This window comes from Marivirga lumbricoides (genome assembly GCF_014636295.1).
GTDB classification, from domain to species: domain Bacteria; phylum Bacteroidota; class Bacteroidia; order Cytophagales; family Cyclobacteriaceae; genus Marivirga; species Marivirga lumbricoides.
In genome coordinates, this window is the sequence record NZ_BMEC01000008.1 from 1 (window position 1) to 115,343 (window position 115,343).

The following is a 115,343-nucleotide window of genomic DNA, read 5'->3' on the forward strand; positions in this document are numbered from 1 at the left end:
CCCATGATGCCCTGGGGAAAATGGCACCGATAGAATTTTCAGAATTTACCTCTGTTGGCGGTACCGCCAACAGAGGTAAAACTGTAACTTCTGACAAATAAACAGTTCTAATTAGGGGAAGCCTACAATAGGAAGGTAAACCGGAGATTTCCTGCTATTGCTTTTCTTCAGGCTTATCTTTAAAGGATCTAAAAGCGTGGGTGCTACAGCATATTTATCGGCTAGCTTTGAAGCAGCCCCCCTGATGGAGAAATTGGCGGTAAAATAAAGTTCGGGGAGCTCCTGTTTAGCCTCATCAAAAGAAAAGTCTTTAATGCTAAAATCAGGAATCCCAATATATCTTCTTACCCATTTTTCCTGATCACTTAGAGGCAAGCCTGGATAACTCCTAACCCCCATATATTCAGTCCCCTGCCCTATAAATGATGAATTAATTGTACTCACCGCGTTCCCAGTTACATCAAGATTGATAGCAGCTTTAAGTATAATTTTATTTCTATCATTTAAATAGTTAGGGGTTCTAATAAGCTGTGCCTGATCATTTTTCATCACTAAAGCATACCTATCATCAGTAAATCCTCCCAGGTAACCAGCAGGTATCTTTTGATTAGTGCATTCAAGCCAAAGCGTATCATTTTCAAGAGGTACATGTAGAATTATATGGTTAAAATTATCATATGGAAAATCAGGGTCAACTTCTAAACTGTTTCTTCCCCCAAAGACCCAGGAATAATTAGCTTCAATTCCAACTGCTTCCAACAGGCACTTAGTATAAAAAGATAAACCTTTGCAATCACCATAGCCAACTTCATCCACCGTAGCTGCACTAAATGGCTGGAAACCTCCAACACCCAATTGAATACTTATATATCGGGTTCTATTCTGCATGTACTGATAAATTGCTTCAACTTTCGACTTTTTATCGGGCAAGTCAGCTACCAGCTTTCGCATTTTGATTTTCGTTTCTTCAGATAAATCATTCAATCCTTCATTAAGAGCTTGTTGCCATTTTGCCATTCCGTTCCAGGTAGACATATCCCCTGAATAACCTTCATAACTAAATTTTGAAGGAGCCAATTGCAGAACCGGAGTAAAACTACTTACGCCTCTACTAAGAGGCTCTTCATCAATCGCCTGAAAACTTTCAAACTGCCATTTCATTACTTCCACATCTTTATTGGTAGTAATTTCAGGCTGTTGGCTGGTATGAGTTAGTTTGTAACGCGGTTTTAATTCCAGTGGATAAGTAACTGTATAATTGGAATTCTGAATGGAAGTATTGAAATCAGGTACTAAATACCAATTGGGCACTGAATATAAATATTTATACTGCAATTCATATTCAAATTCTATGGTATAAGGATGCTCCTTCTGAACTAAATCAGCATATTTCACCCTGCTGTCTTCATACAAAGAAGCGCCTGAAATATTACTGTAGTCTTCAAAGTCATTACTTTTTAATTTTTTTATAAGCTTCCCATTTTTATCATACACATTAGCATAAATAGATTTGACTTTAATTAATTTATCATACCCAAGTAAAACTTCAGCAAAATGATCTGCCCTCTCATCAAGAATGGTAATCACCATATGTTTTTTAAAATTGGCCCGCTCCAGCTTTTCAATTTCAAAGCTGCCATTATCCAGTCTTATAACTGCTGTAGCATCCTTTAACAATTCTTCAGGAATAGATTTTACCGTATAAATATCACCTGATGCTAAAGCTTTAACTGACAGCAATAAGCATATAAAAAAAATATGAAATACTTTCATGACTTAACCTCGTTTTGCTATTACAATTTGTTCTGCCTGCTTCTCAACAATTTGGGCATAAAATTCTTTTAAGTAAAAATACTCTTCCACTGTAAAGAAGTCCTTATTTATTGAAAGGGTTGAATTAACCATGATAGCACCATTCATTAGTTGACATCTATATAAGTATTTACCTCCTTCATTTGGTAAGGCTATTAGTAAATCTTTAGGCAATTGCTCTACCTCGAAGCCCTCTGGTACTTCGATTCTGTAAGTATAATTATTATCTATCGGACATTGTAAGGTGACAGGGAATAAGCGCTTATCTAACTTGAAAGGGTTACTCGAAACCTTGTTAAAAAGGATTGGACTAAAATAAACTTTGTCATCAAGCATAATTTCAGATTCTGATATTTCAAAATTGATGGTCTCTTTTAAATCGTGCTTATTATGATCAGTAATCTGATGATCAGTAATTTCCCAAACAGGAAGGTCATCTTGAAATTTATCAATATATTTATCCAGCTTATCAAACTCTTTTTTGAGGTAGTAGGCACTATAATCACTTTTTTGCAGTTGAACCACACCGTTGATTCCTCCAGTTTCAAGTATCTTAATTGTACTGTACGCTCTTTCTTTACTTGAAGCATCATACTTCAAATCTACCCATCCCGGATTTTCTTCTGAAATAATCAGCCCCTTACCATTTATAGTTTCCGGTCTCAAAGTATTGAATGGTAAGTAATCCTCAGAAGCATCGAGTAGATAATCATTTCCTTCAAGCCTCACCAGGCAAATGGAATAATTAAAATTCTTGGCAGATTTATAAATTTCATTCAACGGCCCATTGCTTCTGGTGCTCAACCTTACAATATAAGATTCATACCCCGCTTTATTAAGCATGCTTGTAAGTATCATATTGATATCCTGCCTCCAGCCCTTCTTTTCGTTAAATATTTTTCTCATGCTGCTGGACATTATATCAGTATCTATACTATAGTTTTCCTGAACGAAGTAATATATGGCCTTTATCTTATCTAAATCACTATCAAGACCTGAAAAAATAGTCTCTAATTCATTTTTGAAAAAGTTATTCCCACTATACACACCTTTGTAGTATTCATCAGCAGCTAATTTCTTACTAAGCTCAAAGTAGGTAGGAGGAATTAAGTTTACTCTATGACCTCCTGGAAATTGATAATCACTCAGATCAAATTTTATCTTTGAAATATAATTTTCTTTACCAGTAATAAATGGCTCGGAAACAAATGCAGGAACATTTCGAGAAATAAACTTCTTCTCTACAACTTGGTAGCTATACCCATTCCTTTGCGCATTCTCAGTATTAAAGGAGACATCGCTAAGAGGTAAAGTACCACTTAACAGTTGAACGTAGTTAAAAAAGCTGGGCATCTTTACCACATATTCTGAATAAACAACAGGAACTGATGTTTGAAAATACCAGGTAGCGAGACTGGATAGATTACCATGACTCACTATATAGCTGTACTCTATTATTGATCCTTCTTTAACATTTGGAATTGTGAATCGCTCCTGACGTACCTCATCAGATACTTTTTCTGTGAATATATCTTTCTTACTTACTTCTGATTCTACAACTTTTCCATTAATTATATTATAAGAGGAGCCCTTAATTTTTTTAATATAATCTTTTACTCCATAAGGAATTTTTATTGTGGCCCTGTCAAACTCATTACTATTCAATAAGAGTATCCGTACATGATGTGTTAAAATAGTCTCAAAATTATGGTCAGTGCTAATTTTCCCTTTATCGAATAAAATTACTGCTCCGGCAGTCGAGTCAGAAATACTGGTAGGAAAATCAAAATCAGCAGTCTTTATATCTCCAAATTTCCTCTCTTCAGGAGCCTGTGAATATGAATGGAAAGAAATAAGTAAGAGGATTGAGAGTAGTAGTATGGGTTGACGCATTAGTTTTTTTAGCACAAACTAAATTAATTTTAATAAATTTTCAAGAATAATTCGACACATTCCGTTTTTTTGATCATAAAAAAACCCGATCAAAAAATTGATCGGGTTTTTACAAGGTTTTAAAATGCGTCTTATGCTTCTACAGCCTTCTTTTTCCTTTTTGCTAAATCCAGTACAATTGGAGTAGCGATAAAGATTGAAGAATAGGTACCTACTAAAATACCTACTAACAATGCAAAAGAGAATCCTCTTAGCACTTCTCCTCCAAAAAGGAATAGCACCAAAATAACTACTAATGTGGTCATGGAAGTCATAATAGTTCGACTCACAGTATCATTAATAGCTTTATTGAAAGTTTCTTCATTTGAAGCTTTAGAAGTAATGCCTAATGTTTCCCTGATTCTATCAAACACAACCACAGTATCGTTAATAGAATAACCTATTACTGTAAGGATGGCTGCAATAAATACCTGGTCAATTTCAAAATTGAAGCCTAGCGCCTTTGCAATTGCAAAAGCTGAAAGTACTACCAGGGTATCGTGGAATAAAGCAACTACCGCTCCTAAACCAAACTGCCATCTTCTAAACCTGATAAGAATATAAAGGAAAATTGCTATAAGAGAGAATATTACCGACTCCTGAGAAGCATTTTTTATATCATCCGCAATAGTGGCTCCTACTTTAGAAGATCCGCTGATGGTAAATTCATTACCTGCCATTCGTGATTCATCCGCAACGTAAGTCATTCCCGTTGCAGCAGTAATACCGTCTACTAATTTTGTCTGTACTATATCATCAGCTTCAGATGATTCTTCTTCTACTAAATAAGAAGTAGTCACTTTTAAAATATTGTTAGCACCAAAAGTCTTCACTTCAGTACCCTTATTTTCAAAGCTACTTTCCAGCGCTAACTTTAAATCAGTGGGCTGAACACTTTCAGAAAAACGTACTACATATGATCTACCACCAGTAAAATCAACTCCCATGTTCAATCCATTAATCGTCATTAGTACAAGACCAATAACAATCACAATTCCTGAACCGATGTAGGCCATTTTTCTCTTCGTCATGAAGTTTATGGAAAGATCATTGAAGAGATTTTTAGAGAATGGTGTAGAGAAAGAAATTTTACTGTCATCACCTCTTTTACTCATCCAGCTTACAATCACTCTGGTAATAAATACTGCTGAGAAGAAAGAACAAGCAATACCAATCATTAAAGTAATGGCGAAACCTTTAACAGGACCCTGGCCTAACCAATATAAAATAGCACCAATTAAGAAGGTTGTTACGTTGGCATCTACAATAGAGCTATAAGCTTTATCATAACCTGCTGAAATAGCTTTAAGCAATGGTGTGCCACCACGTCTTTCCTCCCTGATACGCTCAAAAATCAGTACGTTGGCATCAATAGACATACCAATGGTTAATACAATACCAGCAATACCCGGTAAGGTTAAAGCCGCATTAAGCTGGGCCAGTATTCCTAAAATAAAGAATATGTTGAATACCAGAGCAATATTGGCTACCAATCCACCTTTAGCATAATAAGCTACCATGAAAATAACCACCATAGCCAAACCTGCCACGATAGAAAGTATACCTTGTGACTGTGACTCTTTTCCTAAAGTTGGACCAATGATAGCTTCTTCAACAATTCTGGTTGGGGCAGGTAATGAACCCGCTTTGAGGATATTAGCTAAATCCTTCGCTTCTTCCATTGTGAAATTTCCTTCGATAATTGATTTTCCGTTAGGAATTTCACTGTTAACAACCGGAGCAGAGTACACATAATTATCAAGCACGATGGCTATACGGTTGCCAATATTTTCTCTTGTGATTTTAGACCATTTTCTGGCACCTTCTGCGTCCATGCTCATATCTACAGCTGGTTGACCACTTTGATCAAAAGTTTGACGGGCATCGTTAATTACCTCACCGGTAAGCATTGCCTGATCGTTTCTCAGTGTTCTTACAACATACAGCTCTAAAAGCTCACTGCCATCATCCAATTTATTGGCTTTTACATCCCAAATCAATCTTGTATTTCTAGGGAAAAGGCTTTTAATATCTTCTCTTTGGATAATTTTATTAATTTTTGCAGTGTCTTCTACTGAATAAATCAAGCCACCTCTCATTTTGATCAGGCTGAACAACGGAGAAACTTCCTGGCTTTGCTCTAGTGAATCCAGACTTGCAGTGGCCGAATCTGATTCAGCACCTAAACTGTCTGCCTCCGCTGTTGTCTCATCTTCTTCCTTCAATAAAGAGGCAATATCCTGATTTTCTGTAGAAGCGTCTGTTGAAAGTGAATCACCTGTTTCACCTTGGATGGTCTTCTTGGCAGCTTTTTGCTCAGCAACAATTATTTCATTGGCCTGGCTTAAAGCATCTCCTACTTCATTAATAGCAATGACCTGCAAAAACTCCAGTTTCGCAACACCCTGCAATAATTTCTTCACTCTCTCAGGATTATCAACACCCGGAATCTCAATCTGAATTCTTCCTGTATTTTCAAGCTTTTGAATGTTAGGCTGTGATGTTCCGAATCTATCGATACGGGTTCTTAAAATGTTGAAAGAACGATCAATAGCGCCATCTACTTCAGTTCTGATTACCCTAAGTACTTCAGAATCTTCAGTATCGAAGCCTATTTTACCTCTGTTAGCTGCGTTAGCAAAAATGGAGCTTAATTTTTTATCAGGGTTAACTTCCTTAAAAGCATCATAAAATAGATCTACAAAGGTTTTCTGACTTTTAGATTGTCTTTCCTGAGCTAGCTCCAATGCTTTAGTAAAACCAGCATCCTCATTGTTTCCACTTAAACCTTTAATAATATCTACCGGAGATACTTCAAGAGTAACGTGCATCCCCCCTTGCAAATCCAGGCCGAGATTCAATTCCATATCCTGCACTTCTTTGTAGGTAAACTCTATACCCAATAAGTTATATACAGGCTCATTATAAACTGAATCCAGGTAAAATTGTCTCTTAGCAAAAACAATATTGCCGGACTCATCCTTAGCATACTCTGTGGCATCTTCTTTAATGCCATTTGATACAAATGTGAAAGACAAATAATACACGCACAAAAGCGTAATTATTGATGTCAGGAACACAATAAAACCTTTATTTTTCATTGATAAATGTGATTTTTAGTGGTCAGACTTGATTCGCATTACTATTCATTAGGCTACTGTAAAAAGTTACCCGTAAATAGTAATGTCCATTTTATCTGTGTGATTAATTATTGAATTGTAAGTTCTTTTAAAAACTGCTGATAGAAGCAGTAAAATTGGAATGAATATCCAATTGATTAGGGCGCATTAGGAGATATGATCTTCCTAAATAATGTCTGAAAAAAATTAAGAAATACTTTAGTGGAAGGAGTATATTCTGAAAAACGCTTCTCTTCCAGTGTAGGAAGTTCAATCAGTAAGTCAAAAGAGTGGAACAGGTTAAATTGAAGCACAGGATTTAAAACCTGATAAGCTACAATATGATATTCCGAATGACTTGAATCTTCTCTGTTTTCAGTTTTATTTTCCTTTTTAAGCTCTTTACCTGATGAATGATGGTAAGGATTAAAAGTGAATGGTTGTTGTAAAAGCAATACAATGGCTACCAGGATGCCTAGTAAAGCCATCGCTGTTTTCTTGGTAGACCGTATTTTATTTGTGCTTTTTATCATTTTAGTCTGCAAAACTAATTAAAAATTGATAAAAACAACACCTATTTAAAGAATGGATTGATTTATAAAGCTTTTTCTTGATGAAAATTAAAAAACATAAGCATATAGTGGCCTATTTCTTCAGAATAATGCGGAAAGTAGTTCCTAAATTTACCACAGATTCCTTCACGGAAATTTTTCCGCTATGGTAATTTTCAATAATCCTCTTAGCCAATGTAAGCCCTAAGCCCCATCCTCTTTTTTTTGTGGAATAGCCCGGTCTGAAAATCTCTTTTATTTTACCTGATGGAATGCCTTTGCCGGTATCTTTAATATCAATAATAGCATCTCCATATTTCCCTTCTTTTAAAGTAATGGTTATCTTCCCTACTCCGCCCATGGCATCAATGGCATTTTTGCAAAGGTTTTCAATCACCCAATCGAATAAAGGCTTATTGATTTCGGCATTCAGTAAATCATCTTTGCAATCAAATACAAGTTCCACCTTTTTAGAGACACGCTTTTGAAGGTAGGAAACAGTAGAATGGATTATTTTAGAGATATTCTGATCTGTAAGGACTGGCACAGAGCCAATATTAGAAAATCGGGAAGTAATTAATTCCAGCTTATCAATATCTTTTTCGAGCTCTCGCGTAACTTCCTTATCTTTCAGGTCATCATCAATTTTCATGATTTCCAGCCAGGCCATTAAAGAAGAAAGAGGAGTACCTAACTGGTGAGCTGTTTCCTTGGCCAACCCTACCCATACCTGGTTTTGCTCTGCCCTGCGCGAATAACTAAAAGCTACATATCCGAAAAACACAAATGCTGCAATCACTGAAAGCTGCACGTAAGGATAATACCTCAACCGGTAAATCAAATCTGAGTTTCTGTAATAAATATAGAAATAATCCTGCTGGTCTTGCGATTGAGAATCGTAGATAGTGATTGGTTCATACTCCTGCTCCATAATGCTTAGCTCTCTTTCCAGCACCTTAGCTACCTGTTCAGCACTTTGGCGGGAGCTATCCACATTAACATTTCTATAAATAGTGGGTTTTCCGTCCGTATCCACTACAATAATCGGAATAGAGTTATTAGGAGCTACTATTTCCTGCACTATAAAAATCAGGTTGTCGCTATTATCAGGATTAATGGTATACTCCAACGTTTTCGCCCATAAATCAATGTAGCGTTCTTCCCTTTCCTTTAATTCTTCTACTATACTATTGGTGTAAAACACTGAGGCAATCCCTATAATTAAAGAAAAAGCTAAGGCAATCCATTTAAGGGCAGCTTTACTTTGGTACATGGATGAAGCATTCCCCAGGAAGGGATTTTCAGAAGGGTTTACCATTTTTTAATTAAAACTGTATGTTGAATTGTTAGATTCAGGTTAGGTTAAATTAATGGATAAAATAAGTCATTGCACATTAATCTATCTGCTATTTGAAGCCATAAAGCTTGAAATATACAAGTAGTTTCTGAAAACGAAAAATATATCAATTATTACATTTTCTCTTTTAAATTTTACGGTCAAAAATAAACTTAAAATATTTTTGTAAATATTACTAAAGTATCGAAACTTCTACCCCCACCCTTCTCGTAACCCATTAAATAGCAAAGCATTAAACTATAAAACTATTGACCGATGGCAGTCCTACAACAAAACACCGCAGATATTATCCTTAATCAATTAGTGAAGGATAATCGTATATTATCATCACACATTCATGTTGGCGTTTCGGATAAAACCGCCATCTTAACAGGTACCGTTCCCTCCTTTTATGATAAACTTTCCGCTGAAGAGGATGCTTTAAATGTACCCGGCATTGAAAATGTGGAAAATAACATTATAGTAAGTTTTCCGGAAGAGAACATCTTTTTGGCGGACGATGAAATTGAGTATGCGGTGAAAAGAATGCTTATGTGGGACACGCGCCTGAATATTGAAAAGATAGAAGTTTCTGCCACTTCGGGAAAAGTTACGCTGTCAGGCAGCGTTGATATCTACTGGAAAGCTTTATTAGCTGAAAAACTGGCTTTTAATATTTCAGGAGTGGCCGCTGTAGTAAACAAGATTGCCGTAAATGCCGATGATGAAAACTCTAATGATGAGAGAATCAAAAAGGAAATAGAAAAAACCATCCTCAATAGCTCTTTGAACGCCCGTTTTGCTGTAACAGTTTGTGATGGTCGTGTCACTTTAAAAGGAAAAGTAACTGATTTGATTTCCAAGCGTGCTATTACCGATAAGGTGGCATATACAGATGGTGTGAGAAGCATTAACAATCAGATAGAGGTGGTTTGAGTAAGAGGGAAATTGGAAGGTTTATTTCAAAACCATTCCAACTCCAATCTTTTCCAGCAAATAGGGATTATGGTCGATGACCAGAATATCGTTGTCCGCACTCAGTTTTTCAAGGATGGCATATAGTAAATCTATATCAGCAAAATGCAAGCCCGTGCTGGGTTCATCTAAAATATACAATTCATTTTCGCCCTTAGCCTGAAGCCAATTCAGTAGTAGAAGTCTTTGCTTTTCCCCGGATGAAAGGGATTGCACAGGCTGATCTACCCTTAAATGCCCCAGGCCTATTTCTGCTAACTGATCCAAAAATTGTAGGGTTTTAGTGGAAGCTTTGGTTGCTAAAAGCCAATCTTTCAATTCCATTACACTTAAGGCCAGCACATCTGCAATGTTTTTTTCCTCTACTGAATATTTTAAAACATGTGTTTGATAGCGTTGCCCTTTGCACACTTCACATTTCTCTATCGCATTGGCTGCTACATCCAGGCTGGTTTCCACAAATCCTTTTCCTTTGCAATTAGGACATTGACTGCTTTTATTTTTATAAGAAAATTCCTGCGCTTTTAAACTCGTAGCTTTTGCATAAACCTTAGTGATATCCTTGAGAAGATTCAAATAATCAACCAATAAGGTGGCGGAATAGGATCTCAGTTTTTTAGTCTCAAAATAATGCGCTCCGGCATATTTCTGAGGTAATACGATGCTTTCACAACTCACCGGGCTGCCGGAATTAATACTCGGAATCAGGATCTCTTTCACAAGAGTGGTTTTTCCAATGCCTGACTTACCGCTAATAGCGGTTATGCCTCCCACAGGCACTTCCAGCTTTTCTCTTACCAGCGTGTGTCTGGCAGCATTTTTAATGCTGATATTTTTCTTTCCCGCTTTTAATTCTACCCGTTTTGAAGGGGCTTTCAGGTAAGGATGGCAATCAGCCTGCTTCAGAAAATCCTCGGCTGTACCTTCAAATGTGATGTGTCCGCCCAGTTGCCCCGCTTGTGGACCGAGCTCTATCAAATGATCCGCTGCCAGTATAATTTCTTTATTGTGCTCAATCACCAATACAGAATTTCCCTTTTCAACCAGCTCCCTCAAAATCCGGATCAGGTCAGGAATATTGTCATACGATAAACCGGCAGAAGGTTCATCTAACAAATAAGTGATCCCTTTCAGTGGCGAGTTCAGCTGTTTAATTAAAGCAATCCGCTGATTTTCTCCTCCTGAAAGGGTAGAAGATTTTCGGTTTAGCTGTAAATGGTCAATATGCAATTGATCTGCTCGCTTAATGGTATTAAGGAAGTAAGGCCGGATTTTTTCAATCAGCTTTTGATCTACCTCCTTTTGCTTTGGCTCTGGAGCAATCCAGTTTTCCAGGCCTTTAAAATCCATTCTTTTTATTTCATCAATAGACTTTCCGGCAATTTGAAAAGTTAAGCGTTCAGGTTTTAAACCACTTCCTTTGCAGTGACTGCATTGTGAGGGTGAAAACAATGCTTTGAGCTGATCAATGTGTTTGTTCTTCCGTGTTTTGTAATATTCTTCTTTCAGGTAATGAAAAAGACCTTTCCACTGCATGCTAATAGCCTGCGTACCTTCACTTGTTTTAGTTTTATAAATCCAGTTGGTCTTCCACACTTTTTCATCCGCACCATGGAAAAGTATTGATTCTTGCGCGTCTGTCAATTCCTGAAATGGTGTATCCAGTGTAAAGCCCTGCTCTTTACCGATCTCTTTTACAATGGCCATGTACTGGCTATCCGGCTGACCATAATATGCCAAAGCCTTGTTATGCTCAAAAAGTTCATCAGCAATGCTCTTTTCTTCATCGAGCACAATCTGATTTACATCAGGTAGTAATTCTTCTCCTAAACCATCGCAGACAGCACATTTACCCAGCTCATGGTTATCGGAAAAATGACTGGCAGAAAGCTCCTCTCCTTCATATTGTGCTTTTCTGGAAAATGCAAAACGTAAAAATTTATCAATTCCGGTTTGTTTGGAAATATCTGACCGCTCTGTAAAACTTTTTTCTTTTCGAGTGATGCAAATAGTTGGGCTTAAGCCTTCGATATGATCCACCTCAAACTGGAAATTTACACCTACCCTGGACTGCTGATAGCTGGAAAACTGTTTGGTCATTTCCTGTAGTCCATAACCATGGAGTGTATCAATCAGTAAGGAAGATTTACCCGAACCGGAAATCCCTGTTACTACTGACAATTGCCTTTTAGGCAGGTCTATGCTTACATCTTTGAGATAGTGTGTTCTGGCACCCCTGATGGAAATTACCTCTTTTTGCTGATCCTGGACTTTGGGCATACTTTCTGAAGCAGTTTCTGAAGTATTTTTAATGAACTTGTCACTGCAAGACTGAAAAAGCGGATGATTTTCAAAGCAAATAATGCCTGCTGTCTGTTTTTTTAACTGATGCAAAGCTTTAAGCAGCTGCCTTACATTCTGCTGATGCAATCCTATACTTGGTTCCTCTAATAGTAGCAGCGTGCTTTTTGATTGTTTTGCAAAATGTTTCGTCAATTTTATGCGCTGTGCTTCACCACCCGACAATGTATTGGAAGGCTGACCTAGTTTAATGTATTCCAACCCAAGTTGCAGCATTAAAGAAAGCACTTTTTTGATTGGCTGTTCTTCACTAAAGAAATCATGTGCTTCCTCTATGCTAAGATTATAGATGTCCGCAATGTTTTTACTGTTCCAATGTACTTGTAAAACATCATGTTTGAATCGCTTACCATTACAGGTAGGGCAAACCTGGTTAATAGTACCCATTACGTTCATAGAAAGTGTAATGACACCAGCTCCTTCGCAGGTTTCACATCTTCCACTTTTGTTGTTGAATGAAAAAGCTCCTTTGGCTAATTTTAAGGCCTTGGCTTCTGCAGATTTGGCAAACAAATCCCGAATTTTATCGGCTAAACCTGTATAGGTGGCAGGATTGCTTCGCGGTGTTTTTCCGATGGGCTGATCTGTTACCGTATGAAGCGTTAAATTCTCTCTTTGGCAGTACGCTGAAAGTGAAGATATGAATTGTGGTGTTTTCCTGGAAACTACCGCTAATTCAGCTTGCTGAGGTTGAAATGCAGCTGCCGATACTTGCTCAGGTGATTTCTCAGCGTTGGCTATTTCTTTATTCAGCTCAGCTAAAGTAGGGCTTGGTAGTCCTTTTGCACTCAAAAATTCTTCCATCGCCCCATTAAAAACTATCTCTCCTCCATGGATGCCCGCAGCAGGCCCTAATTCAACTATCCAGTCAGCTGAGCGGATAAAGTTTAAATCATGTTCTACCACCATCACCGTATTGCCTCGGCTGATTAATCGGTTAATGATATGGCGTAAATAACTTTGGTAATCTTCCGATAAACCAATGGAAGGCTCATCAAATACATACAAAATTCCTTGAAGGCTACTGTTTACCTGCTTCACCAGTTTAATGCGTTGCGCATCCCCTGAAGAAATATCTATACTTGGCGTGCTTAGCTGGTAGTGCTCCATACCCAGGCGAATTAGGTCGTTGAGTTGAACGCAGACTTTATCTACTAATACTTTTTCCCCTGCTGTAAGGCTCAGACTTTTCAGCAGATCATTCAGTTCAACCAGGGACAAATCCATCCATTGCTGGAAATTCAATCCTTTCCACTTGTATTTCAGGTGTTCAGCTTTTATCCTTGCTCCTTTACAGCTCGGGCAAGTGCGGGAACTGGTAAACTTTAAGATATTCGGATTGCGATCTCTTTTAAGAATATCAGTCATAATCGGAAGAATGCCCTTATAATGCCATTCTTCCCGTGGCTTTGCTTTAAAACCTTCCCATCTCAACCTTGATTCTAGAGTATGTTTACCGTAGAAAACCTTAATGCGGTCACTGCCATTCAGCACTACCTGCTTTTGCTCCTCGGTGAGGTCTTTCCAAGGAACATCCACATTAAAATCATGTGCCTTACAAACTTTATTGAGTTCCTCCACAGTTACCTGCGAATACACAATGTAGCCATTGGGCAAAGTAGTGGTGATAGCACCTTCTCTCAGTGTTTTGTTTTCATCACCTATTAACTTATCGAGATCAATATATTCCGCTTGTCCAATTCCATTACAATGCTCGCATGCACCCTTCGGATGATTGAAGGAAAAGAGCGATTTGCTCATAGTGTGTGCAGCGGAATATCGGGCAAAAATAATTCTGAAGATCGCTGTCAGTTCAGACAGGGTGCCAAAAGTGGCATTGATAGATTGAAAGCGCTTGGTTTGCTCTACTTTAATAACGGGCGGCAGTGCTTCAATATCATCTACTTCAGCGGTGGGTATTAATTGCGCATTTTGCTGGCTATAAGCCGGCAGGCTTTCCAGAAAGTAGCGGTAACCTTCATTGGCAATTACGCCCATAGCAAAAGAAGATTTTCCGGAGCCCGACAAACCCGTTACCACAATTAGCTGATTTTCCGGAAGAGTGAGATTTATATTTTTGAGATTGTTCTGGTAGGCATTTTTGATGCGCATAGACTCTGTTTGGTTCTTTTTTTCGAAAAATTAAAGTTAAGAAGAATAAATTGAGTGAACATTAGTTTTGGCTAATCTCTCCTTATTCTGCAGTTTTTGTTTTTAATATTACTGTCTTGTTTTTATAAGAAGAGATTTATCAACCTAAAATAGATTTTTATGCAGCTAAACTCCTTAAATACATATTGGATGTAGAGACTGAAATTGAAGAGGCTATTTATCCATTAAAAAAATATTCACTACTTCCCTAAATAATGAGTGGCTCCGCCTAAAAATGATTCTGCTGATTCCATAATGGTTTCGGAAAGCGTTGGGTGCGGATGGATAGTCAATGCTAAATCTTCAGTCGTGGCACCCATTTCCACTGCCAAAGCAATTTCAGGAATTAAGCTTCCTGCACCTTTTCCGGCCACCCCACCTCCTAAAACGATACCGCTTTCAGGATGCACAATTAATTTTGTAAGCCCGTTTGCTGTGCCAATGGCTTTGGCTCTTCCTGAGGCCCCCCATGGAAACTTCAACACTTTTACTTTTTTATCTTTTGCATCAGTTTCTGTAAGTCCACACCACGCTATTTCAGGATTGGTGAAAACAATTCCGGGAATTACTTTTGGCGCATAAGCTGCACCAGGGTGTCCTGCAATCACTTCCGCAGCAATTCTTCCTTCGTGTGATGCTTTGTGTGCCAGCATAGGCTCTCCGGTGACATCTCCAATGGCATAAATATTTTTCACATTGGTTGCCCTCTTATCATCCACTTTGATAAAGCCTTTGTCATCCATTTCAATACCCGCTTTTTCTATATTGAATGAATCTGTATTGGGTTTTCTGCCGACTGCTACCAAAACCTTATCGTACTTTTTCTTCTGGCTTTCTTTTTCGCCTTTCAGGATTACAGTCACTTTTTTATCTTTCACTGTCGCTTTTTCCACGGAGGTTTTAAAATAGACCTCCTCAAAAAGCTGCTTGCTTTCTTTTTCAAATATTTTTACCAGATCTCTGTCCGCTCCCGGCAAAAAACTTTCAGTCATTTCAGCAATAGAAACTTTTGAGCCAAAGGAAGCAAAAGCGCTTCCTAATTCCAGGCCTATGTAACCTCCACCAATTACCAACATTTTTTCAGGAATTTCCTTCAGATCTAAAGCATCTGTTGAATCAATAATGAATTTATAGTCATATTCAATATTGGGTATTGTTGAAGGGCCCGAGCCAGTTGCGATAATTACATTTTCAAAAGTAACGGTGGAATCTTCTCCATCCACATTTTCTATCTCTAGTGTCGTATCCGACTTAAATCTGGCTCTGCCTTTTATGTATTCTATTTTTCTGGCTTTGGAAAGCTGTCCCAGTCCTCCTGTCAGCTGTTTAACAGTTTCATCTTTCCATTTGAAGATTTTTGCAGCATCCACGGAAGGAGGTTCAAATGCAATTCCCCAATCTTCTGCCTGCATGGCCTCCTGTTTTATTTTGGCTAAATGGAGCAATGCTTTAGAGGGAATACAGCCCCGGTATAGACATACTCCACCTGGATTTACTTCCGGATCGACTAAAGTTACTTTTAACCCTAAGTCGGCCGCATGAAAAGCAGCAGCATAGCCACCCGGACCTGCTCCTATAATCACCAATTGCTTTTTATTTTTGTCGGACATATTCGTTCTTACATTTAAAATCAAGCTCCCAGCAATGCTTTATAAGGATCTTCCAAAGCCTGGCTAATCCATTTTATAAATTCTGCTCCTTCTGCACCATCAATTAAGCGGTGGTCATAAGAAAGGCTTAATGGCAAAATAGGCTTAGGCTCAAAGCTACCCTCTACATAAACAGGCTTAATAGAGGTTTGGGAGATCCCCAAAATAGCCACCTGCGGATGGTAAATAATCGGGGTGAAATTAGTACCTCCAATTCCTCCCAAATTAGAAATAGTGAAATTACCTCCCTGCATATCTTCAGCGGTTAGTTTCTGATCGCGTGCTTTTTTTGCTAATTCATTTATTTCAATAGAGAGTTCTATGATGCTTTTTCGATTAACATCCCGTACAACCGGCACAAGCAAGCCTTTATCAGTAGCCACCGCTATGCCGATATTGACATATTTTTTGAGAATCATCTCGTCATTTTCTTCATCAATACTGGCATTGAATTTCGGAAATTGCTGTAAAGCACTGGCCGCTATTTTTAATAAAACTGCAGTAATAGTTAATTTCCCTCCGGCTTTTTCCACCTGCTCTTTATTCTTCTCCATATATTCCTCAATTCCGGAAATATCCGCTTCATCAAATTGGAAAACATGAGGAATATTTTGCCAGGAAGCAGTTACATTTTTGGCCGTAGCTTTTCTAATGCCGGAAAGCGGTTCTCTTTCTACCTTGCCCCATTGGCTGAAATCAGGGAGTGAAAGTGCTGAGCCTTCTTTCTTTTTCGCATGGGATTTAACATCTTCTTCAGATATTCTGCCTCCCGGGCCACTGCCTTTTACCTGGCTTATAGATACGCCCATTTCACGAGCCAGCCTGCGCGTTGCGGGTGAAGCTGCTACTTCACTGTTATCCTGCGCAGTATCTGATTTTGAAGAATCTGATTTCTGCTTTTTAGGCTGTTCTTTTTTATCAGCTTTCTCTTTTTCATCAGGGTCTTTCTCTTCTTCATCGGAATCGTCTTCTTCGTCTTCCTTATCATCATCCTCTTCATCTGCTTCTGAATCAGACTCCTCTTTTTCTTCTGATGATTTTTTCTCCTTTTTATCAGCCTTTTTGCCGGCTTTCTCTTCCTCTACTTCATCGTCTTCGTCCTCCTCTTCATCATCAGAATCATCTTTCTTTTGCTTCTTCTGCTTTGTGTCATTTTCTTTACCGTCATCACTGGCTTCCTCTCCACTATCTTCCCCTTCCTCACCATCTTCTTCCAGTATTAAAACCACATCACCAACTTTTACCTCATCGCCTTCTTTCAACTTAATTTCCTTCACCTTTCCGGCATCAGAAGAAGGCACTTCTACGGAAGCTTTATCTGTTTCCAGTGCAATAATAGATTGTTCTTTTTCAATGGTATCTCCTTCAGCAACCATTATTTCAGCCACTGTGGCAGATTCAACGCCTTCTGATATTTGCGGTATTTTAACTTCTTTAGCCATAGTTTAAATAATATTAAGCGGTTCGTGGATTTACTTTTTCCGGATTGATTCCTAAATTTTTAATAGCTTCTTTCAACTCTTTTAATTCCAAATGCCCTTGTTCTGCCAAAGCATACAATGCAGCGTAAGCAATGTGCCTGGCATTTACTTCAAAGAATTCTCTCAGGTGCTCTCTGTTATCGCTGCGGCCAAAGCCATCGGTGCCAAGAACAGTCAATTGAGCCGGAAACCATTTTGATACAGACTCGGGTAAAGCCTTTAAGTAATCGGATGCAGCCACAAAAATTCCTTTTTCATCTTTTAGGCACTCCTCAATATAAGTACGCTTTTTATTGAGTCGGGCATCCAGTCTGTTGCTTCTTTCGGTATCAATTGCATCGTCATAGAGTGCTTTATAACTTGTAACACTCCAAACATCAGCCGATACATTGTACTCTTTCTCCAGCAGTTCAGCTGCTTCCATCACTTGGGTAATAATAGCTCCGCTTCCAAACAGGTGTACTTTTCTTTTTCTTTTGCTATTAGATGACTTTTGGAATTTATACATCCCTTTTATAATGCCCTCTTCACTTTTTTCCGGCATTTCAGGCATTTTATAAGTGTCATTTCCTACCGTGAGATAGTAGAAAATTTCCTCTTTATCGGTATACATTCTTTTGAGACCATCCTGCATAATAATAGCAATTTCAAAAGCAAATGCAGGATCGTAAGCCCGTAGGTTAGGTACAGAAAGCGCATACACATGACTTTGTCCATCCTGATGCTGCAAGCCCTCACCCGGCATGCTGGACCTGCCCGCAATCCCGCCAATTAAGAATCCTTTGGCTCCGGCATCTGCAGCGGCCCAGATAAGATCGCCAATGCGCTGAAAGCCAAACATGGAGTAAAAGAAATAAAACGGAATGGTAGTAATGCCATGATTAAAATGAGCTGTGCCAGCTGCTATAAATTCACTTATACAGCCAGCTTCCGTTATACCTTCTTCCAAAATAACACCGTCTTTAGCCTGCTTGTAATAAAGTAAACTGCCTTTATCAACCGGCTCATATTTTTGCCCTTCAGGATCATAAATTCCCAGCTGACCGAAAAATCCTTCCAGTCCAAAAGTTCTGGATTCATCTGGAATAATAGGGATGATGCGTTTTTTAAACTCCTTATTATTCAACAACTTGCCCATTACTTTTACCACTACCATGGTAGTGGCTACTTCATCATCTCCCGAACCTTTCAAGTACTCCTCAAAAATTTTCGCCTCTGGCTCGGGCAGTGGCTCAGTAATATCTTTTCGCTGGGGAAGGTAGCCGCCAGCCTCTTTTCTTTGCTGGTGAAGGTATTTTAGTTCTTCGCTTTCCTCATCAGGTTTTATAAATGGCATTTTCTCCAACTCATCATCTGGAATATCCACCTTAAACCTATCGCGAAAGTGCTTTAGACCATCAACATTCATTTTTTTGGTTTGATGCGCCACATTGCTTGCTTCCCCGGCATCACCCTGTCCATATCCTTTAATGGTTTGCGCCAGAATTACAGTAGGCTGGCCTTTATGATTTACGGCAGCATGGTAAGCATTATAAATTTTGTGCGAATCGTGGCCTCCTCTTTTTAACCTTTTGAGTTGCTGATCTGAATAGTCTGCCACTAACTCTTTTAAACTTTCATCTTTTCCGAAGAAATCTTCTCTGATAAAATCACCATAAGAAAAAGCATATTTTTGAAGCTGCCCGTCCGGCACTTCGTTGAGCATATTGATAATTTTTCCACTGCTGTCTTTTTCAAAAAGCGAATCCCAATCCTGGCCCCACAGCAGTTTAATTACATTCCAGCCTGCTCCTTTAAAAAGGGCTTCAAACTCCTGAATGGCTTTTCCATTTCCTCTAACAGGTCCGTCCAGCCTTTGCAGATTACAATCTACTACAAAAATGAGGTTGTCGAGTTTGTCTCTGGCCGCTATACTTAATGAGCCAGTGGATTCCGGCTCATCCATTTCGCCATCTCCCAAATAGGCCCATACTTTTTTATCATTTTCTTTAATTAGCCCCCTGTTGTACAAATATTTGTTATATCGGGCCTGGTAAATAGCCATAACCGGAGCCAAGCCCATTGAAACTGTGGGGAAACGCCAAAAATCAGGCATTAAATGAGGATGCGGGTAAGAGGATAAACCTTTTTCTTCCCGGAGCTCATGCCTGAAATTCTCCAATTGCTTTTCCGAAATCCTGCCTTCCAAAAAAGCTCTTGCATAAATGCCGGGTGAAGCGTGCCCCTGAAAATAGACCATATCACCCAGTCCTTTCTTATCTACCTTAAAAAAGTGATGAAAACCTACTTCCCATAAATTAGCGATAGAACTGTAAGTGGAAATATGGCCTCCTATGCCTTTATCGTTCTGGTTAGCCCTGGCTACCATTGCCATGGCATTCCAACGGATCATTCCTGTGAGTTTCTTCTCTATTTCTAAATCACCCGGATAATCCACTTCCTTTTCTACCGGAATGGTATTGATGTAGGGCGTGTTATAAAGCTGAGAAAATTGCACTCCATGTTTTTGCGCTTCATCCCTAAGAATGTCCAGAAGCTCTTTCGCCCTTTCCTCTGATTCATTTTCCAGAATATAACGAAGCGATGCCAGCCACTCCTGATTTTCGATTTCATAAACTTTGTTTTCTTCGCTTTTCGCCATACATGAGGATTTTTAAAGTAGTGGTTAAAAACAGACTTAGCTGCAACAGACCTAACTGCGAACCGACCAGTAATTTTTTTAAAATTTACTTCGGCCATTGTGTCTATAAAATAACGCCACATCAAAAAGTTGGGTTGGCATTTGTGCACTTAATATTGCTTCGTCCGGAAATTCATTTTGCCTGATTCTTACTTCTTTTGCTATGGCATAGCAAGCGCCAAATAAAAGCAGATGGAATTTCAAATTTTAGGCATTGTAAGCCATCCATTCTGGCACGGAAACCGTTAGTAAAGAAAGGTTTGCACAAAATTTAACGGTTGACTGCTAAACCAGAATAATTAATAAGAATAAAAAACTGCTAATAGCGGAAGTAACTTCGGAAGCACAGGATTTGGTAAAATACGCTTCCGGAGTTTACTCTATTGGAAACACACCCATAATAATTACTTTTTTTAAGAAAACTTACCTCTGCCCAGAAGGCTTAACAGTCTTGTTTTACAAGCATAAAAAGGTTGTAAATGTCCACCCTGAAAAATATTGCTATTAAATAATTAAAAAGAATGGAACTTATCTTTAACTATTTAAATTACAGGAATAAGTAATTTGAATCTTTTTTATTAAATTACGTATTGAATGTTACATGCAGAGCGTGACTTTTTAACTCTGCAGAGGAATTTTTTAACCTTTAACTATTTAACTATGAAAAATGTGGCAATAAATGGATTAGGTCGCATTGGCAGATCTGCCATTAAGGTAATCCTTGAAAATGATGATTTAAATTTAGTAGCACTAAATGACCCCAACCCACCTCAAAATCTTGCACTGATGTTGCAATGCGAAAGTTCTGACGGCAACTACCACAGAAAGGTAGAGCAAAAAGAAGGGGCTTTAGTGATTGATGGGAAAGAATACCCTATCTATAATGTAAAAAAACAGGATGATTTGCCATGGAAAGAACTCAACATTGACCTGGTTTTTGATTGCTCTGAATCTTATTCCATCAGGCAAAAACTGGAAAACCACTATAAAGCGGGTGCAAAAAGAGTGATGAGCTGGTACGACAATGAAGCCGGCTATGTAAGCCAGTTAGTGAAAAAAGCTAAAAGCGCTTTTTCCGCTAAACCCTCACTTTAATTTATAGAAACTTAATAAAGATGGCTCTGCAAATTGCAGGGCTATTTTTTTGCTCTTTCTGCCAGAATCTTAAAACATAAACACATTTTAATTTTCTTCTATAAACATGAATAAGTGGTATAATGCAATACTAAAAGCTGAGGAAAAAGCTGGCGTTCTCAACTAACAGTCTATCTCTTAACCCGCATCAGGAATTTCATCCAAATGATAGCAAATTTTTAATCCTACCTTCTTAAAATTCTCAAAATTACTTGTTCTTAAGGTCTAATATGTGTGGTAAATCTCTAACCAAAAAATCATATTATGATAGAAGTAAAATATTAATTTTTATTTTATATATGATAATTTTAGCATATTTAATCAGAATTAAATTTTATCAAAACTTTAAAAATGAAAATTCAACTAATTTCTTTATAATATTCTGCAGCAAGAATAAGCAATAAAGAGCCTAAAACTTGTAGTGAAAAATACTATACCTACCATAAAAATAATTATTGTTATAATTAGCATAGCTTTTATAAGTAATACTTCATTTGCTCAATTTTATCCAGCAAAAGTATACTCCATAAGAGATGGATTACCTACTAATACTATTTATGACATCACACAGGGTACAGATGGTATAATGTGGTTTGCAACTTCTAAAGGAGTAGTCAATTATAATTCATTGCATTGGCAGCTTTTTTCTGACAGCTTAGAGTTACCCAATTCTTCTTTTTCATTTATAGAGTCTTTGAATGACGGCTCCATTTGGATTGCCGGGCAAAACAACCAATCGTTTGTTATTAAATACTTTTTAGCTGACGAATGGCATGCAGTTAATTTGGATAACGATATTGAGATTAGAGAGAAATTTAGTTTTGATGTAATAAAAAATGATGGGGATGGGTATAAAATCATACTTTGCAATAAGTACGATGCCTACTTACTTAACACATCAGAAAAAGGCTATAAGGAAATTAATTTATCCAATGATTCAAGTTGTAGAATTAATGCTGTCACCTTCAAAAAAGGTAAAATATACTTTTCTACTTCAAAGGGATTATTAACATATAGCGATTCTTTAGAGGAGCACCCCCTCAACGCTTTTTTAGGCGCTGATAAAGAGATATTGCAGATCCACCTGAAAGAGGATGCAATTTACCTTCTGGGAAGAAATTGGTTAGGTTTATACGAGAATAATAAGTTTATCTATTTAAATGAGAATACGGGTGTTGATGAAATCAGCCGGTTTAACAAACATAACCTTACTGTAGATCAGTCTGGCAGGATTTTTTACAGCAGCATGAGTTCTGCGCAATATTTGGATAAGCAAACAGGAAAGGCAGAAATCCTCTATATAAACGGACGTGTATTTAATGCTCAAAGTAATGTGATTTTTGTTGATGATGAAAATAACGTTTGGGTTGGAGACCACAGAGGCCTTTTCAAATTCAACGTGCTTCGCTTTCAGAATTACAATGAAAACATTGGGTTGGTAAACGATGAAGTAACAGTGATTCACCCGTATAATGATCAGCTAATTTTAGCCAATGAAACCCACCTGAATTTTCTTAAAGAAGGAAAAATCGATAAAAAAATATCTCTTAAGAAATTACCTGGCACTAGAATTTTAGATATGGCCACAACCGATAATGATGAATTATTCATTGCTGCCTATAGAGCAGGGTTAAAAAAATATGACGGAGAAAATGTATATGATGTCAACTGGAAAGCAAGTTCGGATGATCTCCTGGTTTCATCAGTAGAATATTTTGATAAAAAACTATTTTTCACGACCAATCATGCCCTCTATAGCTATAAGTATGGAGAAATTAGTAAAGAAGTAATAGTACCTAACGTAAGAAATCTTCAAAAAATAGGTAATGATACAATTGCTGTTTTAAGTGTTTATGGTGGGCTTTTTTTATATAATGTGAACACAAAGGAAACTGTTCAATATACTTCTGATTTCAGGAATTATAATAGTGTGTACGATATCTGTAAATGGAACGGACGTTATTTTATTGCAACGAGCGGTGGTTTAGCTTTTTTGGAGAATAATAAGATTGTGCCTTTTTACATTACTGAAAAGATGAACAGAGTATCAGTTTACAGCTTATTTGTAAGCAAAAATAACAAGCTCTGGATGGGAACCAATGAAGGCATATTTATTTGGGATGGTAAAATACTGCAGAATTATAACAGGGCGCATGGACTAGTGGGTGATGAAATTAATAGAAATGCCTTTCTTCAACTAAATGAAAAGCAAATGTGGATAGGTACCGAAATGGGCGCTTCAGTTTATAATCTTGATGAAGAGTCTAGCTTTCAATTAATCCCAAATCTTAAATTACAGAAAGTAAGTACGCTTAAAGGAACCATCTTATCGAAAGAAAACAATGAATTAAAATATCATGATAATACCTTAGAATTTAGTTTTTTGGGCATCTCTTATTTCGATGAAAATCAAGTTAAATACCGATACAAATTAATTGGATTCGATGCCGACTGGATTTACATCAAAAATCCTAATGCAAATTCAGTCCGATATACTAACCTGCCACCAGGAGAATATGAATTTATGGTGGAATCCAGCCTGGAAAATAATAACTGGAGCAGTCCTCAAAGCATTAACTTTACAGTTAATAAACCTTTTTATTTCACCCACTGGTTCGTCATATTATTAATTACAATTATCCTTTTGTTGTTGTATATCTTCTACAGAGTCAGGTTTCATTTCATACTGATAAATCAGAGAAATTTGAAGAAAGAGGTGGCTTTAAGAACCCTGGAAATTCAAAGAATGAATGATGAAATTCAGGCCCAAAATGAGGAATTAAGAAGTCAGAGTGAAGATATTGCAAGTATTAATGAACGTTTGGAAGAAATTGTGCATGATAGGACGAAGAAATTGAGAGAGCAAAACGAGAAATTATCGAAGTATGCATTTATGAACTCACATGAGTTACGAGGGCCTATTTGCAGAATGATTGGCTTGTTGAATCTATTAAAAATATGTAGAAAAGACGAGTTTGATAAAATTATACAGCTGATCCATGAAACGGGGTTAGAATTAGACAACGTAACGCGCAGCATCAACAAAACCTTAGATAATGTTGATTTTAGCAAAATGCTTGAAGCTAATAGTATTGAGACCATTAATGCCGGGCTAAAAGGAGTTAAAGATGATGAAAATAAAGCCCTTTAGTTTATAAAAGCTGGCAATTGGCAACTTGTCAGGATTCTGCAAAGTAATAAGCCTCAAAACACCTGTTCTTCTGGATGTAATCTTCTAAACGCATTGGGTAGAAGGCACCAACATTTAGGTTGAATTGGGGGCAGCGCAAAACACTTACCAATCCATTTGACCGGAATCCTTATATGATTCTTCAAATTATTATAATTAAGTATAAAATTCTGATAATTATTCAATAAACGAATTAATTATTAGTATGCATTTTATCATTAATCTTCTATATTGAGACTTCAAATGTTTCTACAACCAAAGCTTAAGACATTTTATCCAATGTTTTTCAGTTAATTTGGTTGAAGAGAGCATTAAGCAAATATAATTGTATTGTTACATCTGGTAATTTTTAGTGTTGGATTTTGATATCCAATATAAATGTTGGCATCGATTTAAGACGAACGAATGAAGAAAACATTAGGAGACTACAGTGTTTTGATTTTATCAATAATAGGAAGTTTTGCTTCTATAATCTCATTTGGAATTTATTTTTCACCACATTTAGATAATCAAGGTTTCGTTGGGGTTTTCTTTTTAGGGATCATATCTATATTCTTTATTGGTTATTCTTTTTATTTAATTGCGAAATACAGAAAGAAAATCAGATATGCCGATATTTTTGAAGAAATTAATGTCGGATTTACCGAGCTACATTCAATTGATAGACAAGAAGATCCTTCAATCGAATTAATTATTCAAAAATTAGGATTCTTGTGCGATAACTTGTCAAATGCATTTTCCACTATTAATGGAGAAAAAATAGGCGTATGCATAAAGTTTCTTACATTTAAAGGTAAAAGACCAATTGTTACTACGCTCGTTCGCGATAGATACTCAAAATCCAAAAATAGAAAAACAGGTACTGCAGATAATACAGAACATTTTATTGAACTGAATTCTGATTTTCAATTTATATGGGATAATTTTGATAATGAGAATATTGAGACCTCTTTTTATTATGAAAGGCATCTACCGATTTGTAAAGACTATAAAAATAGCAGGTTAAGCTCTGATTGGAGAGGTAAGGTAAAATTTGGTTTAATAGATAATTTTGTAAGAAGAAAACAATGGCCGTTGCCTTATCGTTCAACACTTGTGGTTCCAGTTGTACCATTGTTAGCTGATGAACAAAACCAGAAAGCCATTAGAGGTTTTTTATGTCTTGACTCTTCAAAAGAAGGTAAATTTAGCCCACAGATAGATGTAGATATTTTAAAAGGAATCTCGGATGGGTTATACAATAAAATAGATAAATTGAATGCATTAATTAAAGGAAATGGCGAGAACGAATAAAGAATCAATGATGAACATTGTTGTTGAAGCTAAAAAGGAAACTAAAGAAAATCCTGCCCGAATTGTTGTAAAGGGAAAACGTGGATATAAATCAATACCAGTAGTCTATTTTACCGAAAAAGAAACAAGTTCATTATTAGAAATCGTGGATAGGGTAGAAAAAGACACCAACGCCAACATAGTTTATAAAAAGTAATGGCTTTAGTGGTTAATCTGATATGTTGTAGAATAGTTGTTTTCTAGATTTAATAAAGTAATCTTTCTAAAGATATGCGTCTGACGATTAATCCAATCTTAGCAGCTAACTTATAAAAAAGCTATAAAATAATTCGAACCCTGCCGATATTAATACGCCTCTGTACTCCTACTATGTTTTTTGACAGAATTATATATTAAAAAACCCAAGATCAAAAGAAAAATTAGCAACAGTGTCTAAATATTCATCAACATGACTTAATTTTTAATTCCGAGCTATAATTTATAATAAGTCGTCATTTAACTCAGATTTAAGTGCGTTATTACGGTCTTCATTGGCAATGCTTTTATACTGCGCTTCCCTTACTCCCTCTCCTGAAACCATTTAAAAATTCTTTCCACATCTTCTTTCTTGCACAGTTCTGTGCCGGGCGTCATGGTAGCGGCAGTGCCGGCAGCAACGCCCCATTTTACAGCCTTCTGAATGGATTCCCCGCGGGAAAGTGATAAAATAAAGCCAGCCACCATGGAGTCTCCTGCTCCTACAGTACTCGCCTGCTTTACGGTAGGCGGCACAATATATTCAATAGTGTCTTTGGTGGCTAACATGGCGCCCCTGGCTCCTAAGGAAACAATCAACACTTCGGCTTTCCCCTCTTCAATTACTTTTCTGGCAATTTCTTCCTGCTGCATTCCTGAAATTTCTTCCATACCGGCCATCTCACTCAATTCTCCTAAATTAGGTTTCATAAAGCGTACCCCCGCATTGGCTGCTTCCAATAAAGCTTCCCCGGAAGTATCTACCAGGCATTGAATGCCTTTTTCGCTGGCAATTTTGACTATTTGTGCATAAAAATCCGAGGGAGCACCGGAAGGCAGACTTCCGCTCGCCACCAGGTATTCCACCTCGTCCGGCAGTTCTTTAATGGCTCTAAGACATTGCGCTAATTCCTCCTCTGATAATTCGCTACCGGGCATCCCAAACCTGTACTGGTTACCGGTAGAAGTTTCCATCACCATCAGGTTTTCCCTTGTGGGGTTTTTCACCTGAATGAGTTGTTGCTCTACTCCTTCTTCCGATAGAAGACTGTGTATTTTATCCCCTGCAGGTCCGCCCGCAGCATAAATAGCCAATGATTCACCTCCCATCATATGAATAGCCCTCGACACATTAATGCCTCCCCCACCTGGTTCATAGCGGGGTGCTTCACACCTGATCTTCTTTTCCGGTTGCAGCATTTTAGCACTTGTGCTTTTATCCAGTGCAGGATTAAGTGTTAGGGTTACAATTTTCATATACTATAGTTTCTTTAAAAAATTTGATGAGTTGTTTAATCAGTATAGCCGGCATACTGCCTGCTATCAAAAGCTCTGTTTTTAGGTCAGGCTGTTGCAATAATAAAATTTCAGCCACAGTCGGAATAAAACTGGCTCATCCTAAGACGGTAAAACAAGTTATTCAGCTAATGAAAAGAACGCTATGTTGTTAGTTACTGTTTCCTCTTCTTTACATAATTGAAAGCATAATAACCAAAACGGAAAAACTGAGGGAGTAAACGCTTAGGCTGCCAGGTCATTTGTGATCAACTAAAATGACTTCTTTTAAAAGTTTTTGACAAAACAATGAGCAAAATTAAAAGGTAGGCCGTAGCAATACCTAAATTCAGAAAAGGAGAGTTTCCAGCTAAAAGCTGATCCATTCCCTGAAAAAGCCAGTGGGTAGGGAATAATCCAAAGGCCCATTTAAACTGCTCAGGAACAAAAAAGGCCGCAAAAGGGATAAGCACTAAAATATTAAAAGCTTTGGCATACACCATTCCCTGCATGCGGTTCTTCACAAATGAATTGATCCCTAATGCATAAACCGGAACTATTAAAGCAGCAATGGCAGAAAGTAGTAGATTCTGCATTAGTGGTACCTCATAAAATGTTTGCACTTCAAGCATTGCTACATTTAACAGCAAAGTGAATAAATAGGGAAATAAAAACCTGCTGGTAATAAATTCAAATATGCTGAGTGGCACAATACCATATACTTTTGACACTTCAGTCTCTTTCTCATCAAGCAAAACCATACTGTTTATAAAGCAGAACATTTGAGTGTTCTCTACCAGCACCACCACCATCATCACATCCAGGTAGGGTTTAACCCCTTCAAATTCAGTTACTAAATAAGGAAAACCGAAAATAACAATGGCAAAAAGTAATAAAGGCAAGGCCAAAAAGGATTTCAAAGAAGGATCTCTAAAAATCAGTTTAAAATCCATCAATGCGAGTTTTAGAAGCTTTTGCATGGTTTTAAGATTTAAGTGAAATAGCCTTTGTAAATCTGTAATACGCTAATTGATAAGAACCGCCCACGAAAAGCACGGTAGCTGGTAGCACATACCACCACTCAAAAGCAGTTCCTCTAATGCCATAATCAATCAGATCAATACTTGATTGTATGGGCAAAATATAAGCCAGCCAACCCATGTCAATTAGTTGAAAATAATCTATTAAAGGCAGGGCCACCAGCGCCAGAAAAACAGGAACAGAACGCATGGCAAACTTGAGAAATTCATCCGTATAGCTTAGCATAAAAATAGCCAGTGAAGCGGAAATGATACAAATGGCCATGCATCCTATTGTAAAGGCAAATATATTAAATGAAAATCCGAGTATTGAGAATGCCAGGATAAGCGCACATACCGTCCCGATTAAACTTAAAGCTATTATTTTAGCTAACAGATAATGATGAACCTTTAATGGGCTCACAAAAATAGCGGCCAGAATATCGTACTTCATTTCTGTATAAATAGCCAGTGCTACAAAGAAATAGCCGATCACGGTAGGGTCATTTAAAATAATCACTACCATAAGGCCTTCCAGGTTCTCCATGTCTCGTAAAAAGAAAAGCAATAATCCGTAAATGAAGGTAACAGCAAGGCTCACATTGATAATGCTATTCTTCTGAAGAAGTTTGAACTCCCAGATCAACTGTTTGAAAAATGGTTTCATCCTATTAACGATTTACCTGTTACCTTAATAAAAACCTCTTCCAGCGTAGCATCCAGCGTTTGCATGCGCTTTACTTCTTTTCCTTTGATGAAAGTCAGAAATTCCTGATTGTTACCGATATCAGCCAGTGGAAACTCCTGAACTTCATTTTTAACCAGCTCTACTTTCACAGCTTCCTTACCGTATTGATGTTTAAGACGCTGGGGTGAATCTGTTGCAACCAGCTTTCCATCCACTATAAAAGCCACTCTGTCACAAATATGATCCGCTGTTTCCATGCTGTGGGTGGTTACAAAAATAGTTTTGCCCGCTTCCTTCAAGTTCAAAATATGTTGCTTGATTTTGTGCGCATTTACAGGGTCAAGTCCGGAAGTGGGCTCATCAAAAAACAGAATATCCGGATCATGCTGAATGGCACGAATAAAATTAAGGCGCATTTTCATTCCTTTTGAGTAGGATTCAACCGGTTTATTAATCGCTTCAGTTAAATCAACCATTTCAAAAAGGCTCTCTATAGATTGAGATAGAGCTTTTGGATAGAAAGAAGCAAACAGTTCAAGATTCTCTTTACCCGTAAGCTTCATATAATGATTAGGGAGTTCGAAGCCTACGCCAATCTTTTCGAAATAACTATTATCCCATTCGGTCAGGTCTTTTCCATTTACCTCTACCTTGCCACTAAAACCCTTCAATATTTTATAGAGCACCTTCTGCGCAGTACTTTTGCCGGATCCTGAAGGTCCCAAAAAACCAAAAACCTCTCCTGTATTGATCTCAAAATTTAGGCCTTTGAGTGTCGGAGCTTCATTTGAAGGATAGGTATAAACTAAATTTTCAACTTTTATCATGATGAGGTGCGTTAAATGCCGGCTTAACTAAATTGATATAATGCTGTACATGCTCCAGGAGAAGTTCTTCCTTATGATGGTATACTGGTAGTTCTTGCGCTATACTCTTCTGTGGATTCACCAGGCCAATGAATTGCAGATGTTCCTGCATATCGCGCCCAGTATGGAAAAGAGAATAAGCCATAATGTTAGTTGGAATATCGTTTCTGAAAAGCCCCCCTTCAATTTCTGCTTTAACCATCTCTTCAAATACCTGAACAACCTGCAACATCATTTTGTCAAATATTGGTTCAACTGAAGGCGAATACAGATTCTGAGATAATCCAAAAAGGAAATGACTTTCCAAATGATGCTCTGCATCGAAACGGAGTCCTGCTTTGAACAAATCCATAAAATATGACCAGAAATCAGGATAACCTGTTCTTTTTACGGTGGCTATATAAGAAGCCTTTACTGAATTGGCCTGCTCTATTAAATAGAGAAACAAATCCATCTTGTCTTCAAAGTATTGATAGATGCTTCCCTTTGCTATACCGAGCTGCTTCACCACTTCGGAGAGTGAGGCTTCATCGTAAGGCTTGAGCGCAAACTCTCTAAGAAAAGCATTGGTAATCCGCTTTTTCTTATCTGCTTTTAATTGATGAAAAGTTTCTTTTGGCATATTTATGACTTATCAGTCACAAATATAAAAAACAATTGTGACTTAGTAGTCACTTTTAAGAAAAAAGTTAATTACTAAAAGGTTGGCTACCTTTTTCACGTTATTTTCTTCTGTTATATGTAGATAGAATTATTTTTACTGAGAGGCTGCTTTCAGTGAAAATTTGCGTTTTTCTCCCTTTTCAAAATCAAATAGCTGGTCTATTACACCAATTTTCACTTTATCGCTCCAGCCTTCCTCAAAAGAAATTAAAAGCTTCTCATCCTTGATTCTGATGCCAATCCAGTGGTTCCGATATTTTATCCTCATGGCAATCGCTTTAATATCTTCCGGAAGATCAGGTTTAATCCAGAGGGCGTCATCGCAGATGGCAAGGCCAGAATAGCACCTTTGCACCAAATTTAATGAGCCCGCCATAGCTCCTAAATGAATCCCTTCAGGGGTAGTGCCACCTTGAATATCCTCAAAATCACTGACCAGCAGGGCTTCAAAGTTTTCCCAAGAAGCCGTTTTATTGTATTTGCTGAGAATCCAGGAGAATACAAACCTACTAAGCGTGGAACCATGCGAAGTTCTCTGCTGATAGTATTCAATATTCTTACTGATCATTTCAGCATTGAACTGATAGCCCATGCCTTCAAAAATATTTTGAAGCTCCTCTTCATTAAAAAGATAAAAGAGCATTAAAACATCTGCCTGCTTATTGGCTTGGTAATTATTGGGGGAATCACCTTCGCTTTCCAATACCCTGTCCAGCCGTTGAATATCCTCGTATTTTTCCTTGTACTCCTCCCACGGAAATTCTTTCAATTGATGGTAACCTTCAAACTGCTCAATGATGTCATCATTGATATAAGGGATATATAGTTTTTCACTGATTTCCTTCCATAATTGCAGTTCCTCCTCATCAATTTTCAGATATTGGAGCAATTCTCTTTTACGGCTCTTTTCAATTATCTCCAGTATTTCAAGCCCTTTCTTTAAAAGCCAGGAGACTAATACATTGGTATAGCTGTTATTATTTAGGCCGGGTTCGTCAGAGTTCGGGTAGGATGTATGGTATTCATCCGGGCCTACAATCCCATTTATTACATAGCGATTCTTTTCTTTGCTAAACTCAGCTTTGCTAGCCCAAAAGGAGGCTATGCTTAAGAACATTTCCGCTCCGAAGAATGAAAGAAACTGCCTGTCGTCACTGGCTAGATAATAATTCCAGATATTGTAAGCGATGGCGCAGTTTACATGTCGTTGCAAATGCGTTTCATCAGGAATCCAGTTGCCGGAATCAGGGTTAAGATGTACCACCTGGCTTTCTTCTCTACCGTTGCTTCCACTTTGCCATGGAAACATTGCTCCTCTATATCCTTCCTGCTTAGCAGCATATCTGGCTTCATCTAAGCGATGGTACCTGTACATTAACAGGCTTCTGGTAATTTCTGGAAAGCGCAGGTTCAAAAATGGGAAAATATACATTTCATCCCAGAAGATATGTCCTCTGTAAGCTTCTCCATGAATTCCCCGGGAAGGAACCCCGACATCCAGGCCTATGGTGTTGAATGAAACCGTCTGCATTACATGAAAAATGTGCAGCCTGAGCAGTTGTTGTGTTTTGCTACCATTAAAGATTTTTATGTCACTGCGGTGCCATAATCTTTCCATAGCCTGCTCATGCCTTTGCAATAACTCAGCAAAACGATTTGCTCGTTCGATGTCCTTAATTGCCTCTAAGGTTGATTCGGTAATAGCCCGGTCTCGTGATGTATAAATGGCAGCAATTTTCTCTATATGATATTGCTCTTTTTCTTCCACAGAAAAAGTAAATTGTTGGTCAATCCACCCTTCTTTCTCAGTAGTTTCACTGGTAAGGTCCAACAGATTTCCGCTATGGTAGAAACGGGTTCTCGCTGCCTGGCTCATCCTGATTTTAGATTGCTTTGTTTCTACCTGTAGCAACATGCTGTCATTATCCAACTTCTCTGTTTGCAAGGGATGAAGATGCTGACTTTCCAAATCGCTGTAGCGCTCCACATTGTCGTTAATCACTGTACCATCCAATGCCGATTGAAAAGTAACCTTTCCACTCCAGTTTTCAGGGGTAAAAGTCCATTCCAGACCCACCATATGCTTATCGCGCATGCTTACAAGCCTTCTACTCCGAATGTGCGTAATTCTGCCCTCCTCATCTTCTAACCTGAAGTCCCTCACCAAAACACCTTCCTTCATTTCCAGTGTCTGGCAATAATTAAGCACTTTTACTTCTTCAAGATTAAACCATTTTCCATTGTCCTGCCTGAAGTTAAGGCAGAGCCAGTTGGGGAAATTGACAAAATCCTCATTTTCAATGTCTCTGTCTGCTACCTTTGTTTTTGCCCGGTTAAAGCCCCCTGCCAGATAGGTGCCGGGGTAATTAAATTCATTATTCCGGCTTTCCTCAGCCGCACCACGCGTAGCAATATATCCATTTCCCAAAGTGCATAGTGCCTCCCTGAGTTTTTGCTCCTCCGGTTTCCATTGATCGTACTGAATGCTAAAATCCTTCATATTTCTAATTTCTTGGTTATTTCCAGGCTTCAGCGGATATGAAAGTTTACTTCGTCAGGCGTTGCTGAAGCTTTTGCAAGAATTCTACTACTTCTGTAGTATCCTTCAATTGATAAGTTGCATGAGTCTCCTGATCGTGCGATCCCACCAAAATACCTACTCCATAATCTTTTATTGCTTTCAATGCATCTTCATCTGTAATATCATCCCCAATAAAAATAGGCATATATTCCTCTTTGCTTAATTCAAGCTCTTTCATTAGCCACTGAAGTGCCTTTCCCTTATGCCAGTTAAGATTAGGTTTAAGTTCCAGTATTTTTTTTCCGCTGCCTTTCTTTAGCTTCTCGTCAGATTGTAAAACTTCTTCTACAATAGATTTTAATTCGTCCACTTTTTCTTCCTGCACATTTCTGTAATGCACAGCAATGGCATATTTTTTTCTTTCTAACTGGCTGCCTTTAATATTCTTAAGTTTCTCCTTAAGTTTTTCCTCTGCTTTATCTAATGATGGCAGCGTTTTTTTACCTTCCTCATACTGCATTTCCATGCCATCGGGGCCGCTGATATCAAAGCCATGGCTTCCTGCATAAAAGAGTGTATTTATATCAATAAATGATAGAATATCTTTTCTATCTCTTCCACTAATTACCGCTACATTGATGATTTTAGATAGTTGCTCAAGTGCGGACCTGGTCTTTCCAGGTAGTTTTGCCTCTTCAGGATCTGATACTATTGGGGTAAGTGTGCCATCATAATCCAGAAAAAGTACTGCTTTCTTATCTCCCGATAATTCATAAATTTCATTGATGTTTTGTAAAGCATTCGGAAGCTTTTGTTCCATATATTTTATAGTTTTTGTTTATTTATTTGATGAATAAATTTCGGTTAGCTGCTTCACTACTATGTCAGCCTTAGCATCTTCCATTTCGCTCGCTTCACCCTTTCTGGCTACTCCTACAACTAATCCGAAACCTCCGCTTTTACCCGCCTTAATTCCGGCAATAGCATCTTCAACCACAATAGTTTTTTCAGGGGCAGCACCTAAAAGCGCTGCCGCCTCTAAAAAGATATCAGGAGCTGGCTTTCCACTCAATCCTTCTTTCTCAGAAATTACGCCATCAACCCGCACATCAAAAAGATTTTGCACCCCGGCTGAATCTAGAATATACTCAGCATTTTTACTTGAAGAAATAACTGCTATTTTCAGCCCTTCCTTTTTCCACTTCTTCACTGTTTGAATGGTATCTTCATACACATGCACTCCCTCTTTTTTAAGCAACCCAAGAAAGATTTCATTTTTACGCATACCAAGACTATATACTGAAGGCTCCTGGCCATCCTCATCCGGCCCGCCTTCAGGTAAACTTATATTTCTTGATTTCAAAAAACTTCTGACTCCGTCAAAGCGAGGTATTCCATCAATAAATGTGTTATAGTCTTTGTCTAAGTTTAAGGGCTTAAAATCTGCTCCATCCCTGCTTTGCAGAAAATCATCAAACATTTTCTTCCATGCTTTAGCATGGAGGCGCGCTGTTTGTGTAATTACGCCATCCATATCCAAAATAACAGCTTCAAAATTCTGATTGAGCATTTCTGCCATAGTTAAAGTATTGCTTATTTAGCTAAACCTTCTTTTATAAATCCGGCAATTTGCGCCATTCTTTCTACCTGGTGCGCTACGCCTGCTTTTATTTCAGGTGTTAATCCACCACTTGCCGGATTTACGCTTACGCCATAAGGATTTCCTCCTGCTTTAAACTGTACGTCAGAAGCATAACCAGGCGTTACTACTATGGCTCCCCAATGGTGCATAGTTTTATAAAGTGATCGTAAAGTTGTTTCCTGACCACCATGCATATTTTGTGAACTTGTCATTCCTGTTACTACCTTATTTACCAATTTACCGCTAAACCAAAGGCCTCCGGTAGTATCAAAGAAAGAAGCAAGTTGTGAAGGGAGATTTCCATAACGAGTGGGTGCACTAAACACAATGGCATCTGCCCACTCAAGGTCATCCAAAGAAACCTCCTGAACATCTTTAGTAGCTTCTAAATGCTTGGCCCAATCTTCATTCTGCTGAATAGCTTCTTTTGGAGCCAACTCCTTTACTTTTCTGAAGCGAACTTCTTTAATGTCGGCATTTTTAGCTGCTTCTTCTGCCCATCGGGCCAGTTGATAATTGGTTCCTGTTGAACTGTAATAGATAATTGATAATTTAACATTTTTCATATACTTATAAATTTTGGTGATAATTTCTTTCCAGGTTAATCTAACTTTAAACCTATATATGTATAAGTATTATATCGAAATAAGTTGGGCTTAAGCAGGAAAATGGTTCATCCATAGGCTCCATCCGCTTTAAGAGACCAATTAATTTCTGCTGTGGCTAACAAAAAGAGCTTTTTTACGATAAAACCATCATGCATGAAATTATCTCCATTGAATTATTAGGTATCAGAATAGATGAACCGATGGTAACGCTTACAGATCTTCTCGTAAGCGTACTTTGCTTTATTTTCTTCTATAAGCTACACAGAAGGCCGGAGCAGCAACTCATTATAGTATATTTTAAGTACTACTTTTTGGTAATGGGTATGGCGACAACTTTCGGGGGGTTAGTAGGGCATGCTTTTTACTACGAGTTTAGCAAAAGCTGGAAACTGCTGGGATGGATTATCAGTATGGTGGCAATTATGTTGATTGAAAGAGCGGCCATTGAGCACACACAAATAGTACTAAAGAAGAAATATATAAAAACACTAAGGGTTGTTAATTTAGTGGAGTTTTCAATCTTTTTAATTCTTACACTTTACACACTTAACTTCTTTTATGTACAACTTCATTCCGGCTACGGATTGATGTTTGTAGTTTTCACCATAGAGTTCTTGCTGTTTTTGAAAACCAGAAATGAAACAAGTAAATACATTATGGCAGGGATAGGCTTCGCTGCACTCTCCGCACTTACTTTCTCCACCCAATTCACTCTACATCCATGGTTCAATTACCTTGCCTTTAGCCATGTATGGATGGCTGTGGCCTCTGTTTTTATTTATTTAGGAGTGAAAAAGGTAGAGGTGGTTAAGCAAGAAAAAGCCCTTGTTTAGCACTGTAAACAGTTATAATTGCTAGTATAATTTGGCTCCATTAGGCACTTCCTGTTCAACAGAAGCAAGTACTATGTTACCATTTTCATCCTCATAACCCGTAATTAGTACTTCAGACATAAAGTTGCCAATCTGTTTTTTAGGAAAATTTATTACACATTGCACCTGTCTGCCAATTAACTGCTCCAGGGTATAATTTACAGTAATTTGCGCACTCGTTTTTTTCAGACCTACTTCTTCCCCCAGGTCCACCCAAACCTTATAAGCAGGCTTTTTGGCTTCTGGAAATGGTTCTGTCTTGACAATCGTTCCGATCCTGATATCTATTTTTTGAAAATCAGCCCAGTTAATAGTGTTCATAGTAGGTAAATTTGGATTTGAAAACAATCAGCAAAATTACATGTTTGCATTTTAGAAAAAATACAAATAATATGTGTTTTATATAAAAATTTGTATATTTGGTACTGACCAAAAGTAAGTAGGATGATCGCAACCACTAAACTCAAATCTCTTAGGTCCATCGGATTGATTCTTACGTTAGGATTTTTCACCATTTCCGGTGGATATGCAACATCAGATTCAATTAAAGAAGAAAAGAAGAAAACAGAAGATTCTGAGAAGAAATCAAACCTGGATCCTGATAAAAAAGGAATTAAAGCTGATTCTATCTCAAACTTTACTAAAAAAGTAGAAGCTAAAACTGATTCGACTGCCAGTAAGTCGCAAAACCCAAGTTCTATGTCTTCTATGTCATACAACATTTTATTTCAGGTGATTTATAGATTCAGTTTTTCTGAAATATTTGATTCACCTTCAAGTTCAGAAATTGTTTCTCACTAAAATATAAAAAGCTCCCATAAACAGGAGCTTTTTATTAATTACTGGCTACCGGGAGCCTTTATTTTATTACTACACTAAATATTGCCTGCACATCAGTTTCTCCTCCTGCTTTGGTAATGTCGCCCGTCTTTACTCCTTCAGCAGATTTATTTGGTTCATGTCTTAATGTTACTGTTAAGGTTCCTTCGCTGGCCTCACCGGTAGTGAAAATAGAAGTTACTCCAACGGGGTTACCATCTTCATCTACATCATCGTAGGCAAAGTCAAGATTTAATCCATTGCTGGTTTCAAAGAAAAACTGGTGGTCATCACCTTCCTCTAAAATCTCTTCAGTGATATTTTCTGCAGGATTTTCCGTTGTATTCAATACTTGAATAGCTACATTATAACTTACACCAGCATCTAATATAGACTCTTGCCCGTCAGTATATACTGGCTCAATAGGACCATCTCCATCAGCATCAAAAACTGAAAAAAATACAGGGTCACCACCACCTGTAGTAGGAACGAATGTGAGCGACATGGTGGTGATTAATTCCTCTTCATTCTCTGCTTCCGGCTCTTCCGTATCACATTGAGAAAATAACACTACTGCTGATAATAATAACAGGCTTCTAAATAAGCCTGTTAAACTTACTTGATTTTTCATATTTGTTTTGTTTTTGGTTTTTGATTTATTTGAATTAAAAGATATAATTAATGCGCAATTCTATATTTCTACCAGTTTCACCGGCATAAAACCTCAAACGGTTGAGGTAATCAGTATAACTAGTATTCATTAAATTATAGATGCTCAAGCCAATATTGAGCTGGGCATTTTTCAATTGCCTTTCCGTATCTACAGAGAAATTAGTTATGAAATACCCCTCAGGCACAGGTACAGGGGCCTGTTCATAAGCCTCTACTTCTGTAATCGGTGCCCTGGTTTGCTCAAATACTTTCAGTCCACTCAGGTTAAATTCAATTTCTTTAAAGGAAAAAGTATTTGTTAATCTCCATGTGAGTGTATTTTCCCACCTGTCTGCCGGCATAAAAATGAGTGGTAAATCATTCGTTTGATCATATCCACGGATTACTGAAGCTTTCGTATTGATAGAGAAATGATGAAAAAGTTCGTAGCTACCGATCGCATCAAATCCATAAATAGTAGCCAAAGTCTGCTGATATTCATAAACGGGAAATGCTCCTCTAATTGTGAGGCGCGGAGCAGTGGGCTGCAAGTAGATATAGTTATCTATTCTGCTGAAGTGCCCATCTACATTTAATTTAAGTTTTTCGCTCCATCGGAGTTGAAGGCTATTAATAATCTTGGCAGAAAACTCTGACTGCAAGTTTGCATCTCCTTCTTCAATTGCAGCCACACTATGGTGCAATCCCTGGCTGTAAAGCTCATTTACATTAGGGGCTCTCTCACTTACACTAATATTTCCTTTGTAAACGAGCATTCGGCTGAAGTTGTAAGCCCCACCTACTAAGGCGGAAAACATGTTATACTGGTGAGTGGGATTGATGAGCTGATCCTGATCGTTGAATTTTAAAACATCCAGATTCATTCTGTCATACCTGATTCCGGCTTCGGCACTCCATAATTTTTGCTCCCATAGTTCAGTAAGAAACACACCTGCCTGAAAGCTTGAGTAATTAGGGATCAGAGGTCTGGTTCCTGTGCCTGGCAGATTTTGGTTGTTTTGGTATTCATAATCCACTCCCACACTTCCGGAAAGATTCCCCCATATCGGTTCATGCTGATAGCTTAGTTTAGCTACATGACTTTGTAACTGCAAATCAACAGAGGCTCTGTTATCATCAGAAGATCTACGTATGTCAAATTCCTTTCTATTATTTTGCTGAAATCCATATATAAAATCCAGCGCACCTTTTCCTTCCCAGTCTTTATGCAATTTGGCTTTTAAAAGATTGTGCACCACTTCCTGCCGGGGGTTATTAATATCATAGGAAAAATCCTTAGTGTAAAACGGAGGCCTTCTGTACAATGCTTCAAAAAAATCATCCACATTACCTACATGTGCTCCTCTGAGAATTCCTATTTCAGTTTGAAAACGGCTGTAAAAAAGGTCTGCCTGAAAATTGTCATTAATATAGTTTCCTGCTAAAGAAAAATTAAGCTCATTACTTCCTGTATTGGTCAGGTTATAGTCAGCAGTTCGTAAATCTCCCGACTTCTTTCCTGATGCCTGTGCTCTCAAATTGAAAGATTCACCAGACTTCTTAGTAAAAACGCTACCGGAAACCATTCCTGAACCTATTGCTCCTCTTCCATTGGTAAAGCCAATTAAATCTATGCTTCCATGCATGGCTGAGTCTGGAACTAAAGGCTCGGGCTCTAATAAAAGTACTCCTCCGATAGCTCGGGGGCCATATTTTATTGCAGCGGCCCCCTTTACAATAGTGATTCGGGAAGCCACAAAAGGATCAATCTCCGGTGCATGGTCTACACCCCATTGCTGTCCCATTTGTGCTACTTCATTATTAATCACCTGTATTCTGCTTCCATATAAGCCATGGATCATAGGTTTATTAATACCTGGTCCTGTTTTGATATTGTAAACCCCGGGCAGCGTACTTACCGCTTCTGATAATGATTTCCCTTTCAGTTTCTTGAGCTCCCGCACTGTTAAAGTGCTCTCCACATTTGACTGCAAAACCTGCTCCCTTTTATGTGCGTGTACCGTAACAGATGACATCAACTGGTCCTTTTCCTGCAGATAAATCTCTTTTTTGAGGGTTTCACTACTTGTAACTATCTCCACCAACCTCTTCTCAAAATCTACCTGGCTTACTTCCAGATTGAAGGATTGATTGCAAGGAATGTCGATAGTAAAATTACCTTTTTCATCTGTTTGCACCCCGGTTTCTATTGATGGGAAGTACAGAGTAGCAAAAGCCACAGGTAAATGATCACCTTCTGATAGTACCTGACCTGAAAATGTAGTTCTGCAATTACCCTGTGCAAATAATAAAGAGCCCGGGCTAATGAGTAGAACTGTTAAAAAGAATAATTGAATACCACTTAACAAACGCAACATTATTGCAAATTTAATTAAATAACTTTATAATTACACATCGAATTAATATTAAATAAATTCCGTTGATGTAAATGAGCATAGGAATTCAATATTTCCTGATTAATTTTCTTTAATATTGATCTCTACTATTTAAATTTAATCTCATCAAAAAACTAAATTATCACGAATGAAAAGAATAATTATTTGGGTTCTGATCTGCCTTCCCGCACTGGCATCAGCCCAAGACGATTATAAGCAGCGATTTGAGCAATTAGGTAGCATCTTACCCACTCCTAATAGCTATAGAACCGCTTCAGGCGCTCCTGGAGAAAATTATTGGCAGCAAAAAGCTGATTACGACATTAAGGTAAAATTAGATGAAGCAAATAATAAAATTACCGGTACTGAAACAGTAACCTATTACAATCAGTCACCCCATCCACTTAATTATTTGTGGCTTCAGTTAGACCAGAATATGCGTGCTAAAGGCTCAGACTCTGAACTAACCAGCACCTACACATTTTTTAATGACACAATCCCTGCCAAATTTATTGAGCAGTACATTGCCAATGGGGGAAATTCATATGATTTTGAGGGTGGATTTAAAATTGATTATGTGAAAGATGCATCCGGTAATCCTATGAATTACCTGATTCAAAAAACCATGATGAAAATCCGCTTACCGCAAACTTTAAAGCCGGGCGAAAAAATCAGTTTTTCAACAGGCTGGTCTTATAACATTAATGATAGAATGAAAGGTGGTGGCCGATCTGGTTTTGAATATTTTGAAGAAGACGGAAATGCGCTTTACACCATTGCACAGTTTTATCCAAGAATGGCTGTTTACAATGATGTGGAAGGATGGCAAAATAAACAATTTCTGGGCTCAGGAGAGTTTGCTTTAACTTTTGGAGATTTTAATGTAGAAATCACCGTACCTAATGATCATATTGTTGCAGCTACGGGAATGGTGCAAAATGCCAAAGAAGTACTAACAAAGGAACAGTATAACAGATATGAGAAAGCTTTAAAGTCTACAGAACAAACTTTCATTGTTACTGAAGAAGAAGCTATTGCTAATGAAAAGGACAAGTCCACCCAGTATGAAACCTGGAAGTTTACTGCAAAAAATGTAAGAGATTTTGGTTTTGCCACTTCCAGAAAATTCATTTGGGATGGAATGATGGTAGAGCTTTCAGAAACTAAACCTTTTGCCCAGTCTTTTTACCCTAAAGAGGGAAATCCATTATGGGAAAAAGAATCTACCAAAGCGGTAAAAAATACTCTGGAACTTTATTCTAAAAGAACTTTCGATTACCCTTACCCGCAGGCTACTTCCGTACATGCTGCTTCCATTGGTATGGAGTACCCGATGATCTGCTTCAACTTTGGCCGTCCTAATCCTGATGGCACCTATTCTGTTAGAACACAACTAGGTATGACATATGTTATTGTTCATGAAGTAGGTCACAATTATTTTCCAATGATTGTAAATTCTGACGAGCGCCAGTGGGCATGGATGGATGAAGGCCTGAACTCCTTCCTGGAATCTAACGTGATGTGGGAATATTACCCTGACCTACCTTATACTGATAACTCCCCTCAGGCAATTACGGGTTATATGAAAAGTAGTAAAGATGCTCAAAGGGCGATTATGACTAACCCAGAGCAAGTGTTAAGGTTAGGGCCAAATGCTTATGCAAAACCTGCCGCTGCATTGAATTTATTAAGAAATACTATTTTGGGTCCTGAATTGTTTGATGAGTCTTTCAAAGCTTACGCACAAAGATGGAAGTTTAAGCACCCCACTCCTGCTGACTTCTTTAGAACAATGGAAGATGCTTCAGCAGTTGATTTAGATTGGTTCTGGAGAGGATGGTTTTACTCTACTGACCATGTGGATATTGCCGTTGATGAAGTGAAATATTACAGAATAGCTTCTGAAGAACAATCCAAAGAGAAGAAAACAAAAACACCAAAAGGTGATTTAGGTAAAAAAGAAGGTGAAGAAGAGCAGAAAAATACTGACTTCAGCGAAGGTCCATCTTATATTAACGTGCAGGACACACCTGATTTCTGGTATGGTGAATACAGGTCAAAAGCTGATGATAAGGCTATTAAAGCACGTTATAAGGATAAGCATTTTTACGAAGTGATTTTTACCAATGAAGGCGGTTTAGTTTCTCCTTTAAAGATAAAATTTGACTATAAGGATGGCACATCAGAAACCAGAATGATTCCTGCAGAAATTTGGAGAAAAAATGAGAAAAAGACGCGTAAAGTATTCATTTTGGATAAAGAGGTAGCTAACGTAACTTTTGATCCGAACAATGAATTAGCCGATACAGAAATCAATAACAATGTTTTCCCTAAGGTAGAAGAAAGCACTAAGCTTGATGAGTTTAAGAAGAAAGGGAAATAAAGTTAATTTATATTCAAAAAAGAAAAGGGAAGCTGCGAGGCTTCCTTTTTTTTTCTTTGCTCTGCAATTCGGATTTTCTTTATAAATACTCTAAAGTTAGAAAATCAAATAAACCTTGCTCGAGAAAGCGGGCGGGAGGACAAAAAGGCGAGGAGCGCGTGAAATTGCAGCGTAGGAGCCAGCCAAAGGTTGGCCAGCCTCTGGCTGACATCCTTTTGTCTTGATTTTCCCCAAAAGGATGCCTTTGCCATTTTATCTTTTTGATGAAGACAAAAGATTAAAAATAAAAATTGGTTTAAATAGCTTGTAACATACCAGAAGTCTATAATAACACCCCTATAGTCCCCTCCAGGGGACAGCCTCACAGATGAAAATCAGCAGAACACCATTATTTTCTACTGTAAAAAATCCAGCTATCACATTTGAGGTTCAGTTTAAAATCAAAAGCTAATCAGTCTATGAATGTTAAGTTTCAATTTTTTAGTATTTCTGAAATCCAATATTAACTTAAAGCCTCTTCTTCAAGCATTGAGTAATAAGGCAGGCATTCTTCTAAAAGTGGAAGCAAATGCTCAGGAAAAACATCTTTTTTAGCCTCATATTCTTTAAAACCTGTAGATGCATGTACGCTTCCATACCAGTGTTTAGCCCAAATTCCATCCTCACTTCTGGAGCCCGCCTTCCAGGAAAGCATTTTTGCCTCAAAAGCAATACCTGCTTTTGCACAAAGTTTTTGCAATACTGCTTGCGGGTTTTGAAGCACCTTTTTGGCATCCAAAACAGCATAAGGAATTTGATTTTCCTGCAAAAAAGAAAGCAACTCAGCGTGAGCGGCATACCCTACATCCTGCAGAGTAGGGTTAGGAATTACCTTATCAAATGAAGGAAGCATTTCTCTGGGATGTCTAGTAAGAAGAATATTAAACCCACTGTTTAAAAATGACTTATCCAAATTCATCAAATGGTGAGTCATATTTTTAAAAAACACTACCTCCTTACTGTGCTTACCAAGCATCATGTCTACTACTTTACCGCCATCGCATTCCATGCTTTCCATAATCTGTTCAGCTTCAGGATGGTATTTTTTCGCTTCAGTTTCCTTTAAATAAGCGCCATATAAGGGCTCATCAAAAACAAGTGTATCTGGTCGCTGGGCAAAACTATACATCAAGGTGGTTGATATATTTCTGGGTCCGGACCAGAGGAATAATCGTTTAGTCATTTCTTATCAATATCTTCCTGAATTAAATCCTGATAAAGCTTGCTCAGCTTCTCCACATAAGATTCGTTTCCACTGTTAATTATATTCTTCCCATCAATCTGATTTACGGGTGTCAACCCACCAAAAGTGCCTGTCACAAAGGCCTCATCAGCGCTATAAACATCATATAATGAGAAATTCTTCTGGTAACAAGGAATATTATTTCTATGGCAGGCTTCAATTACTTTTGCTCTGGTTATTCCATTCATGCAATACTCACCGGTTGAAGTCCACACTTCTCCCTCCATGACCATAAAGAAGTTAGTAGCGTTACAGGTGCTTACAAATCCATTGACATCCAGCATTAATGCTTCATCTGCACCTGCTTCAATCGCCTGAATTAAGGCCTGTACCTCATGCAGCTTGCTGTGGCAATTTAGTTTAGGGTCAAGATAATCCGGTGACCCTCTCCTTATTGTACTTGTAAACAGACTGATTCCTTTTTTTCTACTTTCTTCCGAAGCTTTTTTATGCTCTGCAATAATTACCAGGTTAGGGCCTGAAATAGTAAGCCTGGGATCCTGAGAAGGTGTTTTCTTAATGCCTCTGGTAACCATCACACGGATATGCACATGGTCTTCCATTTTATTGATTAACAGAACCTGATGAATAAGGCCCATCAATTCTTCCTTCGTCCATTTTAACGTGATACCTGTTGCTTTCGCAGCCTGCCACATACGCTTCAGATGTTCCTCGATAAACACTAGCTTACCTTTATGCAACCTGATTCCTTCCCAAATACCATCTCCCACCAGATATCCACTGTCAAAAACGGATATTTTGGCATCCTTTCTAGGTAAAAACTCTCCGTTTACATAGATCTGAATGTGTTCATTACGTTCATCATGCTCAGCATTGTGGGTTCCGTGGATCATATAATAAATTTTAGATAAACTTGATTACCATATATAGTCTGTCAGTAGTAGATATATTGTACTTACAGAATTAACTAATATGACATGAAGAGGTAATTTAAAAAAAGAAAAACATTTTAGCACCTAAAAATAAAATTGTGAAAAAATAACTTCTGAAACTGTAAGTTCATTGATTATTAGTTTATTGGTGTATGCTGTCCTGGATAACCTTAGAATGATTCTTTTAATACAACACTATAAAATTCTGCTGTTTCAAGTCAAAAAATTACTGTTGTATTTGGCAGCATCTTTCGTAATTGCTCCACCTCATTGATTTCAAGGTCATTCCCTGTAACATCCAGATACTTTAAATTATCTTTCTTCTCAAGCTTTTCGGGTATTTTAGTTAGTGAATTATATGACAAATCCACCTCTTCCAAGCTTTTCATTTTTAGCAATACCAATGGGAAGTGTATTATCTTGTTATTACCTAATTTCAAAACTTTCAAATTGTCTAACTTATCAAAACTTGGGTCTAGCATTGGAAGAAAGTTCCCAGACAGATCAAGTTCTTTTAAATTGTTTAGTGTATATAAACCAGAAATTTCTGGTATACTGCCTAATCTATTTTCTGAAAGATCAATATGGTTTAAGTTTTTAGAATTTTCCATTGAGATAATAACTTTTAGCTTATTCCCTTTCAAATTCAAAATCTCAAGTCGAGGAAATTTTGCTAAGGAGAATTCAACAAGAGCACCATTTTGAATTGAAATAGTTGTAATGTTTTCTCCTCCAATAATATCTGTATAGGGTATATGATCGATTGGTTGACCGTAGCCGACAATACTATTGAAATTATTTAAATCCCAACTTATTGTTGGATTTTCATACCCTAATAATCTAAACTCTTCGCCCATATCCATAGTCTTTTCCGATTTCTTTTCTTCACTTTGACATGTTACAAAAAAACCTACCATAAAAGCTAACAGCCAAATACGGTTATGGTAAATTCTCAACTTCATCCCTTTCTAAATTTAGAATCTTATTTTCTCCCCCGGCTTTATTAATAGCTAGCTCTTGCATATCATTAGATATCCACTGATCAAAAAAGTAAGAAGTAGGTTCTCCAAAAAACGTAGTATATAAATTATAACTATTAGTCTCTCTTACTAAAGCCAACTTACTTTTCCCACCATAAGGGACTCTTGCTAATTTATTTCTGATTGTTGTGGAGCTTCCCATTGTACCTGTAGCAAACTGATCATCTAAAGCTAGCACTTGATTTTTGAAACGGTTCAGTAAAGCAGTAATACTCGCTTTATAAGCTGGTACTGTAGCTATAGCCGCATCATAAGCATGAAAATTTGTAAATATAGTTATATCAGGTGTATCTAAGGTCATTGACTCTCTCAATGTTTGAAAAGCAATCCCTTGCTGAGTTCGAAAAATATCTGCATATGTATTCTGGCTAACAGCATCTTTTCTCGCCTCACTTATTAATAAATCCTGTAATCCCTTTTTCGCCTCACCTCCGATTACACCCAAAATTGGACCTGTGATTTTTTCATTTTGTACAGCTAATGCCAAATTATAAGCTATATCCGGAGCTCTATTTGGAATATTGTTAACCATTCTGGATAATAATTTTCCCGCGCCAGGAATCAAGAAACCCATAGAAACTTCAATTAATAATCCCGCTACACTTGGAACCTTTTCAGCAGCATCTTTTATTTCAGCTTTACATTCGGTTATAGCGGAGCTGAAATTTGTATATGCTTGTAAAATTCTCTCTCTAGTATTGTCCAAATATCTTTTCTTAACTTCTTCGTTTGGGAAAATAGAAGGTATGGAAGCTTTCTGAACCACCTCACTCTTACTCTTCTTCTGCACTATAACATGCTCCCCGCTGGCAGCTTTCTTCCCCATTACATCTGCTTCATTTTCCAAAGCAGGATCATCATTTACTACAACGCCCTTAGCCTGTGTGGTTGCTTTTACTCTACCCTGCTTCTGCTGAATTACGTGGGTAAGTTCATGCCCAATCAACTCCTGACCTTCTGAGGTACCCGGGTTATACTGGCCAGGAGCAAAATGTACATCATTGCCCTGTGTAAAGGCTAAGGCTCCCATATTGGTGGCTTCACTTGAATTCTGCGTGATATTCACATCTGAAAAATCGGATTGGAAGGCTTTTTCCATCTTAGCCTGCACCGCTTTATCAAGACCGCCTTTGGTAGATGAACTTTGCTGTGGCTGTTCAAACCTGTTCATGTTTCGCCCCATCGACCTGCCCATGCTACGACCCATTTGCCTTGGTTGCAAGCCATGCTGCTGTCTGTTTATGGATTGATTATCTTTTCCATGTCCGTCCTGGGAAGAGTCTTTTGGTTGAAATGCCATTTATAAAACTTATAGGTAAAACAATAGTCTAAAATAAAGGTCTATTTTTTATAAAACAAGCTATTAAACTGTTAAAAACACAGCAGTACACAAGCACTAAAATGAATAGGTAGGTGAACTATTACGGTAGCGGTGAGTGAGACACTCACCACGGCAATGTTACAGTGCAATTGGAGAATAAGAAGTATAAAATGTCTAACGTTTGTAATATACCAAAATTGGCAGCAAGCTTTTTGTACTTCACAAAAAGCCTAAGCTAATCTTAAAATATTCTTCTGATGATAAAATAAATCCCCCTTGTTCCCTTTTAAAAAAGGGGAGAGATTAAGCACTATAAATTACTCTCATAACAAAGAGCCCGCATAATTTGTATGCAGGCTCTTTTGTTATCTTATCAAATCTCTAGCCTCTTAGCTCTAGATTCCAGGCTCAAAATTAATTCTAGTATCTAGTGATTATTTCTTCACAAATTTCTTCTGTAGCTGTCCTTCTCTGCTATTCAGCTGGAGCATGTAGATACCAGCATTTAATCCTGCAAGGTTTACCTCAAAACCTGAGTTACCGCCAATGTATTTGCCTTTTTTCACTATGCTTCCTAAAGCATTTACCACCTGCCATTCTATGGCTGACTGAATGTTTTCCTGCCTCTGCACTTGCAGAAAATCAGCAGCCGGGTTAGGATAAACCACCCAGTTACCAGCTAACGTTTTACGGTTGCTCAGTACTTCCACTGCTACAAGCTCAGTATTAATAGACATTTCCGCTGCCTGAAATACGTTATTAAATGGTAAACCCTTAGGCCCTTTCTCCGGACTGTCCCTTGCAAGCTCTATCCATGCTACTAAACCAAAACGGCCGGACTCTGCATCTACAGGAATCTGCCACTCTTCTTCCAATATTAAAGAGTCACTTGAACCTGCTTTCCATGTTTTTTCTTCAAAAGCTCCAGGATGCTGGCCCAGGTATTTAACAAACACATTTCTTAAAGTATCCTGCGTGTACTCCGTTACTTCTTTCTCTACTACTGCTACTTTTAAAGACATTAGTTGAGGTTGTTGAGCAGTATCAATTAATGGAACAATATTTTCATTCCTGATAGCAATTGCCTTCACTTTTAAGGGTTCCCCTTCCTGATAAGTATAATCTAACGAAAGATCAAAAGCCGGTGCAAGCAAAGTTTCCTGTGTATATTGCCTTTCTCCCCACCCCACAGTGAAAGGATCAAAACTCTGGAAGCGACCGTTCACTACAGTATAGCCCGGACCATCTAAACCATATACAAAGGCTCTTGTAGCTCCATCATTACTGGTATTTTCTGCAAAGTGATAACCAAAGTAGAGTGGATCTCCTGCCGGACGTCCGGTATGGTATTCAATATAAACTACATCTTCTCTGGCCTTGGAAAAATCAGATACATTTTCTCTTAACCCGTCCTGACTATTAATATGAGTAAAGTTTTCTACCAGTGATATTCTCTCTTTTTCTGAAATGATGAAATTGGTAAATGCAAAACCTTTTCTACCTGATTCCCGGTTAACACCTAAGTTAAGGCTGGCAAAAGCTATCCTAAACTGTACAAGGTTGTTACCTGCTACCGCTCTTACACCTGCCAGGTCATAAGCTACAGTTTGCCAGCTATCAGACGTATTAGAACCCACGTTATTATTCTTTGAAATACCGGACCAGCCAGTAATGCTACCGCCAGGACCTGATGATATACTTCCATTATTATACCAGGCAAGACCTCCATTTGCTCTTCCTACAGGAATCCAGATATCTGAACCCTCAGTATTGTCACAATCTTTGATCATGTATTGCAACACAGCTCCTTCCAATTCCGGAGTATCAAAAAGAATATCCATTTGAAGCTTAGGAGAGTTCCAGTTGCTCAAGTTAAAGTAAGGACTTTGCACCCAGCTATATTCATTGTCATTATAGCTTCCGGTCTGTTCATTAAAAGCATGCCAACCTGTTAAACCTTCTAATTCTCTAATTCCCCAGCTACTATTGCGTGCCTGAGGTGATGCATTATTGTTATCGGTAGTAGAAATCCAACCATTGCTGCCTGAAGTAAAATCCTCCGCATAAGAAAATTTCCCATTATCAATCGCATAATCTGCCTCATCAAATACAGTTACTTTTTTGGTAATAGTATCTGTACACCCTATGGACGTTTGCACCACCATATCCACATCATAAACACCGGGAGCAGGGAAGGTGTGTTCTATGGTAGAATTAGAACTTACAAACGCATCATCATTGAATGACCAGTAATAACTTTGAATACTATCATTTTCTCTAACATTTCCATTATCTGTAGCATCAGGGGTTAAAACTACATTACTTCCACAATTAGTTAAGAAATTAAAATCTGCCCCCGGTAAGCTACTTATTTGTAGAGCGAACCTTGTTAACGGTCCGGAACAGCCACCCTCAATACTTCTTTTTTCAACAGTATATTCTACAAGCCCTACTTCGGTATTATCCAAGTCAGGAAGAAATGAATTACCAACACTAAGTTGAAAACCTCTCTCATCTCTCCAGATAAATTGAACAGTACTATCCCTTTGATTATTAAAAGATATACTATCGATGGCTTCACCTAAACAAGTAGCTCGAAGAACCGTAACAGAATCCACAGTTCCAGTTGGAAGTACCTTTGGAAGATTAGAAGCAAGTTGTACTTCTTCAGGCAGATCAATTACTCTAAAATTAAATGTTTCAATGTTAGCGCAATTAGTTTGATCACCTCCATAATCGAAAATAAGTGTGTAACCATTTTCATTTACAGGTACAATGGAGTCTCCTGGCGTGAAACTGAAACTTGAAATCTCTTCTTCCCTTCCTGTATCGTTGTTTCGTAAGAAAAACCTCTTATTTTCAAATGTATTCCCACCTGGTAAACCCAACAACCTAACAGGTGCACTACCAGCACAGTAAACTGACTTTAAAGGGGTTCTATTTACATCTACAAATTCTAAATCAGGTACTGGTAAAAATTGCACGGGATATACCTTTTTAATTGTATCAGTTATATTTTCAATCCCTACGGCAATAGTTTCACAAACTGTACGTGTTTTAAGTACTCTCTCGATTCTGCAAACAGTTTTATCATGACAAACTTCTTCTATTTGACATCTTCTTACATTCGAGCAAACTTCTTGTTGACGACAAGGTACAATTCTTAATAAGGAGTTACAAAAAGGATCATTGTAACAAGGATCTATAGGACATGGCCCATTTAAACACGGTTCAGGATCATCGCAAATAGTTTCAATCCGACATTCACGTACAAATCGACATACTTGCTCGTCAGCACAAACTTCCTGTGTTTCACAAATTTCCACATCTTCATAATAAGTTTCTACCCTACAATCTTGCTCATAGATTGTTTTATTTACGGTACTAGTATACTCTATCACAATTTCTGCTGTACCCAGTTGCCCCGTCAAATCTGCTTTTGCATCTATAGTGCTAAATGAATAGCCAGTTGAGTCATTACCTAAATAAGGATTATAATTGGCGGAAAGGTTTCCTGATATACCCTCTCCAGTGATAGAAAAATTCTCAATAATTGTTGAATCTGTGAGGTTATCAGGACTGAATATAATTTTATATTCAGCTTCATCACTTGCACAAAATGATGGTTCAATTCCAAGATCTTGTCGTATTCTAGGGATTGGTGATATAAAAAATGTTCTTGGTGGAGCATCATCTTCATAACAACCAGCAGGTTTTGAAATAGCTGTATAACCAATAGATATGGTAACAGTTTCGGAAGAATCTGCTAGAAGACCAGTATTTAAAACATATTCATTTCCAGTGCTACCGCCATAATTATCAGTGACATAAATATTAGTTGTATCTCCTGCAATAATTCTATAAACAGTTAATATACCTCCAGTAGGATTTATACTTAATGAAATTCCTTCATCCACTGGAGAAACTGTATTATTATTGCCAATTGTCAAGTTATTAAATGAAAAAACTGGCGTACTAATAGGTTCTAATCCTATAGAAAGATTTTCGGAGAAAGCGATACATTCTCCAGCTCTACTCATTTCAGCTCTAAGGGTAACAGCAGGAAATGCCGTACCATCTGCTACATTCAAAAATGCTCTTATATCCGATTGATTTAGTACAATATCTTTACCATCAATCATAGCATTGGCTGTATTCACTTCTGTGTTATTAATAAAATATTTAATAACATCAGTACTATTTAAAGCAGTTTCATCACTATTTAAAGTACCTATTCTGAGAGATTTTTCAGGACAAAAGCGTAAAGTGTTTGAGGTGTTAACTACCTCCCCTCCGGCAGAGAACCGCAAGGTCTGACCAGCTGTAGCTCTTAGAGTGGCTACCTGATCATTCTCATCAAAACCTGGAGCTTCAGCGTCATTTAATCCAGCATCCAATGTTGCCAATCTTCTTATATAACGAGATACATTTAGCGGTGCATTCCGAGCAGCTACTACTTTAAGCCCTATTAAATAGATGGTATCTATATTCGCTGTTCTTGCATTGCATAATGGAGGGTTAGCTCCATTCCCCGGTGTACAAAGTTTATAATCAATTTGGATTCTTCGTTTATTATTTCCTGTAGGAAAGCTTACAGATGCTCCTGTTTCAATATCTGTACTTTCCGATAATTTTACTGATCCTACATTAGCTACAAAAGAAAACCTTTCAGGTAGTTCTAAAGTAATACTTTGAGTGTTACCTGACGCTGTAGTGTTAATAAAATTATCTGCGATATTTTCAAAAATCTTTATAGTATCTAAAACAGTCCCTTCAGTATCTCCAATACAAATATTAGAAGTTAAAGCGTTGTTAACTGATACCGCTGAGCCTGTGGTGAAAGTGTAGTTTGTAATACCTAATGTATCACCAACGCCTGGATTTGCTTTCTCTAAGGAATCTAATTGGATGTAGTACGCCTGATTAAAATTGAGTATATTATCTGGCGTAATTGTTATCTTCTTCTTGTCAGCACTTAAAGATGCGGTATAATCAGTTATAGTAGCACCATTTACATCACCTAATTTAAACGTTATGATAGATTTTAGATTTGCGGCAACTGTTAAATCAACCCCGTCCAAGCCGTCAATTCGAACATTACTACTTTCAATTAATATATCTTTTCTTACCGAAGCATTAGTGCTCTCAGAAGTCAAAGAAAGGATAGGCTGTTGAGCCAATAAATTCTTTGACATGAATAGCAATATTATTATTCTGAGAACTTTTCTCATATTCTAATCAATTTAATCTTTTATAAATCGCACAGACATGCCATTGATCTTATCTGCCCCACTTATATCGAACCTATCGTTGTTAGGTATTATTCCGACATAGATACCGTCTTCTGGAAAATCAACGGAAATAGATGAACTCCAAAGGAAACCTGCAACATCAATATCATAAAATTCACCATCTAATAAACCACCCAAATCAAAATCAAAATCACTAACACCACCTACTCTAAGGGCTTTTGAGGCATTGACTTCATTACCATATATATCAAAAAAGGCCTGAAAATCAGCTTCACTTGGCAAAGACCAACCCTCAGGTGCTATTTCCTGGGCCACATGCCAAGTATACAATCTGCCATACTCAGCCGCATAGGTTGCAGAATCATCGTTATAGTACCAGCTGCTGGTGCTGTCGGCTGTGTTGGTGTTATAATTAAAATGCTCAGCAAACCAGATTTGGTCTCCTATCTTTACTAGCTCATAAGTTTGGCCATCACGCTCGTCTGTAAAACTCGCAATATCTTCTGCCTCAACAGTAGCCTCTGCTGTACAGTCATTGGCATCAGTAATGGTTATCGTAGTTTCTTCTGCTACCGCTAATTCAACAGTAAAACTTCTTTCATTTATATCATCTGCCGTTATTTCTTCATTTCCATTGCTGTAAGAATAGCTGAAAGGTGGAGTACCATCATTAATAGCAATAGTTAAATCATACGCTGATGCTGTTGCTGAAACACTGAAGTTGGCGCATGGGTCAACTACCTGTACAGTTGTCTTTTTTTCACATTCATTGGCATCTGTAACAGTGACTTCGTATGAGCCGAACTCCTCGACAGTAAAAGTGCCACTGCTTTGTGCTGTTCCTTCATCTAATCTAAACTTATAGGGTGCTTCACCACCTGTAGCTACTGCTGTGATAGTAGTTCCTTTTGCCGTAGCTGTTAATGCTAGCGTGCTGCAGTCGATCGGTTCAGGATCTGGCTCATCATCTCCTCCGCAGGCACTCATCAAAGCTACTGCTACAAAAAGGATGAAGGTAAATAAAGGATTGAAGGATTTGAAGTGTGTAAATTTGTTCATGTGTTTAAAAGGGTTAAAAGCCTCTCCCTCAATCCCTCTCCAAAGGAGAGGGAAGTGCAAGGAAGAAGCAGTGTGTTGTTTGAATGATTTTTTGTACTGTTTTTTTCTTTTTAAAATTATTTTAAAGCCTCATCTTCGATCACTTTCAGCCTTTCGGCCGATGAAACTCAGGAATTGGCTTTCTACCAAGTCTTTATTATTCTAATCTTTTTTTAACGGAACAAAATTCGCTGACCAGGATTGGGTAAGGTTTTGGTTATCGATTTTGATTCGCTTATTTAATTAAATCTTTTTGTTACAAAAAATTAAAGCTTATCTCTTAAGCTACTATTCATTTAAGTGATTTAACACTATAATCGATAAAAATAAAATAATTGTAGTTAAAAGACTATTATTTGCCTTTAAAAAAGATGTCAAAAACATGAAACCCATGAAATACAAAAGTAAGAAATCGCTTTTTCTTGTTATTTTCTTATTTGATTTATGAATTATAAGAGATTTATCATTATACTAAAGGTGAAACACAGGTTTTATAGCATGTAAGTTTTTAAATTAAATTAAAGCTTAATTTCAGAGAACGTTGAGGCTTAAATCGAGACATACGAAGTGCAAGGCTTCCCTCATAACAAATTTATATGATCTTCTTAAGTAATAGACTCAATATAAACCAACTGCTTCCTTCATTTACAGTAATCCATTCTCTTTTTGGATTATAGGAGATTCTGCTTGCTCGTAATTCTGTGTACCAAGCCTGGATACTTTGCAATTTCTCCAAAATATCGCTTGACCCTGTCGATTTCAATATTCTGCTGATGTGCTTATCTGTTAATGCAGAAACAGGTTCGTGATTAAGCCAAAGATTTCCTCTGCGCCAGCAATTGTTGATTTTTCCTTACCTTTTTGTTCACAAGCCATCATTAAAGTTGCTGTCAGTAATAATATTGTTATTATTTTCATATATGCATAAATATTTGTGGCTCGAAGAAATAATGATTTTGTGAAGGAGAGGACAAATGCTCTATTGATTGTTTTTAGAAAACGATTGAAGAAAACAAGGTAGACATTTGTACGAAAATCTACGTCCTCCAAAGGCTACTGAACAAGCAGTAAAGTATCCTTCTCAACTAAAAATTTCTCAACAAACTTGCCATTTACAAAACTGGAAGTATCTCCAACAAAATGCTTATTTACGAAATGTTTAACAATGATTTTATCTTTATTCAACGAAGCAGTAGCCTGATAACTTAATATATCTACAAAAGCTGGTATGCCTAGAGTAAATTTCTCTTGTTCTTGATCGAGCAAAAATGCATAGGTACATACCATTGGATCATCAAAATCTTCAATAACTATGAAAATGTTGCCACTCAAACAAAATATACCACGTGATAAATATCCTTGCCCCTCATATTTAACCTTGTAATTATGTTCTTCTTCACTAAATTCACATGAAACTCCTTTTCTGAAACCTTTCATTGAAATTTGAGGCCTATAAAAAGAGAAAAAAGTGGTGTCGAGTTCTTTATAGGCTTTTCTTGAAAGTTCTTTTAAGTCAGTAAGCACATGTTGATCTTGCAAAAATGTCTTGAGCGTATCATTTTGTATTCCTTCTATAAGATTTACTATATTCTTTTCAATCCTATTTTGTTTATCAATTTTCTTATTTTCTGCATTTACATTTTTATCAGTAATGCTATTTTCTTCTCTTTCTTCCTTTTTGGAACATGAAATGGTAATGACCATTAGTAGAATAAGAACTCCTAATACTCTTTGTATTTTTTTCATTTTTAATTATTTCTTCTCACTTGAGATACGTTTTGTATAGTACCTTTTTCAGTTTTCAAGCTATGATCCTTACCCAGTAAAAGAAGTAAATCTTTATTTATGCCATCTGCTTTTGATACACGCCCAGGATCATAGAACCTATAATAAACTTTATCATCTTTAATGACCTTTCCAACAATTACAATATAATGCTCTGTTGTATTATCTGCATTATATTTTAAATTATTACCTTTATCAGTTCCTACAAAAATAGGTCTTCCGGCAATTAATTCCGAATCGATGTACTTTACCCCCAATTCAGTCTGCTCACCTAATGTTTTCAAATCTGAACTATAATACTGAGCCAATGTAGGGATACGTTCTGCTGTTGCATGCATAATACTACCTCCTTTTTGTTGCACCATAGCTAGAGAGGTGTCATATACTAATAATTCTTATGGAGTATTTATTGCATACATTCTCCTGGGGAAAAATATTTGTTGTACCCTTGTTCTATAGCTTCCTCTATTTGCTTTCTGTTTTCTGGGATATCATCAGCACAAAAAATTGAAATATTAGGAAGTTTGGCAATTTCAACTAGATTTTTAACATGACCATTTAACATAAGATCACAGTTTTCCAGCTGCTTTAGATTACTTATATCAGGGGAGATAGAGTCTAGTTCAGATCTTCTAACCTCTAAGTATTCTAGATTTTTATTTTGAAAAATAAAATCTGGGATGGTATTCATTTCATTTACATTATCTATGTAAAGATATTTCAATTGCATTATGTCTTTAAAAACAGATAGTTCTTCTTTGTCTAATGTTCCAATATCAAGTTTTTCCAAAGTTTTAAACGAAAAACCTTTGTCACTTTTTAAATTAGCATTAACCATTCCCATACTGACAAGTTCTGACAAATTAGAATTATTAAAAATAATATTGGAGCCACTAACATATAGCTCTTTAAGAATATTAGCTGAATTTACCTCTACAACACCCCCAAAAACCTGAAGATTTTTCAAAGTTTGACCATTCTTAATAATTACTCTGGAACTATCGCCACTGATCGAAAGATATAAATATTCCAAGAACGGAAAGTCAAAAGAAATTTCATCTGTCCCAGCTAGTTCTAAATGATTAATATGTAATTTCCTTAGGTTTTCAAACTCATTAATTTTGTCAATTAACTGTTCTTCAACTTCATTATTGCTATCCCCAAAGTTGAAATCTAATTCAACAATATAACCTAGGCTATCTTTTTCAAAATGTATATTTTTTTCACCAAATTTTATTTGAAATTCTTCTAAGAATTTTTGCTGCATTTCCATATCTGGAGAAGTGCCATTCTGATTGTCTATAGTCAAACTGTATTCATCTTTTGATCGTTCTTGTGACTTTTCGTTACCACAAGAAGCTGTTATCAAAACACAGAATAAAATAATAACACTTTCAATAAATAGATTTATATTCTTCATAATTATTATTGCTTACTGAACTCTTTAATTTTTTATTTTTTTCTATGGTAGATTTAAATAGGTCTGCATCTTCTTTGTATAATATTACTAAAGTCAAATGATACTTCTTCTTTTGATGGTAAGAAGGATCTATGAATACGGTTTGATTGTCTTTATCTTTATATAGCCTATTGATTTCCGTATCGGCTCCATAAGGTATATCCTTATTTTCAGTAGAGGCTTTACCAGTTCCAGGATCATAATATGAATAATAATCTCCTGTAGCATCTTTGCCTTTACCTACTATGGTGATAAAATGATCAGTAGTTCCCTCATTATACCCTAATTTCTTTTTAGAAGTCTTTTTATGATCTGCATTCAAATCCCGATTGTAGGTATGGTTAGTTCCCGCTACTACTGGCTTGCCTTCACCCAAACATTTCTCTATGTACCAGAGAGCCCATTCAGCTTGAGTTTTCTGATTCTTATCCACCTTAATTTTATCGTTTGCCACTTGTAATTGGTCTCCCACAACTCCTTGAAGCTGCTTACCTTCTTCCACATCACTTCTTTTAGATTTATCCTCTCTCAATAAAGAAAGGAAATAACCATCTCCAATTTCGCCAATGACATGCTCATATTTTTCTACCTTTTCATCTGTGAGTTCAGCCATCTTTCTTTCGGAGCCAATACCGAACTTACCATCTACCTCAAGCTTATTGTCAGTTTGAAACTTCTCTATTGCTGCTGCTGTTTTAGGGATTTTTATTGGCTCTTTCGCATCACTAGCAACATCTTCTTTGGTCAAGTACTTTAGTTTGATCAACCCACTTTGAACATAAGCTAAATCGTTGGTATTATTTAAAATTCCGGCTTTTACAGTAGTACTCATTTTACGTTTAAACCCTTCTCCATTCTGAACCTCCCTATGATTCGTATCTTCTCCGTATAAATAACCATAAGCCATGTTCTTCGCTACTTTATAGCAATTCACCCAACCCGCATCCTGTTTATCCTTGTATTTTTTATCAATTGATGGTGTAGGGCTTTGTGTTCGGTAATGCTTTTCATAATCTAAACCTTTAAGTTTGGCTTCATATTGATCCCCCTCTCCTTTGCTTACTTCTAAACCATCATTTTTTTGCTCTGTCGCTTCTTCCTCTTGAGAAATATTTGGTTTCAACAACTTCATTACCCTTTCTGCCTCCTTCCCATATAGTCTCTTAGCTTCGGAGCCTGCAAAGAGAGTATCCATTGCTTCGAGTATCTTCGTAAGAAGCTTACTGTCCATACCTTTCAAATCAGCATTGCTGGAGTTGCTTAAAATCACATAGGCCAGATTATCCGTCTCCGTAAAGCCCATTTTGTCTATAATGAGTCCTATATCATGCGCATGGGTTCTGGTATGGGGCTCCAGTTTTTTTCCAAATAAGATCATGTCAATCTTATTATTCTCATAATCGGAATAGGCTTCCCATAACTCATCTTTAGTTTTAGCCCAGGCATGCTTTTTGGCCTCTTTACCTTCTCTCTCCTGTTCTTTCTTTGTTTTTAAACCTTTAGTATCTACTTGAAAGTCATATAGGTCAGGTAAATTAGGTTTCCGTTTTACGATAGTGTCTTTATTAAACTCCTTAAGGCTTTCATAATCATTTTTCTCTCCTGCTATGGCCAGTAATGCCACCTGAAAGTCCAATACTCTTTTTGGGGTTTGAGAAAACCATGTACTGTCAGCAGCTTCTTTGGCTGCCGCTACCCAGTTCTGCTCCTTAAGGTAACTCCACGTTTTTTTATGTTTGGTATTCCAATTTTCCCCATTCTGAAAGCACATGTGAAATAAGGCATTTACCAATAGCTGATTTTCATAGCCTATTTCTTTGGCTTGTTCCAAAGCACGCTTGTAATTTCGCTCTGCGTCATCCTTTAACCACTCGTCAATAGTTTCCTGCGAGATTTCCTGCCCTTCCTTATACTTTTTCAGTTCTTCTTTGGTGAGCTTATGGCCTACCCCTACCGTAATGGTATCTTTCACGCCATCGTTGTAAACGTCTTTTCTCACCCCTTCCCTACTTTTTAAATGCTCTGTCTGATTAGTGGGTATAGTTGCGCTTAATGCTGTCTCCCCTTGCATTCCATCTTGCGACAGCTTCAAAAGCCGCTTCCTCTCCGCTTCCATCCTCTTGCGCTCCTCTTCTGCTTTTCGCTTTCTTTCTGCTTCCCTTCGGGCAATTTCTTTTTGCTTAATGCTAGCCACCTCTGCATCGCCTGCTTCCAGGTCTACAGTCCCCTGTTCAAAGGTGTTTCTCACTTCTTCCTCTGCTACGGAAAGGGTTTTTCGGTTGGAATCCTGTGCTTGTGAAATACTTTGCGATATGCTATCACTCAAGCTGACAAACTCCACTTCAGTAAAGGTGATAACTTGCTGCACATCCTTGATACCACTGAGTTTGTTACTGAAACTGCTGAGGCGCGTTTGCTGCAGATTTAATGTGCCCAACACAGTGCTAAATACTGTTTTATCTTCCTGCACTCCCGCTATATTTTGCTGGAGCTGTCCTACAAGTAATTGGTACTTCCCAATTACTTCGTCATAGCAAGGCAGTGTTGTTTCTTTTTTATCTTTACCATACTCATCCAGCACTTTTTCTGCAGCTTGCTTTTTGGCCAATGCTTCATCGGCATAGCAAGAGGCATCGTTAAGGAGGTTCTCTGCTTTTAGCACATCTCCATCAGCTACGGAAATAGCCTCTTTGACTTTAGCAATGAGCTTTTCAATAGTCTGATTGGTCTCTTGTATTTTTAGGGATGTAGATGTCTTTACAGCTGTTACCTTATTTTGGATCACGAGATCATAATCGGGAAACCACTTTTGCATGAGGCGATTATAGCGATCTGTTCCCCAAAAGCTTCGTTGCTTATTCTCCATCCGGTTGAGAAACTTTTCTCTCTTTTTAGAAAAATCCTCTGCTAGCTCGTCCCTGGATGACTCTTTGTCATTGGGCACTATTGTATGTCCCTCCTTTATAAGCTGCGACTTATGGACACTATAGATTTCAAATTCCTGGCGAAGATGAGCCTGCTTTTCCGAGTCAACTTCTTCCTGGGCAAAAGGATTTACTTTTTTCAACCATTCCCCAGGACCCTTTGTAGTAATCGTATGCTCAGGGTATTCTTTAGTGGCAGTAGCCTGCTGATTTTCTGATAAGTCTGCAGAAGGTAGCGGATTGCCCCATCGGTTCATGCTACGCCCCATGGTTCTGCCCATTTGCCTGGGCTGCAGTCCGTGCATACGTGATGGATTATGCACATAGGTATTGGGAGCTGTAGGGTTTCCTGTTGTATTCTCTTTTACTGAGGTTGCTCCATTTAAATTATCTGATAAAACTTCCCCCTCCTTCTCTGCATACTCAGCTTTAGTTTGTGGAGGAGCTGCCTGTTGAGGAGGCAGGTAGTTTCTTTGCTGGGAAGCATTATCTGTATTTTGCTTTGGTTGGAACTCACTCATAAGGCAATAAACATAGAAATTAATTATTTCGGATGGAAATTTTAGAAGAGAAAAATTTACTTTCTTCTTACCAAAGTTATATCAGCATATGTACCTATTTAGGGAGATTAATTAAAATTTCATTCTTCTTTTTACTCTTTCATCATGAAAACAAGGGCTACTCATCATTTTCCGTTTAGCTTTTTATAATTTATCTATTAATATTTGTCTCTTTAAAAAGATAAAAGAAAACCTTATTGACCAACACCTGGCAACTTGTTTCGCCTATAAAATTTTGTAAATGTTATTACTTGAGGATTTAAAATGCCTGGACCTTCTTATTAAAACACGCTTGCAGGAGTTACAGTTAGGGTACTCCATAGGAGGAGGCACGGTTTACGAAAACTATAACGATTTTCCTGATGACCCTTACGCTAAACTTTTAGCAAAGGCAGGCCTTAACTCTTATGAAAGAACCATCCTGATTCTGGCGCTTGCCTGCTACATAAAGCCAGAAGTGCTGGATGCGCTCTTTGCAAGAAATGAAAAAACTAACTCAAATTACACGCAATTGGGTGGCAAAACCAGTCAGAATACCAGTGCTTTTTTACCCACTGGTGAAACGGCCGTGTTTTTATGCGGTGGGCATCAGCTTGAAGTAAGAATTTCGTTTCAGAAAGCTTTTGATGCGGATCAACCTCTTTACCGATACAATCTGGTGCATTTGCAGCCGGTACCTGATGGTGAGCCGCCTTTATCAGGAAGGATAGTTCCTACGGAGGAATGCCTTCAGTATATTATCAGTGGAAAAGAGTTTAAACCTACTTACAACAGCAATTTCCCTGCTCAATTGCTTTCAACACCCCTTGACTGGGAAGATTTGGTGTTGCCGTATGACACCCATGAGGCACTTAATGAGTTGGATGCCTGGCTGGGTCATCATCACGATTTAACTAATATGCCTCAAATCAGTAAAAAATTTAAAAGAGGATACCGCGCCCTTTTTCATGGCCCCTCAGGAACTGGTAAAACATTAACGGCTTCGCTGCTGGGTAAAAAATATGAACTGGATGTCTACCATATTGACCTTTCCATGATGGTTTCCAAATACATTGGGGAAACTGAGAAAAACCTGAAAAGCGTATTTGATATTGCTGAAAATAAGGGCTGGATCTTATTTTTTGATGAAGCGGATGCTTTATTCGGAAAAAGGACTTCCACACAATCCTCAAATGATCGCTATGCTAATCAGGAGATTTCTTACCTTTTGCAACGCATAGAGGATTATCCCGGGCTTATCGTACTTGCTTCCAATTTAAAGGCCAATATGGACAAAGCTTTCTTAAGGCGATTTCAATCAATTGTTTACTTTCCGGTGCCGGCTACAGAGGAACGATACCTGCTTTGGCAAAAAGCCTTTGTTGACGGACTTCAGTTGAATAAAGAAATTAACCTGAGGGAACTGGCCAAAGCTTATGAAATTACCGGAGCAGCCATCGGCAATATTTTGCGCTACTGTACCTTAATGTCGCTCAAACGAAATTCTAAAATGATATCGGAAGATGATTTACTGGATGGAATAAGAAGAGAGCTTGCCAAGGAAGGTAAAATAATTTAAGCAGCTAATATCAATCCACTTTTCCTCTATAAACTGATGTATTTTATTAGTGGTTTAAGGATACTCTCCATTCCTTCTGATAGCCATCTGCTTCTTAGCCAGGCTCTCTCTTAATACTTTTTGAAAAAGTATGCACTGCCAAAGGCATCCCTATGAGGAAAATCTAGTTTAAAATGATGTCAGCCAAAGGTTGGCTACTACCCAAGAATACAACGCTGAGAGATGTTTTTTAAATTAACTCTTTAACTTTTCATACATTTCCATCAAGTAAATCTTATTGCTTCTTAATTCTCCCAAGGTGCTTTCATAACTTTTAAGAGAAAATACATTAGGAAAGCTTAACTCTTCATTGGCAATAGAATAACTGATCATTATGGGTAAATAGTTGATCAACATCAGCAACTTAGTAAGAGGGTTGGTATCCACCTGCCTAAAGCCTAGCCTTTTTGCTGTTTTTGGGTTAATAAAATAAGCTGTTGCCGAAAGCTTAATATCATCAAACTGCTCATCCCATATATCCAGCAGATTAATCATGCCTTCAGTATAGCTGTAAATCACCATTTTACGATTTCTCCTTTCGCTTTTATTTACCGAAAGCGTAAAGTAATAATCAAATAAAGTACCCCCATGCAAAACTATTTTCCCGTTTTTCATAGCAGAAGCTAATAAAAGGGGAGAATAATAAATTAAGTGGCCTTGCTTTCTGCCCATTGGTACATCAATAAATGGCGCGAATATAGAAATTACAAAAGGAAGAAATATCAAAATAAGTACGCTATAGGAGTAGGCCATAAAAGCCAAAATTGCCAGAGCTACCACCAGGTAAATAATATAGCTTATTACCTTTTTTTTTTGGGAGGAAGAAGTGTGTAAGTAAAATCGATGGATAACCTTCATAAACTAATTTCAATTATAAGAATGACGTGCCATTAAGTACGGACATTGTGTGGAGCAAATGACGGCTTACTTTTTTCAAAGAGTCTTAGTTTGTGCTACTTCTCCCTACCAATGGGTATACCTCCTACTTTTAATACAATGATTGTATAGATACCTATTTCTCAGCACAAGCCATTTTTCTGTTAAAAAAATTCACAACAAGAAGTAAAACAGCCTTACCCTCTAATGCTACCAGAAATTCCCCCATTGAACATAAGAAAATTTACTTTAAAATGGAAGTTTTGCTAAATCAACATTGCCCCCACATAAAATTACTCCTATCTTTTTATTTTTGAATTCATTTTTAACTTTTAACAAAGACGCAAATGGAACTGCTCCTGATGGCTCTACAACCAACTTGAGGTACTGAAAAATCATTTTCATGGCTTCAACAATTTCCGCATCTGATACAGTAATAATATCTTTCACGTACTTCTGAATAATAGGAAAGTTTCTCTCTCCCAAAGAAGTTCTCAAGCCATCAGCAATAGTGGCTGGGTTCTTCATTAGAATTCGTTCACCAGCTTTCCATGACCTGTATGCATCATCAGCGCCTTTAGGTTCTGCGCCATATACCGCCATTTTATTGCCAAAATACTGGGCTGAAAGCAAAGTTCCTGACATTAAACCTCCACCTCCAATAGGAGAAAAGATGCCATTCAGATGATCCGTATCCTCTATCAGTTCTTTTGCAGCAGTTGCCTGACCTGCTATTACATCATAGTTATCGTAAGGATGAATAAATGTGGCACCGGTTTTACTTACTACTTCCCTCAAAGTACTCTCTCGAGCTTCCAGGTTAGCTTCACAAAAAATCACTTCAGCGCCATATTGCCTGACTGCAGCCACCTTAACATCCGGAGCATTTTGGGGCATTACGATATATGCAGGTATTTTACTAAGCTTAGCTGCTAAGGCCAATGCCTGGGCATGGTTACCGGAGGAGTGAGTAGCCACGCCTTTTTTTAACTGCTCTTTTTTTAAAGAAAGTACTGCATTTGAGGCACCTCTCATCTTAAATGCACCGACTTTCTGCAAATTTTCCGTCTTAAAATAAACTTTAAGGCCTACTATTTCATTTATTTGAGAAGATGTAAAAACAGGTGTTCTGTGGATATAATTCTCAATTCGCTCCTCAGCCTTTTCTATATCATGAGCGGTAGGAATATCTTTTAATAGCATTTGATCAAAATTTATTAAAAATGATTATATTGTAGGTTAAACCAATTTTTTATGCAAGCTAAAAAGTTTTTATCACTTATATATGTTCCTTTCTTACTCTTATTTTCATTTGGCTGTTCCGATGAAAATGTAGCTCCTCAGTTTGAAAACATTGTGAGCTATGATTTAATCGGGTCTATATCAAAAGAAGAAGTGAATGAGCGGTTTTGCAACAATTCTTTAATTAAGGACTTCGTTAATTTTGAAGTGGAAGCTTACAAAATTACCTATATGACGCCTAATTTTGATGGCACTATGGTGGAAGCCTCAGGACTGGTTTTAATTCCGCAAGTGCAGGGCTCAGCCAAATTAACAAGCTTTCAACATAGCACCTTAGCCAAATCTCCCGATCCGGCTATCGATCAGGAAGACAGAGCCCCATCCTATTTATCTGCTGAAAATGCTGAAATTTATTTATCAGCTGTACTTTATGCAGCAAACGGATACCTGATTTCAGCACCCGATTATATCGGCTATGGAAGTACAGGTGATATGTTTCATCCTTACGAACATGCTCAAACTACTGCTACCACCTCTTTTGATATGTTAGTAGCCACCAAAGAACTAACAGAGTTTCTGGAAGTAAACTTAACTGACGAATTATATCTGCTAGGCTACTCGCAGGGAGGTAATTCCACCATGGCGCTGCATAAATATATTGAAGAAAACCATTCTTCGGACTTTACCATTACCAGGAGTGCCATGGGTGCAGGAGCTTATCACAAAACTGCGGTAGGAGATTATATCTTTAATTTTGAAGGAGATTTAGGGTTTCCTTTGTACTTATACCTATGGGTGATGGATACCTACGATAAAGTTTATTTACAGCGCGGTTTAGCATACTATCTCAATGCACCGTATGCCCAAGAAGTGATCAATGGCGGATATTTTGCTATTTCCAATACAAGTCCTCAGGAAGTTTTTACAGAGGAATTTATTGCGGAAATAAATGATCCTGAAAGTGATTTTAATGTGGCTTTGGCGGATAATGATATTTACGACTGGAAAGCCAATGCACCAATAAAGCTTTATCATAGCCTTGAAGATAACCTCGTTCCCTACTTTAATTCGAAGGATGCATTTGATGCAATGAAAGCCAGAGGAAGTACAGAAGTGCTCTTGGAAACTTATACATACAATAGTTCTGTAGAACCTGATGAAATTCATGGTGCGGGAGGCACCAAATTTTTTAGTGACGTTATTTCAAAATATTTCAGGTTTGGAATTTGAAATTAAAATCAATCTCTTTTATTTATTAGTAAAGCTATTTTATACCCTCTTGTGGTCAAAAATAAACTGAAGAAAAATGGAAGCATTTATAGTTGATGACGATGAATTGACAGTTTTTTTACATGAAGTTTTCGTTAAGGAAAGCAATTTTCATCATAATCCGCATACTTTTTATCATGGAAAAAGCACTTTAGATTACCTACTATCTCATTTCAATCCCAAAGAAAAGTATTGCATATTTCTGGATCTAAATATGCCCATTATGGATGGATGGGAGTTTTTGGATGCTATTAAAAATAAGGAAATTTCAGATAATATAATGGTGGTAGTTCTCACCTCCTCAATCAATGAAGTTGACAGGAGGAAGGCAAAAAAATACCACCAGGTAATTGATTACATGGAAAAACCGCTGAATGGACGTAAATTAGAATCTCTTAAAAAGAATAACCATTTAACGCCATTTTTTTAATTAAAGAGCTTCTGCCTGCAATTTTTCAACTCCTTTTACTAAATTTCCTCAATTCTGAGAGATTTCATTAAAATTAGAACTATAATTTATGCCACTTATAGCTATACAAGGAGTAAAAGGTGCTTTCCATGAAATGGCAGCTAAAAAATTTGCCAGCAAGCCGATTGAGCTTCTGGAATGCATGACTTTTCGTGAGGAATGTAAGGCACTGGAAAACGATAAGGCTGATATGGCTGTAATGGCTGTAGAAAATTCTATAGCCGGAAGTCTCTCCCAAAACTATGGCCTGATTAATGAATACAGGTTACATGTTATAGGTGAGGTATATTTAAAAATTGAAATGCAATTAATGGCACTGCCTGGGGTAAAGTTGGAAGATATCCGGCATATAATTTCTCACCCTGTTGCCATTAATCAATGTAGCAAATTCCTGGACACCCTTAGCAATGTGAACATTTCTGAAGCTAAAGACACGGCAGAATCTGCGAAAGTAATCCGGGAAAAGAAATTATATGATACCGCTGCCATTGCAGGAGAAGGTGCTGCTTCATTATATGACTTAAACATTCTTAAAAAGAATATAGAAACAGATAAGCAAAATTTCACAAGGTTTCTGATATTAACAAAAGAATCAAATAATAGCCCTAATGATGATAAAGCTTCTATTTCGTTTGAATTGAAGCATGAACCCGGCACCCTTGCTGATTTACTCTCTGTTTTTAAGGTACATGAAATTAACTTAACCAATATTCAATCTGTACCTGTTATAGGAAAGCCTTATGAGTACCGCTTCCATGCAGACCTTACCTGGAATAACAAAAAGCAGTTTGAAAAAGCACTGAAAATAGCAGAGCAATTTGCAAGCAGCATCATTTTACTAGGCACTTACAAAAAGAGCAGTTTTAACTTTGAGTAGCATGATCATATCTAAAGCCAACAGACTGGCAAGTGTGGAAGAGTATTACCTTTCCAGAAAACTGGAAGAAATTCGTGTAATGAATGCCAATGGAGCAAAAGTGATCAATCTTGGCATTGGCAGTCCTGATTTAATGCCATCTGAAGAAACTATTAAAGCGCTAACAGCTTCGGCCAAAGCGCCTGCTCACCATGGATACCAAAGCTACCGCGGAATTCCCGAACTGAGAGAAGCCGTGGCGCAATGGTTAGAAACCAACTTTCATATTGCTCTAAATCCCACAGCTGAAATTCTTCCCTTAATGGGCTCAAAAGAAGGGATAATGCACATTTCTATGGCTTTCTTAAATGAGGGTGACGAGGTGCTGGTGCCAAATCCGGGCTACCCTACTTATACATCAGTGAGCAAATTAGTAGGCGCAAAAATCAGGTATTATGAGATGAAAACTGAAGGCCCTGCTATAGATATTGAAAACTTAAAACAACAGGATTTATCTCGTGTAAAGCTCATGTGGATTAATTTCCCACATATGCCTACAGGTAAAAAAGCAGACTTTAACCTTCTTCAACAATTGGTAGCACTGGCAAAAGAAGAGAAATTTCTGCTTTGCCATGATAACCCCTACAGTTTAATACTAAATGATGAACCATTAAGCATTTTCAATGTAGAAGGAGCCAGGGAAGTAGCCGTTGAGCTAAACTCCTTCAGTAAATCGCATAATATGGCTGGCTGGCGATTAGGCTGGGTGGCTGGTGAGGCTTCCTATATTCAAACAATACTTACTGTAAAAAGTAACTTCGATTCAGGAATGTTTTTACCTGTTCAGCATGCTGCTATTAAAGCTTTACAAAACACCAAAGAATGGCATTCAAACCAAAATGCTATTTATAAAGAACGAAAAGTCCTGGCTGAACAATTGTTGAATAAATTAGGCTGCAATTTTAATGCTAATCAAGCAGGTATGTTTTTATGGGCAAAGTTGCCTCAAGGGATAGATGATGCTGAAAATTTTATTGATGAAATTCTTCAAAAAGCACATGTATTCATCAGCCCCGGACATATTTTTGGTACCAAAGGAGCCGGATACGTGAGGGTATCTTTATGCAGTGATAAAAAAGTGCTGGAAGAAGCCATTCAAAGGATAGATGCTTATATAACAAAAAGCCAATTGAAAAAATGAGAGTAGCAATTGTTGGCACCGGACTAATTGGAGGATCGTTGGCTCTTGCGTTAAAGAAGAGTGCTTTTGCCTCTCATGTCATTGGAATAGATCAAAATGCGGAGCATCTGGAAAAAGCTTTGTCTTTAAAGATCATTGATGATACAGCAACGCTTCAGGAAGCTTGTCATGCGGCTGACATAATCATATTAACTATTCCTGTTGATGCAATAAGTAAAGTTTTATCTCACATCCTGGAATATATTCCGGAAACTACCACTGTTGTAGACATGGGCTCTACAAAAGAGAAAATTTGTAACGATATAGCTTTTCATCCAAAAAGAGGATGTTTTGTGGCAGCCCACCCGATAGCCGGAACAGAAAATACAGGCCCTGAAGCTGCCATTGTAGATTTATTCACTGGCAAGAAAACCATCATTTGTGAAAAAGAAAAAAGTAAGCCTCAGGCACTCTCTCAAGTTGAAAAACTGTTTCGCTCTCTGGAAATGAGCATCGAATATATGACAGCCAAGGATCACGACCTACACATTGCATATGTTTCTCACTTATCGCATATCAGTTCTTTCACTTTAGGCTTAACCGTTTTGGAAAAAGAGAAAAATGAGAAGCTGATCTTTAACATGGCAGGAAGTGGATTTGCATCAACAGTAAGGCTGGCGAAAAGCTCACCTGAAATGTGGGCTCCGATCTTCAACCAGAATTCAAAAAATATTTCCGCTGCTTTGGGCACATACATTGAAAACCTACAAGCCTTTAAGGAGGCTATAGACACCAATGACCTACAAAAAACCAAAGGCATTATGCAGCAAGCCAATGCCATCAGGAAAGTTTTGGACAAAGGGTGATCATTGATAAAATACTCCTTACCAATCACCAAAAACTCCCCTTCAAAAAAAGAAAACTGCAAGAACACCCATCCAAAATAAACTACTGGCGTACCAATACTATAGATTTAATGTGATAAAAACTTATGGTACAACAAATAGATTTAGCCGCTTCTCATGTGCTGGCTTTCCGCATTGAGAAAGAAATTAGCGAAAAGGAAATGGATCAATTACTATCGGTTATCCGCAAGAAATTAGAGCAAAAAGGAGATTTTAACCTTTATCTGGAGTTGAGCGAAATGCCTAAAATTAAACCGGATGCATTCTGGGAAGGCCTTAAGTTTAGCTTTAGTTCTTTAGGAGAATATTTGAAACAAATGAGAAAAGGAGCTGTTGTTACTGAGAAAGAATGGCTAAGAAAAGCAGCGGAAGCAGAAGATAAAATTTTGCCAGGTGTGGACGAACGTTCATTTTCATTTAGTGAAATAGACGAAGCCCGCAACTGGATTAAAAACTAAATTACTTTCTCCACCAGTTTTACAAATTTGAAAAACAAGAAACAACGTTTAAGGCATATTGATGATTCTGCGCTTGAGATTGAGCGCAGAAAATCAGGAAGAGGCTATGCTTACTTCGATGGGAAGGGAGAAAAAATTATATCTCCCGTTTTATTAAGTCGCCTTAAAAAGATTGTGGTGCCCCCCATGTGGTCTGAGGTGAAAATCTGTAAGTTTGATGATGGCCACATTCAGGCAACAGGCAGAGATGCCAAAGGAAGGAAACAATATATCTACCACTCGGAATGGGAGCGGATACAGCAGGAAAAGAAATTTTCCCGTATGATTGAGTTTGGTAAAACCCTGCCAGCAATAAGGAAGCAAAGTGAAAAGGATTTAGCCAAACCAGGATGGGATAAGCAAAAGATTACTGCTCTAATGGTGTCCATTCTGGATGAATATGGGGTGAGAATTGGTAACCGGTATTATCAGAAGGAAAATGAAACCTATGGCCTTACCACCTTAAGAAGAAGACATCTGCAAAAAGAGGGGGACGAACTTATTTTAAAATATAAGGGAAAGAGCGGAATTATGCGCTCGGTAACCATTGAGGATAATGAACTGGCCAAACATATCCAAAAGGCTGCGGACTTACCGGGATATGAAATCTTCAGATATAAGGATGAGCACGGTAAAATGCAGTCTGTCGACAGCCATGAAGTGAATGAGTATATCTGCAAAACTATTGGAGAGGACTTTTCCAGCAAAGATTTTAGAACCTGGGCAGGCAGCAGACTAGCATTGGAGCTATATCCTGAAGCAATTGAACTTAAAAAGCAATCCAAAAGAAAGAAGTTTGGGAATATACTTATCAGGTTAATAGCAGATGAATTAGGTAATACCCCTTCTATCTGCAAAACTTACTACATACACCCTCAAATATTAGATAAAGTGAATGAGCAGGCAATTCCTCTGAAGAACCCTTATCGAAATAGCAGCAAAAGCTATGGGCTTACTTCAGAGGAAAAGCTTTTATTAGCTCTTTTGGAAACCTAATTTCTTAAGGTAGAAAATTAGGTTTATCCAATTTATTGTTAATGCGATAGGCGGCATTTACTAAACCTACATGACTGTAAGCCTGAGGGAAATTCCCCCACATAGAGCCATCTTTGTAATCCACATCTTCACTAAGAAGCCCTACATGATTGGAGTAACCTGCCAATTCTTCAAAAGCTTCCATAGCTTCCTCAGTTCTACCTACACAGGCTAAAGCTTCTACATACCAAAATGCACATATTAGAAAAGTTGTTTCCGGCTCACCGAAATCGTCCGCATGTTTATATCTGTAGAAAAGCCCTTTACCTACTCTCAAATCTTCTTCAAGTGCCTTTAAATGGTCTTTTGCCAGTTGGCTATTGTGAGGAATATAATTCATCATAATCAGCTGTAGCGTACTGGAATCCATCCGGGTAACGCCTTCAGCCTGAGCATAAGCTTTCCTATCAGACAGATAGCAATTTTTTAAGTGTGCATCAGCTCTGTTCAGAAGTTCCTTTGCTTTTACTTCCAGCTTTTTCTCCCCCATCTGTTTGGCTATTTTACAGGCTGCGTGACTCCCTGCCCATTGAAAGAGATGAGTATAGGCGTGTTTCTGCTTCAGATTTCTAAATTCCCATAAACCAGCATCTGCTTCATCCATTGTGAATTCGATTTTTTCCAATATGGTCTCCAGCAGATAAATCGACTGTCGTTTTTCTATGTTTGCAAAGCGGTTATCCACAAACAGTGGTAAAATTGCCAGAAGGATTTGTCCATACACATCATTTTGAATATGAGTGTAAGCATCATTACCCATTCTTACTGGCTGGTTGCCCATATAGCCTGGCAGATCAAGTTCTTTTTCCGTTATAGTACTCTCTCCCACCACATTATAGAGCGGCTGAATCCTTTCTTTTCCCTGCATAGGAATATTGGTAAGATAAAGTGCATACTTCTCCATTGCTTCAAAATGACCAATATTATTAAATGCCGTGAGGGTATAATAGGTATCCCTCATCCAGCAATAGCGGTAGTCCCAGTTACGGGTGCTGTTAGGTGATTCCGGCAGGGACATGGTAGGTGAGGCAATAATAGCCCCTGTATCTTCAAACTGATGAATTTTTAAAGCCAAGGAAGAGCGAATTACTTCTTTCTGATAATGCATTCCAATACTGGTTGACTTAATCCAAGTGCGCCAGTAATTAGTGGTTTTTCTTAAAAAGTTCTCACTGGTTTCGTGTATTTCTGCCTCAAGAGGTGAGCCATAGGTAAGTACCATATATTTGGTATTGGTAAGTGCAAAAGGCCTGCTATCCACTACCATATTCAATGGAAAATCCGTAGTAAGCCTTAAGGTTTCCGGTAATCCAAAGAAACTGATATGGCTGCTACCACTTTCTCTTCGAAGTCTTTCTTTACCATAATTGCCAACAGGATCGCACACCACCCTAATCTGCGGGATACCCTTCAATGGCTCTACTATTCTAATAAGCATTTGAGGTTTGTAAGAGCGATCGTACTGCAGGAAACGCGGTGCAAAATCTGTTATTTTATAGGAATAATCTCCAGTAGAAACAATTGTTTCCAGTACATTCGTATTCTGGATATAATGTTGATCAACTTCAAAATTCTCGTTGGTTGGCTTAATTGAAAATTCTCCTCCTTTGTCACCACCAATGAGACTCCCAAATATAAAAGAGCTATCAAAACGTGGAAGGCACATCCACGATATGTTAGTGTCTTTTCCAATAAGCGCCAGATAGGCGCAATTGCCAATAAGTCCAAAGTCGTATGTATGTCTTTTCTGCATTCTTACAATTTTAAGTGAATGAATCAGTAATTTTCAGAAATTAATGGAAACATAAAAGAAAAGGGGTGAATTTTATCCCCCCTTCCGACAATTTTATGTTGAATGTGATATTACCAGCTTCCTCCGGCACCACCACCACCGGTCATACCGCCTCCGAAGCCGCCAAAACCACCTCCGCTTCCACCTCCGAAGCCTCCGCCTCCGGAGTTAAAATCATTAAAAGAGCCACCATGTTTGCCTCCGCCTCCCAGTAACATCATTAATGTTAAAAAACTGAGCCCATCTCCACCAGAAGCATGGTGATTTTTTATTGAACGTATTCTTGAAAGTAAGAAGATAATAATGAAGAAGAAAAATAAAAAGGTGCCTAAACCAATCGCTTTTCCTGCCTGGTTATCATCAATTTTATCAGCTGTGTATTTTCCTGCTGCCAGATCAAAAATAATGCTGGTAGCCTCATCAAGCCCTTGATAAAAATTATTGTTTCTGAAAGCAGGCTTCATATAATTTTCAATAATAGTTTTTGCCGCAGCATCCGTAATCCTGTCCTCTACACCATATCCTGTATTGATGTACATCTTCTTATCTTCAATAGCCACTGAAATCAAAATACCATTATTTTTACCTTCCTGACCAATTTTCCATTTATCAAAAACCTTTACGCCAAATTGGTTAGGATCATATTCTCCATAAGTATCGGTCAGTATAATCGCCACTTGAGTAGAGGTACTGTCGTTATAAGCACGAAGCTTTCTTTCCAGCTGATTTTGCTCCTGTCGGCTTAAAGTATTAGTGTAGTCATTTACCAATCTGGGCGGATTAGGCCTTTCCGGAATTCCATTTTGCGCTACTGAGAAAAAAGAAAACAGTAAAAGTGAAATGCTTAAAATATATTTTGTCATAAATAGTTTAATTTTTACCAAAGGAGATTTCGTCTGGTAGTTCATTAGAATCATCTTTTTGGAATGGAAAAAAAGCAGCTAATTGTTCTCCTGCCATTTGAATTCCTGTTTTGAGGCCTCCTGTTATTTCTCCTTTTTTGAATTCAGCCATCATACTCTCTTTGATATCGTCCCAAAAACCTACGGGTACTTTCTTATTGATGCCTGCATCACCTAAAATGGCAAACTTATGGTCTTTAACTGCCATGTAAAATAACACCCCATTTCTTTCTTCTGTTTTGTGCATCTTTAATACTTTAAAGATATGCGCAGCTCTATCCAAAACATCTTCCTTACAATGATTCTCCAAATGCACCTGGATTTCTCCTGAAGTTTGTAGTTCAGCTGCTTTAATGGCTGCTACAATTTCCGACCTTTCCTCCTTACTAAATGAATCTTTTGCCATATCTGACTTTGCTCTTTTATTTTAAAATGTTAGATAATTAGATAAGATGATATCAAAATTGCACTTCAGGTGCCTGGTCTGCTCCCTGATCTGCCTCAAAATATCCCTTTTTATCAAACCCATACATGCCGGCCAGCATTGTTTGAGGAAAGCTTCTGATATAAGTATTGTATTCCTGCGTTACTTCATTAAACCTTCTTCGCTCTACAGCAATTCTGTTCTCGGTGCCTTCCAACTGAGATTGTAATTGAAGAAAATTTTGATTGGCCTTTAAATCAGGGTATTTCTCAACTACTACCATTAATCTGGAAAGAGCTGAGCTTAAACCTTGCTGCGCTTGTTGAAATTGTTGAATTTTTTCAGGGCTTAGATCACCCGCGTTAACATTTACTCCAGTGGCTTTCGAACGCGCTTCTATCACATTCTGAAGAGTTTCCTGCTCAAAGTCAGCATACCCTTTTACGGTATTCACAAGGTTAGGAATCAAATCTGCTCTACGTTGGTATACATTTTCTACCTGAGCCCAGGCGCTTGTCACCTGCTCCTCTTTACTTACCATTTTATTGTAAGAACCCGCAAATATACTGTACAAAATTATCCCCAGAACTACTATAATGCCAATGGTAATTAAAAGTCCTTTTTTCATATGTGTAAAATATTAATCTTAATTTTTTTTAAATAGTTTTATGTCAAGGTAGAATACGTTTTAATCACATAAAAGTTAATTGATGCTGAATAATGAAGATTTCCGGAAGCATGCCCATGATTTAGTGGACTGGATGGCTGATTACCTCGAGAATGTTGAAGATTATCCGGTGATGGCTTCAGTAAAGCCAGGTGATATTAAAAAACAGTTGCCACTTAGCTTTAGCGAAGAGTCGGAGTCATTTGAGGCATTAATGCAGGATTTCGAAAAGATCATTCTGCCTGGAATTACCCATTGGGAAAGCCCCAACTTCTTTGCCTACTTTCCTGCTTCAAAAAGTAAAGCTTCTGTATTGGCAGAAATGATTACCGCTACTTTGGGTGTTCAGGGAATGGTGTGGCTTACTTCTCCTGCAGCTACAGAGCTGGAGGATCGCATGATGGAATGGATGCGAGATCTGCTCGGGCTACCACAAAGCTGGACTGGCTCCATTCAGGATACCGCAAGTTCCGGTACGCTTAATGCATTGCTAACAGCGAGGGAGAAAATTTCCAATTTCTCAATAAACCAAAAGGGTTTCGGAGGAATGCCTGTTTACAGAATCTATTGTTCCCAGGAAGCTCACAGTTCAATTGATAAAGATGTTAAAATCGCAGGCTTTGGACTGGATAATCTTGTAAAAATCCCTGTCGATGAAAATTTTGCCATGATTCCAGAAAGGCTGGAAGCAGCCATTTCTGAAGATTTACAAAAAGGTTTTCATCCTCTATTTGTAATGGCAGCCATGGGTACTACAAGTTCTACCGCAGTAGATCCCATTGAGTCAATTGCCAAAATCACCCAAAAATACAAGCTTTGGCTACATGTAGACGCGGCTTATTCGGGAGCGGCATTGGTGGTCCCGGAATTCCGTTGGATGAGTGCTGGCATCGAAAAAGCGGATTCATTTGTTTTTAACCCTCATAAATGGCTTTTTACAAACTTTGATTGCAGCTTATATTATGTTAAAGACGTGCAGGCTCTGAAGAATACCTTTTCCATTATGCCTGAATATCTAAAAACCGGGGCAGATGAAGAAGTAAACAATTACCGCGATTGGCATATTCAGCTAGGTAGAAGATTTAGGTCCTTAAAGCTATGGTTTGTTATTAGAAGTTTTGGAGCAGAAGGCCTTAGAAAAATTATCAGGCAGCATTGTGAATGGGCCAATTGGTTAAAACAACAAATTGAAATACATCCTGAATTTGAGATGCTTGCTCCGGTACCAGTCAACCTCGTATGCTTTCGCTTTAATAATGGTAAAATGAATGAACAGGAATTAAATAGCTTCAATGAAAAACTGCTTAAGCAAATTAATGAAGAGGGTAAAATATTTATGACCCACACTACGCTTAATGGCAAATATACCATCCGATGGGTGGGTGGCCATCCTGATTTAACAAAAGCACATGTGGAAAGAGCCTGGGAGATTATAAAAAATTATATTTCTTAAGGATTTATTTTGATTATTAGATCAGAACATATATTATTACAGTAATGTAATATTTTCAACTCAAACCTATTTAGAATGTCAGCTGGCTTAAAATATTTTGAAAGGCTTTCATACCTCTCTGATTTAATTAAAAAGGAAAGAACTGGTTGCTGCTCCCAATTAGCAAAAACATTTAATGTCTCTGAAAGAACAGTTTATAGAATGATCAGTGACCTTTGTCTTCATTATGAAAAAGCTGTAAAATACTATAAAGATAAAAATTCATTCATTTTTGAATGAAAATTAAATACCAATGTATTTTTTGACGGGATTTGACATGTAGTAAAACTAGCTTTACTGATGTAATAAATTTTTAACTTATTTAAATTTTAAAAACAATGGAAAAGTTAGTGAAAAATGAAATGGTAAATATCTCAGGTGGCCAAATTGAGAATTGTGATCAATGGCATGATGTAGTTATGTGGTTATTTGACAATGGTCACACTGATCAAGCTATGGATGTTATCAGTAATGATTTTTATGGTTGCTTAGCCTAAATATTCTAATTTAAATTTACAAATAGCCTTGTGGATAATGCAAGGCTATTTTAACATGAAGTATGAGACTCAAATATAAATTTTGTATAATTCTATTTTGTGGATTGTATATATCAAACTCTTCTTATTGTCAAAAATTGACTGGTAGGATATTAGATTCCTCTAACAATCCTATTCCTTATGCACATATAAGCCTTCCTGGAACTGAAATTGGCACAGTTAGTAATGATTCTGGTTTTTTCACATTAAATATTTCTAAGACTTTATTTAAAATCAAAATTTCATCCATTGGCTTTGAAGAAAAATTCTTATCTAATACAGAAATGAGTTTTGATGATCTGAATAAAGTGTATCTTAATTTTAGCAAAATATCTTTAAAGGAGGTAGTGGTTAAAGGAACATTTGACTCAGCTTCTTGGTATGTGCAACAGGCAATTAAGAATATTACTAAAAACTACTCAAATAAAAAACATTCACAAATCGCATTCTATAGAGAATCCAGTGTAAGAGATTCCATTTATTCAAGAATGGTAGAAGCCATTGTAATGCTCAGTGATAAAGGAGTGAATTCTCCTTCGGAAAAAACACAGTATGAGGTACTGAGATTAAGGAAAACGGAGGATAATAGAAATATTGGATGGCGCCAATCTTTACAAAATTGGTTATACCAAGATGCGGGTGTATATGCTATGAATAAGGCTAACCCATTTAAACCCACTGATGCAGAAGAGCAAGATTTTAATGAAGTTTTAGTTAGTCCAAGTTTAGCAAAATTAAGAAAAGAATCTCCGACAAGATTATTGAATACAGGTTTCGTTGAAGATAATGTTTATTCTATTGTATCTCAGTTTCAAATAGGTGAAGAAGAATTTATTAAAATCAACTTCAAAAGAGCTGATAAGGAATTAATTAAGTTTTTCGAAACTGGGGGCTATTTAATTATAAATAAAGATGACTATGCAATCATTGAGTTTAATCGGTGGGTAAAGAATGTTAAAAAATCCTCTAATGATGATGGTTTCAGAGCAAACTATTTGATTCAGTACCAAAAATCAGGGGATTTATATTTTCCGTTCTTTATAAGAGATATGGTGGTTGGTTCTAATGCTTCAAGAATTTTTGACATTGCAGATAGTGAACAATACTACTCTACTAAAGGTAAAATAGGAAAGATTTATACTGTGAATGAACTGTACATTTTAGAAACTAAAGATTATGAAAAAATTAGTTGGCGAAGCGAAATGAGTAAAGATGATGACATGTATGATATACAACCCACTAAAAGATTAGGATTCACCTTCGATAATATTAATACCATTCCTATCAATCCTATTAGCCAGAAAATGATCACTGATTTAACCCAAAATAACTCAATTGATGCGCTATTTATTGAAGAATAATTATTTACCACTTACTGTATTATTGCTAATTATAATTGGTGGCTGTAAGGTGCAAAGTAAGTTCGACCGTGACTATCCTGAATACACTTCGGACAAAAACACTATAAAGGCCTATGAAATGAGCAGTGACTCAAGTATGTTATCCATAAAAGCAATTGCCCAGGACCCTAGTTATGGGAGAACTCCTGAAAACCCCATATTTGTGGGTGTTACTAATCACCATGAAGGTGGAAAAAACCGTATGCGTTATTTAAATAGTTTTAAGCTTGAAGACGGTGCTCCAATAGAATATGAGCGGTTAAAGAGTTGTTGCCCATTTAAAACCTTAAATAGTGCTACTATTGGAGCAGATCAGAAATTTGGTTTGCTTGATGTTTGGGTTGTTTATCCGGAAGGAAAAAAGACTCAAGCAGATACCTTATACATTAATGCCTACGATCAGGGAACCCCGATGGTACCCTCAGGCTACAAAGCAAAATAATGAGAGAAAAATTAACTATTTATTACCAAAATTATTCAATTTGGTTCCATCTTATTGCTTTCATAGTGCTCTTCCTGAGTACTTATGCATTGCGCCATTATCTCTTTTTAGATGATAATATTGTATTACAAAGTAGCCAAAAAGAAATAAGAACAGAAGAAGATTTAGAAAAGGGCTATGCTGGATTGCATTTTATTTGGTCTCTCTTTAATCTCATAAACCTGTTTAAACTGACTTATAGTGCATTTTTTATTGCTCTGTTTGTGTCAATATTCAACAAATTTAAGTTTAAAGAGTTATTCAAATTAGCACTCTTTGCACTACTTGTATTTGTATTAGAGAACATTGCCTATACTATATACTACCTAGTATTTCCTCCCGAGATTATTAAAGACATGAATATAAACGTTTTCTCGCTTCAGGATCTATTTTATAATGAGTTCTTGAGATTTTTCTTTGGACAACTATCACTTTTTAATATCCTGTATTTGATTCTTTTCGCAGAGTTGATAAGGTGGTTCAACGAGGAAAAGACAAAACCAGAATGGATCTATCTTCTCGTTTTTGCAGGTTTTACCATAAAAATTTTGATAAGTTATTTTATATTTTAATAGATCAGGATAATGACCAGTGCACCTTTAATTTCAACCCGTGTTAAACAATCAATTCCTTTTCTATTATATTTTTTACTTTACCTAATCACTGTTTATTTCTTAAAATTCAAAAATGAAAACTTTGCTATTACAGATGATAGTAACTTTTTTCTTGCTATAAAAAGTTTTAAGTACGACCTGACTTTAGCCCCGATAATTTTTATATTGAAGTTTTTATATGCTTCGTTTTTTATATTTACAGCCTTCAATATTCAACAACTCCCAATCAAATTTGGACAGATTTTGAAGTGGGTGATCCTCGCCAGCTTAATTTTCTATTTACCCATTCTTCTTAATGCAATAAAATACTATGACATATTGCATGTTTTAAATTTGGCAGATTTGAAGGATGTGGGTGAATACTCTATTTTGACTTTTCTGGGCCTTACAACCTCCGAAAAATCTAAATTATATGAAGGGTTGTTAAAGGAAGTAAACGTCTTTAATTTCCTCTATGTAATTCTGTTAAGTTTCCTAATTTACAAAGGAACTTCCGGCTTAAGAATAATAAATATCTTTATAACTGTTTTGGTAGCAGGAATAGTAAGCGTCCTCATAATTCAGGGAATTGTACTTATTTTAATGACTTTATAATGAAATCTACTAATCAAAAAATAGTGCTGGTTTTATTTTTGGGTATTTTTTCTGTTCTCTTATACTTTAAATTCACTCTTAATTTCGAGCCTAATAGTAATTCTTCTAAATCAGTAAAAATAGACAATTTGGCTATTTCCCAGAATTCCAATCTCGAAAAATCAATAATGTTTCATGAGTTGAAGTTAGAGGCTTCAAGAAACTGGGTTATTCTTTTCTCACCTAATTGTAGTTTTTGTGAAGACCAGATAAATCTATTGCATGGTTTAACAGATCGCTTAGCTGAAAATGATATCATGGTGTATTTAATTTCTTCTTTAGATCATGAAACCACTAAAACTTACTTAAAATCAAAAGGCATTTTAGGCTTCGTCAAAGTGTTTTATTCCTCAGAAGAAGACTTCGCAAAGACTATTACAGATTTCTCCTATCCTTACAATTTAATATTAGACTCTAATAAAAGCGTTTTAGTTAGCCATAAAGGATACCTCGGATTCAATGATGTTAAAAAACTATTCAAATAATCGAAAAATAAGAAAAAGCATGGTGCTCCAAAATGGGGCAGCAGAATGTGGCACAGCTTGTTTATCTTCAGTATTTAAATACCATGGCTTTCAAATTGGTTATGAATATATTAAAGAACAAACAGGTGCTGGAAATACTGGCACTACTTTATTAGGCCTAATGGAAGGTGCTATTTCCTGTGGATTTAATGCCGAAGGTTTTAAAGTCAATGACCCACAACTACTTTCAAAAGTTAAAGAGCCTGTAATAATTCCGGTGACTATTAATGATTATCTCAATCACTATTATGTTTATTATGGGTTTCAGAATGGAAAACATGTAGTTGGAGATCCCGGGTTTGGCATAAGGCATCTGGATGAGGATCATTTAATGTCTGAATGGAAAACAAAGACTTTATTGCAGTTAACTCCTGGAAAAAAAGTACTAATTAATAATTCGCAAAACGGCAGCACAAGAAGTGAAGTATTTAATATTTTAAAAAAAAATATCCCATTTCTATCAAATATTTTATTTATTGGTTTAATAATAGCCATAGTTAATATCTCTATTTCCATTTTCTTACAGAAATTAGTAGATGATATTATCCCGAATACCGATTGGCAGAAATTTTATACAGGAATGCTTGTCTTTGGGATCCTACTGTTATTAAGGCTTGGATTAAGTTATTTTAATACTGAGTTTCTATTAAAACAGTCATACAATATTAATGTTGAACAAATTAAACTATTCTTCAAAAAGATATTTAAACTTCCTTGGGCTACAATAAAGGCAAGAAGAACGGGAGACTTTATTGCCAGATTAAATGATAGCGCTAAAGTTCAGAAGGTCATTTTAAACATTTTTGGATCCACTTCTGTACAGTTCCTAATCCTCATAACTAGTTTAGTAGCTGTTTCTGTCTACAACATCTATATTACTGGTTTTATATCGATTTGCTTACTTATCTATGTTGTTATATACACACTCATTTTTAGCAATATTAATTCAGCTTATAAAAAGTTAATGGGGAGCTATGCCGCCAACGAAAGTAACTATATAAGTACCATTCAAGGAGCTAATGAAATTACTGCATTTCAGGCTGAAAAATTTTTTGAATCAAAAACCGCACGTATTTATGAACAATTTCAGAAATCCGTATATGATACAGGTCAAATAAGCAATAAGCTAATGCTTTTCAATGGGTTTGTAAGTGTAATATTTTTAATAGGTATATTCAGTTACTCCTCCATTTTGACATTTAATAGAGTTATTTCAACTGGAGAAATGGTTGCAATCATCTCTCTTTCCAACTTTATGTTGCCTGCCTTAAGTAGCATTATAAACTCCATAATACAAATTCAGGAGGCCAATATAGCTTTAAATAGAATTGAAGAATTTACTAACACATATGACAAACCCGGAGATAAGAAAAATATTCATGTTCATAATATTGATTCTTTGAGATTTGAAAAATTATCCTTTAAGTTTCCTGGGAGGAATGATTTATTCACAGATGTGTCATTTAATATGGTTAAAGGGGAATGGGTGTCAATTTTAGGAGAAAATGGAACGGGAAAGAGTACAATTTTCAAATTAATTTTAGGCTTCTTAAAATCAACGGCTGGAGAAATTACAATTAATGGCTCCTCACTCAATCATATTTCAAAACATTCGATTCTTGATAATATTGGTTACTGCCCTCAAGACATTCATTTATTTAACGGGAATGTTCTATACAATTTATGCTTCTCAGACGACATTAAAACTCAAAAGGAGACATTAGAATTTGTGAAAAAATCAGGACTAACTCCTTTTTTTAATCAACTTCCTCAAGGCTTTATGACAATTATTGGAGAGGGTGGTGTTCAAATATCTGGCGGACAGAAACAACTCATTGGACTTACTAGGGCATTACTTCAAAAGCCTAGTTTACTACTATTAGACGAGCCTACTTCAGCGATGGATAAAAAAACATCAAGTTCTATTCTGAATTTATTAAACAACAGCAAATTAGATTCAAGCATTTTACTGATTACTCATGAAATTGATGTTGCCTCTCATGCAGATAGAATTTATATATTGGAAAACGGAAAAATTACTCACGGAGAAACACCAAAAGAGCTTTTAAATAGCTCCAATTTCTTTAGTGCGTCAATTAGGGATTTGAAATCACTTGTCTAGAAAGAACATAATATTTCTTCCATATGATTAAAACAGGTTTCACTTGCTTCAGGTTAATTAATCATGAAAAATTCCATTCAGTTGATTCTGATTTCTTTTTTCTGTGCATGTTCTCTCAGCACAGATCAAATTATTGAACATGAAAAGTTGACCTTCAATTACACAGATGATGCTTATATATTCTTCAGAAATATTCGACAATCAAATTACGACCTGGAGACATTGGAGAAAGCCGATTGGAGAATCTACAGGCATGAGGATAGACCACAAAATACTCGTTACTCTTTCAATACAGCTATTGTGGTAAACTGGCGCATAAATAAAGCCTATGCCATTCTTGAGATAAATGAAAAAATAATAAAAGAAAATTTAACTATTTATTGGAATGACGCAAAAGGAAACAAAGAAGGGAAGATAATATTGCAAGAGCTTCAGAGACAGCAGGAATTAGCATTTCTTACTGAAATTTACAACCACATTCTTCAGGAGCATCAATTGAGCTGGACACCCGATGGCCAAAATCAAGCTCCTCTGTTTTGCAACAATGACCACAAGGAAGCGTTTCGGATAAGCATGTATGATTTTTACAGGTTAACCGGAGTGCTTTAAGTTTCGGCATAACATTTGCCTGCTGCTAATAAACAACAAATTTTACTTATGAAAACTAAAACAATCAAATCCATCATCCTATCTTTTGCACTATTATTCATTTTCTCTCAGGCATATGCTCAAAAAACAGAGAGTGATAAAACCATTAGAAGTATCTCAGTAACAGGTAAAGCAGAAAAAGAAATTGCACCTGACATAATCTACTTTGATATATCATTAAAAGAGTACCAAACAAAGTTGGGAAGCAAATTCACTATTGCTGAACTGGAAAATCAGTTGGTTGCTGCTGTTAAGAAAGCTGGAGTTCCAAAAGAAAATTTAACTATAGAAAACGTATATGGCTACAACTATAGCTGGACAAAAAAAGAGGAAAATAAAGACTTTATGGCCAGAAAGCAATTTCAGCTAAAGTTGAATGATGGGAAATACCTAACTCAGATTTTGAGCCAGATTGATCCTAAAGGAATAGAATATGCAAGGGTTTCACAATATACCCACTCACGCATTCAGGAACTTAACCAGGAATTGCAGGTAGAAGCAGTCAAAAATGCTAAAGCTAAGGCTGAAGCTTTATTGGCGCCATTAGGTGAGAAATTAGGTAAAGTAATTGAAATTCAGGAAAATGCCAATGGTTATCAGCCAGTATATTACTACAAAAATCAGAATAATATGCGCTCAATGGCTATGGCAGATGAAAGTGGAAGCATGGCTAGCGATGTAGAATTTAAAAATATTAAATTAGAAGCAGAGCTAAACATTGTGTTTTCTATTCAATAAAGTGCAAAATTGGCTTTATATTGCACTTTCATTTAAAAAACCTTAGTATATGAACCCAATCAAAATTAGCAGTTTTGAAGAATTTAAAGCCTATGACGGAAAGGAACTGGGCGTTTCAAATTGGCATAAAATAGATCAGGAACAGGTAAACTTATTTGCAGATGCTACTCTGGATCATCAGTGGATTCATCTGGATGAGAAAAAGGCTGCAGAAAGCCCATTTGGCCATACAATAGCGCATGGGTACCTAACTCTTTCGCTGGCTCCTTATTTATGGAAGCAGATTGCTGAAGTTACCAACCTGAAAATGATGATTAATTATGGCATTGAGAAACTAAAATTTAACAATGCTGTAAAAGTTGGTTCGGAAGTAAGGTTGTCTGCCAAGCTTAATTCCATTATTGATTTAAGAGGGGTATGTAAAGCCCAGATAGATATTGTAATGGAAGTAAAAGGCGAGAAAAAGCCAGCTTATTCAGCTTCTTTAATATTTCTATATCATTTTGAATAAAATACCGGAAGCTACTGATATGATTTTAAACAGTAGCTTCTATTTTTGACTCCTTTTGATGGTCTACTTCAGTGTAAGTAGGGCAAGTTCTTTGTGCACAAGCAGAAACTAATAATACCAATCCTGCCATTGCCGCGAATAGTTTTGTAGTCTTTTTCATAAATCCTTATTTCAAATTTCTATTTATTGAGGTAAAGTTAAGGAGCCTGTACAAAGTAAAAAAAGCCTTATTTGGTAAACATTACGTACCCGCTATAAATCTACTATAGGGAATCATCAATCGATAAAACGACTAAAAAACCAGTTCAATTCAGGAAAATTGAGGTTAAGAAATTTATATTTTAAATGGCTACTGGTAAGATTGTAAAAATTAAATGATTTTGTATAAAAAAAATTACCCTTTTTAACTTAAAAGACACATGGCGTGCTACTAAACCCTTCCTATTAAAAAAGCTTAAAACAGATCCAAAGTGTAGGTAATTTTACTTAAAAACAATTAAAAGCAATACCTATTAGCCCCTATCCGTTTTACACTTTTAGAGAAAAACATCGGATAAAGAAAAATACCTTCTTATTTTTGACCAACATTGCTTAGCTCTTTATGAAAAAAATTTTTATTTATTCAATTATCGTTGCGGTACTTACTTCCTGCTCTACTAAATCAGAGAAAGAAACAGTTAAAGAGGATAGAAAAGACCTGGCAGTACCTGCTTTCAATCCCGAAAGAGCTTATCAGTATATTGCTGATCAGGTAGCCTTCGGTCCGCGCGTTCCTAATACTAGCCCTCACCAGCAAACTGAAGATTATTTAATTAAGCAATTAGAATCCTTTGGTGCTTCTGTAGTTACCCAAAAATTTGATGCTGATACATATGATGGTGAAGTATGGAAATTAACTAACATTATTGGTTCTATTTTACCAGAGAAAAAAAGAAGAATTCTCTTGGCAGCCCACTGGGATACCCGAAAAGTAGCAGATAAAGACACGGAAAGGCAAAATGAACCTATTGACGGAGCCAATGATGGAGCCAGTGGTGTAGGACTGATCATGGAGGTACTCAGAACTATTCAGGCGGCTGAAAATAAGCCAGAGGTAGGCATTGATATCATCTTTTTTGACGGGGAAGACAATGGAAAACCCGGCCAGGGAGGTGACCCTAAGTGGTGGTGTTTAGGCTCGCAATATTGGTCACAAAACAAACATATTCCAGGCTACTCAGCTTATTATGGCATTTTATTCGACATGGTAGGTGCTGAGGGGGCTCAATTTCATAAAGAAGGTTATTCAATGGAGTTTGCTCCCAGTATTGTAAATAAAGTATGGAATGCAGCAGAAAGAATTGGCTATGGTCAGTACTTCAGATCAAGCGAAGTTGGAGGCATTACAGATGATCATTATTTCGTGAATGTAAATGCCAAAATCCCTATGATTGATATTATTGCGCATGATCCACTCTCAAATGACTTCTTCCCTGACTACCACCACAGGCACAAAGATAATATGGATATCATTTCTAAGGAAACATTGAAAGCTGTAGGCCAAACAACCTTGCAGGTAATTTATGAAGAATAGTCTCTTTCATGTATTTTCAATAAAAAAGCCAGCTGTTTTTAAAATTCAGCTGGCTTTTTTGTTCAGGGTTTGATAATAATTACGCTTTTATCAAAGACTTTCTTTTCAATATTGTTTCTACAAACTTTTTCTCATTTTCAGAATTGAAAATTTTATAAGGCAAATAAATAAACTGCGCTTTAGATAACACCAATATGAAAGCTTTCTTACTTTGCTTTGCAGATTTAATCTGATCCCACTTAACAGGCATGCCTTGTTTTGTGTTTAGCTTAATAAGAATTTGCTGTGAGGTAATTTCATAAGAAAGCTTTTCAAATAGAATTTTATACTGTTCCAATTGAGTTACTCCTGCAAACTGAATTACCCAAAACAAAAAGTAAAGCAAGAGTGCAATTCCTGTTCCTATAAACCACCAAATGCTAGGTGCCAGAAAGTAGCCACAGCATAGTGCAATTGCTATTAAACCTACCCACCATTGCTCTTTGACAATATTTTGTAATCCTGTTTTGATGTATGTGCCGTTATCCAGCTTATATTTTTTAGTTTTTACAAGCATTGCTTATTATTGATTTTAAATTTAATGAAGCATTGAATTTCAAGCTTCCTGAAATGGAGTGCAAATATATTTGATTTTATCTTATCAGGAAACCGCTTTTAGGCTGATATCTAAACTTTTATAAGAATGTGTTAATGCGCCAACTGAAATATAGTCAACGCCCGTTTCAGCAATTTTAGCGATAGTCTCTTCAGTAATGCCTCCGGAAGCCTCTGTTTCACAGGTTCCTCCGATTATTTTCACTGCCTCTTGCATCATTTCATTGCTCATATTATCCAGCATAATTACATCTACGCCTCCTGCATTTAAGGCTTCCCTCACCTCCTCAAGATTTCTGGTTTCTACTTCTATTCTTAACTGAAGTGATTTTTCTTTCAGATATGCTTTAGTAGCTTCAACAGCTTTGGTAATTCCTCCGGCAAAGTCATTATGGTTATCTTTCAACATAACCATGTCAAAAAGCCCATACCGATGGTTTTTGCCACCACCAATAGCCACTGCCCACTTTTCAGCTATCCTGAAATTGGGAGTGGTTTTGCGGGTATCCAGTAACCTGGCTTTGGTATGAGCTATCAAGGCACTTAAATGATTTGTGTAAGTTGCAATTCCACTCATTCTCTGCATACAGTTAAGCACTAACCTTTCTGCGCTGAGGATTGAAATAGCAGAGCCTGAAACTTTAAGGCCAACATCTCCATATTTAACTTTTTCACCGTCTTGAATAAAGACTTCCAAGTCCAATTCAGAATCTACCTTTTTGAAAATATGTTTTGCCATTTCTACACCAGCCAAAATTCCTTCGCCTTTAATAAGCAGTTGTGCGGTACTCTTTTTACCAGCAGGAATAGAAGCCAATGAGGAATGATCACCATCCTGAATATCTTCCATCAAGGCCTCTGCTATAAAATGATCTATTGCTTTGGGTGTTAAATATTGGTATGTCACTTTTTAAATTTTTATGTAAAGTTAACTTTTGATGTTCATTTCACCTTATTTCTATAATAAAGGTAGTATAATCTCACACACTACTCTCCATCACTTGCATTTCTTCGTGCCGAAGCATGGAAATCCAGCAGGAAGAGCGCCATTACAAAAAAGGGAACCATCACAATCCTATAGCGGGAGAGGGTTCCGAAATTGTACGTTGAAATACCAACACCAAAGGCAAATATAATAGAGAATAACAAGCAGAATAAAATAATGGGGGTTCTGACAGAGGCCATTACATCTGAAAATTTATTTCTCCACAAAAGCCTCGCAAATAGAAAAAATAGAAACAAGGCTTCTATAGCGGAAAGTAACATTAACGGATTGCTCACTTCCCAAATATAAGGTCTGAATAAAGCCACGTTTACTGCCTGCGGAGCTAACCTGATCATGCTCCCAAAAGTTCCGTCAAGTTCTCCCAAGGCATAACCTGATCCGGCATCTTTTCCTGTATAATATCTGATATCATAAGCTGTTACCTGTGCCGTTTCTGCAATTTTATCGAGCGCATATTTTTTGTTATCCTCTCCTGCTTTTAAGGCAACAAAATACGCCAGAAACAGCCCTATCGCTAACAGAACCGGGGCAATTAAAATTTTTACAACCATCGATGGGATTCTCTCAATTCTATAAATAAAGAACCAAAATATAAGCACCGGAGCCAGACTTAAAAGTATATATAGCTTTACAGAATAAATGACATAAACTGATAGCAAAACAATAAGGCTGTTAATTAAAATATTTTTTCGCTCAAAAAATATTTGCATAAAGGCATATACCAAAAAGCCAACAGCACCCAGGGTAATAGTATCCTTTAAAATGCCGGAGCCCCAAAAAAATACGGTGGGGATAAAAAATATAGCGATAGCGAAATGTCTTTTCAGCTCAGGGTAAATTTTGTAAAACCTCTGGTACATTAGCCAGAGTCCCCAAAATGAGAAAAAGGCAAAAAACAGGGCTATTGAGGAATAAGTATTTAATGTTATTAAACCAAAAACTGCAACAATCCTTACAATAAAATAGGAATTCGGGTCACGATACATCCAGATTCTGGAGGCATACTTATAAGTTTCAGGATCCCATTCTCCATTTGCTGTCAATAATTTTATCCCCTTGGAGAAATCATCCTGAAAAGCATCGAAGATATGTGAGGCGCCATGGGTAAAATAAGTAAAGGTGTCACCTCCTCCATAGTAAAACTGGTAAATTATGCCTACACCAATGGCACCAATCATTTTTAAAAGCAAGGCGGGGTAAAAATACTTTTTGGTTTCATCATCGGATGTTACCTCTCGCATAATATAAGCAAGCAGCATCAGCACTAAAAAAGTGATGGGTGTTATTATGAAATCCTGAGAAGACATCCGCCTTAAAATTACAATTCTTTCAGCTTATCTTTCGCATTATCAAAAACAGTTTCTCCTCTACTTGCTTTCTTTTTCGCTTTCTTATAATATTCTTTAGCCAGTTTCTTATCCCCTTGAGCCTCTGCAATTACACCTAAATGATAGATACTGTACAAATAGTAGCCTGCTTCTTCCTCATCAATGCTTTCAGAGAAGGTTATAGCCCTTTTATAATATTTTTTCGCTTCCTCTAATTTATTTGTTCGCTCATAAATCTGACCCAGAAAAAAACCTGCATACCTGCCTGAAGTAGGTCCATATCCGGTTTTTGCGCTGTCAATATTGTGGATAATCTCCAGGCATTCTGCTTCAGCAGAACTCATTCTGCCTGTAGAATAAAGCAAGCGGGCGTAGTATCGATGAAAATACGCATTCTGAGGAAATGTTTTATGAAGGTATTCTGCAAGTTGTAAACCCCGATAAACCTCCCCTTCCTCCACGGAAAGAATACGCATCAGAAAATACTGTGCTTCTGTTCGGGTATAAAAAGCCATTCTTGAAACTGTAGTAAGTTGCTTTATACCAAGCTCTTTATCTCCTTCATCAAACAACCTCAAAATGGGCTTAAGGATACCATAGTTTTCAGGAATCCATTCACGGTAATAGTTATAAAGGCCATCTCCAAATAAGAATTCCGGACTTAGATCTTTTTGACCTCTGCTCATTTCCAGGTAATTCAGTGAGCTTTTTGCTGCAAAAGCAGCTTTAGTCCAGCTCCCTCTTTCAGCATAAAGCCTTCCTTTAAATCCATGAATAGCGGAGAGAAAAAATGCTGCTTCAATATTTTCAGGTTCTCTTTCATGAATTTTTTCAGCAAAATATAAGGCAGTATCCATATACGCCAGCATAATACCATCTCGGGAGGTATTCTGAGGTTCAGGCATAATTTTCCACCACTCATTTAAGCCAAAAAGAAAATATGGCAAAGGATGTGCAGGAAACCTATACTTTAACCAGCGAAAGTCTTTTTCTGCCCTGGCATGCTCTGCATTGTATAGCGCATTTACAGAAGCCGTAACTTCCATTTGTATATACATGTTATTCATCAGGATAGAGCTATCCTGATGAATAACATATTGTGCTTCAGTGACTATTGGTGCTGAAAAAAAGAATATATAAAATATAAGGAGTTTTCTCATGTAGCTTATATGTTGGTTGGGCTTAACTGCAAAGTTGCAAATATTATACCGAATTGATTATTCAATCTTTAACAAGTTTTATCAAGCATTTATTCTTTAGGGTATGATATGGCTTGTTGAAGTATTGATTATAACAAAAAAAGCCCGAATTAACTCCGGGCCTTTCAAAATATTTAATCAAGTAAATTAAGCAATTTGCTTTTCCTTACGTTTCTTTATTTGTCGTCTCAAAGCTTCCACCGCATCATCTACCCCTGCCTCAAAGGAGTCCTTCTTTTCCTTTGCAAAAAGCTGAGCACCAGGAATATTAAGTTTAATCTCCACCAGCTTATTTTCATTCTGTGAGTCCTTATCAAGCCGAAGAAATACTTCTCCGTCAATAAAACGATCATAGAATGTTTCCAGCTTATCTACCCTTTTTTGGATAAAATCTAATAATTTGACGTCTGCGTCAAAGTGGATGGAATGCATTTGTAACTTCATGATTTTGTTTTTTAAAAGTTAAACTTACGCTTTAGGATGTGCCTGATCAAAAGCTGCTTTCAGCTTGTCAAGCGAATTATGGGTATAAACCTGCGTGGCTGCCAGACTGCTGTGTCCCAACAAATCCTTCACCGCATTAAGGTCTGCCCCTTTATTTAATAAATGTGTTGCAAAGGTATGCCTCAGTACGTGAGGGCTTCTTTTATCAATACTGGTGCATTGATCTAAATATTTTCTAACAACTCTGTATATCATCATCGGATACGCTTTCTCCCCTTTCAACGAAACAATTAAGGGATCATTATCTGTACTACTAAATACGTTTTTTTTAAAAGAAAGATATCTTTCTAACCGCTCATATAATGTTGCATGAAATGGAATAATCCGCTCTTTATTTCCTTTTCCCAGTACCTTCATTGTTCCACTTTTAAGATTAATATCATTCAAGGTGAGGCCAATTAATTCTGATAAACGAATTCCTGTGCCATAAAGCAATTCCAGAATGAATGCATCTCTCTGACCTTCAAAATCATCATCAAAGTCAAAAAGTGTTAAAAGATCGTTAATGTCCGTCTCATGCACAAACTGAGGTAAGTTTTTAGGTGATTTTAATGCCTGGATTTTTTGAACAGGATTATGATTAATCGCCTCTCTGGAAATAGCAAATTTGTAGAACATCCGTAGAGAAGCCATTTTGCGGTTAATGGAGCGAGGCGTTATTTTCTGTTGCATTAAAGCAACTATCCATGAACGGATGTGACGATGCTCTGCCTTTAAAAGATCTGTAAGTTGGTATTGATTTTCTAGAAAGGAAACAAATTGATGGAGATCAGATTGATAGGAAGTCAGTGTATTCACACTGTATCTCTTTTCAAATTGCAGGTATTTCAGAAAAGTATTAAGCATAAAAAAAGTTAGTATTCTTTCCCATACGGGTGAATACTAACTTAGTTAAAAGATTTGATAATAGCTAAAGAAATTAACTATCTAAATCCCTCATTTTTTGTCTATATGCTGCACGAATTACTTCTTTCCTTCTTTCAACTGAAGGTTTTACGAAGTGTTGACGAGCACGTACTTCTTTCAAAGCACCAGTCTTTTCAAACTTCTTCTTAAAGCGTTTCAATGCCTTATCGATTGATTCGTTTTCCTTTACGTTTATCTGGATCATATATTATACACCTCCTTCCGCGAGCGTTCTTAAAACTTTATCTATATATTTATTCCCGCCTGATTAAATATTGAGTAAGCGAGATTGTTTTAAGGACTGCAAAGGTACGGGGAATGTTTTGGGTTTGCAAATGTTTTATTTTATTGATTTACAATGTTTTGTTAAATACATAGGCCGCGTCCTGAGCAATTCATACTACTTCAATATAGACCGGCTAATTACCAGTTTTTGAATTTCAGAAGTACCTTCACCAATAGTACAAAGCTTAGAATCTCTGTAGAATTTCTCTACCGGATAATCTTTTGTATAGCCATAGCCTCCAAAAATTTGAACTGCCTCGGTAGAAATTCTCACTGCAGCTTCAGAAGCATGGTATTTAGCCATCGCAGACTGTTTGTTCACGCTCATTCCTCGGTTTTTTAAATCAGCAGCCTGAAAAGTGAGTAATTTAGCAGCTTCCAACTCTGTAGCCATATCCGCCAATTTGAAAGCAATACCCTGAAACTTTGATATGGGCTGATTGAACTGATGTCTTTCCTGACTATAAGCCAATGCCGCATCATATGCACCTTGAGCAATTCCCAGTGAAAGTGCAGCAATTGAAATTCTTCCTCCATCTAATACTTTCATCGACTGAATAAAGCCATGACCTACTTCCCCTAAAATGTTATCTTTATGTACTCTGCAATCTTCAAAAATCATTTCAGCTGTTTCTGAAAGACGCATTCCTAATTTATTTTCTTTTCTACCTCCTCTAAAGCCTTCTGTACCACGTTCAACTACGAAAGCTGTCATGCCATGTGAGTCGCCTATTTCACCAGTTCTAACAATCACTACAGCAACATCTCCTGATTTACCATGTGTTATCCAGTTTTTTGCCCCATTGATTACCCAATAGTCACCATCCTGCTCAGCGGTAGTTTTCATGTTACCTGCATCTGAACCTGTATTAGGCTCCGTTAAGCCCCATGCACCAATCCATTCAGCAGTAGCCAATTTAGGCAACCACTTTTTCTTTTGTTCCTCATTACCAAACTGCAAAATATGACCTGTGCATAAAGAGTTATGCGCAGCCATAGATAACCCTATGGAAGGATCTACTTTGGATAGTTCTAAAATAGCTGTAACATATTCTTCATAGCCAAACCCCGAACCACCATATTCCTGAGGAACCAAAACACCCATTAAGCCTAATTCACCCAATTTTTTCATCACTTCTACCGGAAAATATTGCTCTTCGTCCCACTGGTCTCTATGAGGAGTAATTTCCTTTGCCCCGAAGTCTCTGATCATTTGGGCAATCATCTGCTGGTTCTCATTCAATCCAAAGTCCATAAAATATTGCTGTTAGTTGATGTATTATTTATTTAATCCTAAAGATAAGGAACATTGCTGTATTTACCCAACTAACATTAGTTAGGCAAAAAAGGTTGTGACAATTCCCCGCATATTTTTCAGTAGCCTACTTAGTTTAAGCACATTAAAGGTCATGGTATTCAGAATTATAAATATATTGCCAGTAAGTTTCGATACAGCCAGAAGAAATGGAGTCAGCACTAGTTAAAAAAATTGTTTCAGGGGATATTCAAGCGTTTGAAATGCTTTTTAATGACTATTATAAACGGCTCGCTTACTTTGCATTTAAATACCTCGAAGATAAAGATAGCGCTGAGGATGTGGTTCAGGAATTATTTTCAAAACTATGGTTAAACAGGCATCAACTCTCCATTGAAACTTCTTTAAACGCTTATTTATATGGTGCGGTAAGAAATGCATGTTTAAACCAGCTTCAGCATCAGAAAATAAAAGAAAATTATGTTGCAGCAGCTTCCGGTTCATCGGCAGTATATGAAGCATTACTTCCTGATCAAATTGACGCTAATAATTTAAGTCTACTCATTCAAAGTTGTATCATTGATTTGCCTCCTGAAAGGCAAAAAATTTTCTTAATGAGTAGAGAACATGATCTAAAATATAAAGAAATAGCCGATCAGCTAGGTATTTCGGTTAAAACAGTTGAGGCTCAAATGGGTAAGGCCCTCAGGTTTTTAAGAGAGAGACTAAAAGAGTACTTAGTGGTATGGACCATTATTTTGCTCAAATCGATAATCTATTTATAGATGAGTAAGGGTAAACTAAGTTTGGTTTGTCTTTAATAATAGAGTTTATGGAAAATCCGGAAAATAATATTGATGATGCACTTTTGGCAAAGTACCTGGATGGTTCTACTTCCTCTCAGGAAAATGAGCACATTGAATTGTGGCTAGCCAAAAGCCTTGAAAACAAGAAACTCTTTGATCAATTTAAAGAAATCTGGTTTCAAAGTGAAGCAGCTAAATACAATACTGATTTAGATTTTAATGAAAAAGCAGCTTTCAAAAGTGTTCTATCCCGAATTGAAGAAAAAGACTCAAGTGCTCAGGAGTCCATTGCGAAATCCCGCTCACTATTACCTTCATGGTTCACCCGTATTGCTGCCATTTTAGTAATAGGAATAGGTATTTACTTTGTTTACAATAACCTTCAGTCTTCAAAATCGGAAGTACTGGTAAGCGCTATCAAAGAGAGCACAGAAATTACACTACCTGATAGCTCTGTTGTTAACCTGAACATACAGAGTAAACTTGTTTACAATAATGACTTTAAACATAACAGAAACCTCTCGTTATCAGGTGAAGCCTTTTTTGAAGTGGAAAAGAAAGAAAACTTACCTTTCATCATTCAGGCAGGCAAGCTGGAAGTAAAAGTGGTAGGGACATCATTCTATATCATAGCACGTGAAAATGATAACTTCATAGAAGTTGGTGTGAAAAGTGGCATTGTTGAAGTGAAGGAAAAAGCGTCTGGAGAGCTAATTACTCTTAAGAAAGGTGAGTCTTTGACTTATAATAAGAACTCCCAATCCTTTAAGCGATCTGAAAGCTTCAGCAATAATCAACTCTTTTGGAAAACAGGAGTGCTGGAATTTGATAACCAGCCACTTAACCAGGTATTTTTAGCGCTTGAAAAAGCTTATGAAAAGGAAATTATCTATCAGGAAACAGAAGTTAAAAACTGCATATTTACAGGCCGTTTTAAAAATGCCACTTTAAAAGAAATTATAGATCAATTGCAAATCAGTTTTAATATTGAGGCATCAATGGGAGAGAAAGTTGTTATCAGAGGTAAAGGTTGTGAAGAATGAAAATGAGTCACATGGCAAGAATATTTATCTTGTTGCTGATGGCATGGAACGTTTCAGCACAAAGCCGACCCCCCTTACTCGACAGAAGCCTTTCACTCCATTTCATCCGTATACCTCTTCAAGAAGCTCTCTTTACGATTTCAAAAGAGGCTGACTTTAATCTATCCTATAACTCAAGCATTATCCCTTCGGATAGTGTTATAAATTACCATTGTGATAAGGAAAAATTGTCTGAAATCCTCTCGTTCATTTTACCTGCAAGAGTAGATATTAAAACATCCGGAAATAGTGTAATCTTATTAAGAAAACCGGAAGGCGAGCTTAAAAAGAAAACTTTTGTAATTACAGGGAAGGTGACAGATTCAAAAAGCAAAAAAGCACTTGAGAAAGTAACCGTACTGGATGTTTATGGTTCTGAATCTACTTTAACCGATGCTTCAGGCAATTTTGAGCTTCGACTATCCTATAAATATAAAGAGTTGGTATTATCAATCAGCAAAAATGGATATGCCGATTCATCCGTTCTATTGTCCCCAAAAAAACAAGAACTTACTCTTCAACTCATTAAAACAAAAAGCCGATCTAATGAAATTCCTCTCCCAAAAATTGAAAATATCCCAGTAAAACCTGTAGAAGCTTATCCTTTAAGTAAGTTGATGATACCTCCACTACTTGTAACCCACTCTAAAAACATTCAAGGTTATACTAAAAGAAAAATTCAGCTTTCCTTAACTCCGGGTTTGAGTAGCAATTTGAAAATTGCAGGGACGGTTAAAAATGATATCTCTATTAATTTAATAGGAGGATACAATTATGGAGTAGAGATTTTAGAAATAGGTGGTGCATTTAATATTAACAGAACAAATGTAAATGGCGTACAACTTGCAGGAATGGCAAACCTGGTAGGTGAAAGCGTATATGGACTGCAAATTTCAGGAGCTTTTAATGCGACTAAAGGCAGGCAAAGTGGCACACAGATAGCAGGTTTGGGAAACCTCAACATGAACGATTTTGTAGGCGTGCAGTTAGGAGGAGGCTATAACCAGAGCAAAAACTTAAAAGGAACACAAATAGCCGGGGCTGTTAACATTGCTGATACTTTATCAGGCCTACAGCTATCCCCCTCTTTCAATAAAAGTAAACTTCTGGAAGGAGTGCAAATATGCTCCGGATTAAATATGACTGAAACTTTAGAGGGGGTACAAATCGGAATAATTAACCTTGCTAAACAGCAAAAAGGCTTCCAACTAGGGTTGATTAATGTTAATAAATCATCTGAAGGTATTTCTATTGGCCTTCTCAACTTCGTTGAAAACCGAAAGTTTCCCAGGCTAGGTTTTGCCATTCAATAATAATTAAAAAAAATCCATACCTGGAATAAGGGTAAAGTCTAACCTGGCTGTCATAAGACTAAACACAAAATACAGTCTTATGAAAATGATTAAACTATTCCTTCAATTAATGTTAATGATATTAATTGCTTGTACAGCAAACAGCGTATCTGCTCAAGAATTAACACAAACAATCAGAGGCAGAATAATTGATGCTGATTCCAAGTCTCCAGTTGCTTTTGCAAACATTGTGGTAGTAGGTTCTCAACCTATTTTAGGAGCTAATTCTGATGTTGATGGCTATTTTAAAATTGAAAAAGTGCCTGTGGGTAGGGCAACTATTGGCATAAGCTATATAGGCTACGAAAACAAGGTGATACCAAATTTGGTAGTCATTTCGGGAAAAGAAACTGTGCTGGATGTTGAAATGAAAGAAACTTTTGAAACATTAAACGAAGTTACAGTTTCCGCCAGACAGCATAAATCAGAAGTTAATAATGAAATGGCACAGGTTTCTTCCAGAAGCTTATCAGTGGAGGAGTCCAAACGTTATGCAGGAGGAATAGGTGATCCTGCAAGATTAGTTTCTTCCTTTGCAGGCGTAGGCTCTACCGGAGAGGGCAATAATGATATCATTGTAAGAGGGAACAACCCTCGCTTTATTCAGTGGAAGTTGGAAGGTACAGAGATTCCAAATCCAAATCATTTTTCACAGGAAGGCTTAACAGGAGGTCCTATAAATGCATTAAACAGCCAAATGCTGGCAAATTCTGAATTTTATACTGGCGCGTTTGCTCCTGAATATGGAAATGCTTTATCTGGTATTTTCGATATGAGATTAAGAAAAGGTAACAGTGAAAAAAGGGAGCACTCTTTTTCTATTGGAGTGCTAGGAACTGATATTACTACAGAAGGACCTTTCAAAAAAGGAGGGAAAAGCAGCTATTTAATTAATTACAGGTACTCCACACTTGCAATCATCAGCAGTTTAGGCTTTCTTGATTTTGGCGGTGTACCTAAATACCAGGATGTTTCATTTAAAATATTCATTCCTACTGAAAAAGCCGGCACTTTTTCTTTCTTTGGTTTGGGCGGATTAAATAATATCAAATCCGAGTACGCTGACCCGGAAAATGAAGACATCATCAATGAAGAATTTCAGCAAAGTGGGCAACTAGGTATAGCAGGGATCAATCACCTGATTAATCTCAACAAAAAAGCTTATATCAGCTCTACCCTTTCTTACTCCAATAATGGCACCGAGTATAGCAGTGCCAGAATATACGACTCTTCTGCTCTTCAGGAAGATCAAAGCGCAAATACCAATAATAATATATTCCGTTTGAATACAAGTTTCAATTACAAACTTAATAACCGCCACCAATTTCAAATTGGGTCTGTCAATTCGCACTTTAGTTTTAATTTTAATAGCAGGTATTTTGACAGTGCTGCCGATCAATTTATTCAGGCACAAGATGTAGCAGGAACAGCCAGTTTATACCAATCATTTATTACCTGGAAATGGCGTGCTTCTGAAAAACTGAGCCTTGTTAATGGAATTCATAGCCAAAACACATCCCAAAATAATGAAATAACTTTTGAGCCAAGAAGCTCTTTACGTTACCAGTTACCTAAAGGACAAGCTATTACCGCGGGCATTGGAATACATAGCAATATGAGTTCTCTTAGTAACTATTATACTATTGTTTATGATACGGAAGGTAATAAAACCACTCCAAATTCTTCCCTAAAACTTCTTAAAGCCAGGCATTATGTGATGGGATATGAAAACAAACTCTCCAAAAACCTATTTTTAAAGGTAGAGGGTTACTATCAGGATCTATACGATATACCTGTGGAAAAAGGCAATAGCAGCTATTCACTGGTTAATCAAACTTATGAATTTTCAGACAGGATTTTAGTAAATGAAGGGAAAGGGAGAAATATCGGGCTTGAGTTGACACTTGAAAGGTATTTCTCTAACAACTATTACTTCCTTATAACCGGTTCCTTATTTGATTCAAAGTACAAAGCCAGTGATGATAAATGGAGAGATACCAGATTCAATGGAAATTATATAGCCAATGGCTTATTCGGTAAAGAATTTACCGTGGGTAAAAACAATAATAACATACTCGGCATTAATTCAAAACTTAGTTTATTAGGTGCAAGAAGAATAATGGAGGTTGATTTGGATAAATCTGTAGAAGAGGGAACCGCTGTTTATGATGAATTAAACGCTTTTGCAAAAAGAGGAGAAGATATTTTCAGCTTAAATATCGCTATTAACTATCGCATTAATAAGCCTCAAGTAAGTCATGAATTTAAAATAGATATCCAAAATATAACCAACAATACTTCAGTAATAGACTATTACTACAATGATGTGAACAAAAGTATAGAAGAAGTAGAACAGTTACCTATGTTACCTGTTTTGAGTTATACCCTCAATTTTTAATCTTCTTTATAAGAGAGATGAATAAATATATCCAACTCCGTAAAATTGCTGAAGTATTTCACATATATGGCATTAGCCTGGCAGGTAAAAATAGACATATTAACCTATACAATGACCTTAAAATGCAACACCTATTTGTAGTAGGATTAATTTTTGAACTGGAACTGGTTTCCCAAAAAGAATTAGATGATATACATGTATCTTCTGTAGAAACCCCATGTCAAATTATTGAAAAGTTGGTTTGAACAAGAGAGAGGAAGCGCAATTCAGCATCCTCCCTCCTTCCTATTTGTTAATTAACTAAAATCTAACAGACAAGAATATAATGCTCAAGGCTGATTTAACCAGGTAATAGCTTCTTCTCTTGAATTAAAGTTTTTCTTAGGCATTCCACTCTCTTGAGCTACTCCATTAAGCTGTAATTCTGCCGCTTTTACCTTTTGTAACTCTGCGACTTTCTTCACACCTGCATTAGTAATTATTTGTTGTGCTTCGAGATGAATATCCCGCACTTCTCCGGGATGAATAGACATTTGAGTAACATCGGTTAAGAGAGTAAACCCCGGTTTTAGTATACCAACAGCTTTTTTACAATCTTCCAGATAGGAAGGAACATCATCAGGCGTTCTCCAGAATCCTACGATAGTTAAAAAAGCACGATTGCTAACAAGATCTAATCGAATTGTATATTCCTTATTTTCTGCAATTGTGATCATTTTAAAAAGTTTGAGTAATGTGATTTGCAATAAAATGATTTTTAATAGGCACTTTTGTGTAAATACACCTATTTCGACCATTCCACATAATTTATCGACAAGAAAATGGAGGTTTTTTACATTGTTTTGGGCTTTTTGGGGTTTAGCGTATTCTTAGGCTATATCCGGCCTTGGTGGGTGCTTTGGTGGCACTCGGCTCCTAATCGTTTAAGAGTACTTAAATATTACGGTCTGCCATTTGTAGGTTTATTGGTTTTTTATCTTTTTGCAAAGTAAAAGCCGCTTGGATTCATCTTGCAAAGTACAGGCAAAAATGTAATACTCACCGCCATCTTTAATTCCCAATTTTTTCTTTAAATCAGCTACAGGCATTGGGAAATTTCTGGTACTCAGGTTTACTTTCATATCGGGTAATATTTTTTTCAAAGCTTTTTTATTTACCTGAATGATTTCATGTAATAGAAAGCTTCTGCCGGGAAAATCTTTCAAAGTATCAGAGGCAGTAAAAAGTTGGGTATTGGGATGCAGCTTTTGAATAGCAAATGCTTTGGCCAATGCTTTAAAAAGTCCCGATTTCATTAGGGATGGAGAGGGCTCAAATATATATTTTTGAGGCATTGAATAGTGAACAATGGAGGTTTCCTCTTCTACCCTGTTTGCTTCAAAATGCTTCTTTACTTCTCCATCATCACTCAGTAAAACAGCCTTAATTGAAGGATTTGTTGTTTTCTCTTTTCGAAGATGAAATAAAAGTTCACGGACCTCACCTTTCCATTCCAGCACATACACATTCCTGACATAACCTTTCAAGTCTTCCACACCTTGGGAGATATCCAGCATGGGTGCTCCTTTCACCAGTAAATTCTCGCATTTATTTAAAATATCCGGTAATAAAATGGTTAAATCCGGGCTGCAATCTTGCCAGCGAGATACCTTCTTCTGATTCTGATCTCTTCGGGCAGGATCTACATAAATCCAATCGAAATGAACTCCTGTTTCCGCTAAGAACTGAGCTGCTTCCTGATGGTGTATGACAATATTTTTCTTTAGTTGCTGAAAATTATAGGCTGCCAGCTCACATAAATGAGTCTGCTGTTCTACGTAAATAACATTATCAAATTGTTGAGAAAGGTAGTAGGTATCAATACCAAAACCTCCACTGAGGTCTGCAAAATGCCTCCCTTTTACTAAAGATGCTTTAAATTTAGCTGTAGCTTCTGAGCTACACTGCTCCATTGAGAGAGCCGGGGGAAAAATAATTTCAGGATGATTATACCATTCCGGCAATTTATCTTTTGCTTTTTTTCTGGCAGCTATTTGCTCTGCAATTTCTTTTATGGGCCAATCAGGAAATTGCTTAGCCCGTAAAACCAAATGAGCAGGGTTCTCCTGCTCATTTTCTCTAACAAATTTTAATATTTCATTTAAAGATTTATGCTCTCTCAAAGCCATAAGGGTGCACCAAGCTATGTTTCACCATATATTCTGCTATCTGAACGGCATTTGTAGCAGCTCCTTTTCTTAGGTTATCTGCTACAATCCACATATTTAGTGAGTTAGGGTGAGACTCGTCTCTTCTTAAACGACCCACAAAAACTTCATCCTTTCCATGTGCATTTAAAGGTAGAGGGTAGACATTATTTTTAGGATCATCCTGCAGCACTACACCATCAGTATTACTGAGGAGCTTTTTCACTTCTGCTATGTCAAAATCTTTCTCAAAAGTAACGTTTACTGACTCTGAATGCCCTCCCATTACCGGTAAACGAACACAGGTAGCTGAGACACCGATAGAATCATCACTAAAGATTTTACGCGTTTCGTTCACCATCTTCATTTCCTCTTTAGTGTAATCGTTATCTAAAAACACATCAATATGAGGAAGCGCATTCATATCTATTGGATGAGGATACACCTTCTTCGCCTCTTTTCCTGCTCTCTCATCCATCAGCTGATCAACAGCATCCTTTCCCGTTCCTGTCACAGACTGATAAGTAGAAACTACTATACGCTTAATTTTATATTTTTTATGTAAAGGAGCCAATGCTAATACCATTTGAATAGTAGAGCAATTAGGATTAGCTATAATTCTATGATCTATTTTTAATTCCCCGGCATTTATCTCAGGAACAATTAATTTTATCCGCTCATTCATCCTCCAGGCAGAGCTGTTATCAACCACCACAGTGCCTATTTCACTGAATTTGGGAGCCCACTCTAATGAAGTTCCTCCTCCGGCAGAAAATAAAGCCAGGTCCGGTTTCGCTTCCAATGTATCTTCTAAAGTAATTACTGTGTACTCCTTACCCTTAAAAGTCATCTTTTTACCTGCTGATTTGGCAGAGGCTACTAATAATAACTCATCGAAAGGAAAGTTTCTTTCTTCAAGAACTTTTAACATCTCGCCACCGACCAAACCAGTGGCTCCCACTACGGCAATTTTCATTTTATTAAATTTTAGTATACATTGGTAATAATTTCACCCGAAACTGAAATAGAACAATTCACTTTGAGAACTGTCTATTGCAAAAGTAAAATAATTTGATGAATAAGAACAGCAATTAATTATGACAATCAAAGGTTTATTGTCAATACTTCTAATTAACCTCCCATTTTCAACCAGCCTTGCACAAGTTGTAAAAGACGAATTTACAGATGGCAATTTTACTGAAAACCCTATATGGCAATCAACTCATGCTTCATTCAAAGTAAATGAAAATTTACAATTGCAGCTTGATTTTACGAGTGATAACCTAGAACCTGCTTATATTTCCACTTCTTTTGATTCAACTAATTTAGAGGACAAAGAATGGCGATTCGATATAAAGCTGGATTTTGCTCCATCAGCATCTAATAAAGTAGTAATCTACTTAGCAAGCAGCAATTCGAATCTACTCGATTTTAAAAATACAGGAAGTTTACAAGAAGGCTATTTTTTAGAAATTGGAGAGAATGGTTCTAATGATGCCGTTAGTTTATTTTACAGGAATGGAAGCTCTACAGAATTAATAGCACGAGGTATTGACGGACAGTTTTCAAATGCTTTTGAAGTAAGAATCAGGGTTAGAAGAGACGCAGAAGCAAACTGGGAAATTGCAGTAGCTGATTTTGGAAGCGAAAATTTTACAGTCACAGCTACTGGTACGGACAGTCAATTCAATATTGCAGAAAACCTGGGTTTTATTTGCTATTTCACTTCCTCCAGAAAAAACAAATTTTACTTCGACAACGTCTATTTTGGTGATTTTATATTCGACACCACTCCTCCGGAAATTATTTCCAATACTGTTAAAAGCAGTAATTCATTGCAATTATTAGCCTCGGAGGCTATTGACCCGGCAACGGCAATCAATGCCAATTTTAGCCTAAGCCCGGGAAATATCATGCCTGAAAATGTAACTTTAAACCGTGATTCCATTTCTTTACAATTCGCTTCCAACTTTATAAGCGGAACTGAATATTTTCTTTCTGTAATTAATCTTTCGGATTTATCTGGAAACATTATGAAGGACTCTACAATCACTTTTTTGTACTTTGAGGTAGAGGAAGCTGAAGAAAGAGATATCGTTATCAGTGAATTTTTCGCTGATCCTACTCCAACAATGGGATTACCGGAAGCGGAATTTGTAGAACTCTATAATCGATCAGATAAATACATATCTCTCGAAAACTGGAAAATTTCAGATAATACCAGTTCAGAAGGGTTGCTCCCGGAATTTATCTTAGCCCCTCAGCAATTTGTGATTTTAACAGCTTCTTCATCTTTAGGAGACTACCAGACATTCGGGCAAACTATCTCTCCTTCCAGATGGCCAGCACTAAACAATAGTGGAGATAGCATTACTATTTTTTCAAGCAAAAAAAAGGTAATTGATGCACTCGCGTATACTTCAGAATGGTACCAGGACGAAGAAAAAGCAGAAGGAGGTTATTCCTTAGAGCTAATTAATCCCAACTTAAATTGCTTTGATGCCAGCAATTGGATTGCCTCAGAAAGTGCAAATGGTGGAACACCCGGAAATATTAATAGTGTAAATAATGCTAGTTTCACTGGTACTGCTCCTAAAATCACAAATTTTAATATCTCCGGAAAAGACAGTCTGACAATTATTTTTGATAAATCAATGGATTTAAATTCATTAGAAATTGCTACTTATAGCATTAATCCAGCCCTTGCAGTTGAAGAAATTATTGTTTCTCCGGAAGAACAAAATAGAGTGCTATTGATTTTATCTGATGGATTTATCGTAGGAGAAACCTATACTGTTTCAGTTAATAGTGTGGTTGATTGTAATGGTAACTCTGCTGAAAACCTCTCATTTGAGTTTATATTTGACAATGTAGCTCCTGCTGTATCTGAATTAATCTTTTTGTCCGATAGTATTTTACTTATTCAGTTTGATGAGCCATTGGAAATTAATTCTGCTGAAGATATAGAACATTTTAATCTTTCGCCTGAAACAATTATCAATGAAGCAACTCTTTTCAGTAAAAATGAAATAATATTAGTTTTCAGAAAAGCGCTTGTACAAGATCAACAATATGATCTTACTATTTCGGGAGTGGCTGATGTGTTTGGAAATACTATCATAAATAATACAAGCTCATTCATTTTTAAAGCCCCTCTTCAGGCAGGTTTCAATGACTTACTCATCACTGAAGTTATGGCCAAGCCTATTCCTGATCAGGTTTTGCCAAATGCAGAATATTTCGAAATATATAATACCACTAATCGAACAATTTCATTATCAGGATTAAAATACAGCGACTCAAGAGATACACTTGAGTTAGGTTTAGACTATATTAAGCCGAACGAGTATTTAATTGTATGTCCTAATTCTAATATCCACTTTTTTAAGCCCTATGGCAGAGTTATGGGAATAAGTCCATGGCTCAACTTAAATAATTCTGGTGATGAATTAAGCCTCTATACTTCAGGTTTTCAAACTATTCATCAGGTCTTCTACAATGATTCATGGTATAAAGAAGATTTTAAGAAAGAAGAGGGTGGCTGGTCTCTGGAAATGATAGACACAAACAACCCGTGTGAAGGGTTTTCAAACTGGACTGCTTCCAGAGCTAAAATAAAAGGGACTCCCGGTGCTGAAAATTCTGTCAAAGAAGATAACAGGGACTCCTTCGGCCCGGAAATTGAAAAAGCTTTTGCACCCTCAGAAACTGTAGTGATTGTTTATTTTAATGAACCAATAAATCCGGAAAAACTTAGAGTTGATCAATTCTCTATTGAACCACTTATACCAATTTTCCAAGTAAATATGGTCTCCTCCAAAGTAATTCGAATAGAACTGGAGGAGAACATAAAACTTAAAACTGCTTATACACTCTCTGCCAATAATTTGACCGACTGTGCCGGTAATATTATTGATGCGGAAAATAGTGTGACTTTTTCTCTAGTGGAAGAAGCCATCCAGAATGATATTGTGTTAAATGAAATTTTATATGACCCACGTAGAGGAGGCGTAGATTTTATAGAGCTTTACAATCGATCAGATAAATACATCAACCTTAGGAATTGGCTATTGAAAGGCCCAACTGGAGAAGTTGTACCTTTCCCTGATGACAATATAGTAATGGCTCCGGGAGACATTTTAGCAATTACCACTGATGTCACAACCCTGGTGGCCCAATATCCTAATTCCGCTCAACAAGAAAATATAGTGTCTGCTGATTTACCCGCCTTTCCTAATAAATATGGGAGGGCAGAAATAATTTCAGCATCAGGAAATCTGAAAGAGTCTTTTAACTACTCAGATGATCTTCATGTCCCCTTCCTTCGCACTGTAGATGGTGTCTCTTTGGAAAGAATTTCACCTGAAGCTGCAATTGAAGCTGCAGATTCATGGGTATCTGCAGCTTCAGCATCAGGCTATGCCACACCAGGTGCAATAAACTCCCGATTAACGGATGAAAATATCAGCTTTGGAACTGTAAAGGCTAATCCTAAAACTTTTGCTCATAATGCTCCCGGAAGGAATTATACGCTTATTAATTATGAGATAGAAGATGCTGGAAATCTTGCTACAATAAAAGTTTTTGATGTGAGTGGTACTCTTATTAAAACTTTAGCGAATAACGAAACATTAAATACTACTGGTTTTTACCGCTGGGATGGAGATGATGACCAAGGACGAAAAGTACGTACAGGCTATTATGTCATCTATTTTGAACTGTTTTCCGGTAATGGCAATACGCAGGTTATTAAAGAGCGAGTAGCCGTGGGTGCCAACTTTTAAACTATTTTTACAACCCTTCCAACCTTTGCCACAATTCCTGTGTCATTGAAAGTATAAGGTTTTGGTTGAAATCTTTCTGTGAATGGCTGGTTACCGTTCATAGTTTTATGGTTGTAGGCGAAAAGGGTAGCTCTTATGCTACCCTTTTCTGTTTTCCGGTTATTATTTTTAGGCAAAAAAATAGCCGAAGACATCTGCCTTCGGCTACTGAAATGAAAATGAATTAGCAATTTTATTTGTCCACTTCCAGCTGCAATGGTGCCGGAGTAGTATTTAACTCACCTATCTCAATTTTTGAATCTCCTTTCACAGTAATAGTAGCTTTAATAAAGTCCTCTTCATTAGCTTCATAAATATTATCCACATATTTCTGTGGATTTCTATCAATATAAGGGAACCAGGTGCTATGGATTTGCACCATCACTTTATGGCCTTTCTTGAATGTATGCAAAATATCCTGCAGTACATATTCCACTTCTGTTACTTCATTAGGCACAAAGGGCTCAGGCTCAGCAAAGCTGTTTCTGAAACGGCCACGGAACACTTCTGCTCTCACTAACTGCTGATAGTTACCCATCACAATATTGTCCGGATTATGCTCATAGCTTTCATGATCCGGAGGATAGACATCAATGATTTTTACAATGAAGTCCGCATCAGTAGAAGAAATAGCTACTTTTAATTTAGCCATTATTTCACCTGCCAGCACAAAATCTTTCTCCAGAGGAGCTGTTTCAAAGGTGAGTACATCAGGCCTTCTGCTCGCGTGACGCTGGTCGTCCGTCATGTAAGCCCGCGGAGTAAAAGTTACTCCTTCTGTAAATGAAGTATATGGTACTGGTTTTGCAGGATCTGATAAATAATCAAAAGAAGCATCTGCACTTCCGGTTTCATTAATGGTAAGCACACCATTTTCTTTAAAGCCTAAAGTGGTTTTGGGGATTTGTGGTGGCCAAACATCAAATTTCTGCCATTCTTTCAAGCCAGTATCAAACATATACGCTTCCGGCAAAGCAGGCTTCCCTTTTCCATCTCTTAAAAAGTGGTTAAAGAAGGTTCTCTCTATTTCTTTTTGATAAAAAGTTGAGATACTATCACCAAAATAAATATGGTTAATCTTCTGAATTCCTCTTTCACGCGCCCAATCTCCGTGGCTCCATGGACCCATTACAATGGTATTATAGGTGTCAGGGTTATTCTTTTCTACAGTTTTATAAATATTCAATGGCCCAAATAAATCTTCGGCATCAAACCATCCTCCAACAACCATTACAGCATGGTCCACATCTTTCAAATGAGGAATAATGCTTCTCTTCTGCCAAAATTCGTCATAGTTAGGATGCTCTATTGTCTGTTTCCAAAACTCATTATCGAAATGAATTTTCTCAGTAATATTTTTGAGCGGTCCCATCTCTAAGTGGTAATCATATCCATCAATTGCATTAGCTGCGCGCATTCTGGTAAGGGCTTCATTGTACCAGGATTGCGTAGTGGTATCTGTTTGATAGCCGAAAACAGGATAAGCTGCGGTGTAACTTTGCAGGTAAGCACCATTATGATGAAAATCATCAAAGAAGAAATCGCCAATGGGTGCTTGTGGAGAGCTTGCTTTTAAAGCCGGGTGTGCATCGGGCAATGCCGCGGCAGTATAAAATCCCGGATAACTAATACCCCACTGGCCTACTTTTCCGTTGGTCTTTCCTTTAAGGTGTTTCAAAAGCCACTCAATAGTATCAAAAGTATCGGAGCTTTCATCTGTCTGCTTCTTATGCTTATTTCCTGGAATATTAGGTGTCATATTGGTAAAATCTCCTTCCGACATCCATCTGCCCCTCACATCCTGATACACAAAAATAAATTTATCTTCCATCAGGTATTTAGATGGGCCAAGCGCTTTTTTATAATTATCAGGCCCGTAAGGCGCTATACTGTAGCAAGTACGTTGCATCATAATAGGATGCGGGCCTTTTTCTTTTGGCGTATATATAGCCGTATACAATCTTACACCATCACGCATAGGAATGTATACTTCTTCCTTTGTGTAGTTTTCTTTAACATAATCAGGTGCACCTTCCTGGGCAAAGCCAGGAATTAGCCAAAACAGGTAAAATGCCAAAAATGCACTAAAATATCTTCTCATATTTTTACTCATAAATTAAATTCCATGATAAATTATGAAATATTAGGGGTTAAAGTAATTGAAAAGTAAAAAATTTGATAATCGGTTAAATTTTGTCCTGATTAAACAGATAGAAATTTGTAGTTTTCCTGTTCATTAGGCTTAAATAAAAAAATCATCTCTTCATGAAAACTTCTATCTACTTTTTTGCAGCTATTGTATTACTATTTTTAACATCATGCGATAAAGAAACAAAAAACAATGAAACGCCTTTCAGCGAAAATTCTGAAGCAACACAACTTGCTAAAGGTTTTAGTTTTACTGAAGGGCCCACCGCAGATAAAGAGGGAAACATCTATTTTACTGATCAGCCTAATAATCTCATTTATAAATATACAACAGAAGGCCAGTTAGATACTTTCTCCACTGAAAGCGGGCGCTCCAACGGGCTTTACATTGATACAGAAAACAATTTATGGGCCTGTGCTGATATGTATCATCAGCTTTGGAAATTCCAATTGAATGGAGAAAAAGAAGTTATTTTAAACCCTGACAGCAGCAATGCCTTTAATGGTCCTAATGATGTTTGGGTCCATAAAAATGGAAATGTCTATTTCACTGACCCTCACTACAAAAGACCATATTGGGAAGGAGAGCATGACACTTTAGAATACAAAGGACTGTACGTATTATTCAAGGGGCAAAACCTGCCTATAATGATTGATTCATCTTTGGTTCAGCCTAATGGAATAATTGGAGCTTCTGACAAAAATTTACTATTTGTTGCAGATATAGGAGATGATAAAATCTTTAAATACAGAATACTTCCGGATGGCACGCTGGCAGAGAAAGAGTTGTTTGTTGAAAAAGGATCAGACGGAATGGCTTTAGATAACCATTTAAACTTGTACATAACAGGAAATGGGGTGGATGTTTACGACAGTACTGGCACAGCAATAAGACATATTGAGATTCCTGAAGATTGGACAGCAAATATAACTTTTGGAGGAAAGCAAAATGACGAATTGTACATTACTGCCTCTACAGGTTTGTATGGATTAAAAACTTCAGTAAAAGGCGTAAATTAGAAGCCGGAATCTATAAAAGCTCTAAATAGATATTGAAATTGATAACAATATCTTTGCTTACTTTGACCATACCGAAGAATTTTTCCGGGGCTTGCAGGCCAAAATCTGTAATGTCTATTTTTTGAGCACCTGAACAGAATAAGCCTTCTTGGGATTCACTTACATTCAGCTTTAAAGAATATAACTGGTGCTGTCCTGCTAATTGAATAACTGTTTCAGCCAAATATTTTCCGGGTGCGATAGATTTTAATTTTTGTAGCTGGATGGTAACACTGGGATGTTCATCATAGCTTAAAAGCTCCCTGAAATCTTTAGTCATTTGAGAATTATCACACTGAAAATCCTTTACCTTCAATTTTACTTTAGCATTACCAAGGCTTTTATGTGAGGAAAAATTTGTGACTTCTACATGAAAGGAGTCTTGCAAAAATGTAGTTTGATAATAGCATCCGAATTCATTTACATTGGTTTTGCCAAGTATTTCGATTGTGCTTTTTTCAGTATCAATTTTGACTAATCGATTGCGATTACTTTCTATTTGAGGCTGCCCCAGCACACACAAAGTGCCGAAAAAGAAGTTTAGAAATAAAATATAGTGATAATTCATAAACTTACTGTTTAAAAAATAAGCCCTCCACTTTTACTAAAATGAAGGGCTTTTGCTATTTAGATTATTCTTAGAAGCTTATAGCCGCCTCAATTACTATTCCTTTGAATTCACCTCCGGCAAATCTACCAGTCCATGCATCACCTTTATATTCCTGATTTACGTATTCCAATTTGGTAATGATATTGTCAGTTAGGAACCATCCTGCCCCAATATTCACTCTGCTGATTTCCAGGTCTTCGGTAGCACTTTCTCTGGTTTTACCTTTAACAGTATTGTATCTTCCTCCTACATAAAACTGCTCCTCTGCACCAAATCTATATAACAATTCACCGGCAAGTTGAGTAAAAGACCCTTCTTCATCTGCAGTAGGCGCTGTAAACTCATTGTTTCCATTGGCTAATTCATAAATTCCAAAGAACTCTAAACCTTTGAATTTAATGAACGGGTTAATTTGTAAAGCTGTTAACTTAGCAAATCTGGGGTTATAACGCCCGTCAAAATCTGTTGCTTCAGAAGGAACTGCTACTATTCCATTGTCAGGGTCAGCAGCAATGGCTTCAGTTTTCAGAATGTTGTAATATCTTGATCCTGCTCTGTCGCCACCATACAACCATGTACCAGATGTAGTTCCGTTGTTGATATACCAAGAGCCTGTTAATCTCACTCTCAAATCAGTATTCAATTGCTGGTCATAACCTAATTTACCATAGAAAGAAGGTTTATTATCGCTGTTCGCACTTAAGGTTACATTTTGATTAAGTTTACCATTTGTTAAACCTACTACTGCCAACCAACCATTATTCTGCAAAGTTACTTGTCCAAAAGCTTCTGTAGAAAAAGCATCCATAATATAGTTACCTACAAAAGGATTATAAATTGTTCTGGCATTATCGGATCTTCTAAAATGTGCGTCACCATAATCAAATTCATCCAATCCAATAGTGATGGTGGTATACTGCATTAAGCCCTCCAAAAAGCCTTCACGAATAAAGTCCAACTTATCCATTTGTAAGTGCCCACCTTTAATCCATGCTTCATTATGGTGTTTTGCTGATAAATAAGTACGCAGGTGCATTCTTACTCCATCATACAACTGAACATCTAAATTTAAATTGGCTGTCGGAAGATTAAAATCTGAGCCTAAATCCACTAAATTATCTGCTGTATTACTATGGTCTAAGGCTTGAAATTGCATGGCGAAGTCTCCTCCTACTCTTACTTTTAAGCCTTCATAAGGAACCGTATCCAATTTAGGTGTTTCAAAAACATTGACCCCATCCTGACCAACAGGTCTGAAGTATTGCAGAGCACGGCTGTTTTGTGCGAAAGCCAGGGTACCGAAACCCATAAGTGCTACTATCATTAAAATTTTGCTTATGCTTTTCATGGTAATTAAGTTTAATTGTGATTGACTATAGTTTATTTTGAGTAATTCGCTTTAAAATTGATGGTTACTTTGTTCCCTGTTTTAATAGTTCCGAAAACAGCTGTTGGCGGATCAACTTTAAAATCAGTCATGTTGAAACTTACACTTCCATCAAACTCAACCCCTCTGGAAACATCTGTGGTGACAGTCATATTCACTACTTTAGTTTCACCGGCAATAGTGAGGTTGCCCTTTGTTGTGAGAACAAGCTTATCGCCAGCCTTTTTCTTGCTTTCAATGGACTTAAATTGATAAGTAATGTAAGGATGGCTTTTAGCCTCAAGTGCTTCATAGGTGTTGTCATCCATCGCAGACTTGCCACTTTTAAGGCCTTTCACCGGCACTTTAAAAGTCAGGCTCTTAATTTCTCCAACTTGGTTTCCTTCCAATACTATTTCAGCATTGCCTTGAAATTCTTCTGCTTCTATCGTCCAGTCGTGAAGTGATGAAGTACCCTCAACTGTTAATTGAGTTTGGCCTTCATTCAATTTAAATTGCTGCGCATTCGCAAAGTGTAGCGTAAATATGAATACTATTAAAATGAGCTTTTTCATGATCAATCTGTTTATATTTTCTGCTTGATTATGATGTAAAGGTCATTGAAAGAAGTCGCACAGACCATGACATAAGTCATGTAAAAAGATGATTAAGTGCGAATAGAGTGATTAGGGCGGGAAAACAGTTGTCGATCCAAATTTGATTCTCCAAAAAAGATATAAAAAAAACCGGCTGAGTACCGGTTTTAATTTTTAAATATATAGTGTTGGAATACTAAAATACGCCATCATTTAACTTCTTCAGTGCTTCCTTCTTGTATTGCGTATCCACAACTACTGAAATATTATGTCTGCTACCGCCATAGGAAATCATTCTTACAGGAATATTCTCCAGAGCAGCAAAAATTTTACTCACCAAACCTGGTTTTTCTGCTACCAGGTTCCCCACAATGCATATAATGCTTTGCTCTTTATCCACTTCCACTTCACCAAAAGGACGAAGCTCACTTAAAATACTATCCAGATAATAAACATTATCAATGGTAACAGAAATAGCTACTTCTGAGGTAGTAATTACATCAATAGGGGTTTTGTATTTCTCAAAAATCTCGAATACTCTCCTTAAGAAACCATAAGCCATTAGCATTCTTAATGATTTCACTTTGATAGCCACAATTCCATCTTTGGCAGCAATGGCTTTAATGCCCTCACCTATCTCATCTTTGCTGTCTATTAAAGTACCATGTGCTTCAGGCTTCATGGTGTTTTTCAGCCTCACAGGAATATTTCTTCGCTGTGCCGGCCTAATGCAGGATGGGTGTAAAATTTTGGCCCCGAAATATGCTAACTCAGCCGCTTCATCAAATGAAAGTTCAGGAATACTAAACGTGTTCTCAACCACTCTTGGGTCATTATTGTGCATACCATCAATATCTGTCCAGATCTGAATTTCATCAGCATGTAAGGCAGCTCCTACCAATGAAGCAGTATAATCACTTCCTCCTCTTTGCAAATTATCAATATTGCCTTCAAAGTTTCTACAGATATAACCTTGGGTAACGATCAAAGTAGTCTCAGCAGGTTGTTTTACCAATACATCCGATAATTCTTTGTTGATGAATGCTTCATCTGGCTCACCAAAAGCATCCGTTCTAATGAAATCCAGTGCATTTATTAATGTGCTATTCAGCTGATGCTCCTGTAAATGCAAATTAAAAAGCTGAGTGGACATTAGTTCTCCCTGAGCCAGTAACTCTTTATCCATTAAATTAGTGAACTTCTCACTCAGGCATCTTTGTAAGAAAATATGACTTTGGGAAATGGCATCAGAAGCTTTCTTTTTAAACTCTGGAGACTGATATAAATCTTCAATAAATGTAACATACTTTTCTGCCAGTTTGCCTACCACTTGCTCAGCACCTTCAGCATCATTTCTTCTTAAGCGTTCACCTATTTCAACCAGGCTGTTTGTTACACCACTAAGCGCAGATAGTACCACTAGCTTTTTATTACTATCCTGCGTAATTATTTCGCGGATTTGGTTCATTCCTTGAGGCGTACCCACCGAGGTGCCTCCAAATTTCATTATAATCATAATTGCTCTGCTAATCCTAACATTTTAATGGCTGTAATTGCTGCTTCATCCCCTTTGTTACCGTGCTTTCCACCTGCCCTGTCCAAAGCTTGTTGTTGTGTATTGGGGGTTAATACTCCAAAAATTACTGGTTTGTTATACTTTAAGGATACATTTGTTATTCCATGTGCAACAGCATCGCAGATAAAATCAAAGTGTTTTGTTTCACCTTGAATTACACATCCCAGGCAAATTACCGCATCAATATGCTTTTGTGAAGCCAGCCATTGAGCAGCCAAAGAAAGCTCGAAGCTCCCGGGCACATAATGTTTAACTATATGCTCCTTCTTTACTCCATTCTGAATCAGTGTTTCATATGCACCACTGTAAAGCGATTCTGTTACTTCTTCATTCCACTCTGATACGATTACCGCAAATTTCTTCTTTGCCATATCTGCTACGTTCTTACTAGAGTGGTCACTTAAATTCTTAAGCTTTGTTGCCATTTTAATTGTTTTTAGAAAAGATGTATCTCAATGTTAAGGATTGAGAGGTCGGAATTAAGAAATCAAACAAAAAAGGGATAAGCTCCTTTGAACCTATCCCTTTCAGTAATTTTATTTTCGGATTTTTTATTGTTTAGCTTCTAACAGGGATAAGTATTTTTTGGCTTCAGTAACTTCCTTAGATTTACTGTAATCCTCTACAATCTGTTTATAGCTCTTAATTGCTCCTTCTATGTTATTGGCTTTTTCGTGAGCCAACCCTTGTTTCAATAAATAAATAGGGCTAAATTCTGAAGTGCTTTTATGAGAAGCCGCTTTACCGTATTCGTCAGCTGCTTTAGAATAGTTACCTAACTCCATATAAGCATCTCCAATTAAAGAATAAGCTCTTGATTGTACTAACAAATCATCAGAACTGAAATCTTCTAAATGATCGATCGCATTCTCAAACTCTCCTTTTTGTAAATAAATACTACCTACATAGTATGCAGCAAGGTTACCGGATTTTGTGGCTCCGTAATCACTCAAAATATCCAAAAAGCCAAGGTTGTTACCATCTCCATTTAATGCCAGCTCATATTCAGCATTTTCGAACCAGTAAACAGCCTGAAACATTTCTCTTTGAGCCATTTCATTTTGGTTGTCCATATAATACCTGTAACCAAAAAAAGCTACTATTACGATGGCTATTAAACCACCGAAACCCAGAACTATTTTCTTGTTATTTTCTATGAAGTGCTCTGTTCTAGAGAGTTGTTGAGCAAGTACTTCAGGATTCTCGTAAAACTCGGTTCCCTTTTCCTGTCCTTTCTTTTTCGCCATTGTAATTTATTTAAGACCGCAAAGCTATAAAAAAATGTGAATTAAAACCCAATGCTATTAAGTAAATTCCTAATTATCTCTTCAGGCTAACTTCCTATGAGTGAGATAACAATAATTTTACTTGCATGGGCCACCTCCTAAAATTTCTCCAGTCTGTAATTAGTCTACAATAAATGGATAATCTTCCTGCATGTATACATCTTTATACACCTCATCTACAGAAGGCCATTCCGATTCCTCAGAAAAATCAACGGCTTCTTTCACGATATCTTTTACTTTTTTATCGATCTCGTCCAGTTCTTTTTCTGTAGCATATTTTTTCTCTAAAATAGTAGCTCTCACCTGCTCAATAGGGTCTTTAGCTTTGTATTCTTCCAACTCTTCTTTAGTTCTGTATTTTGCCGGATCAGACATTGAGTGACCTTTATATCGGTAAGTTCTGAATTCCAATAAAGTTGGCCCTTCTCCTTTTCTTGCACGCTCGGCAGCTTCTTCAACAGCATTATGCACTTCTTCAACATTCATTGCATCTACTGCTTTTGAAGGCATATCATAAGCTTCTCCTAATGTATAAAGATCCGTTACGTTTGATACTCTTTTTACAGCAGTACCCATTGCGTAACCATTGTTTTCAATTGCAAAAATCACTGGGATTTTATAAAACATGGCCATGTTCAATGCTTCATGAAAAGCGCCCTGACGAACAGCTCCATCACCCATATAAGTAATGCAAAGGTTATCAGTACCTTTATACTTCTCAGCAAAACCAATTCCTGCACCTAATGGCACCTGGCCACCTACTATACCATGGCCACCAAAGAAGTTATGCTCTTTGTCAAACATGTGCATTGAGCCACCCTTACCTTTAGAGATACCTGTAGCCTTACCGTACAACTCGGCCATTACTTTTTTAGGATCGGAACCCAAACCAATTGGGTGAGCATGATCACGGTATGCAGTAACATATTTATCACCTTCTTTCAGAGCACTAACAGCACCCGCCACACAGGCTTCCTGCCCAATGTATAAGTGGCAAAAACCTTTAATTTTTTGCTGTCCGTATAATTGTCCTGCCTTCTCTTCAAATCTTCTCATTAACGACATAGATTCAAACCATGTCATGTAGGTTTCTTTGCTGAAACTCTTCTTGCTGGCAGCTTTTGTTTTCTTTGTAGCCATATTGCTTTTTTCTTTTTGTCTTTCGTTCTACCAAGCCACAGGAAAAGTATAACTTTGTTATTCCTTAAAGCCGGGATGCGAAAATAACGAAAAAACCTGCAACTAAGAAAAATGAAGCTTCAAAATATCCGCCTTATTCAATTCAAAAACTATTCAAAAGCTAATTTTGAATTTGTAGGGGGTATAAATTGCCTTCTGGGGAAGAATGGAGTGGGTAAAACCAATATTTTAGACGCTATCCATTATTTAGCCTTTACTAAAAGCGCATTTAATAGTATTGATAAAGATAATATTTTACATGGAAATAGTTTTTTTTCAATAAAAGCAAGCTTTCTCAAAGGAGAAAAGAAGTCCGATATGCTTTGTGCTGTTCAGCAGGGAGAAAAAAAAATGGTGCGATGGGAAGGCAAAGAGTATGATAAACTCAGTGAGCATATAGGAAAAATACCATTGGTTATGATTGTGCCTCAGGACACGGATATTGTGAGAGAGGCCAGTGAAATGCGTAGAAAATTTTTTGATAACCTCTTATGTCAGCTGGATCAGAACTATATGGTTATTCTTGTAAAGTACAACCACCTCCTGAAACAGAGAAACGCCTTATTGAAAAGCCTTGCAGAAAATAATCGTTTTGATGAGGCAAGGATTGAGCCTTATGATGAATTAATGATTCCACTGGCCATAGAAATATCAGAAGCCAGGCAAGCACTAATAGAAAAGTTTGTACCGGCTTTTACACAATATTACCAGGACCTCGCTGATGGAAGAGAGTTGGTAGATATTCAATACCAAACCTCCGTAGAAGCTAATTTTGCTGAAAACTTTAAATCAAGAAGGAGAAAAGATTTTATGCAGGGCCGAACCACTTTGGGAATCCATAGAGATGATTTTCTGTTTATGATTGATGCTTATCCACTAAAGAAATTTGGCTCCCAGGGAC

The 115,343-nt window shown here is 37.1% G+C and carries 95 protein-coding genes (1 of these 95 running past the window's edge); 37 read left to right on the top strand and 58 right to left on the bottom strand.

The window, feature by feature from the left end:
- Positions 1-111: 111 nt before the first annotated feature.
- The 5 genes from IEV85_RS12735 to IEV85_RS12755 all read right to left on the bottom strand — a co-directional run bounded on the left by IEV85_RS12735 (position 112) and on the right by IEV85_RS12755 (position 8,732).
- Positions 112-1,773, bottom strand: coding sequence for a DUF3857 domain-containing protein (locus tag IEV85_RS12735; protein WP_188463918.1), 1,662 nt, complete (start codon positions 1,771-1,773; stop codon positions 112-114).
- Between the two features lie 3 nt (positions 1,774-1,776).
- A complete protein-coding gene (locus IEV85_RS12740) occupies positions 1,777-3,705 on the bottom strand; it encodes a DUF3858 domain-containing protein (protein ID WP_188463920.1) in 1,929 nt (642 codons plus the stop codon).
- 131 nt (positions 3,706-3,836) lie between these two features.
- On the bottom strand, positions 3,837-6,845 hold the full coding sequence (gene secDF / locus IEV85_RS12745; RefSeq protein ID WP_188463922.1) for a protein translocase subunit SecDF: 3,009 nt from the start codon (positions 6,843-6,845) through the stop codon (positions 3,837-3,839).
- 176 nt (positions 6,846-7,021) lie between these two features.
- Positions 7,022-7,396: a hypothetical protein gene (locus IEV85_RS12750; protein ID WP_188463924.1), complete on the bottom strand. Its 375-nt coding sequence runs from the start codon at positions 7,394-7,396 to the stop codon at positions 7,022-7,024.
- A gap of 112 nt (positions 7,397-7,508) precedes the next feature.
- A complete protein-coding gene (locus IEV85_RS12755) occupies positions 7,509-8,732 on the bottom strand; it encodes a sensor histidine kinase (RefSeq protein ID WP_188463926.1) in 1,224 nt (407 codons plus the stop codon).
- A 294-nt stretch (positions 8,733-9,026) separates the two neighbouring features.
- Between IEV85_RS12755 and IEV85_RS12760 the strand changes: the two genes are divergently transcribed.
- Positions 9,027-9,686: a BON domain-containing protein gene (locus tag IEV85_RS12760; protein ID WP_188463928.1), complete on the top strand. Its 660-nt coding sequence runs from the start codon at positions 9,027-9,029 to the stop codon at positions 9,684-9,686.
- 21 nt (positions 9,687-9,707) lie between these two features.
- On the opposite strand, the gene IEV85_RS12765 is transcribed toward IEV85_RS12760, so the two are convergent.
- The 4 genes from IEV85_RS12765 to aceE form a co-directional block, all read right to left on the bottom strand.
- Positions 9,708-14,198, bottom strand: coding sequence for an ATP-binding cassette domain-containing protein (locus tag IEV85_RS12765; RefSeq protein ID WP_188463930.1), 4,491 nt, complete (start codon positions 14,196-14,198; stop codon positions 9,708-9,710).
- Positions 14,199-14,437: 239 nt separating this feature from the next.
- A complete protein-coding gene (gene lpdA, locus IEV85_RS12770; RefSeq protein WP_188463932.1) occupies positions 14,438-15,847 on the bottom strand; it encodes a dihydrolipoyl dehydrogenase in 1,410 nt (469 codons plus the stop codon).
- A 20-nt stretch (positions 15,848-15,867) separates the two neighbouring features.
- The gene (locus tag IEV85_RS12775; RefSeq protein ID WP_188463934.1) at positions 15,868-17,328 is read right to left on the bottom strand and encodes a 2-oxo acid dehydrogenase subunit E2; all 1,461 of its coding nucleotides are present in this window, start codon (positions 17,326-17,328) and stop codon (positions 15,868-15,870) included.
- Between the two features lie 13 nt (positions 17,329-17,341).
- Positions 17,342-20,008 (bottom strand): pyruvate dehydrogenase (acetyl-transferring), homodimeric type, encoded by a 2,667-nt coding sequence (gene aceE, locus IEV85_RS12780; protein WP_188463936.1) that lies wholly within the window; start codon positions 20,006-20,008, stop codon positions 17,342-17,344.
- 699 nt (positions 20,009-20,707) lie between these two features.
- Between aceE and IEV85_RS12785 the strand changes: the two genes are divergently transcribed.
- The 4 genes from IEV85_RS12785 (at position 20,708) to IEV85_RS12800 (ending at position 25,860) form a co-directional block, all read left to right on the top strand.
- Positions 20,708-21,142 (top strand): glyceraldehyde 3-phosphate dehydrogenase NAD-binding domain-containing protein, encoded by a 435-nt coding sequence (locus IEV85_RS12785; RefSeq protein ID WP_188463938.1) that lies wholly within the window; start codon positions 20,708-20,710, stop codon positions 21,140-21,142.
- A gap of 460 nt (positions 21,143-21,602) precedes the next feature.
- A complete protein-coding gene (locus IEV85_RS12790) occupies positions 21,603-24,332 on the top strand; it encodes a ligand-binding sensor domain-containing protein (protein WP_188463940.1) in 2,730 nt (909 codons plus the stop codon).
- A 444-nt stretch (positions 24,333-24,776) separates the two neighbouring features.
- Positions 24,777-25,664: a hypothetical protein gene (locus IEV85_RS12795; RefSeq protein ID WP_188463941.1), complete on the top strand. Its 888-nt coding sequence runs from the start codon at positions 24,777-24,779 to the stop codon at positions 25,662-25,664.
- Positions 25,648-25,860 (top strand): hypothetical protein, encoded by a 213-nt coding sequence (locus tag IEV85_RS12800; RefSeq protein ID WP_188463943.1) that lies wholly within the window; start codon positions 25,648-25,650, stop codon positions 25,858-25,860. Before IEV85_RS12795 ends, IEV85_RS12800 begins: the two co-directional genes overlap by 17 nt.
- 362 nt (positions 25,861-26,222) lie before the next feature.
- On the opposite strand, the gene IEV85_RS12805 is transcribed toward IEV85_RS12800, so the two are convergent.
- The 9 genes from IEV85_RS12805 to wrbA all read right to left on the bottom strand — a co-directional run bounded on the left by IEV85_RS12805 (position 26,223) and on the right by wrbA (position 35,138).
- Positions 26,223-27,155 (bottom strand): 1-phosphofructokinase family hexose kinase, encoded by a 933-nt coding sequence (locus IEV85_RS12805; protein WP_188463945.1) that lies wholly within the window; start codon positions 27,153-27,155, stop codon positions 26,223-26,225.
- 287 nt (positions 27,156-27,442) lie between these two features.
- Positions 27,443-28,153, bottom strand: a complete 711-nt coding sequence (locus IEV85_RS12810) for an ABC transporter permease (RefSeq protein ID WP_188463947.1) — start codon at positions 28,151-28,153, stop codon at positions 27,443-27,445.
- A 4-nt stretch (positions 28,154-28,157) separates the two neighbouring features.
- The gene (locus IEV85_RS12815) at positions 28,158-28,859 is read right to left on the bottom strand and encodes a fluoroquinolone export ABC transporter permease subunit (RefSeq protein ID WP_188463949.1); all 702 of its coding nucleotides are present in this window, start codon (positions 28,857-28,859) and stop codon (positions 28,158-28,160) included.
- On the bottom strand, positions 28,856-29,707 hold the full coding sequence (locus tag IEV85_RS12820; RefSeq protein WP_188463952.1) for an ABC transporter ATP-binding protein: 852 nt from the start codon (positions 29,705-29,707) through the stop codon (positions 28,856-28,858). The genes IEV85_RS12815 and IEV85_RS12820 overlap by 4 nt, the downstream gene beginning before the upstream one ends.
- Complete coding sequence (locus IEV85_RS12825) at positions 29,694-30,368, bottom strand: TetR/AcrR family transcriptional regulator (protein WP_188463954.1); 675 nt, start codon at positions 30,366-30,368, stop codon at positions 29,694-29,696. Before IEV85_RS12825 ends, IEV85_RS12820 begins: the two co-directional genes overlap by 14 nt.
- 135 nt (positions 30,369-30,503) lie before the next feature.
- Entirely contained in the window at positions 30,504-32,909 is a 2,406-nt protein-coding gene (locus IEV85_RS12830; RefSeq protein WP_188463956.1) for a glycoside hydrolase family 65 protein, read from the bottom strand.
- A 46-nt stretch (positions 32,910-32,955) separates the two neighbouring features.
- The gene (gene otsB / locus IEV85_RS12835; RefSeq protein WP_188463958.1) at positions 32,956-33,750 is read right to left on the bottom strand and encodes a trehalose-phosphatase; all 795 of its coding nucleotides are present in this window, start codon (positions 33,748-33,750) and stop codon (positions 32,956-32,958) included.
- An 18-nt stretch (positions 33,751-33,768) separates the two neighbouring features.
- Positions 33,769-34,509 (bottom strand): beta-phosphoglucomutase family hydrolase, encoded by a 741-nt coding sequence (locus tag IEV85_RS12840; protein ID WP_188463960.1) that lies wholly within the window; start codon positions 34,507-34,509, stop codon positions 33,769-33,771.
- A gap of 14 nt (positions 34,510-34,523) precedes the next feature.
- On the bottom strand, positions 34,524-35,138 hold the full coding sequence (gene wrbA, locus IEV85_RS12845; RefSeq protein ID WP_188463962.1) for an NAD(P)H:quinone oxidoreductase type IV: 615 nt from the start codon (positions 35,136-35,138) through the stop codon (positions 34,524-34,526).
- 191 nt (positions 35,139-35,329) lie between these two features.
- On the opposite strand from wrbA, the gene IEV85_RS12850 reads away from it, so the two are divergent.
- Positions 35,330-36,013, top strand: a complete 684-nt coding sequence (locus IEV85_RS12850; protein ID WP_188463964.1) for a DUF6962 family protein — start codon at positions 35,330-35,332, stop codon at positions 36,011-36,013.
- Positions 36,014-36,034: 21 nt separating this feature from the next.
- Here IEV85_RS12850 and IEV85_RS12855 read toward each other — a convergent pair whose 3' ends face one another.
- The gene (locus tag IEV85_RS12855; RefSeq protein ID WP_188463966.1) at positions 36,035-36,373 is read right to left on the bottom strand and encodes a tRNA-binding protein; all 339 of its coding nucleotides are present in this window, start codon (positions 36,371-36,373) and stop codon (positions 36,035-36,037) included.
- A 123-nt stretch (positions 36,374-36,496) separates the two neighbouring features.
- Here IEV85_RS12855 and IEV85_RS12860 point away from each other — a divergent pair, with 123 nt between their 5' ends.
- Positions 36,497-36,853: a hypothetical protein gene (locus IEV85_RS12860; RefSeq protein WP_188463968.1), complete on the top strand. Its 357-nt coding sequence runs from the start codon at positions 36,497-36,499 to the stop codon at positions 36,851-36,853.
- Positions 36,854-36,911: 58 nt separating this feature from the next.
- On the opposite strand, the gene IEV85_RS12865 is transcribed toward IEV85_RS12860, so the two are convergent.
- On the bottom strand, positions 36,912-37,502 hold the full coding sequence (locus IEV85_RS12865) for a type 1 periplasmic binding fold superfamily protein (protein WP_188463970.1): 591 nt from the start codon (positions 37,500-37,502) through the stop codon (positions 36,912-36,914).
- Positions 37,503-37,536: 34 nt separating this feature from the next.
- A complete protein-coding gene (locus IEV85_RS12870; RefSeq protein ID WP_188463972.1) occupies positions 37,537-39,900 on the bottom strand; it encodes a TonB-dependent receptor in 2,364 nt (787 codons plus the stop codon).
- A gap of 166 nt (positions 39,901-40,066) precedes the next feature.
- Between IEV85_RS12870 and IEV85_RS12875 the strand changes: the two genes are divergently transcribed.
- Complete coding sequence (locus IEV85_RS12875) at positions 40,067-42,301, top strand: M1 family metallopeptidase (RefSeq protein ID WP_188463974.1); 2,235 nt, start codon at positions 40,067-40,069, stop codon at positions 42,299-42,301.
- A gap of 502 nt (positions 42,302-42,803) precedes the next feature.
- Here the strand turns inward: IEV85_RS12875 and IEV85_RS12880 are convergent.
- The 11 genes from IEV85_RS12880 to IEV85_RS12925 form a co-directional block, all read right to left on the bottom strand.
- Positions 42,804-43,523, bottom strand: coding sequence for a sulfotransferase-like domain-containing protein (locus IEV85_RS12880; protein WP_188463976.1), 720 nt, complete (start codon positions 43,521-43,523; stop codon positions 42,804-42,806).
- The gene (locus tag IEV85_RS12885) at positions 43,520-44,437 is read right to left on the bottom strand and encodes an aminotransferase class IV (protein WP_188463978.1); all 918 of its coding nucleotides are present in this window, start codon (positions 44,435-44,437) and stop codon (positions 43,520-43,522) included. Before IEV85_RS12885 ends, IEV85_RS12880 begins: the two co-directional genes overlap by 4 nt.
- 257 nt (positions 44,438-44,694) lie before the next feature.
- On the bottom strand, positions 44,695-45,438 hold the full coding sequence (locus IEV85_RS12890; protein ID WP_188463980.1) for a leucine-rich repeat domain-containing protein: 744 nt from the start codon (positions 45,436-45,438) through the stop codon (positions 44,695-44,697).
- Positions 45,416-46,816, bottom strand: coding sequence for an eCIS core domain-containing protein (locus IEV85_RS12895; RefSeq protein ID WP_188463982.1), 1,401 nt, complete (start codon positions 46,814-46,816; stop codon positions 45,416-45,418). Before IEV85_RS12895 ends, IEV85_RS12890 begins: the two co-directional genes overlap by 23 nt.
- A gap of 455 nt (positions 46,817-47,271) precedes the next feature.
- The gene (locus IEV85_RS12900; protein WP_188463984.1) at positions 47,272-52,032 is read right to left on the bottom strand and encodes a T9SS type A sorting domain-containing protein; all 4,761 of its coding nucleotides are present in this window, start codon (positions 52,030-52,032) and stop codon (positions 47,272-47,274) included.
- A gap of 48 nt (positions 52,033-52,080) precedes the next feature.
- Positions 52,081-53,148 (bottom strand): FISUMP domain-containing protein, encoded by a 1,068-nt coding sequence (locus IEV85_RS12905; protein ID WP_188463987.1) that lies wholly within the window; start codon positions 53,146-53,148, stop codon positions 52,081-52,083.
- Between the two features lie 825 nt (positions 53,149-53,973).
- On the bottom strand, positions 53,974-54,105 hold the full coding sequence (locus IEV85_RS25095) for a hypothetical protein (protein ID WP_262892149.1): 132 nt from the start codon (positions 54,103-54,105) through the stop codon (positions 53,974-53,976).
- Between the two features lie 135 nt (positions 54,106-54,240).
- Positions 54,241-54,933: a hypothetical protein gene (locus IEV85_RS12910; protein ID WP_188463989.1), complete on the bottom strand. Its 693-nt coding sequence runs from the start codon at positions 54,931-54,933 to the stop codon at positions 54,241-54,243.
- A 2-nt stretch (positions 54,934-54,935) separates the two neighbouring features.
- Positions 54,936-55,337, bottom strand: coding sequence for a cysteine peptidase family C39 domain-containing protein (locus tag IEV85_RS12915; RefSeq protein WP_188463991.1), 402 nt, complete (start codon positions 55,335-55,337; stop codon positions 54,936-54,938).
- A 41-nt stretch (positions 55,338-55,378) separates the two neighbouring features.
- Positions 55,379-56,392: a leucine-rich repeat domain-containing protein gene (locus IEV85_RS12920; protein WP_188463993.1), complete on the bottom strand. Its 1,014-nt coding sequence runs from the start codon at positions 56,390-56,392 to the stop codon at positions 55,379-55,381.
- Positions 56,367-59,876 carry a hypothetical protein gene (locus IEV85_RS12925; protein ID WP_188463995.1) on the bottom strand — a complete coding sequence of 1,170 codons (3,510 nt, stop codon included), beginning with the start codon at positions 59,874-59,876 and terminating at the stop codon, positions 56,367-56,369. Before IEV85_RS12925 ends, IEV85_RS12920 begins: the two co-directional genes overlap by 26 nt.
- 280 nt (positions 59,877-60,156) lie before the next feature.
- Between IEV85_RS12925 and IEV85_RS12930 the strand changes: the two genes are divergently transcribed.
- Positions 60,157-61,473 (top strand): ATP-binding protein, encoded by a 1,317-nt coding sequence (locus tag IEV85_RS12930; protein ID WP_188463997.1) that lies wholly within the window; start codon positions 60,157-60,159, stop codon positions 61,471-61,473.
- Between the two features lie 234 nt (positions 61,474-61,707).
- Here the strand turns inward: IEV85_RS12930 and IEV85_RS12935 are convergent, their stop codons facing one another.
- Entirely contained in the window at positions 61,708-62,370 is a 663-nt protein-coding gene (locus tag IEV85_RS12935; RefSeq protein WP_188463999.1) for a hypothetical protein, read from the bottom strand.
- Between the two features lie 267 nt (positions 62,371-62,637).
- Entirely contained in the window at positions 62,638-63,591 is a 954-nt protein-coding gene (locus tag IEV85_RS12940) for a pyridoxal-phosphate dependent enzyme (protein WP_188464001.1), read from the bottom strand.
- A 51-nt stretch (positions 63,592-63,642) separates the two neighbouring features.
- On the opposite strand from IEV85_RS12940, the gene IEV85_RS12945 reads away from it, so the two are divergent.
- From IEV85_RS12945 to IEV85_RS12975, 7 genes are all read left to right on the top strand, one after another.
- Positions 63,643-64,860, top strand: coding sequence for an alpha/beta hydrolase family protein (locus IEV85_RS12945; RefSeq protein WP_188464003.1), 1,218 nt, complete (start codon positions 63,643-63,645; stop codon positions 64,858-64,860).
- A 76-nt stretch (positions 64,861-64,936) separates the two neighbouring features.
- Positions 64,937-65,329 (top strand): response regulator, encoded by a 393-nt coding sequence (locus tag IEV85_RS12950; RefSeq protein ID WP_188464005.1) that lies wholly within the window; start codon positions 64,937-64,939, stop codon positions 65,327-65,329.
- A gap of 88 nt (positions 65,330-65,417) precedes the next feature.
- Complete coding sequence (locus IEV85_RS12955; RefSeq protein WP_188464007.1) at positions 65,418-66,245, top strand: prephenate dehydratase; 828 nt, start codon at positions 65,418-65,420, stop codon at positions 66,243-66,245.
- A gap of 1 nt (position 66,246) precedes the next feature.
- Positions 66,247-67,425 (top strand): pyridoxal phosphate-dependent aminotransferase, encoded by a 1,179-nt coding sequence (locus IEV85_RS12960; protein WP_188464009.1) that lies wholly within the window; start codon positions 66,247-66,249, stop codon positions 67,423-67,425.
- A complete protein-coding gene (locus tag IEV85_RS12965; protein ID WP_188464011.1) occupies positions 67,422-68,270 on the top strand; it encodes a prephenate dehydrogenase in 849 nt (282 codons plus the stop codon). Before IEV85_RS12960 ends, IEV85_RS12965 begins: the two co-directional genes overlap by 4 nt.
- A gap of 125 nt (positions 68,271-68,395) precedes the next feature.
- Positions 68,396-68,767, top strand: coding sequence for a SpoIIAA family protein (locus IEV85_RS12970; protein WP_188464013.1), 372 nt, complete (start codon positions 68,396-68,398; stop codon positions 68,765-68,767).
- A 27-nt stretch (positions 68,768-68,794) separates the two neighbouring features.
- The gene (locus IEV85_RS12975) at positions 68,795-69,802 is read left to right on the top strand and encodes a DNA topoisomerase IB (RefSeq protein ID WP_188464015.1); all 1,008 of its coding nucleotides are present in this window, start codon (positions 68,795-68,797) and stop codon (positions 69,800-69,802) included.
- Positions 69,803-69,806: 4 nt separating this feature from the next.
- On the opposite strand, the gene IEV85_RS12980 is transcribed toward IEV85_RS12975, so the two are convergent.
- The 4 genes from IEV85_RS12980 to IEV85_RS12995 all read right to left on the bottom strand — a co-directional run bounded on the left by IEV85_RS12980 (position 69,807) and on the right by IEV85_RS12995 (position 73,587).
- Positions 69,807-71,594 (bottom strand): glycoside hydrolase family 15 protein, encoded by a 1,788-nt coding sequence (locus IEV85_RS12980; protein ID WP_188464017.1) that lies wholly within the window; start codon positions 71,592-71,594, stop codon positions 69,807-69,809.
- A gap of 110 nt (positions 71,595-71,704) precedes the next feature.
- Positions 71,705-72,496, bottom strand: coding sequence for a TPM domain-containing protein (locus IEV85_RS12985; protein WP_188464019.1), 792 nt, complete (start codon positions 72,494-72,496; stop codon positions 71,705-71,707).
- Positions 72,497-72,503: 7 nt separating this feature from the next.
- A complete protein-coding gene (locus IEV85_RS12990; protein WP_188464021.1) occupies positions 72,504-72,941 on the bottom strand; it encodes a TPM domain-containing protein in 438 nt (145 codons plus the stop codon).
- A 52-nt stretch (positions 72,942-72,993) separates the two neighbouring features.
- Positions 72,994-73,587: a LemA family protein gene (locus IEV85_RS12995; protein WP_188464023.1), complete on the bottom strand. Its 594-nt coding sequence runs from the start codon at positions 73,585-73,587 to the stop codon at positions 72,994-72,996.
- A gap of 82 nt (positions 73,588-73,669) precedes the next feature.
- Here IEV85_RS12995 and IEV85_RS13000 point away from each other — a divergent pair, with 82 nt between their 5' ends.
- From IEV85_RS13000 to IEV85_RS13055, 12 genes are all read left to right on the top strand, one after another.
- Positions 73,670-75,079: a pyridoxal phosphate-dependent decarboxylase family protein gene (locus IEV85_RS13000; RefSeq protein WP_345259655.1), complete on the top strand. Its 1,410-nt coding sequence runs from the start codon at positions 73,670-73,672 to the stop codon at positions 75,077-75,079.
- A 75-nt stretch (positions 75,080-75,154) separates the two neighbouring features.
- Complete coding sequence (locus IEV85_RS13005; RefSeq protein ID WP_188464026.1) at positions 75,155-75,358, top strand: HTH domain-containing protein; 204 nt, start codon at positions 75,155-75,157, stop codon at positions 75,356-75,358.
- A gap of 98 nt (positions 75,359-75,456) precedes the next feature.
- The gene (locus IEV85_RS13010) at positions 75,457-75,615 is read left to right on the top strand and encodes a hypothetical protein (protein WP_188464028.1); all 159 of its coding nucleotides are present in this window, start codon (positions 75,457-75,459) and stop codon (positions 75,613-75,615) included.
- Positions 75,616-75,752: 137 nt separating this feature from the next.
- A complete protein-coding gene (locus IEV85_RS13015) occupies positions 75,753-77,015 on the top strand; it encodes a carboxypeptidase-like regulatory domain-containing protein (protein ID WP_188464030.1) in 1,263 nt (420 codons plus the stop codon).
- Positions 76,993-77,496 carry a hypothetical protein gene (locus tag IEV85_RS13020; RefSeq protein ID WP_188464032.1) on the top strand — a complete coding sequence of 168 codons (504 nt, stop codon included), beginning with the start codon at positions 76,993-76,995 and terminating at the stop codon, positions 77,494-77,496. The genes IEV85_RS13015 and IEV85_RS13020 overlap by 23 nt, the downstream gene beginning before the upstream one ends.
- Complete coding sequence (locus IEV85_RS13025; RefSeq protein ID WP_188464034.1) at positions 77,496-78,107, top strand: hypothetical protein; 612 nt, start codon at positions 77,496-77,498, stop codon at positions 78,105-78,107. The genes IEV85_RS13020 and IEV85_RS13025 overlap by 1 nt, the downstream gene beginning before the upstream one ends.
- A gap of 12 nt (positions 78,108-78,119) precedes the next feature.
- Complete coding sequence (locus tag IEV85_RS13030) at positions 78,120-78,743, top strand: hypothetical protein (RefSeq protein ID WP_188464036.1); 624 nt, start codon at positions 78,120-78,122, stop codon at positions 78,741-78,743.
- A complete protein-coding gene (locus IEV85_RS13035; RefSeq protein WP_188464038.1) occupies positions 78,743-79,267 on the top strand; it encodes a redoxin domain-containing protein in 525 nt (174 codons plus the stop codon). The genes IEV85_RS13030 and IEV85_RS13035 overlap by 1 nt, the downstream gene beginning before the upstream one ends.
- Positions 79,268-79,286: 19 nt before the next feature.
- Positions 79,287-81,428, top strand: coding sequence for a peptidase domain-containing ABC transporter (locus IEV85_RS13040; protein WP_188464040.1), 2,142 nt, complete (start codon positions 79,287-79,289; stop codon positions 81,426-81,428).
- A 63-nt stretch (positions 81,429-81,491) separates the two neighbouring features.
- On the top strand, positions 81,492-82,037 hold the full coding sequence (locus IEV85_RS13045; protein WP_188464043.1) for a hypothetical protein: 546 nt from the start codon (positions 81,492-81,494) through the stop codon (positions 82,035-82,037).
- 48 nt (positions 82,038-82,085) lie between these two features.
- A complete protein-coding gene (locus tag IEV85_RS13050) occupies positions 82,086-82,814 on the top strand; it encodes an SIMPL domain-containing protein (RefSeq protein WP_188464045.1) in 729 nt (242 codons plus the stop codon).
- A 49-nt stretch (positions 82,815-82,863) separates the two neighbouring features.
- A complete protein-coding gene (locus IEV85_RS13055) occupies positions 82,864-83,325 on the top strand; it encodes a MaoC family dehydratase (RefSeq protein ID WP_188464047.1) in 462 nt (153 codons plus the stop codon).
- Positions 83,326-83,350: 25 nt separating this feature from the next.
- On the opposite strand, the gene IEV85_RS25100 is transcribed toward IEV85_RS13055, so the two are convergent.
- Entirely contained in the window at positions 83,351-83,485 is a 135-nt protein-coding gene (locus tag IEV85_RS25100; protein WP_262892150.1) for a hypothetical protein, read from the bottom strand.
- Positions 83,486-83,926: 441 nt separating this feature from the next.
- On the opposite strand from IEV85_RS25100, the gene IEV85_RS13060 reads away from it, so the two are divergent.
- Entirely contained in the window at positions 83,927-84,898 is a 972-nt protein-coding gene (locus tag IEV85_RS13060; protein ID WP_188464049.1) for a M28 family peptidase, read from the top strand.
- A 79-nt stretch (positions 84,899-84,977) separates the two neighbouring features.
- On the opposite strand, the gene IEV85_RS13065 is transcribed toward IEV85_RS13060, so the two are convergent.
- The 8 genes from IEV85_RS13065 to IEV85_RS13100 form a co-directional block, all read right to left on the bottom strand.
- A complete protein-coding gene (locus tag IEV85_RS13065; RefSeq protein ID WP_188464051.1) occupies positions 84,978-85,454 on the bottom strand; it encodes a YcxB family protein in 477 nt (158 codons plus the stop codon).
- A gap of 84 nt (positions 85,455-85,538) precedes the next feature.
- Positions 85,539-86,399 carry a carboxylating nicotinate-nucleotide diphosphorylase gene (gene nadC, locus IEV85_RS13070; RefSeq protein ID WP_188464053.1) on the bottom strand — a complete coding sequence of 287 codons (861 nt, stop codon included), beginning with the start codon at positions 86,397-86,399 and terminating at the stop codon, positions 85,539-85,541.
- Positions 86,400-86,479: 80 nt separating this feature from the next.
- A complete protein-coding gene (locus IEV85_RS13075; RefSeq protein WP_188464055.1) occupies positions 86,480-87,805 on the bottom strand; it encodes a hypothetical protein in 1,326 nt (441 codons plus the stop codon).
- A gap of 11 nt (positions 87,806-87,816) precedes the next feature.
- Positions 87,817-88,986, bottom strand: a complete 1,170-nt coding sequence (locus IEV85_RS13080) for a tetratricopeptide repeat protein (RefSeq protein ID WP_188464058.1) — start codon at positions 88,984-88,986, stop codon at positions 87,817-87,819.
- A 186-nt stretch (positions 88,987-89,172) separates the two neighbouring features.
- Positions 89,173-89,469: a ribosome hibernation-promoting factor, HPF/YfiA family gene (gene hpf / locus IEV85_RS13085; protein ID WP_188464061.1), complete on the bottom strand. Its 297-nt coding sequence runs from the start codon at positions 89,467-89,469 to the stop codon at positions 89,173-89,175.
- A gap of 24 nt (positions 89,470-89,493) precedes the next feature.
- A complete protein-coding gene (locus IEV85_RS13090; RefSeq protein WP_188464063.1) occupies positions 89,494-90,375 on the bottom strand; it encodes a tyrosine-type recombinase/integrase in 882 nt (293 codons plus the stop codon).
- 73 nt (positions 90,376-90,448) lie between these two features.
- Positions 90,449-90,640, bottom strand: a complete 192-nt coding sequence (rpsU, locus tag IEV85_RS13095) for a 30S ribosomal protein S21 (protein ID WP_188464065.1) — start codon at positions 90,638-90,640, stop codon at positions 90,449-90,451.
- A gap of 195 nt (positions 90,641-90,835) precedes the next feature.
- Positions 90,836-91,975: an acyl-CoA dehydrogenase gene (locus tag IEV85_RS13100; protein ID WP_188464067.1), complete on the bottom strand. Its 1,140-nt coding sequence runs from the start codon at positions 91,973-91,975 to the stop codon at positions 90,836-90,838.
- Between the two features lie 209 nt (positions 91,976-92,184).
- Between IEV85_RS13100 and IEV85_RS13105 the strand changes: the two genes are divergently transcribed.
- The 5 genes from IEV85_RS13105 to IEV85_RS13125 all read left to right on the top strand — a co-directional run bounded on the left by IEV85_RS13105 (position 92,185) and on the right by IEV85_RS13125 (position 97,858).
- Entirely contained in the window at positions 92,185-92,760 is a 576-nt protein-coding gene (locus IEV85_RS13105; protein WP_188464069.1) for an RNA polymerase sigma-70 factor, read from the top strand.
- Positions 92,761-92,807: 47 nt separating this feature from the next.
- Positions 92,808-93,824, top strand: a complete 1,017-nt coding sequence (locus tag IEV85_RS13110; protein ID WP_188464071.1) for a FecR family protein — start codon at positions 92,808-92,810, stop codon at positions 93,822-93,824.
- 11 nt (positions 93,825-93,835) lie between these two features.
- Complete coding sequence (locus IEV85_RS13115) at positions 93,836-95,176, top strand: carboxypeptidase-like regulatory domain-containing protein (protein ID WP_188464073.1); 1,341 nt, start codon at positions 93,836-93,838, stop codon at positions 95,174-95,176.
- A gap of 79 nt (positions 95,177-95,255) precedes the next feature.
- On the top strand, positions 95,256-97,613 hold the full coding sequence (locus tag IEV85_RS13120) for a TonB-dependent receptor (protein ID WP_229712585.1): 2,358 nt from the start codon (positions 95,256-95,258) through the stop codon (positions 97,611-97,613).
- Positions 97,614-97,630: 17 nt separating this feature from the next.
- Entirely contained in the window at positions 97,631-97,858 is a 228-nt protein-coding gene (locus IEV85_RS13125; protein WP_188464075.1) for an acyl carrier protein, read from the top strand.
- 84 nt (positions 97,859-97,942) lie between these two features.
- Here IEV85_RS13125 and IEV85_RS13130 read toward each other — a convergent pair whose 3' ends face one another.
- The 3 genes from IEV85_RS13130 to IEV85_RS13140 form a co-directional block, all read right to left on the bottom strand.
- A complete protein-coding gene (locus IEV85_RS13130; protein WP_229712586.1) occupies positions 97,943-98,410 on the bottom strand; it encodes a hypothetical protein in 468 nt (155 codons plus the stop codon).
- 165 nt (positions 98,411-98,575) lie between these two features.
- The gene (locus IEV85_RS13135; RefSeq protein ID WP_229712587.1) at positions 98,576-99,781 is read right to left on the bottom strand and encodes a class I SAM-dependent methyltransferase; all 1,206 of its coding nucleotides are present in this window, start codon (positions 99,779-99,781) and stop codon (positions 98,576-98,578) included.
- Positions 99,762-100,775 (bottom strand): aspartate-semialdehyde dehydrogenase, encoded by a 1,014-nt coding sequence (locus IEV85_RS13140; RefSeq protein WP_188464079.1) that lies wholly within the window; start codon positions 100,773-100,775, stop codon positions 99,762-99,764. Before IEV85_RS13140 ends, IEV85_RS13135 begins: the two co-directional genes overlap by 20 nt.
- A 121-nt stretch (positions 100,776-100,896) precedes the next feature.
- Between IEV85_RS13140 and IEV85_RS13145 the strand changes: the two genes are divergently transcribed.
- On the top strand, positions 100,897-104,583 hold the full coding sequence (locus tag IEV85_RS13145; RefSeq protein ID WP_188464081.1) for a lamin tail domain-containing protein: 3,687 nt from the start codon (positions 100,897-100,899) through the stop codon (positions 104,581-104,583).
- A gap of 232 nt (positions 104,584-104,815) precedes the next feature.
- On the opposite strand, the gene IEV85_RS13150 is transcribed toward IEV85_RS13145, so the two are convergent.
- Positions 104,816-106,723, bottom strand: coding sequence for a CocE/NonD family hydrolase (locus tag IEV85_RS13150; RefSeq protein ID WP_188464083.1), 1,908 nt, complete (start codon positions 106,721-106,723; stop codon positions 104,816-104,818).
- 164 nt (positions 106,724-106,887) lie between these two features.
- Between IEV85_RS13150 and IEV85_RS13155 the strand changes: the two genes are divergently transcribed.
- The gene (locus IEV85_RS13155; RefSeq protein ID WP_188464085.1) at positions 106,888-107,790 is read left to right on the top strand and encodes an SMP-30/gluconolactonase/LRE family protein; all 903 of its coding nucleotides are present in this window, start codon (positions 106,888-106,890) and stop codon (positions 107,788-107,790) included.
- A 10-nt stretch (positions 107,791-107,800) separates the two neighbouring features.
- On the opposite strand, the gene IEV85_RS13160 is transcribed toward IEV85_RS13155, so the two are convergent.
- The 7 genes from IEV85_RS13160 to pdhA all read right to left on the bottom strand — a co-directional run bounded on the left by IEV85_RS13160 (position 107,801) and on the right by pdhA (position 114,403).
- Positions 107,801-108,397 (bottom strand): YceI family protein, encoded by a 597-nt coding sequence (locus IEV85_RS13160; protein ID WP_188464087.1) that lies wholly within the window; start codon positions 108,395-108,397, stop codon positions 107,801-107,803.
- A gap of 70 nt (positions 108,398-108,467) precedes the next feature.
- Complete coding sequence (locus tag IEV85_RS13165) at positions 108,468-109,787, bottom strand: hypothetical protein (protein ID WP_188464089.1); 1,320 nt, start codon at positions 109,785-109,787, stop codon at positions 108,468-108,470.
- Positions 109,788-109,819: 32 nt separating this feature from the next.
- On the bottom strand, positions 109,820-110,380 hold the full coding sequence (locus IEV85_RS13170; RefSeq protein ID WP_188464091.1) for a YceI family protein: 561 nt from the start codon (positions 110,378-110,380) through the stop codon (positions 109,820-109,822).
- Positions 110,381-110,597: 217 nt separating this feature from the next.
- Positions 110,598-111,917, bottom strand: coding sequence for an aspartate kinase (locus IEV85_RS13175; RefSeq protein ID WP_188464093.1), 1,320 nt, complete (start codon positions 111,915-111,917; stop codon positions 110,598-110,600).
- Positions 111,914-112,402 carry a 6,7-dimethyl-8-ribityllumazine synthase gene (ribH, locus tag IEV85_RS13180; RefSeq protein WP_188464095.1) on the bottom strand — a complete coding sequence of 163 codons (489 nt, stop codon included), beginning with the start codon at positions 112,400-112,402 and terminating at the stop codon, positions 111,914-111,916. Before ribH ends, IEV85_RS13175 begins: the two co-directional genes overlap by 4 nt.
- A gap of 126 nt (positions 112,403-112,528) precedes the next feature.
- Entirely contained in the window at positions 112,529-113,224 is a 696-nt protein-coding gene (locus IEV85_RS13185) for a tetratricopeptide repeat protein (protein ID WP_188464097.1), read from the bottom strand.
- Between the two features lie 159 nt (positions 113,225-113,383).
- The gene (pdhA, locus tag IEV85_RS13190; RefSeq protein WP_188464099.1) at positions 113,384-114,403 is read right to left on the bottom strand and encodes a pyruvate dehydrogenase (acetyl-transferring) E1 component subunit alpha; all 1,020 of its coding nucleotides are present in this window, start codon (positions 114,401-114,403) and stop codon (positions 113,384-113,386) included.
- 111 nt (positions 114,404-114,514) lie between these two features.
- Between pdhA and recF the strand changes: the two genes are divergently transcribed.
- Positions 114,515-115,343 carry the 5' portion of a DNA replication/repair protein RecF gene (recF, locus tag IEV85_RS13195; protein WP_188464101.1) on the top strand. 278 nt of this gene lie beyond the right edge of the window, so 829 of the gene's 1,107 nt are visible here — the first part of the coding sequence; the start codon lies at positions 114,515-114,517; its stop codon lies off the right edge, out of view.

Coding starts and splice junctions, on each gene's coding strand:
- IEV85_RS12940 (WP_188464001.1), bottom strand. CDS start 63,591: ATGCTATTAAAAGATATTCCTACCGCTCATGATATAGAAAAGGCTGAG.
- IEV85_RS13155 (WP_188464085.1), top strand. CDS start 106,888: ATGAAAACTTCTATCTACTTTTTTGCAGCTATTGTATTACTATTTTTA.
- IEV85_RS12990 (WP_188464021.1), bottom strand. CDS start 72,941: ATGGCAAAAGATTCATTTAGTAAGGAGGAAAGGTCGGAAATTGTAGCA.
- IEV85_RS12815 (WP_188463949.1), bottom strand. CDS start 28,859: ATGAAACCATTTTTCAAACAGTTGATCTGGGAGTTCAAACTTCTTCAG.
- IEV85_RS13080 (WP_188464058.1), bottom strand. CDS start 88,986: ATGAGAAAACTCCTTATATTTTATATATTCTTTTTTTCAGCACCAATA.
- pdhA (WP_188464099.1), bottom strand. CDS start 114,403: ATGGCTACAAAGAAAACAAAAGCTGCCAGCAAGAAGAGTTTCAGCAAA.
- IEV85_RS13045 (WP_188464043.1), top strand. CDS start 81,492: ATGAAAAATTCCATTCAGTTGATTCTGATTTCTTTTTTCTGTGCATGT.
- IEV85_RS12970 (WP_188464013.1), top strand. CDS start 68,396: ATGGTACAACAAATAGATTTAGCCGCTTCTCATGTGCTGGCTTTCCGC.
- IEV85_RS12875 (WP_188463974.1), top strand. CDS start 40,067: ATGAAAAGAATAATTATTTGGGTTCTGATCTGCCTTCCCGCACTGGCA.
- IEV85_RS25100 (WP_262892150.1), bottom strand. CDS start 83,485: ATGAAAAAGACTACAAAACTATTCGCGGCAATGGCAGGATTGGTATTA.
- IEV85_RS13050 (WP_188464045.1), top strand. CDS start 82,086: ATGAAAACTAAAACAATCAAATCCATCATCCTATCTTTTGCACTATTA.
- IEV85_RS13060 (WP_188464049.1), top strand. CDS start 83,927: ATGAAAAAAATTTTTATTTATTCAATTATCGTTGCGGTACTTACTTCC.
- IEV85_RS12740 (WP_188463920.1), bottom strand. CDS start 3,705: ATGCGTCAACCCATACTACTACTCTCAATCCTCTTACTTATTTCTTTC.
- wrbA (WP_188463962.1), bottom strand. CDS start 35,138: ATGAAAAATGTTAAATTATCAATTATCTATTACAGTTCAACAGGAACC.
- IEV85_RS12885 (WP_188463978.1), bottom strand. CDS start 44,437: ATGATCCACGGAACCCACAATGCTGAGCATGATGAACGTAATGAACAC.
- IEV85_RS12800 (WP_188463943.1), top strand. CDS start 25,648: ATGGCGAGAACGAATAAAGAATCAATGATGAACATTGTTGTTGAAGCT.
- IEV85_RS13160 (WP_188464087.1), bottom strand. CDS start 108,397: ATGAATTATCACTATATTTTATTTCTAAACTTCTTTTTCGGCACTTTG.
- IEV85_RS13145 (WP_188464081.1), top strand. CDS start 100,897: ATGACAATCAAAGGTTTATTGTCAATACTTCTAATTAACCTCCCATTT.
- IEV85_RS12900 (WP_188463984.1), bottom strand. CDS start 52,032: ATGTCAAAGAATTTATTGGCTCAACAGCCTATCCTTTCTTTGACTTCT.
- IEV85_RS12735 (WP_188463918.1), bottom strand. CDS start 1,773: ATGAAAGTATTTCATATTTTTTTTATATGCTTATTGCTGTCAGTTAAA.
- IEV85_RS12960 (WP_188464009.1), top strand. CDS start 66,247: ATGATCATATCTAAAGCCAACAGACTGGCAAGTGTGGAAGAGTATTAC.
- IEV85_RS13100 (WP_188464067.1), bottom strand. CDS start 91,975: ATGGACTTTGGATTGAATGAGAACCAGCAGATGATTGCCCAAATGATC.
- IEV85_RS12945 (WP_188464003.1), top strand. CDS start 63,643: ATGCAAGCTAAAAAGTTTTTATCACTTATATATGTTCCTTTCTTACTC.
- secDF (WP_188463922.1), bottom strand. CDS start 6,845: ATGAAAAATAAAGGTTTTATTGTGTTCCTGACATCAATAATTACGCTT.
- IEV85_RS12795 (WP_188463941.1), top strand. CDS start 24,777: ATGAAGAAAACATTAGGAGACTACAGTGTTTTGATTTTATCAATAATA.
- IEV85_RS12890 (WP_188463980.1), bottom strand. CDS start 45,438: ATGAAGTTGAGAATTTACCATAACCGTATTTGGCTGTTAGCTTTTATG.
- IEV85_RS13140 (WP_188464079.1), bottom strand. CDS start 100,775: ATGAAAATTGCCGTAGTGGGAGCCACTGGTTTGGTCGGTGGCGAGATG.
- IEV85_RS13170 (WP_188464091.1), bottom strand. CDS start 110,380: ATGAAAAAGCTCATTTTAATAGTATTCATATTTACGCTACACTTTGCG.
- IEV85_RS12965 (WP_188464011.1), top strand. CDS start 67,422: ATGAGAGTAGCAATTGTTGGCACCGGACTAATTGGAGGATCGTTGGCT.
- IEV85_RS13030 (WP_188464036.1), top strand. CDS start 78,120: ATGACCAGTGCACCTTTAATTTCAACCCGTGTTAAACAATCAATTCCT.
- IEV85_RS13135 (WP_229712587.1), bottom strand. CDS start 99,781: ATGGCTTTGAGAGAGCATAAATCTTTAAATGAAATATTAAAATTTGTT.
- IEV85_RS13035 (WP_188464038.1), top strand. CDS start 78,743: ATGAAATCTACTAATCAAAAAATAGTGCTGGTTTTATTTTTGGGTATT.
- IEV85_RS25095 (WP_262892149.1), bottom strand. CDS start 54,105: ATGAAAATAATAACAATATTATTACTGACAGCAACTTTAATGATGGCT.
- IEV85_RS12995 (WP_188464023.1), bottom strand. CDS start 73,587: ATGAAAAAAGGACTTTTAATTACCATTGGCATTATAGTAGTTCTGGGG.
- aceE (WP_188463936.1), bottom strand. CDS start 20,008: ATGGCGAAAAGCGAAGAAAACAAAGTTTATGAAATCGAAAATCAGGAG.
- IEV85_RS13120 (WP_229712585.1), top strand. CDS start 95,256: ATGAAAATGATTAAACTATTCCTTCAATTAATGTTAATGATATTAATT.
- IEV85_RS12870 (WP_188463972.1), bottom strand. CDS start 39,900: ATGTTGCGTTTGTTAAGTGGTATTCAATTATTCTTTTTAACAGTTCTA.
- IEV85_RS12825 (WP_188463954.1), bottom strand. CDS start 30,368: ATGCCAAAAGAAACTTTTCATCAATTAAAAGCAGATAAGAAAAAGCGG.
- IEV85_RS13075 (WP_188464055.1), bottom strand. CDS start 87,805: ATGTCTTCTCAGGATTTCATAATAACACCCATCACTTTTTTAGTGCTG.
- IEV85_RS12865 (WP_188463970.1), bottom strand. CDS start 37,502: ATGAAAAATCAAGTAAGTTTAACAGGCTTATTTAGAAGCCTGTTATTA.
- IEV85_RS12830 (WP_188463956.1), bottom strand. CDS start 32,909: ATGAAGGATTTTAGCATTCAGTACGATCAATGGAAACCGGAGGAGCAA.
- IEV85_RS12750 (WP_188463924.1), bottom strand. CDS start 7,396: ATGATAAAAAGCACAAATAAAATACGGTCTACCAAGAAAACAGCGATG.
- IEV85_RS12915 (WP_188463991.1), bottom strand. CDS start 55,337: ATGGTGCAACAAAAAGGAGGTAGTATTATGCATGCAACAGCAGAACGT.
- IEV85_RS12880 (WP_188463976.1), bottom strand. CDS start 43,523: ATGACTAAACGATTATTCCTCTGGTCCGGACCCAGAAATATATCAACC.
- IEV85_RS13125 (WP_188464075.1), top strand. CDS start 97,631: ATGAATAAATATATCCAACTCCGTAAAATTGCTGAAGTATTTCACATA.
- IEV85_RS12925 (WP_188463995.1), bottom strand. CDS start 59,876: ATGAGTGAGTTCCAACCAAAGCAAAATACAGATAATGCTTCCCAGCAA.
- IEV85_RS13040 (WP_188464040.1), top strand. CDS start 79,287: ATGGTGCTCCAAAATGGGGCAGCAGAATGTGGCACAGCTTGTTTATCT.
- IEV85_RS13175 (WP_188464093.1), bottom strand. CDS start 111,917: ATGATTATAATGAAATTTGGAGGCACCTCGGTGGGTACGCCTCAAGGA.
- IEV85_RS12895 (WP_188463982.1), bottom strand. CDS start 46,816: ATGGCATTTCAACCAAAAGACTCTTCCCAGGACGGACATGGAAAAGAT.
- IEV85_RS12805 (WP_188463945.1), bottom strand. CDS start 27,155: ATGAAAATTGTAACCCTAACACTTAATCCTGCACTGGATAAAAGCACA.
- IEV85_RS13165 (WP_188464089.1), bottom strand. CDS start 109,787: ATGAAAAGCATAAGCAAAATTTTAATGATAGTAGCACTTATGGGTTTC.
- hpf (WP_188464061.1), bottom strand. CDS start 89,469: ATGAAGTTACAAATGCATTCCATCCACTTTGACGCAGACGTCAAATTA.
- IEV85_RS13020 (WP_188464032.1), top strand. CDS start 76,993: ATGCGCTATTTATTGAAGAATAATTATTTACCACTTACTGTATTATTG.
- IEV85_RS13055 (WP_188464047.1), top strand. CDS start 82,864: ATGAACCCAATCAAAATTAGCAGTTTTGAAGAATTTAAAGCCTATGAC.
- IEV85_RS13185 (WP_188464097.1), bottom strand. CDS start 113,224: ATGGCGAAAAAGAAAGGACAGGAAAAGGGAACCGAGTTTTACGAGAAT.
- IEV85_RS12840 (WP_188463960.1), bottom strand. CDS start 34,509: ATGGCAGAAATGCTCAATCAGAATTTTGAAGCTGTTATTTTGGATATG.
- IEV85_RS12775 (WP_188463934.1), bottom strand. CDS start 17,328: ATGGCTAAAGAAGTTAAAATACCGCAAATATCAGAAGGCGTTGAATCT.
- IEV85_RS12910 (WP_188463989.1), bottom strand. CDS start 54,933: ATGAAAAAAATACAAAGAGTATTAGGAGTTCTTATTCTACTAATGGTC.
- IEV85_RS12765 (WP_188463930.1), bottom strand. CDS start 14,198: ATGCGCATCAAAAATGCCTACCAGAACAATCTCAAAAATATAAATCTC.
- IEV85_RS12955 (WP_188464007.1), top strand. CDS start 65,418: ATGCCACTTATAGCTATACAAGGAGTAAAAGGTGCTTTCCATGAAATG.
- IEV85_RS12820 (WP_188463952.1), bottom strand. CDS start 29,707: ATGATAAAAGTTGAAAATTTAGTTTATACCTATCCTTCAAATGAAGCT.
- IEV85_RS12855 (WP_188463966.1), bottom strand. CDS start 36,373: ATGAACACTATTAACTGGGCTGATTTTCAAAAAATAGATATCAGGATC.
- otsB (WP_188463958.1), bottom strand. CDS start 33,750: ATGGAACAAAAGCTTCCGAATGCTTTACAAAACATCAATGAAATTTAT.
- IEV85_RS12930 (WP_188463997.1), top strand. CDS start 60,157: ATGTTATTACTTGAGGATTTAAAATGCCTGGACCTTCTTATTAAAACA.
- IEV85_RS13130 (WP_229712586.1), bottom strand. CDS start 98,410: ATGGTCGAAATAGGTGTATTTACACAAAAGTGCCTATTAAAAATCATT.
- IEV85_RS12760 (WP_188463928.1), top strand. CDS start 9,027: ATGGCAGTCCTACAACAAAACACCGCAGATATTATCCTTAATCAATTA.
- IEV85_RS12935 (WP_188463999.1), bottom strand. CDS start 62,370: ATGAAGGTTATCCATCGATTTTACTTACACACTTCTTCCTCCCAAAAA.
- IEV85_RS13090 (WP_188464063.1), bottom strand. CDS start 90,375: ATGCTTAATACTTTTCTGAAATACCTGCAATTTGAAAAGAGATACAGT.
- IEV85_RS12810 (WP_188463947.1), bottom strand. CDS start 28,153: ATGCAAAAGCTTCTAAAACTCGCATTGATGGATTTTAAACTGATTTTT.
- IEV85_RS13105 (WP_188464069.1), top strand. CDS start 92,185: ATGGAGTCAGCACTAGTTAAAAAAATTGTTTCAGGGGATATTCAAGCG.
- IEV85_RS12980 (WP_188464017.1), bottom strand. CDS start 71,594: ATGCAGAAAAGACATACATACGACTTTGGACTTATTGGCAATTGCGCC.
- IEV85_RS13065 (WP_188464051.1), bottom strand. CDS start 85,454: ATGCTTGTAAAAACTAAAAAATATAAGCTGGATAACGGCACATACATC.
- rpsU (WP_188464065.1), bottom strand. CDS start 90,640: ATGATCCAGATAAACGTAAAGGAAAACGAATCAATCGATAAGGCATTG.
- IEV85_RS13150 (WP_188464083.1), bottom strand. CDS start 106,723: ATGAGAAGATATTTTAGTGCATTTTTGGCATTTTACCTGTTTTGGCTA.
- IEV85_RS12905 (WP_188463987.1), bottom strand. CDS start 53,148: ATGAACAAATTTACACACTTCAAATCCTTCAATCCTTTATTTACCTTC.
- IEV85_RS12920 (WP_188463993.1), bottom strand. CDS start 56,392: ATGAAGAATATAAATCTATTTATTGAAAGTGTTATTATTTTATTCTGT.
- IEV85_RS12950 (WP_188464005.1), top strand. CDS start 64,937: ATGGAAGCATTTATAGTTGATGACGATGAATTGACAGTTTTTTTACAT.
- lpdA (WP_188463932.1), bottom strand. CDS start 15,847: ATGTCCGACAAAAATAAAAAGCAATTGGTGATTATAGGAGCAGGTCCG.
- IEV85_RS13025 (WP_188464034.1), top strand. CDS start 77,496: ATGAGAGAAAAATTAACTATTTATTACCAAAATTATTCAATTTGGTTC.
- IEV85_RS12755 (WP_188463926.1), bottom strand. CDS start 8,732: ATGGTAAACCCTTCTGAAAATCCCTTCCTGGGGAATGCTTCATCCATG.
- IEV85_RS13010 (WP_188464028.1), top strand. CDS start 75,457: ATGGAAAAGTTAGTGAAAAATGAAATGGTAAATATCTCAGGTGGCCAA.
- IEV85_RS13110 (WP_188464071.1), top strand. CDS start 92,808: ATGGAAAATCCGGAAAATAATATTGATGATGCACTTTTGGCAAAGTAC.
- ribH (WP_188464095.1), bottom strand. CDS start 112,402: ATGGCAACAAAGCTTAAGAATTTAAGTGACCACTCTAGTAAGAACGTA.
- IEV85_RS12860 (WP_188463968.1), top strand. CDS start 36,497: ATGATCGCAACCACTAAACTCAAATCTCTTAGGTCCATCGGATTGATT.
- IEV85_RS13000 (WP_345259655.1), top strand. CDS start 73,670: ATGCTGAATAATGAAGATTTCCGGAAGCATGCCCATGATTTAGTGGAC.
- IEV85_RS13115 (WP_188464073.1), top strand. CDS start 93,836: ATGGCAAGAATATTTATCTTGTTGCTGATGGCATGGAACGTTTCAGCA.
- IEV85_RS12985 (WP_188464019.1), bottom strand. CDS start 72,496: ATGACAAAATATATTTTAAGCATTTCACTTTTACTGTTTTCTTTTTTC.
- IEV85_RS12785 (WP_188463938.1), top strand. CDS start 20,708: ATGAAAAATGTGGCAATAAATGGATTAGGTCGCATTGGCAGATCTGCC.
- IEV85_RS12850 (WP_188463964.1), top strand. CDS start 35,330: ATGCATGAAATTATCTCCATTGAATTATTAGGTATCAGAATAGATGAA.
- IEV85_RS13005 (WP_188464026.1), top strand. CDS start 75,155: ATGTCAGCTGGCTTAAAATATTTTGAAAGGCTTTCATACCTCTCTGAT.